Source organism: Streptomyces sp. NPDC086549 (assembly GCF_044746205.1).
Lineage (GTDB): Bacteria > Actinomycetota > Actinomycetes > Streptomycetales > Streptomycetaceae > Streptomyces.
The window spans coordinates 1-115,343 of sequence record NZ_JBIVBS010000016.1 but is presented as its reverse complement, the minus strand read 5'-3'; the positions used below and the strand labels follow the sequence as shown (position 1 = coordinate 115,343).

The window sequence follows — 115,343 nt, the reverse complement described above, 5'->3', positions numbered from 1 at the left end:
GGCACATAAAGATAAAATCTAGGGGTTTATGTAGAAAGGGCTACTGCCTCGCCGGAGTGATCGATGCCCCGCAAGCGGTCGACGGACGACGGAGACGAGCTGCTGGTCAGACTCCGGTCGCTCACCGCACAGGCGCGCGAGCGTGCGGAGCTCCAGCGCTCCCAGGTCGAGCTGGCCATCGCCCTGCAGCGCGGGATGCTGCCCCGGGATCTGCCCGAGGCCCCCCGATGCCACCTGGCCGTCCAGTACGCGCCCGCCTGTTACGGCCTGAACGTGGGCGGCGACTGGTACGACGCCTTCGCCATGCCCGACGGCCGTATCGGGCTGTCCATCGGGGACGTCCAGGGCCACAACATCGAGGCAGCCGCCTTGATGGGCCAGGTCCGGGTGGGGCTGCGTGCCCTCGCCTCCGTCACGAGCGAGCCGGGCGAGCTCCTCACCCGCACCAACGACCTGCTCCTGTCCCTCGGCAGTGACCTCTTCGCCACCTGCACCTTTGTGCGCCTCGACCCGTCCACCGGAGTGCTGGAGAGCGCACGGGCCGGCCACATACCCTTCGTCTGGGCCACGGCGGACGGAAAGTCCGGCCTGGCCGAGGACGAAGGGGGACCGCCTCTCGGTATCCAGAAGGGGATGGAATACCCGGTGACGCGGTTCCGCCTCACCACGGGCGGGGTCGTCATCCTCCTCACCGACGGTGTCGTGGAGGGGCCCTCGCTGAGCATCGACGACGGGCTCGACCATGTGGTGCGGCTGGCCGGCATCGCGGCTGTCGCGGGCCTGGGCGCGGAGTCGCTCGCCGCCGCCGTGATCAAGGGCGCCGGCCTCGTGGGACACGAGGACGACGCGGCCGTGCTGGTCGTGGGCCACGACGGGCCCGACCTCGAGCCCTAGGGTCTGTCCGGCGGATCATGCCGCAGACGCGGGGCCTGGCACGCCCATCTGCGGCGTTGTCGTCGGTTGCCGACTCCCCCACGCTCGGCTGCGCTCGCGCGGGGGGACCCCCACCGCGTCGACGCCCTCCTCCGCCTTGCAGCTGGACGCACCAGGCCCCGCTCACCTGGGTTGATGAGGCGCCGCTGCTTTCCTGCGACTTGATCCGCCGGACAGGCCCTAGGGTCTGTCCGGCGGATCAAGCCGGCGTCGCGGGGGCTGGCACGCCGGTCTGCGGCGTCGTCGTCGGTTGCCGTCTCCCCCGAGTTCTCGGCTTCGCCCGAACAGGGGGACCCCCATGACCCCGCTCAGCCGCGCCGATGAGGTGCCGTTGCCGGGAGCCGACCTGATCCGCCGGACAGGCCCCAGGGTCGGCCGCCAGGTCCCTCGCCTCGCCGTTGGCGCGGCACCGGTGTCTGATGGCTGCTGTGGCGGGTACCCCGGATCTGCGCCGAGCGGCCGTCCGCGCCCTCCAGGCGCTGGCCGTCGCCGCCTGCTACTTCGCGGCAGGGCGGCTCGGACTCCTGCGCCATCTCGCCGTCGAGGAAGCCGTGGTGAGCCCCATCTGGCCGCCCACCGGCTTCGCGGTCGCCTGTTTCCTGATCCTCGGGCCCGGCTCCTGGCCAGGCATCGCGCTCGGCGCCTTCCTCGTCACCGCGACCGTCGGCCCGCTCGGCCCCGACGCGATCGGCACCACCGCCGGCAGCACCCTCGCGCCCCTGTGCGCGTACCTCATGCTGCGCCGGGTCGGCTTCCGGACCGACCTCAGCCGCCTGCGGGACGGCCTCGCGCTCGTGTTCCTCGCAGCGCTGACCGCCATGCTGCTCAGCGCGACCGTCGGCGTCACCTCCCTCGTCCTGGTGGGCAAGCTCGCCGTGCACAGTGTCGGGTACGTCTGGCTCGCGTGGTGGGTGGGTGACGCGATGGGCGTCCTGATCGTCACCCCGATCCTGCTGATGCTGTATACGGTCCGCGGGCCTCCGGGGCTGTCGCGGTGGAAGGAGGCCCTGGCCTTGACTCTTGTCGCCGGCGGCCTCGTACCCCTTGCCACGCGCAGCAGCGTCAGCCTGCTGTTCCTCGTCTACCCGCTCCTCATCTGGGCGGCGCTGCGCTTCCGGCTCGCGGGCAGCATGCCGTGCGCCCTCCTCGCGTGCGTCCTGGCCACGGTCGCGGCGACGGACCACAACGGACCGTTCGAGCGGCTGACCCCCGTCGAGGTGATGATCAAGCTGCAGGCCTTCAACGGCTCGATGGCGCTGACCGCACTGCTGCTGTCGGCCGTGATCGCCGAGCAGCGCAACATCAGGCTGTCCGTGGAGCAGGCCTGTCAGGAACTGGCCGAGGTCCTCGAACATCTCACCGCGGGCGATGCCCCGCCCGGCCGTGCGCCGACGGACGACGACGAGGGGCGGGGCAGGAGCGGAGCGCGGTGAACGGCTCCGGCCGGCGGGCCCCCGAGTTCGCCGGGAACCCCCGTCCCGACGGACCGGCGGCGGGGGTTCCGTCCGGGCTTCGGCGCGGCCCTCACCCCGCGGGCGCGCTGATCTCCCGCTTGAGGATCTTGCCGCTGGGTCCCGTCGGCAGGGCGTCCACGAGCCAGACCGCGCGCGGATACTTGTAGGCCGCGACCCGGTCCTTGACGAACTCCCGTAGCTGCTCGGGCGTGGCCTCGGCGCCCTGGCGCAGGACCACCGCGGCCGCGACCTCCTCGCCGAGGTGCTCGTGCGGCACGCCCAGCACGGCCGCCAGCGCGACGGCCGGGTGCTCGTGCAGCACCTCCTCGATCTCACGCGGGTAGACGTTGTAGCCACCGCGGATGATCATGTCCTTCTTGCGGTCGACGATGTACAGGTAGCCGTCCTCGTCCCGCCGGGCCAGGTCGCCGCTCCGGAGCCAGCCGTCCGGGATCGCGGCCGCGGTCTCCTCGGGCAGGTTCCAGTAACCCTTCATCAGGTTGGGACCGCGCACGGCCAGTTCACCGACCTCGCCGGGGCCCACGTCCTGGCCCTTCTCGTCCAGCAGCCGGACCTCCACATCCCGGATCGGGGTGCCGACCGACCCGGGCTTGCGCGGCCGGTCGGGGTGGTTGAAGGAGACCACCGGGCTCGTCTCCGACATGCCGAAGCCCTCGAGCACCATGCAGCCGAAGCGCTTCTCGAACCCGTGCAGCACCTCCACGGGGAGCGAGGCTCCGCCGGAGACGCACATCCGCAGCGTCGACACGTCCGCCTCCGCCGGATGGTGCAGCAGCGCCGCGTACATCGTCGGCACACCCTCGAAGACCGTGGCCCGGTCGCGGGCGATGGCGTCCAGCACGGTCTGCGGGTCGAAACGCGGGATCAGGGTGAGCGAGGCCCCGCTGCGGACCGCCACGCTCATCGTGCAGATCTGGCCGAAGATGTGGAACAGCGGCAGACAGCCCACCACCACGTCCTCGGAGGTCATGCGCTGCACGTGGACGGCGTTGACCTCGGTGTTGTGCCGCAGGCTGGCGTGGGTGAGCGAGGCGCCCTTGGGGCGTCCCGTCGTGCCGGAGGTGTACAGCAGCACGGCCACGTCGTCACCGGCCGTCTCCGTCACCTCGGCCAGCGGCTCATGACCGGCCAGCAGGCCGGCGAAGGCGGAGGGCTCCACCGCGATGTGCCGCACCCCGGCGGCGGCCGCCCCCTGAGCGCCCTCGCCGGGCGCCTGGTGCCACTCGAACAGCAGGGCCGCCCCGGAGTCGTTCAGGTGGTACTCGGTCTCCCGCGTCTTCAGCAGCGGGTTCATCGGCACGACGATCGCCCCGGCGCGCAGCGCGCCGTAGTACAGCACGACGAACTCGGGGACGTTCGGCAGCATCAGGGCCACCCGGTCGCCGGGCCGCACGCCCTCGGCCCGCAGCAGTGCCGCGGCGCGGGCGCTGCGCTCGTCCAGCTCGGCATACGTGGCGACCTGCGTGCCCAGACGCAGCGCGGGACGCTCCGGCTGCCGCGCCGCCGTCTCCACCAAGAACTCCGCCAGATTGGGCATGCCCCGCCTCCACGAATGTCGCCGTCGAAATCCGCCGTTCACGTTCACGACATGGTGCTGCCGCCGACGTCGACGACCTATGGGAGGGGCGACAGCTTCCAGGTCCCCGCGTTGTTCCTGGGAACAAAAACAGGGCGTTACACTGCGTCGATGGACCTCTCGGGTGTGGCCGCGGCGATCCACGCACGGCGTTCGGAACTGGGCGAGCGGCTGGCGGCGCGCATCCGCTCGGACGTCAAGGCCTACCGCGACGAGTCGCTCATCCCCTTCGACTCACTGCGCCGTTCGTGCACGGCCAACGCCGACCTGGTGCTGAGGCACTTCCACCGCGCCGCCCCCCAGGACCCCGGCCCCGCCCGCGACACCGGCCGCATCCGCGCCGAGCACGGCATGCCGCTCGCCGACACCTTGCACGCCTACCGGATCGGCTTCGAGTTCCTGTGGTCGGAGATCCTCAAGGAGGCACGTACCCATCCGGAGGTCTCGGACGCCGAGCTGGTGGCCGGCTCCGCCGAGATCTGGTCGCTCTTCGGCCTCTACGCCGAGGCCGTGGCGGAGGCCCATCGGGAGACCTCCGCCGAACTGTCCCTGCAACGCGAGGCCCGGCGCTCCGCACTGGTGGAGGCGCTCTTCACCGGCGCCATCGCCGACCGCACCACCCTGTGGGAGGCGGCCCGTGAGCTGGGCATGCCCGAGCGGGGACCCTACGCCGTGGTCGCCGCCGAGTCCGCGGCACCCGGCACGGAACCGCTGGCCGGCATCGAGACCGCGCTGCGCCAGGCGCACCTCCCCTCCGCCTGGCGGCTGTTGCCCGACCAGCAGATCGGCCTGGTCGCCCTGACCACGCCGACGGCGGAGAACACCGGTCTGCGCATCCTGCGCCGCGCCCATGCCCGCGTGGGCATCAGCCCCGGCTTCCACTCGCTGCGCGACACCCCACAGGCCCTGCGCTTCGCCCGGCTGGCCCTGGCCAGCCTTCCCGGCACCGGTCCCGGTGTCGCGCGCTTCGACGACAACCCCTTGGCCATGCTCGTCGCGGCCGCCCCGGCGGAAGCGGCTCACCTGGTCACGGTCACCCTCAAACCCGTCCTCGATCTCCCGGCCCCGGAACGGGCCCGCCTGCTGGAGACGCTGGAGCACTGGTTCGCCGCGGCCGGCTCCGCCGGTGATGCGGCCCGCAGCCTCTTCGTGCACCCCAACACCGTCCGCTACCGGCTGCGCCGCGTCGAGGAGCTGACCGGTCGCGCCCTGTCCGACCCGCGCACGGCCGCGGACCTCGGCGCCGCACTCCTCGCGGTCCGCGGCTCGACACCCGGCGGCAGGGGGGACGACGGCTCGCCGCCACCGGGATCCACCGACTCCGCCCTCCCACCCGCGTCGCGTTGAAGGATCCCGACGCCCTCGACGGCGACGGCGAGCATGCCGCGAGCGGCGTACTCGCGTTCCCGGGCCGTGAAGGGGAATGATGAGACGTCGATCGATGGATCAACCGATGCGGAGGAACGGACCCATGCCGCACGAGCGAGCGGGCAAGCCGGCCGGTCCCGAGGACCTTGTCGACGTGGCCCGGCTGGTCACGGCGTACTACGCACTGCGCCCCGACCCGGGCGAGCCGGCGCAGCGGGTGGCGTTCGGTACCTCAGGACACCGCGGATCGTCGCTGGCGAGCGCGTTCAACGAGGACCACATCGCCGCCACCAGCCAGGCCATCTGCGAGTACCGCGACAGCCAGGGCGTCGACGGGCCCCTCTTCCTGGGAGCCGACACCCATGCGCTGTCGGAACCCGCGAAGGTCACCGCCCTGGAGGTGTTCGCCGCCAACGACGTGACCGTGCTCATCGACAGCGAGGACGGCTACACCCCCACACCGGCGGTCTCGCACGCCATCCTCACGCACAACCGGGGCCGCAGCACGGGCCTCGCGGACGGTGTCGTGGTCACCCCGTCCCACAACCCGCCCGCCGACGGCGGCTTCAAGTACAACCCGCCGAGCGGCGGCCCGGCCGCCTCCGAGGCGACCTCCTGGATCCAGGACCGGGCCAACCAGATCATCGCCGGCGGACTCAAGGACGTACGGCGGATCACGTACGCGCGCGCGCTCGCCGCACCCACGACCCAGCGGTACGACTTCCTGGGCACGTATGTCTCCGACCTGCCGAGCGTGCTGGACATCGACGCTATCCGGACGGCCGGTGTGCGGATCGGCGCCGACCCGCTGGGCGGGGCCTCCGTCGCCTACTGGGGCCGTATCGCCGAACAGCACGGGATCGACCTGACGGTGGTCAACCCGTACACCGACCCGACCTGGCGGTTCATGACGCTGGACTGGGACGGCCGGATCCGGATGGACTGCTCGTCGCCGTACGCGATGGCCGCGCTCATCGAGCAGCGCGACCGCTTCCGCATCGCCACGGGCAACGACGCCGACGCCGACCGCCACGGCATCGTCACGCCGGACGCGGGTCTCATGAACCCGAACCACTATCTCGCCGTAGCCATCTCCTACCTCTACGGCCACCGCGATCAGTGGCCCTCCGGCACGGGGATCGGCAAGACCCTGGTGTCGTCCTCCATGATCGACCGCGTCGCCGCCGACCTCCGCCGTGAACTGGTCGAAGTGCCCGTGGGATTCAAGTGGTTCGTGGACGGACTGCTCGACGGATCGCTCGGGTTCGGCGGTGAGGAGTCGGCCGGCGCGTCGTTCCTGCGGCGGGACGGCTCGGTGTGGACGACGGACAAGGACGGCATCCTCCTGGCCCTCCTCGCGTCGGAGATCACGGCCGTCACCGACCGGACGCCGTCCGAGCACTACGCCGGACTCACCGCCCGCTTCGGCGAACCCGCGTACGCGCGCGTCGACGCACCGGCCTCCCGAGAGGAGAAGGCCCTCCTCGCGAAGCTCTCCCCGGCACAGGTCACCGCGCGGACCCTGGCGGGCGAAGGGGTCACCGCCGTCCTCACCGAGGCTCCGGGCAACGGCGCCCCGATCGGCGGCATCAAGGTGACCACCGCCAACGCCTGGTTCGCGGCGCGTCCTTCGGGTACCGAGGACGTCTACAAGATCTACGCCGAGTCGTTCCTCGGGCGCGGCCATCTCGCCCAGGTGCAGGAGGAGGCCAAGGCGGTGGTCCTGGCGGCACTGGGCGGCTGACACGCGAAGACGGCGAACACCGCGGCCGACACCTCTGTCCAGATCGGACTATTGGCCGTACACTGCCAAATCACAGACATGTGGGCCATGTTGACGGGGGGAGCCATCATGTCCGGTGGTCTGTACGGTCCCAATGGTGGATTTGCCGTGCCGCCCATGCCGCCGAGTCCGCCGCCCATGCCGTCGAGTCCGCCGCCCGCGCCGCCGAACGGCCTGCGGGCGGCCGCGGTCGCCCTGCTCAACCTGAGCGGCCTCGGCCTGGGGTACGCGCTCGTGCGCCGATGGCTCCTGATGGCCGTGTGCTGGGTGGCGACGGCCGTACTGCTCTTCGTCGCCCTGCCCGCGGACGCCGACGGTGTCCCCACGCCCGCGATCGTGCTCTACGTCCTGTTCCTGGTGCTGGCAGCCGTCCACGGCGCGGTCGCCGGACTGCGCACCGGATTGACCTGGCCCGGCAGACCGCCCCTCGCGTTCCTGCTGGGAGTGCTTCTCCTCGCCGTACCGGTCGGCGGCACGGTGCTGTACGACCACGCCCGCGACGAAGCCGTCGAGCGCCAGCTCCTCGACCGCCTCGAAAAGGCCGACCAGCTGGTGGCGGAGGGCGGCCGGCGGTCGTTCGAGTCCGCGAAGTCCGACTACCGCACGGCCCTGGACGTCTACGAGGACCTCGCGACCCACCACTCCGGCTCCCGCGCGGCAGACCGTGTCACCGACAGCATGAAGTCCTACTACAGGACGGTCGGCGCCGCCTACGGTCACAAGGACTACTGCGACGCGATCGAGCCGCTGAAGTATCTGCGCACGGTGCCCCGCACCATGCCGAGGGAGGAACTCGGCGCGCTGACACGGTGGCCCGACGACCGGCTGGCCACCTCGCTGTACGAGTGCGGATCGGGCAGCCTGTCGGCCGGTGAAGCGGACTGGGTCACGAACTTCGGTGAACTGCTGAGCACTTTCCCCCGGTCCGAGCAGTCGACGAAGGTCGCGCCCGCCGTCGACTCCACGGTCGCCAGGACCGAGAAGGGCCTGCGCGGTGCCGACCCCTGCGCGGCCGTCGAGAAGTTGCGCGGCCTGAACACCCGGATAACCGACCTCTCGGGGAGCGCGGGCGACGCGGCCGACGGCCTGAAGAAGACCGCCGACCGGGCTGACCGGAGCGCCGATTCGGGGGAGTACGCCTGCGGGGTCGACCAGTACAAGGACGGCGACTTCGACGCGGCGCAGAAGACGATGGACGAGTTCGTCGCCGGCAACAAGCACGACAAGAACCGGGACCGCGCCAAGAAGATATCCATCGCCGCCGAGGTCGCCCAGACGATCCCGGCCGCCGGCAAGCGGCTGCCCACCACCGCCTCCGGCGGCAGCATCTCCGTCACGGTCAAGAACGACAGCCCCGACCCCATCACGGTCTACTACACAGGCCCGGTCACCGGCAGCTTCAAGCTCAAGGCGTGCGGCAGCTGCAAGGCCTATTCCTTCGCCAGTTCGGTGCTGATCGGATTCAAGCCCTGCAGCGACAGCGGCAAGCACTACCCGCAGCGAACGATCAGTCTGCCGACCGGTACCACGTACTTCCTGCACAAGCCGCAGGGCGACAGCACCGCGACGCCCGCCTCGGACACCGCCAAGCTCCGCTCCGGCTACATCTACACGGAATGCGCCTACACGACCCAGACCCTCGGGAGCGGTTACTGACGTCCTGACGTCCGTCAGTCGTCGAGCTGGTCCAGCGTGGCCTTCGTGTCCGCCCTCAGCCAGTCGGACACCTCGTCGAGCTGTGGCGGGTTCTTGTCCTGGTCGTACGTGGAGAGGTAGGCGCTGTAGCTCATGGTGTAGGTCATCCAGCCGTCCCGCACGGCCAGCGTGGCGTAGCGGGAGCCGGTCGCGGAGCTGCCGGAGGAGCCGCTGGTGGTGTCCTGGGTGACCAGGTAGGCCTCGTCGCCGATGTCCCGCACGGTCTCCACGTCGTAACCCGAGTGGCTCTTGCGGTAGTTCTTCCACGTGGCCGTGAACTCGGGCCCGGGGTCGGTCTTCTTGTGCAGGTCCACCTGGATGGTGAGGTACGCGTCCGCGTAGCTCGAACCGGTCTTCTTCAGACCGATGCTGCAGTAACTCTCGTCGAGGGCACCGTCCTTGAGGGAGTTGTGGCTCGGGGAGCCGTCCTCCTGCGGGTACTCGTCCTTGAAGGACGAGTAGTCGGCGTCGGAGCAGAGGTTCGACGGGGCGGTGTAGCCGCGCAGTTCCGCCGCGTCCCTGCCGCCGATCACGAAGACGCCCGCCGCCCACGCGGCCGACGCGGCCAGCGCGCCGACGACGGCCCACAGCACCGCTCGTCCGGCACCGCGACCACCACCGCCCGCCTGCGGGGCGGCCACCGGGCCGTACGGCCCCTGCGCGACGTACGGATTGCCCGGCTGGGGCCGGCCCACCAGGGTGGGCTGACCGTACAAGTTCTGCGGGCCCGGCATGGGCGGGGGCGCCGGCGGAGGGAAGCTCCCCGGAGCGCCCGGGCTCGGAGACTGCGGATCGGGGTAGGGATACGCCGTGGGCTGTGCCGGTGCCCCTGGCTGCTGCTCGGGCTGCTGCGAAGGCTCGGGTGGCGTGGACATGATGTGAAGATAGTGCAACAGTGGGCGGTCAAGTCCCTTGACGTCCAACATCGTTATGGTCTGGGGACATCTGGGCCGGTCCGATGGCAGTCGGGCCCGGACCAAGACGCATGCGCGGGGCCCCGCCCACTGAGCGGTCCCCGTCTACCATGGGTGAAGGGGCACCCTGGAGGACCGAAGCCATGCGCATCGTCGTCGCCCTCGGCGGCAACGCCCTGCTCCACCGCGGCGAACGCCCCGACGCCACCGTCCTGCAGACGAACGTCGACCGGGTCGCGACCGCTCTGGCCGCCCTCGCCCACGAACACGAACTCGTCATCACCCACGGCAACGGCCCCCAGATCGGCCTGCTCGCCGTGGAGAGCGCGGCCGACCCCGCGCTCAGCGCCCCGTACCCCCTGCACCTGCTCGGCGCCCAGACCCAGGGCCTGATCGGCTCCCTGCTGGCCTGCACGCTGCACAACGCCCTGCCCGGCCGCCGGATCGCCACTCTCGTCACCCACACCCTCGTACGGGCCGACGATCCCGCCTTCGACCGGCCCACGAAGTTCGTCGGCCGGGTCCGCTCCCGGGAGTCGGCCGTGCCCTCACCGGCCCCCGAGCGGATCGTGGAGACCGACACCATCCACGATCTGCTCGGCGGCGGTGCCCTGGTGATCTGTGCCGGCGGTGGAGGAGTCCCCGTCACCGCCGAGCGTGTCACGGGCGCGCTGTGCGGTGTCGAGGCCGTCGTCGACAAGGACCTCACCGCGGCCGTGCTCGCCGAGGACCTCAAGGCGGACTTCCTGCTCGTCCTCACCGACGTGCCGTACGTCTACGAGGGGTACGGGACACCCGGCCGACGGCCTCTCCTGGACGCGACACCCGCGGAGCTGCGCCGCCACGGCTTCTCCGACGACCGCATGGGACCCAAGGCCGAGGCGGTCGCCCGGTTCGTCGAACACACCGGGGGACTGGCCGCGATCGGAGCGCTGGACGCTGCGTACGAGATCGTCCACGGCAGGTCGGGGACGCTGGTCAGGCCCGACTGACCCGAGGGCGTGGCTTCGCCTACGACGGTACGACGGCGACCGGGCACGATCCGTCCCGTACCAGGCTCCGCACGACGTCTCCCCACTCGGCGCCCGGACGGTGTCCCACCACGACCAGTGCCGCGTCCGCCGCGTGGTGGAGCAGGGCATGGGACGGGCCGAACAGGACGACGTCCTCCAGCACCGGTACGTCCGGATACTTCGCGCGCCACGGCCGCAGGACGTCCGCCAGCAGCTGCACCTCGTGATCCTCCCAGGTGGCGCGGTCCGCCTCCGGCACTCCGAACGGCAACTCGGCCGCGCAGGAAGGCAGCGCCCAGGCGTGCACCACGTGCAGGCGCACGCCACGCAGCCGGGCGCTGTCGAAGGCGAAGCCGATCGCGGCGTCCGCGGGGTCCCGCGCGTCGACGCCGAGCGTGACCCCGCCGCCGCGGCTCGGTCGGGCGAGACCGTCCCGGACCATGACCAGCGGGCAGGTCCAGGTGCCGGCGCGCGTCGGCAGGGCCGCGCCGGGCATGCGGCCGGCGACGGCGTCCTCGGGGCTCAGGCCCGTGACGGCCATGACGGCCGTCCTGGCCCCGTTCAGGTCCGGCTGCCCGCCGTGGTCCACGCGGAGCGGCAGCCCGCGCAGCCGCGCCTCGTCCTCGGCCCAGTCGGCCGCGGCCCCGCCGCCCGCCGAGGGGGCGCCGCAGACAAGGATCGATCGTTCCATGGCCGTCCGCCTCTCGACGCGCGGGAGCGTGTCCTCCCGCGGTCCATCCTGCCGCCTGCCGCCGTGCGGGCTCAGGGGCCGGACGGCCTTGAACCGTGGGCACTTGGGGCGGCAACGCCACCGCCGGTCAGCTCGGGCCGGGCGGTGGGCCGTGGGCCTCCGGGGGCGTGAGACGGGTGGTGAACCAGTCGCGGGCCAGCCCGGCGACGACCGGCAGGGTGCCCGGCTCGGAGAAGAGGTGGCTCGCGCCGGGCACCACCGCGAGCTGGTGCTCGCAGCGCAGCCGGTCGGCGGCGAGCCGGTTGAGGCTGAGCACCTGGGTGTCGAGGCTGCCGACGATGAGCAGCGTCGGTGCCCGCACGCGGGCCAGCGAGGCAGCGGAGGCCAGGTCGGGGCGGCCCCCGCGGGAGACGACGGCCCCGATGCCGGAGTCGTCGGCGGCCGCCTCCAGCGCCGCGCCGGCGCCCGTGCTCGCGCCGAAGTACCCCACGGGCAGACCGGTCTCCCGGCGCAGCCAGACGGACGCCGCCTCCAGGCGCCGGGCCAGCAGGACGATGTCGAACACGTTCCGCCGGTCGCGTTCCTCGTCCTCGGTGAGCAGGTCGAGCAGCAGCGTGCCCAGCCCGGCCCGGTTGAGCACGGCGGCGACGTACCGGTTGCGCGGGCTGTGCCGGCCGCTGCCGCTGCCGTGCGCGAACGCCACCACGGCCCGGGGCGGCTCCGGCAGCACGAAGCGCGCGGCCAGGCCCACCGATCCGGCCGGAACCTCGACCTCCCGGTTGGGCGGGGGCGGGTCGGGAGGGCTCGGCGCGGGACGCGCGGTGCGTGCGAGCAGCGTGGCGACCTCGTCGTCGTCGGTCTGCGCGAAGTCGCGGTACCAGGCGCCGACGGAGCCGAAGTACGGCGGGGTGTGCAGACACACGACCTCGTCGGCCACCGTCCGCAGGTGCGGCAGCGTCCGCTCCGGCCCGACCGGGACGGCGAGCACGGTCCGGGCCGCGCCGCGGCCCCGGACGACCCGGCAACCGGCCACCGCGGTCGCGCCGGTGGCCAGTCCGTCGTCCACGACCACCACGGTGCGTCCGGCCAGGGGTACGGGAGCGCGGCCGGCGCGATACAGGCGTATCCGCCGCTCCAGCTCCGCCCGCTCCGACTCCTCGACGGCGTCCCGCTCGGCGGAGTCCAGCCCGGTCTCCCGGATCACGTCCTCGTTGAGCACACGGACACCCTGCTCGCCGATCGCGCCGAACCCCAGCTCCGGCTGCCACGGCACGCCCAGCTTGCGGACCACGAGCACGTCCAGCGGCGCGTCCAGCGCCCGTGCCACCTCGTACGCCACCGGGACCCCGCCCCGGGGCAGTCCGAGCACCACCGGGTCCTCGCCCCGGAGGAACTCCAGGCGGCGGGCCAGACGGCGCCCGGCGTCCGTACGGTCGTCGAATCGCATACGGCACCTCCTCACGCCCGCATCCGGCGGGAAACCCCCCTTCCATTGTCTTGAAGGCGAGCGGAACCCGTCGATTCCGGACAAGCTTGATTCAAGGGGTGAAGCGGTCGATTTCCTGGCCGTGCATCGCCCGATCGGAGAGGAGGGTGGGAGCGTCATGAAAGGCTTCGTATTCCACGGCCCGGGAGAGTCCGCCTGGGAGGACGTCCCCGACCCCGCGATCAAGGAGCCCACCGACGCGATCGTACGGGTCGGCGAGGTCACCATCTGCGGGACGGACCTGCACATCCTCAAGGGGGACCTGCCCGAGGTGCAGCCCGGCACCGTGCTGGGGCACGAGGCGGTCGGCGAGATCGTCGAGGTCGGCGGTGACGTACGGACCGTACAGCCGGGAGACCGGGTCCTGGTGTCCTGCATCAGTGCCTGCGGACGCTGCCGCTACTGCCGGGAGCGGGCGTACGGCCAGTGCCGGGGCGGCGGAGGCTGGATCCTCGGGCACCTCGTCGACGGCGCCCAGGCCGAGTACGTGCGCGTCCCCTACGCCGACCTGTCCGTCCACCCGCTGCCCGCCGCCGTGGCGAGCAGGGACGCGGTGCTGCTGGCGGACATCTTCCCCACCGCCTACGAGGTGGGGGTGCTCAACGGGTGCGTGAGCCCCGGGGACACCGTCGCCGTCGTCGGAGCCGGTCCCATCGGCCTCGCGGCGATCGCCACGGCGCGCCTGTTCGCGCCCGAGCGGATCATCGCCGTGGACCTGGCTCCGGCCAGGCTGGATGCGGCCAGGCAGTTCGGCGCTGACGCCGTGGCGGAGGTCCAGGAGGCTCCCGAGCAACTGGTCGCGGACCTCACCGACGAGCTCGGCGCGGACGTGGTCATCGAGGCGGTCGGCCTGCCGGAGAGCTTCGAGCTGTGTACGCGCATGGTGCGGCCGGGCGGGCACGTCGCCAACATCGGCGTGCACGGCGGGCCCGCGACCCTGCACCTCGAAGACCTGTGGAGCAGGAACGTGACCATCACCACCGGGCTGGTCGACACATACTCCACCCCCACCCTGCTGGGGATGGCGGCAGGCGGACGCCTGCCTACCACACAGCTGGTCACCCACACCTTCCCGCTCGACCGCATGGCCGAGGCGTACGACGTCTTCTCCCGGGCCTCCGACACCGGCGCGCTCAAGGTGGTCCTCGGCGGGGAGCAGCACGAAGTGGCCGTTCGCACGGTGGACGACGCGGCGTGACGGGACACACCCGTACCGGGTCGTTCTCCGGTCCGATGGGGACCGATGGCCCTCGTGCCCGGTTCCGGGCACGTCGACGATGGAGTCCTGCACCGCCGCTGTACCAGGCGAGAGACGGGACTGCTGATGTATCCCAACGACGGATTCCGGGAGCTGGGCCGGGAGGAGTGCCTGCGTCTGCTGGCGAAGGCGCCCGTGGGCCGGATCGTGCACACATGGCAGGCCCTGCCCGCGGTGCTTCCCGTGAATTTCTGCCTCGACGGGGACGCCGCGGTGGTGCTGTGTACGTCCGCGGCCTCGGAGCTGGTGCGGGCGATCGACGGGGCGGTGGTCGCGTTCGAGGCCGAGGAGGTCGACGCGGCGGCACGGTCCGGCTGGAGCGTGGTCGTGACCGGTCCGGCCACCGTGGTGACCGATGCCGCGGAGCACGAGCGGCTGGTGCGCGGCGGTCCGCGTTCCTGGGTCCCCGCGCCGCGGGAGGTCTTCGTTCGTATCGAGCCGGAACTGGTCACCGGCCGGGAGCTGGTCGGCGGCCGCACCCTCTACGGCGTGGACCTGGCTCGCCACGGCATGGACCTGACCACCTGAGCCACGCCGGCCGTGCGCGGACGGAGCGACACCGCGGGGGATCGGTGCCGCTCCTGTCTCCACTGTCTCGTGTGCCGGGCCCGCGCGACAGGTGCCAACCGGTCGCTTTACCGGCGCGTACACGTCCGTGCGCGCCCACCGGACGGCGCCGGACCTCCGCTGCTCGCAGCCCGACGCAAGGCGGTGAGGACCATGACACCGACCGCTCGACGAGGGACCGGCACAGCGACGGGCCGGACCTGGGAGTACGACGGCTACGAGCCCGCTGCCGAGCGCCTGCGGGAGTCGCTGTGCTCCCTGGGCAACGGTTACGTCGCCACCCGCGGAGCTCTGCCCGAATGCGTCGCGGACGACGTGCACTATCCGGGCACCTACGCGGCCGGCTGCTACAACCGGCTCACCTCGGACGTGGCGGGCCGCGCGGTCGAGAACGAGGACATGGTCAACCTCCCGAACTGGCTGCCGCTCCGCTTCCGGCCCGCCGGGCTGGACTGGCTCACGCCGGACACCACCGACGTGCTCGACCACCGGCAGGTCCTCCACCTCGACTCGGGCCTGCTGGAACGCCGGACCCGCTACGCGCTCGGCGAGGGCCGGGCACTGTGCGTGCGGCAGCAGAGGATCGTGCACATGGCCGACCCGCATCTGGCGGCCCTGCGCACCGAGTTCACGGCCGAGGGCCACACCGGCGAGCTGGACGTCGAGGCCGCGCTGGACGGCGGCGTCACCAACGCGGGGGTGGCGCGCTACCGGGATCTCGACGGCCGTCATCTGACCCATGTGCACACCGGTACCGCCGCGCCGGACACGGTGTGGCTGCGCTGCCGTACCCGCACCTCGGACATCCGTATCGGCATGGCGGCCCGCATCACCGCCGGCGCACCCCTGTCGGACCGGCACGAACCCCTGCGCGCCGTCCAGCGGCTGCGCCTGCGGCTGCCTCAGGACCGCCCCGTCACCGTCGACAAGTGCGTCGCCCTGCACACCTCGCGCGACCCCGCCATCAGCGACCCGCTGCGCGCCGCCGTCGACCGGGTGGGTGCCGCGCCCGTCTTCGACGAGCTGCTCGAAACACACCTGATCGCCTGGGACCAGCTGTGGCGGCGGGCCGAACTCGAAGTCCCCGGGGAGGCGGGCCGCGTCCTGCGCCTGCACCTCTTCCACGTGCTCCAGACCCTCTCCCCGCACACGGCCGACCTGGACGTGGGGGTCCCGGCCCGGGGGCTGAACGGCGAGGCCTACCGAGGCCACGTCTTCTGGGACGAGCTGTTCGTCCTGCCCTACCTCGACCTGCACTTCCCCGAGGTCGCCCGCGCCCTGCTCCGTTACCGCCACCGCCGTCTGGACCGGGCCTGTGCCGCGGCCCGCGCGATCGGCCGGCGGGGCGCGCTGTACCCGTGGCAGAGCGGCAGCGACGGACGCGAGGAGACCCAGGAAATGCACCTCAACCCCCGGTCGGGGCGCTGGCTGCCGGACCACACCCGGCTCCAGCGGCACGTCGGCTCGGCGGTGGCGTACAACGTCTGGCAGTACTGGGAGGCGAGCGGCGACGCGGAGTTCCTGCACACCAAGGGCGCCGAGATGCTGCTGCAGATCGCCCGCTTCTGGGCCGACTCGGCCACGTACGACGACCACCTCGGACGGCACCGCATCCGGGGCGTGGTCGGCCCCGACGAGTACCACGACGCCTACCCCGGCCGGCCGGAGCCCGGCATCGACGACAACGCGTACACCAATGTCACCGCCGCCTGGGTGCTCACCCGCGCCCTGGACGTGCTGCGGACCCTGCCCGAGCCGCGCCGACGCGAACTCGTCGAGCGCACCGGCCTCGACGGCGGTGAACTCCAACAGTGGGAGGACGTGTCCCGCACCCTCCACGTGCCCTTCCACGACGGGGTCATCAGCCAGTTCGAGGGCTACGGCGACCTCACCGAGCTCGACTGGGACGGCTACCGCGAGCGCTACGCCGACATCCGGCGCCTGGACCGGATCCTGGAGGCGGAGGGCGACACGGTCAACCGCTACCGGGCGTCCAAGCAGGCCGACGTACTGATGCTCGGCTACCTCTTCTCACCCGCCGAACTCCGCTCCCTCTTCGGCAGGTTGGGCCACCGGCTCGACGAGGAGACATGGCAGCGCACCGTCGACCACTACCTCTGCCGCACCAGCCACGGATCGACCCTCAGCGGTCTCGTCCACGGCTGGGTCCTGGCCCGAGCCCGACGGGCCGAGGCATGGGCGTTCTGCCAGGAGGCCCTGCGGAGCGACATCGCCGATGTGCAGGGCGGCACCACGGGTGAGGGCATCCACCTGGGCGCCATGGCGGGCACCCTGGACCTCGTCCAGCGCGGACTGACCGGCCTGGAGACCCGCGACGGGGCGCTGTGGCTCGATCCGGTGCCCCTGCCCGAACTGTCGTCGTACGGGTTCGCCCTCCGTTTCCAGGGCCACTGGGGCGTTCGGCTCCGGTGGGAACGCGGTCTGCTGGAGATCGCGGTGCCGTCGTCCGACCGCGCCCCGATCGACCTGCGGCTGCCGGACCGCGCGGTCCGCATGCAGCCGGGGGAGACAGGCCGGCTGCCGCTCCCGGACTGACCGCCGGGGGCCGCGGCCGGACTGCCTCCGCCGGACCCGCGAGTCTCCCCGGCCCCGGCCGGACCGAGCGGCGGGCGGGTCACGCCTCGACGGGACCTGCCAGCTGGACGATGTCGTCGGAGGCCACGTCGTGCAGCCGGATGGCGAGGTCCTCCAGAGCACGGCTCGCGGCGAGTTCGTCACCGACCTCGGGGATCGGCCGGTCGATGGGATTGCGCCGCGCCGTGCCCCTGCCGGTGACGGTCGACGTGTCGCGAGTGGTCAGTACGGCACGCGCCGACGTGTCGTCGCCCTCCTCGGTGATGTAGATCTGCACGGTCCACTGCTTCGCTTCCACCGTGATCACCTCCGTGCGCGAACCCCCCTGCCCTCACCTCCCAGGCTGCGCCCGTCCGGCGCGCCGGTCCAGAGGCGAAGGGCCCGGCCGTTCCAGCGTCAGCGCGCCGTCGTCCGCCACACCGATGGACACCCCCTCGCTGATCCGGTCCAGCGTCGTGCGCAGCCAGGCACGGTCCTCGGCCGGAGCGGCCTCCAGCCGCATCCGGCGGGCCCGCAACGGCACCATGCGCAGGCCCGTCAGGCACCCCGTGTCCGCCTCGACGGAGACCAGGAACGCGAGCCGGAGGTCGTCACGGAACGACTCGTAACCCGAGATTCCTTCGTAGTCGTCGACGAAGTCGCCGCAGCCGTGCAGGACGAGCCTCTCGCGGTACACCTCGACGGCGCGTGGATGGTGCGAGGAGTGCCCGTGGATCACGTCCACACCGCCGTCGACCAGGGCATGGGCGAAGCGGACCTGCCGGTCGGGGACGCGGTAGCCCCAGTTCGAGCCCCAGTGCACGGAGACGACCACGATGTCTCCCGGGCGCCTGACCCGGCGTACGTGCTCCACGACCCCGTCGGCCGCGGCCCGGGTGAGGGCGGGGACGAAGGCGACGCCCGACCGGTCCGGGCCCGCCGCCCAGTCGGACGGGATGCCGCTGCACGACGCGCCGAGCGCGAACACCAGCACGCGCCCGCCGCGGCCCACGGGGACCGCCACGGGAGCGCGCGCCTGCGCCACGTTCCGTCCGGCGCCCGCCGTGCGCAGTCCCGCGCCGGAGAGGACGTCCAGGGTCTCGGCCAGCCCCGTCCGCCCGAAGTCCAGCACGTGGTTGTTGGCCAGGACGCAGACATCGGGCCGGGCCACCAGCAGCGCGGGCACGTTCGCCGGGTTCATGCGGTAGTGGACCTCCTTGCCCGGAGCGAACGCGTCGCTCCGGGTGACGGACGTCTCCAGATTGACGATCCTGGCGTCCGGGGCCGCCTCCTCCAGCACCCGGAGCGCCTCGCCCCAGGGCCAGGCGGGGATGACGGGGGCGGGGACCGGGCCGTTCACGGCCTCCGCGCTGCGGACATAGCCGCGGGCGTCGCCGACGTATCCCTCCCGCAGGGCCGGATCGCCCGGGTGCGGGAGGATCTGGTCCACGCCGCGCCCGAGCATCACGTCGCCGCACAGAAACAGCGTCACGGTGCCGCCGTTCATGTCTCCACGGTAGGACGACCGTGCCTACCCTGGAGGCGTGGCCCGGTCCAACGACGAGGTCGCCGCGCTGCTCCAGGAGTACGCGGACCTGATCTCGATCACCGGAGGAGACGCGTTCAAGGCACGTGTCTACGAGAAGGCTGCCCGGGCGATCGGCGGCCACCACGCCGACGTCCGCTCCCTGGACGCCAAGGGCCTCCGGGAGATTCCCGGAGTCGGCAAGTCGATCGCCGAGAAGGTGGTCGAGTACTTCCGCACGGGCAGCGTCTCGGCCGTGGACGAGTTGCGGGCGCGCATCCCGGCCGGTGTCCGGGAGTTGACCGCCATTCCCACCCTCGGCCCGAAGAAGGCGCTGACGCTCTACGAGGAGCTGGGCGTCGCCTCGGTCGACGAACTCACCCAGGCGATCCACGCCGAGCGGCTGCGCGATCTCAAGGGCTTCGGGCCGAGAACGGAGGAGAACATCCTCCACGGCATAGAGCTGCTGCACTCGACCGGGGACCGTGTCCTGCTCGACGTCGCGATGGACCTCGCCGAGGAGATCATCGCCGCGCTGAACGGGGTGACCGGCTGCCGGCGCTGCGCGTACGCCGGTTCGCTGCGGCGCGTCCGCGAGACGATCGGCGACATCGACATCCTCGCCGCGGCCGAGGACTCGGCGCCGCTCATGCGGGCGTTCGCCGGGCTGCCGTACGTCACCGAGGTGATCGCGAGCGGCGGGACCAAGACGTCGATCCGCACCACCAAGGGCCTCGCCGTCGATCTGCGCGTCGTCCCGCCGGACTCCTGGGGCGCGGCGCTGCAGTACTTCACCGGCTCCAAGGCGCACAACATCCGGACCCGGGAACTGGCCGTGCACCAGGGGCTGAAGCTCTCCGAGTACGGGCTCTTCGACGCCGAGAGCGGCGAGAAGATCGTCTCCGAGACGGAGGAGGACGTCTACGCCCGGCTCGGCCTGCCCTGGATCCCGCCGACGCTGCGCGAGGACCGCGGCGAGATCGAGGCCGGACTGCGCGGCGAACTGCCCGACCTGGTGAGCGAGGCGGACATCCGGGGCGACCTGCACACGCACACCGACCTCACCGACGGCCTCTCCCCGCTGGAGGACATGGTCGCGGCGGCCGCCGAGCGCGGCTACACCTACTTCGCGATCACCGATCACGGCCCGAACCTGTCCATGCAGCGCATGACCGGCGAGCGGATGCTGGCGCAGCGCGAACGCGTACGCGAGCTCGACGGCACGTACGGCGCGCGGGGGCGGCGGGGCGGGATGTGGCTGCTGCACGGAGTGGAGCTGAACATCGACCCCGAGGGCGGGGTGGACTGGCCCGAGGAGTTCCTGGCCGGCTTCGATGTGTGCGTGGCCTCGGTCCACTCGCACTTCAACCAGGGACGCGAGGCGATGACCCGCCGGATCGTACGGGCCTGCGAGAATCCGTACGTCAACATCATCGGGCACCCGACCACTCGTCTCGTCGGCAAGCGGCCGGGCGTCGACGCCGACCTCGACGAGGTGTTCGCCGCCTGCGCCCGCACCGGCACCGCCCTGGAGATCAACGCCCACCCGCACCGGCTGGACCTGCGGGACGAGGACATCCTGCGAGCCAGGCGGCACGGGGTGAGGTTCGCCGTCGACAGCGACTCCCACGCCACCCTCCACCTGGCGAACATGCGCTACGGGGTGGGCACGGCGCAGCGCGGCTGGCTCACCAAGGACGACGTGATCAACACCTGGCCCCGGACGCGGCTGCGGCGCTTCCTGGGCCAGGGGCGGGCGAAGCAGCGGGCCGCGGCCTGACCCCGGTCGGGCGCGACCGGGGTCAGGAACCACGAGGCGGCATGGTCAGCCGAGGCACACCACGAGCAGGCACACCTCGGAGGGCGAGGTGGACGCGGGCGCGGGGCTCGCCTGCGAGGTGCCCGAGCCCGTGCCGCTGCCGGTCGTGGGCGTCGGCGTGGACGGCTGCTGAGCCGTCGTGCCGGTGTCGCCGGCGGTCGTTCCCCCGGCGGCCGGAGAGGTGGCTTGCGGCCGCGGAGCCGAGGTCGTCACCGGACGAGCGGCGGTGGCGGCGTGCGGACGGGTGAGCGGCGGCGCGCTCGGGGCCGGGGCGGACGCGGACTGCTGGTGCGGGACATTGGCGGCGGGCGGCTCGGCGGGGGGTGTGGTGTGCGGGGACCGGTGGGTGCCGGACGGTGTCGTCGAGGCCGTCCGGGTGTCCTCCACCGCCGGTGCCTCCGCGGCTCCCATGCCGCTGTTGTCCGGCGCCGTGGCCGCCTGTGCCCGGTCGGCGGAGTGACGGTCCAGCGAGGCGACGGTCAGGCCGCCTCCGACGATCGCGACAGCGGTGGCGACCGCGGCCCGGCGCTTGTTCTTCTTCCAGCGGGCCAGCTGGCGTCGCCGTGCGGCCCGGCCCTGCGGCGCGGGCGGCACACCCTCGACGTCGTCGGCCGGGGGCTCCTCCGTAGCGGCCCTGGCGGCCGCCGTGGCCCGGACATCGACGTCGTACCCGACGTCGGCGGCCGGCTTCTCCCACGACGGCGCGCCCGGCGCCGTAGGCCGCCCGGCGGGGCTCACGGGCACGGGAGGAGCGATGTCCGGCGCGTAGGCGCCGCATCCGGGACACACCAGGGCGCCGTTGAGATGCCGACGACACGAGGAGCAGTAGTCCATCTGCGGTCTTCCTGGGTTGGCTGCGCCGTCGGCCCGCTCGGCCGCGACCTGGATTGCGTTCGCACGTGGAAATCGTGCGGTCAGCAACGCTAGCGAGGCCCTCGAGCGACTGTGTGCAGCCTGTGTGGCACTCCTGCGCAGATGTGACCCGGGCGCGTGTGTGCCGTGTGGGGCCGGGACATCCTGTCCCGGCCCCGTCCGGTTTACGGGTAGCTGGTCAGGTTGGCCACGTTGGTCGAGGAGTTGGACGGACCTCCGGTGTTGTTGACGACGTGGGAGATGGTGCCGGTGCCGCCGAGGGAGACGGTGACCATGCTGGTGAAGCGGACGTTCGAGTTGTTCGGGGCCTCGATGGCGTGCGCGGCCGTCACGCTCGGGTTGACGTTGAAGTAGCAGTAGCTGCCGAGGCCGAAGACCTGGTGGCTGGTGACGGAGTCGGCGACCTTGTAGGCGGCGTAGCCCTGGGTGGAGCCGTTCATCCAGGCCGCCTGGTTGGGCGGGTCGTACGGCATCTCGTTCTGGTAGAAGTACGTGCGGCCGCCGTTGCCGTTCCAGATGGTCTGGTACTTCTGGAAGTGCTCCACGAACAGGCCGTACATGGTGACGTTGTCACCGTTGACGACCAGGCCGGTGTCCGCCGTGTTGCTGGTCCAGCCGACGCCGCTGCCGTGGTCGGCGCGCCAGATCCACATGTGGTCGCCGATGACGTTGTCGCTGTTGACGACGAGGCTCGTGGTCGCCTTGCCGACCCCCGCGCCGCCGATGCGGAAGTACACGTCGTGCAGGGAGGTCGGGTCGGAGGCGTGCGAGGCGGAGGAGTTGCTCGGGCCGACCTCCACCAGGGTGCTGGAGTTGGTCGTGCCGGCGTCGAAGAGCAGGCCGGCGATCTTGACGCCGTCCACGTCGGCCACCTTCATGGCGGTGATGCCGTTGTCCGGGACGAACGTGGCGAGACCCAGGCCGAGGACGACGGTGTCGGCCCGGTTCACGTTCAGCGTCTGGTCCAGGTGGTAGACGCCCGGCGTGACCAGCAGGTTCTGGCCCGCTGCCAGCGCGGAGTTGATCTGCGCGGCGGTGGCGCCCGGCTTCACGACGTAGAACTGGCTCAGCGGGAGGGAGCTGCCCGACGCTCCGTTCGCCCAGCTGGTGCCGGTCGAGTTGGAGCGCAGGGACGGCACGAACACCTGGTAGGCGCCGCTGCCGTCGACGTACAGGAACGGCTTCTCCCGGCTGACCGGGGTCTGCGCGACCGTCGTGTACGGCGGGCTGGGGAAGCTGGTGGCCGGGACGCCCTGGCTGCCGGCGAAGACCATGTTCCAGTTGGAGCCGGTCCAGCTGCCGAGCTGCGAGTTTCGGGTCAGCCACTGCTGCTGGGTGCCGGAGTTGACCTGTCCGTCGATCTTGCTGTCGGCGAGAAGGCCACCGCTGGACCAGCCGCCGTCGTCCAGTGCGAGGTTGCCGCGCAGATGCATCCGGCGGTACGCCGCCGCCTGGGAGACGGCCCAACGGTCGCTGCCGCCGGTCGGGTTGACGGACAGGTTCTCCGCACCGCGCCAGAAGTTCTGCGTCGCGTTGCCCTGGAACCAGTCGGCCTCGGCGTGCACCGCGCCGTTGACCGTCACCGCGTCCGGGGTCAGGCCGAGACCCGCGACCTGGGTGTAGAAGCCGACGTTGACGTCCGCGCTGTAGGCGCCCGGCTTGAACAGCACGGCGTAGCGCTGCGAGCCGAACTGGTTGGTCTGCTGCTGCTGGAAGATGGAGTCCAGCTTGGACTGGATGGTCGAGGACGACATCGAAGGATCGAACACCACGACGTTCGAGCCCAGGTCGGGGTTGCTCGTGGACTGCGTCACCGGAACCACCTGGAAGCGCTGGGCGGCGGTGCCGTTGCAGGCGTACTGCACGAACTGCACGCTGTCCGCGGTCGAGGCGCTGGGATCGTCCAGGCACTTGCCGCTGTTGCGGTTGACGAAGTGGTAGGCGCCGCCGCCGTCGTCCACGGGCAGCCACTGCTGGTTGGCGCCGCCGCCGTAGGACCACAGCTGGACGGGGGCGCTGTCCGCCGTGGACACGTCGGTCACGTCCATGACCTGGCTCGTGCTGTTGCCGTTGCCGATACGGACATAGCCGTCACTGGTCGCGGTGAAGCTCCACTGCTGTGCCGTGGTGCCGTTGCAGGTGTACTGCTGCACGACGGTGCCGTTGGTGGTGCCGGCCGCCTTGGCGTCCAGACACCTGCCGCTCGCGGCGTTCATGACGGTGGCGAAGCCGCTGGGCAGGGCGGCGGCCGCGGAGGTCTCGGCACGCGCGGGCGCGGCGGTGAGCAGGGACGAGGCCGCCATGGCGACCAGCGCGACGGCGGTCGATCTGCGACGGCGGGTGAGGGGAAGCACGGATTCTCCTAGCGGGTGGGGGGTCAGCCGGTGTAGGCGGCGAGGACGCGGGTGTAGTCCCAGTCGGACTGGCCGACGCCGGAGCAGCTGTCGGCGGGGCCGCCGGTGCACGGGCGGTCGCGGTTCGCGGACCAGAAAGTGAGCCGGGCCAGGTGGTGCTGCTGGGCGTAGGCCAGGATGGTCCGGAAGTCGTTCACCGTGACGGTCTCGTTCTGGTCGGTGATGCCGTTCATCGACGAGATGCCCATGTCCCGGTAGGCCTGGTCGTCGGTGTAGTGGTAGGCGTTCTTCAGCGCGTTCTTGAGGCCCTCGGCGGCCTGCGTGGTGAGGTTGCCCATGTTCTGTCCGGCGCCGCCGAAGTCGAACGGCATGATGGCCCAGGCGTCGATGGTCAGACCGGAGGAGGCGGCCCGGTTGATCAGGCTGGTGTCCGGCCCGCTCTGTCCGGTGCCGATGGTGATGTACACCTTCAGGCCGGGGTTGTTGGCCTTCACGGTCTTGAGCGCGTCCACGGTGCGCTGCTGCACCGTCGGGTTGCTGTACGCGTCGGCCTCGATGTCGATGTCGATCGCCTTGAGCCCGTAGGCGCCCACGACCTTCTGGTACGCGGCGGCGAGTTCGCCCGCGCTGGAGCAGGAGCTCTCCAGCTTGTTGCCGCTGTAGCCGCCGAAGGACGGGATGACGTCGCCGCCGTTCGCCCGCACGGTGTTGACCGTCTGCTGGTCGACGCCGCCGGTCAGCGCACGGCTGCCGTCCCACTGGGGGTTGCAGTAGCCGTTGCTGAGCACGAAGGCCAGCGTGAACCACTTCACGCCGGTGGCGTTGGTGATCGTGGTGGGGCTGGGCGGGCTGCCCCAGCCGTTGTAGAGGTACGGCGCCACGGCCATCGGCGCGGAGGGGGTGGAGCCGCCCGCGGCGGGCCCGGTCCACTTCTGGTTGGCCGCACCGGAGCAGCTCCATATCTGGGCACGGGCACCGTTGGCCGAGGAGTTGTCGGTGACGTCCAGGCACTTGTTCGCCTGCGGGTTGACGATGTCGTGCGCAGCGGTGACCGTCCACTTCTGGTTCGCGCCGCCGGAGCAGGTCCACAGCTGGGCCTTGGCGCCGTCCGCCGTCGAATTGGCGGTGATGTCCAGGCACTTGCCGAGGGCGCGGATGGTCCCGTCGGTGCCGACGGTCCACTGCTGGGCGGTGGTGCCGTTGCAGTCGTAGAGCTGGACGGCCGTGCCGTCGGCGGAGTTCGCCCCGGCGACGTCGAGGCATTTGCCCGCGAGACCGGTGATCGAGCCGGTCGCGGCCTGCGCGGGGGAGGCGGTGAGGAGGCCGGTGGAAAGGGTGAGCGTGGCTACGGCGAGAGATGCACAGACACCTGAGCGGGATAGAGGTCTGGCCATGGGGGGTGGCCTTTCGTGGGGGTGGAGGCGCCCGAGGCTGCGTTCATCCTGTGAACGCAAGGCGCGCTCGTGGGGCGGGACTGACCGGTGAACCTAAAGGTCCGGACCACTTTCGTCAAGGGATGAAGTAAGAACTGAGAGAAGGGAGTTGGCCTCGGCGTGTCGGTTAGGATCTCAAAGGCGGCGCTTCGAGGAGGGGGTCGGGAGTTGAACGGGATCGTGGCAGCGGTCAGCAGCAACGGCGAGTACTCGTTCACGAAACCGAACCGGGAGAGCATCACGTTGCTCACCGGGCTCGGCGTCGAGGGAGACGTGCATGCCGGTGTGACGGTCAAGCACCGCTCGCGCGTCGCGGCCGACCCCACGCAGCCGAACCTGCGTCAGGTCCACCTCATCCACGAGGAACTCTTCGACGAGGTCCGCGGCGCGGGCTTCCGGGTGGCACCCGGTGAGCTCGGAGAGAACATCACCACCCGCGCCATCGATCTGCTGCGGCTGCCCGTGGGTACGCTGCTGCGCATCGGAGCGGAGGCCGTGGTCGAGGTGACGGGCCTGCGCAACCCCTGTCCACAGATCGACAACTTCCGGCGGGGGCTGCTGAAACAGGTCGTCGGCCGCGACGATGCCGGCAACATCGTGCGCAAGGCCGGAGTCATGAGCATCGTGAAACGGGGCGGCGTGGTGCGCCCCGGCGACACGATCGAGGCGGAACTCCCGGCCGAGCCGCATCGGCCACTGGACCGGGTCTGAGCCATTGGCCGGGGCCCGCGCGGGGCCCCGGCCCGACGGCTACTCGGCAGGCAGCGACTCCCGCATCGCCTTCGAGGTGGCGGCCGCGTCGTAGTCCTCGGGGACCCCGGCGACCAGGACGATGTCGCCCTCGATGTGCCGCGACCGCAGGGGCGCGATCTCCTGGTACGCCGGCGAGTCCCACCAGTTCCGCGCCTCGTCGATACCGGGGAATCCGATCACCACGACGTGCCCGGGCCAGCTGCCCTCCTTCACCTCGTGCTGCGTGCCGTGCACGAGGAAGCGGCCGCCGTACGGCTCGAGGGTGGCGCCGATACGCTCCATGTACTCGGCGATCTCCGGGTGCGGGGTGGCTTCCTGAAGGTGAGCTATGGCGTAGGCGGTCATGGTGTCCTTCCGGGTCGGTCGGGCTCCGTACACCGAAGATCGTGGCATCGTGCCGCGTCCCGGTCGATTACCTGCCGCGTAGGCGACCGTGAGTGTTCGGTCAGTGGCCGGATCGGCCCGGCAGGCGGCACCGAAGGACGGTGGGCACGTGCACGCTCACCGCGGTGCCCGATGCCCCGCGCGACCGGACGGATCACTCCGAAGAGCCGGAGCCAGGATGTCACCGCACCAGGTGAGGTACGCCGTTCCCGCCTCGTGGGCGACCACCAACCCCGTGCCGCAGGCGGCGATTCCCGTGATCGCGGCGGGCAGGTGACAGCGGGCGCCCGACTCCGTGCGGGTGGCGAGATCCCAGACCGCGACGCATCGGTCCTCGCCTCCGCCGACGGCGAGCACCCGTCCATCGGGCAGCCGCGCCGTCGCCAGCGCGGTCACCCGGTGCCGCAGACCGGTCAGGTGCTCCGCCACGCCGGGGTTCTCCAGGTCCCACAGCAGGACATCACCCTCGTCTCCACCGGAGACGACCACCGGACGCCCCTCGGACCGGGCGGCGGTCAGCGCGTTGATCCGGCCCCCGGCGCGGGACAACGCGGCCACCTCGGTTCCGGTCAGCGGATCCCACAGCAGCAGGGCGCCCAAGTGGTCCCCGCTGACGGCGACACCGGGAGAACCGGGCACCTCGCCGACGGCCACGCCCAGAACCCGGCCCCGGTGTCCGGTGAATGTGACCAGGCGTCGGCCGGTCACCGACTCCCACGCCGTCGCGGTCGACTCGTCCCCGCCGGCGACCACGATCGGACGACCGTCCGCGGCGCGGCCGGTGGCGACGGCCCTGATCCGCCCGACCGGGCCGGGAAAGGTGCGCAACAGGGAGCCGTCGGTCAGGTCCCACATCCGCAGCGCACCGTTGCGCGAGCCGGCCACGGCGACCGGTCCCACGTCCGGCAACTCGTCCGTGGCCAGCGCCCGCACCAGCAGTTTGCGGCCCGCGTCCGCCAGGACGTGCAGACGCCCACCGGTCGTCAGATCCCGTACCTCGGCGCCACGGTCGCCACCCCCGCCGACGAACAGGGCGGCTCCCGCCTGCGACCGGCCGACGGCCACCGCCTGTGTCTCGTCGTCGAACACCTCGGGTGGTCCCTCCGGCCGCGCGGACGTGATGTCCCACACGACCGCCGTACCGTCGGCGCCGCCGCTCACAGCCAGGGCGCAGTCGCCGGCCCGGCCGACGTCGACACTGTGCACCCCGTCGGAGTGCGCGGCGAGCAGGTGGGTGCGTGTTCCGGAGGCGACGTCCCACACGGCGACACGTCCCTCGGTGCAGCCGGCGACGAGCCACCCGTCCCTGGGCGGCCCAGACTCGGCCGCGCCCCCGCCGCCCAGCGCCACACAGGTGATCACCCCCTGTTTCTCCCCCAGGTTGTGCACCTGCCGCCCCTCGTCGACGTCCCACACCAGGACGCGCCCGTCGCGGCCGCCGCTCGCCACCAGCCACCGCCCCCCGACGGCGGCCGCGGCCAGGCAGGTCACCTGATCCGTATGGCCCGTCAGGGTGTGCAGCCTGGCTCCGTCGAACGGGTTCCACACCACGACCCGTCCGTCGTGGCCGCCCGTGACGGCCACGGCCGTGCCGTCACGCAGCCGTGCCGTGGCCACCGCCCCGACGAAGTCCTTGTGCCGGCCGAGCCGCCGTAGCCGTTGGCCCTTCCTCAAGTCCCATACGACGGCGACGCGGTCCTCCCCGACGGCGATCCCCACCGCGGTGGTGCCGTCCGCCGGCAAGGTCGCGGCGAGGTCGTTCACCGCGGGCATCGAGCCGTTCAGGACGACCGGTCTCCCGTCCTCGCCCTCCAGGTTCCACAGGAGGACCTCCGACCGGGGTCCTACGGTCAGGGCTCTCAGGCCGTCCTGGACGGTGACCGTGGTGAGCATCCGGACCGGCCCCTTGCCACCCGTCAGCCGGCGGAGCAGGGCGCCCGTGCGCAGGTCGTGCACGAGCAGGTCGTCCTCGCCCGCGGAGACGAGGACGGGATCTCCGCCGGCCATTCGAGCCACCTCGGCCACAGTCTGCCGCCCCTGCCCCTCGGGGCCGCCGAAACGGCTCAGGGTGCTGCCGCGCAACGGATCCCACAGGCTCACGCCGCAGCGCCCGGCGGTGACGACGACAAGATCGCCCGCGCTGTGCCACTCCGCGCCCGGCGCGTGTGCGAACGCCACCCGGGTGACGGGGCCGGAACGCGGATCGAGCGTCTGCAACCGTGCCGTCGTCGCCGTCCGGCTGACGGCCCAGGCGGGCCGGGCGAGGGGCGGGGGAAGGCCGGGCGGGGCGGCGAGCGCCTCCGACAGGGCGGTGTCGCGCCATACCGTCGCGTCGAGGTCCAGCAGATCCCGTCGCGCTGCCACGCCGTGCCGCCGCGGATGGTGCGCCGTGGTCTGTCGGTAGACGGCCGCGTGCAGTCTGGCCTGCGGGGTGACCGCGCGGTGCAGATGCTGCGAGATCCGGTCGGGCACGGCGTACAGCAGATGTGAGGCGTCCTCCAACAGCGCGTCCAGGTGCTGCTGTCCGGCGTCCGCCGCGTGGTCGGCGGCGTGCCGGAGCAGGTAGGGGTCGGCCCGGGACCAGTCGGGGACGCCGTCGCGGAGCGGCACGGTCGACAACACCGCCCGCTTCACGACGGTGGCGTCCGAGCGGGCGGCCATGTGCGCGGTGAGTACCTGGTGGAAGAAGCGGTACAGCGTCGCTCCCCCGGGGCCCGGACCGGCCTGGTCATGCGCGGTCCTGAGGTAGAACCGCGCCCTCACCAGGGCCTCCTCGGTGTCGCGCAGGCGCGGCGGCAGCCGTCGCCGACCGACCTCGGGCGTGAGGGCCAGGGCCACGGCGTGCACGACATGGGCAGGCATGCCCTGCCCGGCCGCCCGGGCGACCGCCTTCAGCACCGGGCCGGTCCAGGGGCGTTCGGCCACGAGCATGCTCAGGTTCAGCCGGAACATGTTCGTGAGGCTGCACGGCAGGTTATGGATGATCTCTTCCGCCGAGGGCGCGGCGCCCGCCTCGGACAGCGCGCGCAAGTGTGTGCCGTAGAGGGCGGCGGTGAGGAAGGCGCCCTGCTCCGCGGCCCCGGACAGACGTCGCGCGATCGCCTCCGCCGTGCCCGAGGGGTATTCGGGGTCCAGCAACCGCGTCAGATAGGTGCTCAGATCCTCGGCGAGCACTGCGGGTTCCTCCGTGTCGAGGTCGAGCAGCCGGTCGGGACGACCCGCCACGGCGGCGCGCAGCTCGGGCATGCTGTCGGGCCAGAGGCCGGTGCCGAGCAGCACCCGGCACTCCGGGACCGGATCCGCGGCCGTGCCCGCGAGCGGGAGCAGCAGTTCCCGCACCAGACCGTCGGGATCGTCCGCCTCGTCCGGTGCGTCGACCACGACAGTCACCCTGCCCGCCGCGCGGAGCGCGTCGAAAAGGTCCTCCGGCGCCGCCTCCCGGACCGGCATGCGCGTCGGCCGTCCGCGCGGCCGTCCCTCCCGTCTGCCGTCGACCAGGGCCAACGCCTGCCGGTACAGGGAGTTCCGCACCTGCTGTGTCGTCAGCCGACACGCGTGCACGGCCAGCAGCGGGGCCGGTGCCGGACGGAAGTGGGGCAGGCTCAGCCGGGCCCGCAACGGGGTGAGCGCGGGATGGAGGGTGCACACGGTCGCGCCGAGCAGCGCCGACTTGCCCACCCCCGGGCTCCCGGTGACCACCAGGAGGCGCCGGCCACGGGCCGGGTCGTCGCCGAGCCACTCTTCGATGCGCCTCAGCTGGGCGCGGCGCCCGCTGAAGAGGAACACGTCCGCGTCCCGGGTACCGGCCGCCCGGGAGGCGAAGTGGAGCAGGTCGAGCCGCGGGTCCAGACTCTCGGAATAGCGCCGCAGGGCCGCGTCCGTGTCCACCCGGAACCGTTCGCGGGGATCGGCGGCGTGATGGGGATTGGGCAGGAAGGGCGCCGGCGGCTGCGCCGCCTCGTCGTGCTGGGTGCACACCACGTCCTGGTCGTCGGCGCCGCCGTGGGCCGCCTGGACCATCTCCTCGTGGATCTCCTTGGCCAGGTCGCCCACGGGGACGTGGGACAGCGTGGGGGAGACGTACAGTTCACGGCGGGCGATGCGGTCGACGACGTCGGCGGTCGCCCTGCTGAAGCGGGCTCCGTAGGTGATCTGATCGGCGGCGCAGGCGGCTATCACCCAGGCGTTGCGGCTCTTCACCCCGGCCAGGCGCTTGGCGAGCTGGGGAGTGAGCGCCGCCCCGCCGCCGCACACGTCCAGCAGGAAGAGGACGGGGCCACCGCCACCGTGCTCCACGTCCTTGAGCAACTCCTCCATGTCGACGCTGGTGCTGCGGACCCGGCCCGGCAGCGTCCTCGACTTCTTCACCGCCAGGTACAGCACCTCGTCGACCTGCTGTCCGTGACCGCTGAAGTGGACGATGAGCGGCGATTCCCCGGCCCGGGCACGGGCCGACTCCCATACGGTGCGCCAGACCTTCAGGGTCGGGTCGAGCAACGGCCCGGTGACACTGACGCCGGCCGCCTCGAGCGCGTGGGCGACGTCCCGCACGGCGCCGGCCACACTGGGCAGCGGAAGGAGCGGTGCCACCCCGGCGGCGTGTTCCTCCTCGGTGGGCAGCCGGTCGGGAAACCCTCCGGCACCCACCACCAGCGCGTGCACCGCCACGGTCGTGCACTCCCCTCGGCAGGGTACGGACGGTCCGGTCCTCGTGGTGGGTTCAGTCGGCGAGATAGGGCGCGAGCGCACTCGCCGTCAGGCCGGCCGAGAGATAGCCACCCAGGGTGTGCGGGTCCAGCAGGCCGATGTCCGTGCTGTCGTGCAGGTCGACGGGGAACGCGTCCCCCAGCCGCTCCGGCACCGCCACGAGGTCGCCGACGTCCGCGATGTTCACCCAGTGCCGCACGCCGGGAGGGCGCGCCCCGCGTCCGTCGACGGGCTCCGGGTCCAGCTTCCGCATCAGCGCGGGGAGGCCCAGCGGGGAGCCGAGGGTCAGCAACAGGTCGAGTTCGATGTCCGGATGGGCGTGCAGAGTCTCGTACGCCACCACGGACCCCAGGGAGTGCGCCACGACGACCCGGGCACCGCTGTCCCGGATCGCGTCGGCCACCGTCGCGCGGACGGCCGCGCGGCGAGCGGGGCGCGAGGTGTAGGCGTCGAGGTCCTGGATCGTGGCCACGACCAGGCGGGACAGGAGTTCCGTCAGACGCCGTCGGAAGGCGGGTGTCGCGTCGTCGGCCCGCTGGGACACGAGCCGGCTCATGGCCCACCGCAGAGGCGCGAGCAGAGCGGCCTGTGCCTCCTCGGGCAGGGCCGCGCCGGCCGCCGTCAGCCACTCCCAGGCCTGGGCCCGCTGATCCGGCGTCAGGTCTTCCAGCTTCTCGGCTCCAGCGGACTGTTTCTCCGGACGGTAGTCGTCGGCGAGTTGATGGGCGTAGTACGCCATGACGAGCGGGGGCACCGGCACATGGTGCAGCCGGGCCGCGGCCAGCCCCTTGCGCAACCGCTCGGCCGCGTCAGCCGCCTTCTGCTCCGCCGCCCGTTGCGGAGACACGCCCTCCGCCTTGTTCCAGATACCGTGCACGAGCACCACGGTTCGCATCAGCACCACCCCCATGGCCCGGCCGAAGACCCGATGCGAGGGAGACCTACCCCGCACAGGACCGGGCGCAACACGCGGCGGCGGACGGGCCCCGCGGATCGTTTCCCATGCCGGGTGCGACACGGCCCGCGCGGGCCGTACCGACGGGGACACGCGGCCGCGTGCGGTGTGTCGCGGCGGGGCGGGGCGCGGCGCCACGCCGAAACCGGCCCCTTCGCCCCGTCCGGACGGCGTGTCGTCCAGGCCTCGCCCGCCGGTCCCGCCACGGCCCCACGCCCTACGTGCCACCGCGCACCGCGCGACAACCGCGCACCGCGCGACAACCACGCGCCGAGTGCCGCGGCGGCCCGCTCACGCGGAGCCGGTCACGGCGTACTCCCGTCCGGCGTGTCGTGGCGAGGGCGGAGCGGGCGTCAGCCCCCTGTCGCGAGTGCCGGATTCCGCTCGCGCCAGCGTCGCAGATGCCTCTCGGCCTGCCGGCGCGCCTCCCGGACCGCGGAAGCGGGCAACGGCACCGCGCGCAGGTCGGCCAGGGCCTGTGCCATCGCGGCGACGAACACATGGCCGGCCGGGGTGAGTTCGCGATCGGCGGCGAGCATGACGTACGCCGTTTCCGTCGCGGCGTCCCGCCACCGGGCGCACCGCACCTGGGCCTCGTGCCGCTGCGCCGCGCCGGTGACCGAGCCGACCTCCTGGGCCCAGAATCGCGCGACCGACAGGAAGGCGTACGTGCCGTGCAACAGGCCGAGCAGGGGCCGGGGATCGTCCCGCCACGGCGCGTAGTGGACGGCCGGGGCCGCCGGGCCCGGATCGGCCAGCAGGTCCACCAGGTGCATCACCGCCGCCAGCTTGCTGTGCTGCGTCTCGTGGACCAGGGACTCGGCGAAGTCCTGCTCGGTGGCCGGGCGGGACAGCTCCACCCCGCCGAACATCTCCGCCGAACTTCCGCTGCGACGCGTCGCCACGCCCGTGACCGCCGGCGCCGGGACCAGGGTGCGCAGTACGGTGTCCAACTCCGTCGCGTAACCGGTGTGCCGCAGCCGCAGCAGTCGCAGCGCCGCCGTCGTCCCGGACCGCCAGGCGCGCAGTTCACCCGCGGACAGCCCGCGGGGCGTCGCCCCGGTCGAGGCGACCGGGTCCACGTCGTCGATCAGCACCGGGCCGCCCGGGCGGGTCGCCGCCTCCCGCAGCGGCCACCATCCGGCGCGTTCGACGCGCAGCGCCGACGCGGGCGGAATGCCGGTCCGGGTGCCCGTCACCGTCTCGACGACACCGCCCGCGGCCCTGCTGCGCAGCCGCACCTCGGCGCCGGCGCCCAGGCGCGGCACCCGGAGCGCTCCGAGCCCGGGCAGCACCACCCCGGGCCCGGACGCCGTCAGGGCCACAGAGGCCTCCACGCCGGTCGCCACGGCCGTCGCTGCCGCGACCGAGGACAGCGGCAGGTGCACGACCGGATCCGGTTCCGGCACGTCGAGCGCCTGCCAGGTCGTCACGAGCCGTGGCCCCACCGACGGATGACCGAGGACGAACCGGGTGACGTCGGGCGCCCGGCGCCAGGCGTCGGTCAGCACGCCGAACAGCCTCCCGACTCCGGCGCCGGTGCTCCCGCCGTGCTCCCGGGCCCGGTCCAGGACCGCCCTCAGCAGCACCAGTCGCCTGCTGTACTCGCTGTTCTCCAGCAGCCGGACCGCCTCCGCACCACCGCCGCCCCGGGCGAGCGCTTCCAGGAGCCGACCGCTCAGCCGGTACGAGGAAGGGAACGGCGTCATGGACACCCTTCCCGGACCCCGGCCCGCCGGCGGAGCCGCTCGGTGTCGGCCGCCACCCGCCGGTGCACGTACCTGATCAGCGCGGCGAGGTCGGGGCAGTACACGCTGGGATTGCCGAAGCCCGAGCCGTCGGCGTCGTACCGGTGCACGTACTGGCCGCCGCCGCACACCCGCAGCAGCGAGCACGCCCGGCAGAGTGCCCCGAGCCCCGAGGCACCGCTCTGCCGCGCCACCACCTCGGGGTGGCGCAGCACTTCGTCGAACGAGTCCAGCGCCACGTGCAGCCCCGTCCGGGAGGCACCGTGGTAGGCCACGCGCAGCGTGTCGTCCAGGGCCACGGATCCGTCGGTCTCCACCACGAGGTAGCGCACGGGTTCGAGGCCCAGGGTCTCCCCGCGCGCCCGTCCGCCCAGGACCAGGGCGACGAGGTCGCCCAGCACACGCACCTCGGTCTCCCGCACCGGCGCCGCGTACCAGCGGTCGAAGACCGCGGCCAGCCAGTCCGCGTAGGGGGTGTCGGACTGTCCTGGGACACGGCCGGGGGGCGGTGCCGACCAGTTGCCCAGCGGGAGCAGGAAGTCGATCTGCGGCGGCCGGTGGCGCAGCAGCTCCTCGTAGGTGGCGACGGGGTCGTTGCGCAGGTCGATGGTGCACAGCAGCCCCGCGAACAGCTTTCGGTGTCTCCCCGTCGCCAACCGGGCCACGGCCCTGGACACCCGGTCGTGGCTGCCCCGGCCGTCGGGGCGCACACGGTGCCGGTCGTGCGCGGCCCGGCCGCCGTCCAGACTCACCCCGACCCGTGCGCCCAGCTCCCCGAAGAGGTCGAGCCACGCGTCGTCCAGCCGCATGCCGTTCGTCTGCACCGTGGTGTGCACCCGGGCCCGTGGCCCCACCTCGCCGGCGATCTCGGTCACCGCCCTGCGCACCAGACGCGGCCCCGCCAGCAGGGGTTCACCGCCGTGCAGCACCACCGCCACGTGACGGAGGTCGTGCGCCCGGACGTGCTCGGCTATCCGGCGCGCCGTCCACGCGACGACCGCGGGCGACATCGTCCGGGGCTGGTCCCGCCAGCCCTGGTCCGCGGCCCGGTACATGTAGCAGTAGTCGCAGGCGAGGTCGCAGCGGCTGTGCACCTTGAGGACGAAGGTGTGGAACGGAATTGCCGCGGTCCGGTACGAGGAAAGCGCCACGGCGCTCGGTAAGGGGGCGTCTCGCGACCCCTGCGGCTCACCCGTTTCTGTGCCCATGGATCTCCCGTGTGCGAACGTATTTGCGTTCCAACGCGGACCGGGTTCCGTGCCGTGCGGGGCGCTCCACAGAGCGCCCGAAACGTCGAAGTTGCCGGTAGACTTACTGAAGTCTGTCAGTAAGCTGACGGTTTGGCAGCCGAGTTGACGGGTCAAACCACAACTGTCCGGCAGTCCTCCACTCGTGGCGGATTCTCGACTCACTCAGGATGACGGGGCTCCGTATGGATGATCAGATCGAAACGCGGGACGTGCTGGATTCTCCCTTGATTGATCTTTCTGATTTTCCCTTCGATGAAATCGAGTCACTGCCGGAATCCGCGATAGTCCACGCGTTGCATCGGGTACGGGACGAAGCGTCGCGTCCCGAAGCCTTGTTCAGCACGAATTACACGCAGAAGCCCGGCGGCGGCGACCCGCAGGACGAGTGACGCCGAGGGCGCGTTCCGCGCCGATGTCCCGGGGCCTGACAGCCGTGCATCACCGACGAACCGAAGCGGAGCCGAGATGTCTGAGGCGGACGGTCGGTCCCCCCGCCCCCGTGTGGTCGCGTTCTGTTCCACTGCGGAGGACATCGGCCAGACGACCACCCTGCTCAACACGGCCGTGCTCTTGGCCCGCTCGGGCCGACGGGTCCTCGTGCTCGACGGGCGCAGCGCGAACGTGCGCGTCCGGCACTACGTCCGCTCCGTGACCCCGGCGACGGCCCCGCTGCCCGACGAGGAGGGCGGTCCGCTGCTGGAGGAGTGGTGTCCCTCCGGCGTCAGCAGACCCATCGGCCTCGTCACGCTCAAGGGCCCCGACCCGCTGGCCGCGCTCGCCGGCCCGGGCCCGGAGCACCCGGCCTTCCGGGACTTCGACGACGTGCTGATCGACGCGCCGCTGCCCCGCACCACCGAGCAGAGTGCCCAGCTCGCCCGGCTGCCGCACCTGCTCGTGGTCTGTTTCACCGCGGGCTCGTCCTTCATCGAGGAGGCCGCGGAGCTGGCCCTGGACATCCTGCGGCACGCCGAACGCCGGGTCGACGTCATCGCTCTCGCCCTGCAGACGGACCCGGCCCACGAGGACCAGCTGCGCGTCGCGCGCGACAGGGTCCAGCAGAGCTTCGCGCGGCTCGGCCCCGGACCCGTGCGCTACCTGGAGATCCCGTACCACGCCATGTCAGCCCGAAGCACCCGCCTCGGCACGGAACTGACGGACGGCAACGGCTTCGTCGAGCGGGTCCTGCCCGCCCTGGAGCGTCTGGTCACGGCCCTGTCCCGGCCACGGCCGGCGCCGCCCGCCCACGTCACGCTCGTGCACACCGCGCGCCACGCGGTCTGGGCCGACTGGATCGAGGTCCTGCTGCGTGCCGCGGGGGTCGCCGTGGTCCGGCGCACGTACGGCGACTGGCACCCCGAACGGCCCCCCGCGGGCGACGCCCTGGTCCTCCTGCAGCCGCCTGCGACCCGCCCCGACGACCGGCCGGCGCTGCGCACCCTGTCCGACCCCGCCGTCCGGCTGGTCCTGGTCGACGACGAGGTGCCGCCCTCCGGATTCGCCCATCACCAGCAGATCGATCTGCGCCGGCACGGCGAACAGGGCGCCGTCGAGGCATTGCTGCGCGGCCTGACCCTTCCCGTGCCGCGCACGCTCCCCTTCATCGGCCGCCGCTACCCCAGCATCCCCAACCGGACCAACATCACCGCCCGCAACGTCACGTTCGTGGGCCGCGAAGTCCTCCTCGACGAGCTGCGCGAGGCCGCGGGCGCACTGGCCGACGGCGAGCGGGCCTGCCTCCTGCTGGGGGCGCCTGGCGTGGGCAAGAGCGAGACCCTGCTGGAGTACTGCCACCGCTTCGGCGGCTCGTACGACGTCGTGTGGTGGCTGCGCGGCGACTCCCCGGACAACGTCCGGGCCGGACTGGCCGCACTCGGCGACGCCCTGGGCGAACCCACGGTGCGGGACATCGGCGCACACGTCCGCGCGCTGCGGTCGAAGGCCGAGGCGACGGGCGAGCGCTGGCTGCTCGTGTGCGACGAACTCGACGCCCCGGCCGACGTGGCCGCCGTCAGCCCCCTGCTGCCCGCGCCGTCCGGTACTTGCCACATCCTGTACGCCGCCCGGGGCAGACGGAACGCCGACGCCGTCGATGCCATGGAGGTGCCCCCCTTCTCCCTCGCGGAGAGCGAGGCACTGCTCATCGCGGGCCTGCCCGGACTGAGCCCGGCCGCCGCCCGCACCGTGGCCCGGCGGGTCGGCACCCTGCCCCTCGCCCTCGGACTCGCCTGCGCCTGGATCGGCGCCGCCGCCACCCGGGCCGAGGAGGACAACCGGACCGGCGCACAAGGGCTGCGCGCCGCCGTGGACGAGTTCGTCGAGTCCTACACCGCCGACCAGCAGGACCACGGACCCGGGCCGCTGCCCGGCGTACGGATCCTGCTCGGGCTCCTGCGCGCCTCCTTGCGTCACAGCCCCGCGGCCGATGCCTGGTCCCGGGAACCGGCGGGCGTCACGGCACTGGACTGGCTGCTCGACGCCTGCGCGCTGATCTCCGCGGCCGGCGCGGACCTGCGCCTGCTGCGCTCGCGTCCGCTGCGGCTGGCGCTGACCCGCGCGATCCCGGACGGCGTTCCGGAAGGAACCCCTGTCCGCCCGGCCGACTACCTCCTCGTGGACGCCGCGCTCTGGGCCCTCGCGCAGCACGGACTGGTCGAGTTCGACTTCGCCCGGCCCGGGCAGCCCGTGCGCCAGCACCGGGTGCTGCGCGAGCTGATCGTCGCCGGGCTCGGGACGGCGCGGCCGCGGATGGAGGAACAGCTGCGCACGGCGGTCGCCGCCCATCTGCTGGCGCCAGCCGGTGGACACGGCGTCCGCGACCTGGAGGACCGCAGCCGCCGCGGCCGGCAGATCGAGGCGCTGCGGCTGTGGGAGGACCGGCGCCCCTCCGTGCAGGAGTCGCTGCTGAGCCACCTGGCCGACCTCATCGGCAGCCAGGAGGAACGCGCGCTGGACGACTGCCTGCGCCTGGTCCGGCTGGCGGGCCAGTTCTGGCCGGACAGCGAGGTTCCCGAGACCCTGCGACTGCGCGCCATGATGTCCCAGGCGCTGCGCCTGCAGGGCCGGTACACCGAGTCGGGCCGGCTCGCCCTGAACGTCCTGCGGGACTACCGGGGCAGCCTGGGCCTCACCCACCCGCGGTCCCTGCTCATGGCCGACGGGTACGCCGCCAACCTCGGCACCGCCGGCCACTTCGCGGACGCGCTCGACGAGGCGCTGCACGTGGCCCGGAACATGACCCGGCTGCTCGGCCCCCGGCACGACGGTACGGAGCAGGTGCTGCGCAACCTCGCGTGGCGCCATGCCGCGGTCGGCGACTACACCGAGGGGATGCGGCTGTTGCGCCAGGTGTACGAGCAGCGGCTCGCCATCGGCGGCGAGGACGACCCGGACGTCAGAGAACTGGTGCCCTGGCTCGCGGAGATGCACCGGCTGCTGGGCCAGGACGTCGAGTCCCACCAGCTGCTCAAGCAGGTCTGGTCGCGGCGCACCGGACAGCCGGGGACGGGCGCCGTGGCGATCACGCTGGTGGCGGAGAACGGCCTCGCGGTGAGCGAGCGCAGACTGGGCGACGCGGACCGCGCCTGGGAGCGCGACACCCGGGCCCTCGACATGGCGGTCAGCCTGCTGGGGGAGCAGCACATGATCACCCAGCGCTGCCGGTTCAGCCTGGCGATCGACCACCACCTGCTGGGCGAGCACGACCCGGCCGTGGCATACGCGCAGGACTGTCTGCGCGACCTGGAGGCCCTCTACGGCCCCGCGCATCCGTCCACCCACCTGTGCCGCATGCGGGTCGGCGTGCACCTGCGCGGGGCCGGGCGGCCGGAGCGGGCCCGTGACGTCGGCCGGGCCGCGCGCGACGGCATGGAACGGGCGCTCGGTAGCCGCCACCCCTGGACGCTGGCGGCGGCCGTCGCGCTCGCCGGGACCCTGGTGCGGCTCGGCGCCCACGACGAGGCGGCGGAGCTTGAGGAGGCGGCCCAACTCGGCTACGACCGGCTCGGCTTCGCCCGCCACCCGGCCCGGGCCGTCGCCGCCGACAACCTAGCGATGACCCGCGCCGAACAGCGCGGAGCGCTCGGCAGCGGTGAAGTGCCCCGCGTGCGCAGGGACATCGACGTGGAACTGTTCGTGTGACCGGGCCGCAGTGAGCGAATCCGCCGTCGGCCGAAAGGAGTGTGCACACAGATGAACCCGGATGCCTCCGCGGCGGTGAGCGATCCCAGGATCCTGATAGTGCCGCAGACCAGCCGGGGCTACGGCGGTCTGAGCAAGGAGTGCCGCGCCACGGCCAGGGACTGCCCGCAGATCCGGTCGATCACGCACATCGTCGACCACACGGTCACGTTCGCCGTGCAGCGCCCGGACGCGGTCCCGCTGCCCGGGGGACTGGCCTGGGAGGAGGAGGCCGACACGGAGGGCCGGCCGGGACGCGGACTCGTCCGCTGGGTGCTGCGGATCGACCACGCCATGCAGGAGCTCGACACCGGTGAACTGATGCGCACCCTCGTGGTCACCGCGGGAGGCGGAATCCAGTGTTCACGCCTGCACTCCGGCCAGTATCTGGTCGGCATCAGCGAGTCCGGCGCCGGCTGCGCCCCGATGGACGAGGCGATGAACCGGATGGTCAGCAAGATCAGACAGGAGCGCCATCTGACCGACGAGCTGCCCGGTGGCAGGCCGGGCGAGGTCATCGAGCCGTTCGTCGCGGAGAGTCCGCTGCTCATGCAGGTCCTCACCCGTGACGCGGAGGAGGAGCACCGGCTGCGGGCCATCTGGCACCGCCATCTGAATCCGACCGACCTGCACTACGCGGCCTACTACCGCAACTGGTCGCTGGTGTGCGTCGGCGACACCTTCGACCACCAGGAACTCGACGACACCTTCGGTCGCGTCACCGCCCCGGCACGGCGGGCGCGCTACCGCGACCTGGTCTGCCGGCTGCAGAACGAGCTGGACACCCTGGGCAGCATCATCGAGCCCGTGACCCGTGACCCGGTCCGGCGGCTCGTCCTCGACGTCGTCGAGGGCGCCTTCTACATGCACTGGCTGGACGGCGCCGAGGGCGAGTTCGTCGTCGGTGTCACCTTCCGGCAGCCGAAGGTGGCGGTGGCCGAACAGCGGCTGCGGAAACTCGTCAAAGAGGTGCGGGCCCCCCGCTGACGGCCGTGCGTAGGCGCCGCAGGACGTCGTCCGCGAGCTGCCCGAGCATGTCCTGCACCGGTGTGCCGGTCCGGTGCGCGGAAACCGCCGGCTCGGCCGGGCGGTCGTCGAGACGGGGCAGGGACTCCACCGAGATCTCGAAGCCGCGGCAGATGGCGAACAGTTCGGCCCGGTCCCGTCCGTCCGACCCGTCCTCCCACCAGCGGACGATCGCCTCGCGGAAGGCGTCGAGCAGCCGACGGGCCACCACGACCGCTCCCATCGTCTGGAGAGCGGAGGCGTCGACGGACACCTGACGGGGCCGCGGCGGGCGGTCGGAGCCGGTGCGGGCGACGGGAGTGAGGCTGGGGCGCGGGCCGGTGCCGTCCGTCAGCAGATGGTCCACCGCTTCGCGGGCGCGCCGAAAGGGCGCGCGGACCGGCTCCGGGAGGCGTTCTTCCGAGGCGTCCTCCGGGGAGGAGAGAGCGGGGGCCGGGGCGGGGCGGGTGAGGAGGAGCTCTATCCCGTCGACGCGTTCCAGGAGCGTCTGCTGCTGTCCCTGCAACGCGTCGAGGCGGTTGGAGACCTTGCTCAGGACCGTGTTGCGCCGCCCGGCCCGCAGCCGTTCGGCGAGGCTCCTGACGCTGGTGCGGAGCGTGTCGTCAAAGGCGGGGTCGTCGAGCACCAGGGGCACGGTGCCGATCGCCGTGGCCACCTGGGTGCGCATCTGCCGACAGGCATGGCCGTTGACCACGACGAGAAGTTCGATGCCGTCGGCGGCCCCCGCGTCGCGCGCGTGGCTGAGGAAGTTCGTGATGGCGTCGACATCGCCGGTGGTGAGGATCGAGGGCACCGGGAGCAGGGCGATCCACGTCGTGCGCGTCACCTCGATCCACATGGGTTCGCCCGACTCCCGTGGCCTGGGCAGGTTCCCCAGACCCCGCGGCGGCAGGTTGTGCCACCACTGGTCGCCGGCGAGCACCCGCTCCAACCGGTGGGCGACCTCGCCCATGGGCCGTTTCTCGTGTGTCGTACGGATCGCCCGGTGCACCGCCTCGACACCAATCTCGGGGGCACCGGCGCCGGCCGCCTGTTCCCACGTCCCCTCGCAGATCCGCAGGATCTGGCGGGGCACCCCGTCGGACAGGGTCACGATCTGCCGTACGGCGGGATCGGTGAACGGCGCGTACGGCGGGCCGGACTCGGGCTGCTCCAGACCCTGGTGGATGTACTCCGCGATCAGCTGACGCGTCGCAGGTGCTTCCCAGCTGTCCAGCCACAGCGGCAGCACCCGCTCGTGCAGGGACGCGGGCATGGCGGACCAGAGGTCGGGCCGCACGCAGAAGATCATGAGCCCGCCCTGGTTGAGATAGCGGTTGACCAGCATCTCGAAGGCGTTGAGAAACAGCGCCCGCTCCCGGTCGGGCCAGTTGGTGGTCTTGTCCACCTCGTCGAGCACGAGCGCGTACGGCCGGCCGCTCTGGCCGTAGACGAGACTGAAGACGGAGAGGGCCTCGAAGACTCCCTGGATGCCCTTGATGGACGCGATGACGCCCCGCTCCCGCAGTGCCGGGGACGCGGCCTCGCCGGACAGCCAGCGCCAGACGTCTGTCTGGTAGTCCTTGTTGGTGAGCAGGGCGAGCGCGGTGGCGAAGGCACGGTGGTCGGTGACTCCGCGCAGGTGGCTGCGCAGATGGCGGTGGATGCGCTCCTCGTCCAGGTCGAAGGCGCGGGCGACCTTCTGCGGGTCGAGCCGCCGGTCGCGCAGCCCGCGCAGAAACTCGTCCTTGGCCGCCCCGAGGCGCTGGCTGTCGTCCTCCTCCAGGATCTCTGCGGCCACGTCGGCGTAGAAGTCGGTGATGGCCTGCTCGAAGTCGGCCATCGCGTCGATGTTGTCACGGGGACTCATGAGGCGGTGCTGGAAGACGGAGTTCATGTCGACCGACGGCTGGCTGATCACCCACAGCGCGGGCGTGGGCGTGTTGCTCCTGAACTGTTCCGTGGCGCGGACGGCGAGATGGCTCTTGCCCAGCCCGAACTCGCCGACGAGGGCCAGCACCCGGCCGCGCGTCTCACGGCCGCCCGGATGGTGGAGGTAGCGGCGGACGTGTCCCATCAGGTCGTCGTGCACCCGGCCGGGAACGTTGATCGAGGGACGGGGCGACCCTGCTCCTACCTGAGTGGTGTCGTCGAACCCTTCCAGCTGGACGCTGGTGCTGCCGCGGAAGGGGTTTTCTCCCGCGCCCGGAAAGGAGTCAGGGCTCATCACGTCGGTCCTCTTCACTGTCGGGGTGCTCGCGTTCGAAATCGGCCAGGTTCGGTGGTTCCTTCAGGAAATCGTCGGGATTCGGCTTGTTCTGGTTGAACCAGAGCACCATGCGCTTCCTGCCCAGGTGGCCCTCATGCGCGTCGACCGCTTCCTCCGCCGCCCGGCGCAGACAGTCCTGCAATTTCGAGATGCTGACGAAGACCCAGGCGGCCGGTTCGTATTCGAGCAGGTCGTCCGTGATGGTGACGCGCGGGCCCGGAATATCCTCGATCTCCATCCAGTGGCGGAGGTACTTTCCCCAGTCGGCGGATTCCAGTTTGTCCGTCTTGAGGAGGGTGACGCCACGGCGTTCGCGCTCGTCGAAGATCACCTTCAGTTCGGCCTCGAGCCGGGTGTATTCGGTCTCGACGAAGAAGACCACCCCGCGGTCGGCCTTCTTGTGGCAGAAGCGGAGGAATTCCCAGGCCGACGTGTCGTTGTCCCACCTGATGTGCGGCACGATCACGGCGAGTCTGCGCCCAGTCGTGGCCAGCGCGTCCGTGAGGGCCCGCCAGGCGAGGTAGTGATCCGGGGAATCGATGTTCGGGCCGCGGGCGGCGGCGAACTCGGGGTCCTTGTTGAGCTGGTCCACGACCGTGCGGAAGATGCGCTCGGTGACCGTGTGCAGCTGGGGCGCCTCCCGGCGACCGCTGCGCGAGGACTCCAGGTCGCCGCCCTTGTTCTGGATGCCGCCGACCGGGACCACGTGGACCGTCGTGGCGGGGTCGCGACGGCACCAGGACTGCTGCTCCTCTCCGCCCTCGGGGCCGGTGGCCGCCGTGGGCTCCTGTGCCGCCTCGTCGAGCCACCCGACGAGTTCGTGGACGCACATGTGCAGCAGGCTGCTCTTGCCCGTTCCGCGCAGTCCGCTGACCACGACCAGGTGTCCCCGGCCGTCCTGGCGCGGCTTGATCGTGTGGGCCATGCGCCCGAGCTCCCTGCGGAAGGTGTGAAGGGCTGCCGGCACGTGCTCGATGTCCACCCACAGGTCCTCGTGGCCCTGGATGTACCAGGGCGCCAGCGGCTGGAACGTCGGCCAGGGGGGTGCGCCGTCTTCGGGGGGCGTTCCGAAGAGGCTGCACGTGATGAACGGCATGGTGAGTGTCCCCCCGTACGTGTGCTCCGGGCGCCTCGTCCCCTGGGGTCGCCCGGTGGTGTGCGTCATGTGTTCGATTGCGGCCGGGTGGCCGGGGCCGCGGTGGGCGGGGCGGCGCGTGATTCCACGGCGCCGCGCCGTCGTACCGGAGGAGTGCGCTCCTCGCCGACCGCGCTCGGCCCATCGGTCCCCCCCCCTTACGGCAATGACCGGCAATCACCGTGTGACAAACGTTTGCTGATGGTGTATCAGTTCCCTGTGGCGCTGTCCCGGCGCACGCTCGTGCGTGCGGTCGCGCGGCCGTCCCCTCTGTGTGATCCCCCTTCCGCGGAGTGTGCAGTCATGCCTCCGCCGGGTCGGCGGGTGCCGCCCGTCCCCGGCGCGCCGTGGTCCGGTGCGGCAGCCTCCTCGGGCGCTGCCGTGACCGCCGCGATTGCCGCGACCTGGGCGGGGGACGCGGACGATGGCGTCCGCGGGAGGTGGAGGAGGAAGACCCTCGTTCGCGGGCGCGGCAGCCACTGGCGGATCCAGCTCCAGCTCCACTCGTCGGCCCGTGCCCACTGGAACGCGTAGTGCAGGACGTTGACGGTCAGGATCGCGGGGCCGACGATCCCGACGGTGCCGGGGAACGACGGTTCGAGGGTGAGGGCCAGCAGGATTGCGGTGATGCCGTTCTGCTGCCCGAGTCCCAGGTGGGCGCGGTCGGCCCGGGACAGCCGGGGGCGTACCAGCAGCCGGCCGATGAGCAGCGTGACGAGGAACTGCGCGGCGAACGCGCTGGCGCCGAGCACCAGTCCCTGCACCATCCGGATGTGCCCGGAGGACAGGACCACCCCGAGGATGCCGGAGGCGGCGAGGAAAGCCAGGGAGACCGTCCGTTCCAGGGCCTTTCCGAAGCGCCCCAGGCGGACGAAGAGCCCGACCAGCGCCACGGAGAGGACCGTCATATGGGCCGCCGCCCCGAGTACGAGGGCGCAGACCAGCGCGAGGGCGGTCAGGTCGAGGAAGCGCGCCCCGTCCGCCTGCCGGGCCGGTTCCGTCTCCCCGGCCTGTGCCGCCGGGTGCTCCCGGCGCTGCCACCACCGGACGATCAGCCGCCAGAGCAGCCGTACGGCGTAGGCCAGCGCGATGTTGAGGAGCAGACCGGTGAACACCCGGGCCGTGTCGGACGCCACCGAGCCGCCGCCGTGCGCCGAGCCGTCCAGGCGCATGGCGAGGGCGGAGAAGTACACGGTGAGCAGGACGGTCATGGGGTCGTCGAACGACGCCCAGATCGAGAGGATGGCCTTGGCCCGGGCCGAGACCCGCTTGTTGCCCTGCGTCGCGGCGACCGAGAGCGGGTCGATCTGTGCGACGGCCATGCCCAGGACGAGGTAGGCGGGTTGGTGGAACGCGAGGATCATGACACCCGCGATGAGTGTCGCCTTGAGGAGGACACCGACGGTGACGGCGACCAGGACGGCCTTGAACGAGCGGCGCGCCTCGCCCAGGTCGATGTCATGCGTGCTGCCGTACAGGCCGACGGCCAGGAGCAGGCCCGCGGTGTAGTCGTACCCGGGGGTGCCCGAGATGTCCCCGGGATGGGTGAGGAGCCCGATGCCGGCCCCCACCGCCACGGCGGCGCACGCCGCCAGGACGATGCCCGGTGGGCCGGCCCGGTCTCTGCCCCGTAACGCAATCAGCCCCAATGGCTCCGCTCCGTCCGTCCTTGTCGCGGGTTCGGCCGCGCGGTGAGGGGCGGAGAACCGGGCGGTCCGGCGCCGTGGTAACGCGAGTTGCCCATCATGACGTATGTGGAGGCCGGGTCTATGGCATACGTGGAGACCGGGCCTGTCGCAGAGGTAGGATCACACAAAATCTTGCTCCCCCCGTTGTTGCCCCGTAGGTGTTGCCCGGCAAGACAAGGCACACCAAATCAGCGTATCGAGATACGTGCCGGTCGGGCAGGGGATAGGTGGACATCTTGTCGCCCATATGGATCACCGAGCCCAGGGGCGCCGTGGCGGCTCGCACAATACGCGGTCGGGGGATATCACGTGTTTGACATTGCGGAACGTGTTCGGAATCCGACGAGCCCTTCACTCGAATGGGGTATCAAAGCAAAAGATGTTCCAAGTACCCGGAAATCGAGGTGTCCGATTCCGGGCGGGCGCTCCCGTCGCGGCTCCCCGTCCGGTGTCGCGGGGTGCATCCCGATCCTTGACCGCCGCTCGGTGCTCCAGGATGCTGTGTTGCGACACGTGAGATGTGTGCCGTAATGAGCAACGTCTCGACTCGTACCAGCCGAGGAGTGGCCATGACCCACCAGGTTCGTGCCGTTGTCGCGCGGAGCAAGGGCGCCCCTGTCAGCCTGGAGACGATCGTCGTGCCCGACCCCGGTCCCGGCGAGGCGCTGGTCAAGGTCGAGGCCTGCGGCGTCTGCCACACGGATCTGCACTACCGCGAGGGCGGCATCAACGACGACTTCCCCTTCCTGCTGGGGCACGAGGCGGCCGGTGTGGTGGAGTCCGTGGGCGAAGGGGTCACGGAGGTGGCGCCCGGGGACTTCGTGATCCTCAACTGGCGTGCCGTGTGCGGCCAGTGCAGGGCCTGTCTGCGCGGCAGGCCGTGGTACTGCTTCAACACGCACAACGCGAAGCAGAAGATGACCCTGACCGACGGCACCGAGCTCTCGCCCGCCCTGGGCATCGGCGCCTTCGCCGAGAAGACGCTGGTGGCGGCAGGGCAGTGCACCAAGGTCGACCGGGCGGCGTCCGCTGCCGCCGCCGGGCTGCTGGGGTGCGGGGTGATGGCGGGCATCGGAGCCGCGATCAACACCGGCAACGTGGGACGCGGTGACAGCGTGGCCGTCATCGGGTGCGGAGGCGTCGGGGGCGCGGCCATCGCCAGTTCGCGGCTCGCCGGGGCGGCCAGGATCATCGCGGTCGACATCGACGACCGCAAGCTGGAAACCGCCAGGAGGCTGGGCGCGACCCACACGGTCAACTCCAAGCAGACCGATCCGGTCGAGGCGGTCCGGGAACTGACCGGTGGCTTCGGGGCGGACGTGGTGATCGAGGCGGTGGGGCGGCCGGAGACGTACCGGCAGGCCTTCTACGCCCGCGATCTGGCCGGCACGGTCGTGCTGGTCGGCGTGCCCACCCCGGAGATGAAGCTGGAACTGCCCCTGCTGGACGTCTTCGGCCGGGGCGGGTCGCTGAAGTCGTCCTGGTACGGCGACTGCCTGCCCTCCCGTGACTTCCCGATGCTCATCGACCTCCATCTGCAGGGCCGTCTCGACCTCGACGCGTTCGTGACGGAGACCATCGCCCTGGACGAGGTCGAGAAGGCCTTCGAGCGCATGCACCACGGTGACGTCCTGCGCTCGGTGGTGGTCTTCTGATGGCCGGTGCGCGCATCGAACGCCTGGTCACCTCCGGGCAGTTCACGCTCGACGGCGGCACCTGGGACGTGGACAACAACGTGTGGATCGTGGGCGACGACAGCGAGGCGGTCGTCATCGACGCCGCCCATGACGCCGACGCCATCGTCCAGGCCCTCGGCGGACGCGCCCTGCGCGCGATCCTGTGCACCCACGCCCACAACGACCACATCGACGCCGCCCCCGATCTGGCCGCCCGCACCGGCGCCCCGATCCTGCTGCACGCCGACGATCTGCCGCTGTGGAAGCAGACCCACCCCGACCGGGCGCCGGACGGCGAACTGACCGACGGGCAGACCGTCACGGTCGCGGGGACCCCGCTGACCGTGCTGCACACCCCGGGTCACGCCCCCGGGGCCGTCTGTCTGTACGCGCCGGACCTCACCGCGCTCTTCAGCGGCGACACGCTCTTCGCGGGCGGTCCCGGGGCGACGGGAAGGTCGTACAGCGACTTCCCCACCATCGTCGAATCGATCGGGGAACGTCTCCTCACGCTGCCGCACGACACCGTCGTGCACACGGGTCACGGGGAGACGACCACCGTCGGTGCCGAGGCGCCGCACCTCCAGGAGTGGATCGACCGAGGCTTCTGACCGTCCGCGACGGCCCCGCCCCGCTGACGGCGCCCTGTGCGCCGCGGTCGGCGGCGAGGCCGTCGCCGCACCTGTGCGGCGCCCGTTCTCCCTGCTCAACCGCGTTGTCCGGGACGCTCCGACGCGCCCGGAGAACCGCCGTCGCAGCCGCTTCGAACCAGCCCTTGGACGCCTTGACAACGGTTCGGGACGGCCCGCAGACTGGCGTTGCGCTAATCGCAATCCGTTTCGCTATACGCACCGAGGTGTCATGATGATTCCCGCGTGCCGTCTCGCGGATCTGCCGCGAGGCGAGGCCCACCGGCTCGACATCGACCCGCCGGTCTCGGTGTTCCACACCGATGACGGCGAGCTCTTCGCCATCGACGACACCTGCACCCACCAGGACGCCTCGCTCGCCGACGGCTGGCTGGAGGGCTGCGAGGTGGAATGCCCGCTGCACGCCTCCAAGTTCGACCTGAGGACCGGTGCCGTCGACGCCCCGCCGGCCAAACTCCCGGTCCGCACGCACGAGGTCGTCGTCGAGGACGACATGATCTACGTGCGGGTGTCCACGGACGCTCCCAACCTGCCGCCCTGTGTCGCGTCCCGCCTGGCCGGAGGTCCCGCGTGAGGACCGTGGCCGTGGTGGGCGCCTCGCTGGCCGGTCTGTCGGCCGCGCGCTCGCTGCGGAAACGGGGGTACGACGGTCGGCTGGTCGTCATCGGCGACGAGCCGCACCGCCCCTACGACAGGCCCCCGCTGTCCAAGGAGTTCCTGTCCGGTGCCATCGGCGAAGCGGATCTGGCACTGGAGCGGGACGACGAGGACCTGGCGGCGGAGTGGGTGCTCGGCAACCGCGCCACCGGGCTCGACCGCACCGAGCGGGCGATCCGGCTCGCCGACGGCCGGGAGATCCGGGCCGACGGCGTGGTCGTCGCGACGGGCGCCGCGGCGCGCACGCTGCCCGGAACCGACGGCCTGGCCGGCGTGCACGTGCTGCGCACCCTGGACGACGCCCGTGCCCTGCGGGACGAACTGGCCCGCGGCGGGCGGCTGGTGGTGATCGGCGGCGGATTCATCGGCGCCGAGGTCGCCTCCACCGCGTACGCCCTCGGACTCGATGTCACGGTCGTCGAGGCGGCGCCGACACCCCTGGCGGGGCCGCTCGGCGAGACCATGGGCGGCATCGTCTCCGCCCTCCACGCCGACCACGGCGTACGGCTCCGGTGCGGTGTCGGGGTGAAGGGGCTGAGCGGGGAGAGCCGCGTCGACGCCGTGCTGCTCGAGGACGGCCGCAGCGTTCCCGCCGACACGGTCGTCGTCGGGGTGGGGGCGCGCCCCTGCGTCGAGTGGCTGGAGGGGTCCGGCCTCGCACTCGACAACGGCGTGCAGTGCGGCGCCGACGGCCGCACCGGCCTGGCCGGCGTGGTCGCCGTCGGGGACTGCGCCAACTGGTACGACCCGCACACCGGTACGCACCGGCGCGTGGAGCACTGGACCGGCGCGCTGGAACGCCCCGATGCCGCCATTGCCGCCCTGCTCTCCCACGGCGCGACGGAACCGGGCGCGCCCCGGCCGCCGTACTTCTGGTCCGACCAGTACGGCGTGAAGATCCAGTTCGTCGGCCATGCCGCCGGTGCCGACAGCGTGACGGTCGAGGAGGGCTCCACCGGCGACCGCAGCTTCCTGGCCGTCTACCGGCGCGCCGGCCGACCGGTCGCCGTACTCGGGATGAACCAGCCCCGGCTGTTCACCCGCTGGCGCAAGCAGCTGAGCGCCGCCGCGCCCTGACAAGTGCAACGCCCCATGCCCGACGCCGTCCGAAGTCGCTCTTCCCGGCGGGTGAAAGACCGATCCACGACGTTTCCCGAGGAGTGCAGCGTGACCTCGACAAACCTGCCGGACAGCCTGATCGCCACCCTCCCCGGCTCCGCCTACACGGATCCGGGCATCTTCGCCCAGGAGCAGGAGCGCATCTTCGAGACGATGTGGTTCTGCGTCGCTCGCGCCTCCGACCTGCCGAAGCCCGGCGCCTTCCGCACCGTCGACGTGGGCCGCGAGAGCATCCTCGTCACCCGTGCGCGTGATAACGCCGTCCGTGCGTACTTCAATGTATGCCGGCACCGGGGAGCCAAGCTCTGCACGGAGGAGACCGGCGAGGTCAAGCGCGCCTTCCAGTGCCCGTACCACGCCTGGACGTACGACCTCGACGGCCGGCTCGTCGCGGCGCCCAACCTCACCAAGATGCCCGACGTCGGCCGTACCGAGTACGGCCTGGTGGGCGTGGCCGCCCGCGAATGGCTCGGCTATGTCTGGGTCTGCCTGGCGGAGGACCCGCCCTCCTTCGAGGAGGACGTCATCGGCGAGGTGATCACCCGCCTCGGCGACGTGGAGTCGATCGAGCACTACGGCATCGACGACCTCGCGGTCGGCAAGCGGATCGTCTACGACGTCAGGGCGAACTGGAAGCTCATCGTCGAGAACTTCATGGAGTGCTACCACTGCGCCACGATCCACCCCGAACTGACCGAGGTGCTCCCCGAGTTCGCCGACGGCTACGCCGCCCAGTACTACGTGGGCCATGGCGCCGAGTTCGGCGAGGAGGTCCAGGGGTTCACCGTCGACGGCTCCCAGGGCCTCGACCGCATCCCCGGGGTGTCCGAGGACCAGGACCGCCGCTACTACGCGATCACCATCAAGCCGCAGGTCTTCATCAACCTCGTGCCCGACCACGTGATCTTCCACCGTATGTACCCGGTGGCCGCCGACCGCACGATCGTCGAGTGCGACTGGCTCTACCTGCCCGGTGTGGTGGAGAGCGGCAAGGACGTCAGCCGGTCCGTGGAACTCTTCGACCGGGTCAACCGTCAGGACTTCGAGGCCTGCGAACGCACCCAGCCCGGCATGAGCTCACGGCTGTACGCCAAGGGCGGTGTTCTCGTGCCCAGCGAGCACCACATCGGCGCCTTCCACGGCTGGGTGCACGAGCGCCTCGGTACCCGGCAGCCGGAGTGACCCGGGCCGTATGCCCGGGGCCCGCGCTCCGGAGCGCCCGGCGTCCGGAGCACACGCGGGCTGCTCAGCCGAGGTAGCCCATCCGGTGACTGATCTCCTCGGCGCCGTTGACCAGCACCGGAGCGAGCTCGTGCATGCGCTCCTCGGTGAACCGGTACGAGGGCCCGGAAGCGCTGATCGCCGCGATCACCTCGCCGTCCCGGTCGCGGACCGGCGCGGCCATGGCGTGCAGACCGATCTCCAGCTCCTCCAGCGTCCAGGCGTAGCCCCGCTCCCGGGCCTCGGCGAGGTTCTTCTCCAGCTTCGCCTTGGCCGTCAGGGTGTGGGGGGTCACCTTCTTCAGGCCGGACTCCGACAGCAGCGCGGCACGCTCCTTGGCCGGGAGGTGGGCGAGCAGGATCTTGCCGCTCGACGTGGCGTGCAGCGGGGTGAGCTCCCCGACCCAGTTGTGCGCGGCGACGGCGGCCGGGCCGCGCACCTGGTAGAGGTTGATCGCGTAGTGCTCCTGCATGACGGCGATGTTGACCGTCTCGCCGATCTCCTCGGCCAGGCGCTCGCAGACCGGGCGGCCCTGCTGCGTGATGTCGAGGCGTCCCGTGACGGCGCCCGCCAGGCGTACGATGCCGAAGCCGAGCCGGTACTTGCCCCGCTCGCCCGCCTGCTCCACCAGACCGCGCGCCTCCAGGGCGCCGAGCAGCCGGAACGCGGTGGACTTGTGAACATCGATCTCGGCGGCCACCTCGCTCACACCCGCCTCGCCGCGCTGGGCCAGGATCTCCAGGACGCTGATGGCCCGGTCGACGGACTGGACGCCGCCGGCCGGGGAACCGTTTGTTTCGGTATCCGGACTGAAGTTGCTCATAGCGAAACTATACGCGCAGTAAACAACGCACTTGCAAGTAACCGGGACGAAATGAAGGCCTTGCAAGTTGCGCGGTTCGCAACCTGGTGCGTATAGCGATACCCGTATTAGCATGCCTCGCGTATCGACGGCGCGAGCGAGCGAGACGAGGCACCATGGCTCCCCTGCACTACGACTTCGTCATCGTCGGCGGTGGATCAGCCGGCAGCGCACTGGCCAACCGGCTCTCGGCCGACCCGGCGAACCGGGTGCTGGTACTGGAGGCGGGGCGGTCCGACTACCCCTGGGACGTGTTCATCCACATGCCCGCGGCGCTGACCTACCCCATCGGCAGCCGCTTCTACGACTGGAAGTACGAGTCCGAGCCCGAACCCCACATGGGCGGCCGGCGCATCTACCACGCCCGCGGCAAGGTGCTGGGCGGCTCCAGCAGCATCAACGGCATGATCTTCCAGCGCGGCAACCCCATGGACTACGAGCGCTGGGCCGCCGACCCCGGCATGGACACCTGGGACTACGCGCACTGCCTGCCGTACTTCCGGCGCATGGAGAACTGTCTCGCGGCCGACCCGGACGACGAGTTCCGCGGCCATGACGGCCCCCTCGTCCTGGAGCGCGGCCCCGCCACCAACCCGCTCTTCGGTGCCTTCCTCAAGGCCACCGAGGAGGCGGGCTACGCGCCCACGGACGACGTCAACGGCTATCGGCAGGAAGGTTTTGCGAAGTTCGACCGGAATGTCCATCGCGGACGGCGTCTCTCGGCCTCCAAGGCGTACCTCAAGCCGGTCCGGAAGCGGCCCAACCTCACCGTCAGGACCCGCGCCTTCGTCAACCGGGTCCTCTTCGAGGGCAAGCGTGCCGTCGGTGTCGAGTACCAGCACGGACGCGGTGCGCCGCGGCAGGTCCGGGCCGGTGAGGTCATCCTGTGCGGTGGCGCGATCAACTCCCCGCAACTGCTCCAGCTCTCCGGCGTCGGCAACGCCGCCGAGCTGTCCGCCCTCGGCATCGACGTCGTCCATGACCTGCCGGGCGTCGGCGAGAACATGCAGGACCACCTGGAGGTGTACGTCCAGTACGCCTGCAGGCAGCCCGTCTCCATGCAGCCGTACATGGCGAAGTGGCGCGCCCCCTTCATCGGGCTCCAGTGGCTGTTCCGGAAGGGCCCCGCGGCCACCAATCACTTCGAGGCCGGCGGCTTCGCCCGCAGCAACGAGGACGTGGACTACCCCAACCTGATGTTCCACTTCCTGCCGGTCGCGGTCCGCTACGACGGCTCCTCGCCGTCCGGCGGACACGGCTATCAGGTGCACATCGGGCCCATGTACTCCGACGCCATCGGCTCCGTGAAGATCAAGAGCAAGGACCCGCGCGAGCACCCGGCGCTGCGCTTCAACTACCTCTCCACCGAGCAGGACCGCCGGGAGTGGGTCGAGGCGATCCGCGTGGCCCGCCGGATCCTCGGCCGGCCCGCGCTCGCCCCGTACAACGACGGCGAGATCTCGCCCGGACCCTCCGTCGAGACGGACGAGGAGATCCTCGCCTGGGTCGCCAAGGAGGGCGAGACCGCCCTGCACCCCTCGTGCACCTGCAAGATGGGCACCGACGAGATGTCCGTCGTCGACCCGCTGACCATGCGGGTGCACGGCCTGGAGGGGCTACGGGTCGTCGACGCCTCGGTCATGCCCTACGTCACCAACGGCAACATCTACGCGCCCGTGATGATGGTCGCGGAGAAGGCGGCCGACCTGATCCTCGGCAACGAGCCGCTCGCTCCCTCCGAAGCCGCGTACTACCGTCACCGCGACGCCCAGAAGCAGGCCGGGTAGGCCCTGGGCGCCGGGGCCCTGCGGGCGCCGCTCGGCCGCGTCCGCCAACTCGGCGAGCTGGGCAGACCCTCGTGGGGCGGCCGCGAGCGCGATCCGGTCTGATCGGCCGGGCATGCCGCTCGGTCGAGGCCAGAGGCGTCAGCCGGGGCCGGAGACATCGGCTGGGGCCGGAGGCGAGGACCGCCGAACCCAGCCCGTATACACGGCGTCGTACGAGAGCGGGGCCGGAATCCCATGATTCCGGCCCCGCGCCCGCGCGCGTACGTCTGCTGGCAGGGCTTCGCGCCCAGGGCGCCGGTGCGGCAGTGGAAGGGCAGGTCGTTCAGACGGTGGCCGAACCGGTAACGCAGATGTTCCAGGCCGGTGTCCGGATCGGACACGTCGAAGTGGACCCTCATGACTCACGGCCGGATTGCGATCCAGTGGGCATGCACAGGGCTCCATCGGTGCGCAATATGCAACTTGGTGAGCGATGCGCAACATGTTTCAGCCGAGGACTGTCGGCGGTCCAGACAGGGACGTTCGGCCCTTGTGAAAACGACGGGACCCCTTGACGTATCCCGGTGCGTCGGCCAGGGTTCCCTCACAAGCAATTCGATGCACGATGCGCAACGAATTTAGGTCGAAGGGCTCCGCGCGTGGCAGACCTGTATGTGGACGGAGAATGGCGCGAAGCGGTGGCCGGAGGTCACCGGGAGATCCGCTGCCCGGCGGACGGCACCGTGGTGGCGACGGTGTCCGAGGGGACCCGCGCCGACACCGAGGCCGCGATCGCCGCGGCCCGCCGGGCCTTCGACGCCGGCCCCTGGCCGCACACCCCCGAGCGTGAGCGCGGCGCGCTGCTGTTGCGCACCGCCGGCATCATCGAGCGCGACGCCAAGGAGTTCGCCCGCGCCGAGTCGCTCGACACCGGCAAGCGCCTGGTGGAGAGCGAGTACGACATCGCCGATGTCGTCTCCTGCTTCCGCTACTACGGCGGCATCGCCGGCACCAGCGCCGGCCGGGTGGTCGACACCGGCCGTGACGACGCCCTCAGCCGGGTCACCTACGAGCCCGTCGGCGTCTGCGCACTGATCACCCCGTGGAACTACCCGCTGCTGCAGGCCTCTTGGAAGGTCGCCCCCGCCCTCCTCGCGGGCAACACGGTCGTGCTCAAGCCCAGTGAGCTGACGCCTTCCACCTCGATCCTGCTGATGCGGGCCCTGCACGAGGCCGGACTCCCGGCCGGCGCCGCCAATCTGGTGCTGGGCGCCGGAGCGGAGGCCGGTGCGCCGTTGTCCGAGCACCCGGCCGTGGACATGGTGTCGTTCACCGGAGGCCTGCAGACCGGACGGCACATCATGGCCACCGCCGCCGCGACGGTGAAGAAGGTCGCGCTGGAACTCGGCGGCAAGAACCCGAACGTCGTCTTCGCCGACGCGGACTTCGAGACCGCCGTGGACTTCGCGCTCACCGCCGTCTTCCTGCACTCCGGGCAGGTCTGCTCGGCCGGCGCCCGGCTGATCGTCGAGGACTCCCTGCACGACGCCTTCGTCGACGAACTCGTCCGCCGCGCCCGGCTCATCCGCCTCGGCGGGCCCTTCGACCCCGAGGCCGAGACGGGTGCGCTGATCTCCGCGCAGCACCGGGAGAAGGTCGAGGCGTACGTCGCCACGGGCCTCGCCGAGGGCGCCGTAGTGCGCTGCGGCGGCGAGCGGCCCGACGACCCCGCGCTGGCGAACGGCTTCTACTACCCGCCCACCGTCCTCGACGAGTGCCGGCAGGACATGCGCGTGGTGCACGAGGAGTCCTTCGGTCCCGTGCTCACCGTCGAGCGGTTCAGTGACGAGGACGACGCCGTCCGTATCGCCAACGACACGGAGTACGGACTCGCCGGGGCCGTGTGGACGCAGGACGCGGGCAAGGCCCAGCGGGTCGCGCGCCGCCTGCGCCACGGCACGGTGTGGATCAACGACTACCACCCCTACGTGCCGCAGGCGGAATGGGGTGGGTTCGGGCACTCGGGCGTGGGCCGGGAACTGGGACCGACCGGTCTGGACGAGTACCGAGAGCCCAAGCACGTCTGGCAGAACATCCAACCCCGGCCGCAGCACTGGTTCCGCGGCTGAACGCCGAAAAGAGGTCGATCGTGACCCCAGCACAGACCGAGGTGTCGCAGCGGCGCGACACGTCCCAGGAACCCCAGGACCGCACCCCGGTCATCTCCGTGCGCCGGCTGTGGAAGGTGTTCGGGCCGAAGGCCGACCAGGTCCCGGACTCCGAGGAGTTGTGCGGCCTCACCCGCCGCGAGCTCATGGACCGCACCGGATGCACCGCCGCCGTGCGCGACGTGAACTTCGAGGTGTCGCCCGGTGAGGTCTTCGTCGTCATGGGCCTGTCCGGCTCCGGCAAGTCCACCCTGGTGCGATGTCTCACCCGGCTGATCGAACCCACCGCGGGCGAGATCGTCTTCGAGGGCGAGGACATCCGGGGCGCCGACCCCAGGCGGCTGCGCGAACTGCGGCGCAACAAGTTCTCCATGGTCTTCCAGCACTTCGGTCTGCTGCCCCACCGCAGGGTCGTCGACAACGTGGCCTTCGGCCTGGAGATCCGCGGCATGAGCAAGGCGGAGCGCACCAAGCGGGCCATGGAGGTCGTCGAACTGGTCGGCCTGGCCGGATACGAGAACTCCTATCCCGACCAGCTCTCCGGCGGTATGCAGCAGCGCGTCGGCCTCGCCCGCGCCCTCGCCGGCGACCCGGACGTGCTCTTCTTCGACGAGCCGTTCTCCGCGCTCGACCCGCTGATCCGCCGCGACATGCAGAACGAGGTCATCCGGCTGCACCACGAGGTCGGCAAGACCATGGTGTTCATCACCCACGACCTCTCCGAGGCCCTCAAGCTCGGCGACCGCATCCTCATCATGCGCGACGGCAAGATGGTGCAGTGCGGCACCGGCGACGAACTCGTCGGGGCCCCCGCCGACGACTATGTACGGGACTTCGTCCAGGACGTGCCGCGTGGCGACGTACTGACCCTGCGCTGGATCATGCGCCCCGTCGAGCCCGACGACGCCCTCGACGGCCCCGAGCTGGGACCGGACGTCGTGGTGCGCGAGGCCACCCGCGTGGTGCTGGCCGCCGAGAAGCCGGTCAAGGTCGTCGAGAACGGCAAACTGCTCGGCATCGTCGGTGACGAGGAGATCCTCTCCGTCGTCGCCGGACAGCAGGGCGGTGCGTGATGGCCGTCGCCGCCGACGCGACCGCGCCGGTCGCGCCCCTGCGCGAGAAGGTCAGCCGCCCCATGGTGCTGGCGGCGATCCTGATCGTCTGGCTGGTGCTCTTCGCCGCGCTGCGCGGCAGGCAGACGCTGACCCTCGCCGCCGCCGACCTCACGGGTCTGCACCGCTGGCTCAACGACGTCAACGACACGATCGGCGCCGACCGCAACTCCAACCCGCTCTTCCTCTACTTCTTCAACGAGATCCGCCTGGTCATCGACAACCTGGTGACCTTCATCCAGTCGCTGATCTCCCAGCCCACCGACGGCCGTCCGGTCCCCCAGATCGGCTGGCTCGGCGTGGTCGGACTCACCGGCTACGTCTCCTGGGCCGTGGGCAACTGGCGGGTCGCCCTGCTGGCCGTGGCCGGCTTCACCTTCCTCGGGCTGCAGGGCCTGTGGCAGGAGAGCCTGGACACGCTGGCGCTGACCCTGTCGGCGGTCTTCGTGGCGCTGCTCATCGGTATCCCGCTCGGCGTGTGGGCAGGCCTCTCCGACCGGTTCAACCGGATCATGACGCCCTTCCTGGACTTCATGCAGACGATGCCGACCTTCGTCTACCTCGCCCCGCTGACCCTGTTCTTCCTCATCGGCGGCGCCTCCGCCACGATCACCACGGTCATCTACGCGGCACCGCCCGCCATCCGCATCACCGCGCACGCCATCCGCTCCGTACCGCGGACCACCGCGGAGGCGGCCGACTCGCTGGGCACCACGCGAACGCAGCAACTGCTCAAGGTCCTGCTGCCGTTGTCCAAGCGCACCGTGGTCATGGGTATCAACCAGACCATCATGGCCGCCCTGGCCATGGTGACCATCGCCGCCCTGATCGACGCTCCCGGACTCGGTAAGACCGTCGTCCAGGCGCTGCAGTCGCTCGACGTCGGCACGGCCTTCAACGCCGGTCTCGCCATCGTCGTCATGGCCATCGTGCTCGACCGGGTCACCACGGCGGCGGCCGCACGCGACGAGGCGGCCCGGCGCTCGGGCGACCGGTTCCTGAAGTGGCGCCGGCCGCTGCTGGGGGCGGGCGGAGTCGCTGCGGCCGTCCTGGTCTATCTCTCGCACACCTACGTCTGGGCGGCCGAGTTCCCCGGCGGGGGCAGCACCGGAAGCCACATCGCGAGCGCGGCCGACACGGCCACCACCTGGATGCAGGACCATCTGTCGGGCCTCACCAACGCCTTCCGGGACGCCATCACCAACGGTCTGCTGAACCCGTTCCAGACCCTGCTCACCGACTCCCCGTGGTGGCTGGTCGCGGCGGTCCTGGTCGGCCTCGGCGTGGTGCTCGGCGGCTGGCGCGCCGGGGTGACCGCGGCCGTGTGCGTGGGCCTGCTGGTCGGCACCGGTCTGTGGTCGGACAGCATGACGACGCTGGCATCGACCGTCGTGGCGACCGTGCTGGTCATGGTGCTCGGCGTCGCCTTCGGCGTGTGGATGGGCCGCAGCGCGCTGGTCGACCGGGTCGTCCGGCCCACCCTGGACGCGGCGCAGGTCATGCCGCCGTTCGTCTATCTCGTGCCGTTCCTCGCGCTCTTCGGCGCCACCAGGTTCACCGCCATCGTCGCGGCCGTCGTCTATGCCGCGCCCGTCGCGATCAAGATCATCGCCGACGGCGTGCGGAACGTGCCGGCGACCACCGTGGAGGCGGCCTCCTCCGCCGGGTGCAACACCTGGCAGATCATCACCAAGGTTCAACTGCCGATGGCACGCAGCGCCCTGACTCTCGCGACCAACCAGGGTCTGATCTACGTGCTGTCGATGGTTGTTGTGGGCGGCCTGGTAGGGGCCGGCGCCCTCGGCTACGACGTCGTGGCCGGATTCTCGCAGGGAGAGCTGTACGGGAAGGGACTGGCGGCGGGACTCGCCATCGTACTGCTCGGAGTCATGTTCGACCGGATCACTCAGGCTGCGGCGCGACGCACCAGGGCATAAGGAGCAGGACACCATGGCAAGACACTGGCGAGCCGGCGCGGCCGGCCTGGCCGTCCTCGGTCTCACCCTCACAGCCTGCGGAGGGGCGAAGGTCGGCGACAGCTCGTCCGCGGGCGGCTCGAAGAGCTCGGGCGGCAAGTGCGGCACGTTCAACCTCGCCGTCAACCCGTGGGTGGGCTATGAGGCGGACGCGGCGGTCGTCGCGTACGTCGCGGAGCACGACCTCGGCTGTACGGTCAACAAGAAGGACCTGAAGGAGGAGATCGCCTGGCAGGGCTTCGGGACCGGCGAGGTCGACGCCGTCCTGGAGAACTGGGGCCACGACGATCTGAAGAAGAAGTACATCACCCAGCAGAAGACCGCCGTCGAGGCCGGGCAGACCGGCAACAAGGGCATCATCGGCTGGTACGTGCCGCCGTGGCTGGCCAAGGCCCACCCGGACATCACCGACTACAAGAACCTCAACAAGTACGCGTCCAAGTTCAAGACGTCCGAGTCGGGCGGCAAGGGCCAGTTGCTCGACGGCGACCCGTCGTACGTCACCAACGACGCGGCGCTGGTGAAGAACCTGAAGCTGGACTACAAGGTGGTGTACGCGGGCAGCGAGACCGCGCTCATCCAGGCCTTCCGGACGGCCGAGAAGAACAAGCAGTGGGTGATCGGCTACTTCTACGAGCCGCAGTGGTTCCTGTCCGAGGTACCGCTGGTCAAGGTGAACCTGCCCGCGTACAAGACGGGCTGTGACGCCGATGCGGCCAAGGTCGCCTGCGACTATCCCGTCTACAACCTGGACAAGATCGTCAGCGCGAAGTTCGGCAAGTCCGGCAGCCCGGCGTACGACCTGGTGAAGAAGTTCAACTGGACGAACGACGACCAGAACACCGTGGCCAAGTACATCGCGGTAGACAAGCTGTCCGACGAAGCAGCGGCGAAGAAGTGGGTCGAGGCGAACCGCGACAAGGTCGACGCCTGGCTGAAGTAGCGTCTGGGTGTCTTCGCCCCCTCCGCACCGAACCCCCGCTCCTCAAACGCCGGAGGGGCTCAATCTTTCAGCCTGTCCGGCGTTTGAGGACGAGGCCGTTCAGGCCGAAGCGGGGGTCTGGGGGCGGCAGCCCCCAGGGACGGGACGGGTAGGGGCGGCGGGGGCGAGAACCGCTCGAGCAGAGCGACCCCGAACGCCCCGACGAGGCCCGGCAGGCTGCCAGTGCAGCCTGCCGGGCCTCGCCGCGTCCGGCGTCGCTTCCGGGCTGTTCACCGACGTCCTGCGCCCCCTTGACACCCCTCCCCGGGGACAGGCACATTGAGTTGCGCAACCTGAATCGCGTTGCGCAGACAGCAACTGGACTGGTTTCAAGTTCGGAGGTTGGGCGATGGCGGGACCCCGAGTGGTCATCATCGGAGCGGGCGTAGTGGGAGCGGCCCTCGCCGACGAGATCTCCGCGCGAGGCTGGACCGAAGTGACCGTGGTCGACCAGGGCCCCCTCCCGGCCACGGGAGGATCCACCTCGCACGCGCCGGGCCTGGTCTTCCAGACGAACCCTTCCAAGACCATGACGGAACTGGCCCGCTACACCGTCGAGAAGTTCTGCTCCCTCGACGTCGACGGCAAGCCCTGCTTCCTGCAGGTCGGCGGACTCGAAGTGGCCACCACCCCCGAGCGCCTCACCGAACTCCACCGCCGCCACGGCTGGATCACCGCCTGGGGCATCGAGGCCCGCCTGCTCACCCCCGAGGAGTGCGTGGAGCGGCACCCGCTCGTCAACCGTGAAAAGGTCCTCGGCGGCCTCCTGGTCCCCACCGACGGCCTCGCCAAGGCCGTCCTCGCCGTCGAGGCACAGATCCGCCGCGCCACCGAGAGGGGTGTGCGCTTCCTCGCCCGCCACGAAGTCCTCGACGTTCGGCAGAGCGAGGGCCGCGTCACCGGCGTTCTGACCGACCAGGGCGAGATCCCCGCCGACATCGTCGTGTGCTGTGCCGGCATCTGGGGCCCGAAGATCGCCCGTATGGTCGGGATGAACCTCCCGCTCACCCCGCTCGCCCACCAACTCGCCTGGACCGGCCCGGTTCCGGCCCTCGCCGGCCAGACCGAGGAGGCGGTACGCCCGATCCTGCGTCACCAGGACGCGGACCTCTACTACCGCGACCGCTTCGACGGCATCGGCATCGGCTACTACGGCCACCGCCCGATGCCGGTCTCCGCGGACGACATCCTCTCCGTGGACGAGGCCGACCAGATGCCCTCGGTCCTGAAGTTCACCGAGGAGGACTTCGAGGACGCCTGGACCGAGACCCGGTCGCTGCTGCCGGCGACCAGGGAGGCGAAGATCGAGGAAGGCATCAACGGCCTGTTCTCCTTCACCACGGACGGCTACCCGCTCCTCGGCGAGTCACCGGACGTCAAGGGCTTCTGGGTCGCGGAGGCCGTCTGGGTCACCCACTCCGCGGGCGTCGGCCGGGCCGTCGCGGAATGGCTGGTCGACGGCTATTGCTCCTCCTTCGACCTGCACGAGTGCGACGTCAACCGCTTCGAGCCGCACCAGCTCTCCCCGGAGTACGTGCTGGCCCGGGACTGCCAGAACTTCGTCGAGGTCTACGACATCCTGCATCCGCTCCAGCCGTCCGGAAAGCCACGCCCCATCCGCACCAGCCCCTTCCACGCCCGCCAGCAGGAACACGGGGCGTTCTTCCTGGAGGCGAACGGCTGGGAGCGCCCGCAGTGGTACGAGGCGAACGCGGGGCTGGTCGAAGGCCGTTCCATCCCTACTCCCGACGACTGGGCCGCGCGGTACTGGTCGCCCATCGTCGGCGCCGAGGCCCAGGCCACCCGTGAGACGGTCGCGATGTACGACATGACCGCCCTCAAGCGCCTGGAGGTGACCGGCCCAGGCTCCGCCGGCTTCCTGGAGCGACTGTGCACCGGCAAGGTCGCCAAGTCCGTCGGCTCCGTGACGTACACGCTGCTGCTGGACCACGACGGAGGTATCCGCAGCGACATCACCGTCGCCCGCCTGGCCCGTGACCGCTTCCAGGTCGGCGCGAACGGCAACCTCGACCTCGACTGGTTCACCCGCCACCTGCCCGCCGACGGCACGGTCCAGGTACGCGACATCACCCCCGGCACCTGCTGCATCGGCCTGTGGGGCCCGCTCGCCCGCCAGGTCCTGCAGCCTCTCGCGGACGCCGACTTCTCCGACGACGGCCTCAAGTACTTCCGGTCCAAGCAGGCCCACATCGGCAGCGTTCCCGTCACCGCGATGCGCCTGTCGTACGTCGGTGAACTCGGCTGGGAGCTGTACACCACCGCCGACCTGGGCCAGAAGCTGTGGGACACCCTCTGGGCCGCGGCCGAGCCGCTCGGTGGCGTCATCGCGGGCCGTGGCGCCTTCAACAGCCTCCGCCTGGAGAAGGGTTACCGCTCCTTCGGCACCGACATGACCTACGAGCACGACCCCTACGAGGCCGGCCTCGGATTCGCCGTCAAGCTCGACAAGGACGACTTCATCGGCAAGGCCGCGCTCGAACGCCGCAAGGCCGACCTCCGCCGCAGGCTGACCTGCCTCACGATCGACGACCCCCGGTCCGTCGTCATGGGCAAGGAGCCGGTGTACGACGGTGACCGCGCCGTGGGCCATGTCACCAGCGCCGCCTACGGCTACACCATCGGCAAGGGCATCGCCTACGCCTGGCTCCCGGCCGAGCTCGCCACCCCCGGCACCACCGTGCACATCGGCTACTTCGACCGGCGCATCGAGGCGGTCGTCGCCGAAGAGCCACTGTTCGACCCGACCATGTCCCGCCTGCGTGGCTAGCACAGCGCGAGAGGGGTTTCCGGCAACAGTCAGTCGATATGTCCCTGCATAACGTGAAAAAATCTGCCTGACCTGGGGCATCAGACTTGGATTGCTCGTTTTCTTGAACTGATCGTGTTTATGCGGGTAGGTTGGCCGCCATGACCGCATCCCAGACTCCGACCACCGCCGAGGAGCTGCGCGGTGTCGGCCTGCGGGTGACGGCCGCCCGCGTCGCGCTGCTCGAGACCGTCCGGGGCGGTGATCACCTCGGCGTCGAGGCGATCGCCTCCGGGGTACGTGATCGTGTTGGCCATATATCCCTTCAAGCCGTGTATGAAGCCCTCCACGCGCTCACTGCCGCGGGGCTCATACGGCGCATCGAACCGGCCGGGAGTGCGGCCCGGTTCGAGGGACGAGTCGGGGACAACCACCACCACGTCGTATGCCGGTCCTGCGGTGTCGTCGCGGACGTCGACTGCGCGGTCGGCGAAGCCCCGTGCCTGACCGCGTCCGACGACCACGGCTTCTCGGTCGTCGAGGCCGAGGTCATCTACTGGGGCCTGTGCCCCGCTTGTTCCACCGCCGTCAGTTCCTGAGCACTGTGATCCGCCCAGTCCGGAAGGATTCCCATGTCTGAGAACCATGATGCAATCGTCGCTGATGCAAAGTCCGAGGGTGCGGGCGGCTGCCCGGTCGCGCACGGGCGCGCCGCGCACCCGACCCAGGGCGGCGGCAACCGCCAGTGGTGGCCGGAGCGGCTGAATCTGAAGATCCTTGCCAAGAACCCCGCCGTGGCCAACCCGCTCGGCGAGGAGTTCGACTACGCCGAGGCGTTCGGGAGCCTCGACCTCCCGGCCGTGAAACGCGACATCGCCGAGGTGCTGACGGATTCCAAGGACTGGTGGCCGGCCGACTTCGGCAACTATGGCCCGTTCATGATCCGCATGGCCTGGCACAGCGCGGGCACCTACCGCATCAGCGACGGCCGCGGCGGCGCCGGTGCAGGTCAGCAGCGCTTCGCCCCGCTCAACAGCTGGCCGGACAACGGCAACCTCGACAAGGCCCGCCGTCTGCTGTGGCCGGTCAAGAAGAAGTACGGCAAGAGCCTGTCGTGGGCCGACCTCATGATCCTCGCCGGCAACGTCGCCCTGGAGTCGATGGGCTTCGACACCTTCGGCTTCGGCGGTGGCCGGGAGGACGTCTGGGAGTCGGAGGAGGACGTCTACTGGGGTCCCGAGACCACCTGGCTCGACGACCGGCGCTACACCGGCGACCGCGAGCTGGAGAACCCCCTCGGCGCGGTGCAGATGGGCCTCATCTACGTCAATCCGGAGGGCCCGAACGGCAACCCGGACCCGATCGCCGCGGCCCGCGACATCCGCGAGACCTTCCGCCGCATGGCGATGAACGACGAGGAGACGGTCGCCCTGATCGCGGGCGGTCACACCTTCGGCAAGACCCACGGCGCGGGCCCGGCGGACCACGTCGGCGCCGACCCCGAGGCCGCTCCGATCGAGGCGCAGGGCCTCGGCTGGAAGAGCACCTACGGCACCGGCAAGGGCGGCGACGCGATCACCAGTGGCCTGGAGGTCACCTGGACCAGCACGCCGACCCAGTGGAGCAACGGCTTCTTCAAGAACCTGTTCGAGTACGAGTACGAGCTGGAGCAGAGCCCGGCCGGCGCCAACCAGTGGGTGGCCAAGGACGGGGCCGGCGCGGGCACCGTCCCGGACGCCCACGACCCGTCGAAGAGCCAGGCTCCGCGGATGCTGACGACGGACCTCTCGCTCCGGTTCGACCCGGTCTACGAGCCGATCTCGCGTCGTTTCTACGAGAACCCGGACCAGTTCGCGGACGCCTTCGCCCGCGCCTGGTACAAGCTGACCCACCGCGACATGGGCCCGAAGTCGCTGTACCTCGGTTCGGAGGTCCCGGAGGAGACCCTGCTGTGGCAGGACCCGCTGCCGCAGGCCGAGGGCGAGGTCATCGACGCCGCTGACATCGCGGCCCTCAAGGCCAAGCTCCTCGACTCGGGGCTCACCGTCTCGCAGCTGGTGTCCACGGCGTGGGCGTCGGCCTCGACGTTCCGCACCAGCGACAAGCGCGGCGGCGCCAACGGCGCTCGCATCCGCCTGCAGCCGCAAGCCGGCTGGGAGGTCAACGAGCCCGACGAGCTGGCGCAGGTGCTGCGTGTCCTCGAGGGCATCCAGTCGGAGTTCAACTCCGGCGCCAAGAAGGTCTCCCTGGCCGACCTGATCGTGCTTGGCGGCGCCGCCGGCGTGGAGAAGGCCGCCAAGGACGCCGGTCACGACGTCGAGGTGCCCTTCGCGCCGGGCCGCGTGGACGCCACGGAGGAGCACACCGACGCGGAGTCCTTCGCCGCGCTGGAGCCCACCGCCGACGGCTTCCGCAACTACCTCGGCAAGGGCAACCGTCTGCCGGCCGAGTACCTGCTGCTCGACAGGGCGAACCTGCTGGGCCTCAGCGCCCCCGAGCTGACCGTCCTCGTCGGCGGCCTGCGCGTCCTGGGCGCCAACTACCAGCAGACCTCGTACGGCGTCCTGACCGAGACCCCGGGCAAGCTGACGAACGACTTCTTCGTCAACCTGCTCGACCTGGGCACGACGTGGTCGGCGACCTCGGAGGACCAGAACACCTTCGAGGGCCGCGACGACGCCACCGGCGAGGTCAAGTGGACCGGCACCCGTGCCGACCTCGTCTTCGGCTCGAACTCCGAGCTGCGGGCCGTCGCGGAGGTCTACGCGAGCGACGACGCGAAGGCGAAGTTCGTGAACGACTTCGTCGCGGCGTGGGTCAAGGTCTCGAACCTCGACCGGTTCGACCTCGTCTGACCGTGACGTCCGGGTCGGCCCGCACGGGCCGACCCGGACGTCACCGGCGCGACGGCCGCTAATTCCCCCGTCGCGTTCCGTCCTCGGCGGCTCCTGGGACGCGGTTGCTCCCGGGCGTACGCCGGGGAAGCCGACGCGGCGGGGCGGCGTCGTCCGTCGCCGGCCGGCGGCCGCGTCCCTTCGTCCGCGGCTCGCGCCCGTCGCCCTCGTGGGCGACCCGGGTACCCGTGGGCTCGTCGGTCCACGCCTCGTGCTCGCCGAAGCGGTCCTCGGCAGCGGCTCCCGCCAAGGCGGACATGGCGGCCTCCAGCCGCTGTTCGTGAGTCACGCCGACCGCGGCCAGGGCCAGGGTGTCGACATCGGGTTCGGACCCGGCGGCCCGGAACGTGATGGTGCTGGGCAGCATGACGAGCGAGGTCGTACCCGACTGTGCACCGGACGGGCGCAGCTGCACATGGATGCCGTGCCGGTCGGCCAGCCTGCCGACCACGAACAGCCCCATGTGCTGGTACACGTCGGTGTCCGCGGTCGGCGGGTTGGCCAGCTTGTGGTTGATCACCGCGAAGTCCTCGGGCATCAGCCCGATGCCCTCGTCGTGGATCTCGATCATGACCCGGGTGTCGGGCAGCCGCGCCGCCGTCACGCGGACCCTCGAGTGCGGAGAGGAGAACGCGGTGGCGTTCTCCAGGAGTTCGGCGAGCAGGTGCACGAGGTCGGTCACGGCTCGGCCGTCGATCTCGGCCTCCGGGATGCCGGAGAACTCGATGCGCTCGTACTGCTCCACCTCGGAGGAGGCCGCACGGATGACATCGACCAGGGGCAGTGACCGGTCCCACTGCTGGGCGGGCCTCTCGCCGCCGAGCACGAGGAGGTTCTCTCCGTTGCGGCGCACCCGCGTGGCCAGATGGTCCAGCCTGAACAGGTTCTCCAGCTGGTCCGGATCGGTCTCGTGGTCCTCCAGGTCGGTGATCATGGCCAGTTGACGCTCGACCAGTGACTGGTTGCGGCGCGAGAGGTTGGTGAAGATCGTGTTGATGTTGCCCCGCAGCGAGGCCTGCTCGGCGGCGAGCCGGACGGCCTCGCGGTGGACGTGGTCGAAGGCGCGGGCGACCTCGCCGATCTCGTCCGTGGTGGTGATCGGGATGGGGGCCACCTGGGTGTCCACCTGGCCGGGAACGGCCTGGGACAGCTGAGTGATCGCCGCAGGCAGACGCTCCTCGGCGATCTCGATGGCGGAGGCGCTCAGCCGACGCATGCCACGGCTCATCGAGCGGGCCACCCAGGCGGCGAGGAGGAAGGCCGTGAGCACGGCGACGAGCACGAGCACGGCATTGGTGACGGCGTCCCGGCGTGCGCTGTCGGCGATGCTGCGGGCGCTCGCCAGCGCGCTGTCGGTGAGGTGGATCTCGATGCCGCGGTAGGCGTCGAAGCCGAGCGTGGACGCGGCGGAGAACGACTCCGGTGTGATGCCTTCCGCGGTGAGTTCCGCGGTCGTCTTCCCCGCGGCGATCTCGTTGATCATTTTGGTGGTGGAGGGCGGAGTGACGAAAGTCCGACCCGCCGCCTTGGCCTGTCGGGCAGCCTCGGCGGTCTGCTGCTGCCCCTTCTGCCCGGCGGCTGCCAGCGCTTTCCGCAGCCGTGCCATGTCCCCGGCGGTGCCGGCGCCCGCGTACTCCTGGAGCGCCACCTGTTCGAGGTAGGCGTACGAGCGGAACGAGGCCAACTGGGTCTCCAGTTCGCCCGGGGCGAGGGTGTCGCGGTTCTCCACCAGAAGATGCGTGCCGATGGACCGGATCAGCGACTCGGCGGCCTGGGTCAGGGATATGGCGTAGAGCGTCCGCCCGAAGCTGGCCTGGTTGCTGCTGCCGAAGCCGAGTTCGTTCGAGAGCTCCATCAGCGGGTGCTGGACGGCGTGGTAGCTCTCCTCCGTCTGCACGCCCGACACCTTCGAGGTGAACGCGGCGGCCCGCACCGTGGCGAGCTGCTTCTCGCCGGTGCGCACGAGCTCGATCCGCCTGAGGAGGCCGGCGGTGTCCGGTACGCGGCTCACCGCCGCGTCGAACGCCTTCGCGTCCTCGTCGGTGATCTTGCGAGCCTGTACGACCGCGGTGGCGTTCCGCTTGCCCTCCAGGAGCGGGATGACCGACACGTCGCGCTCGTTGATGGCGTCGCTCGCGTACTTGTTCGCCGCCTGGACCAGCTCGGCCACCCGTACCGCGTCGTCGGCGGCCTGCAGGGTGTCCATGGAATGTTTGACCCGCACACCCCCCAGGGCGAGGGCGACCAGGACCGGGATCAGCAGGACGGCCCGTAGCTTCCTGCCCACCCGCCAGTTGCGAGTCAGGGATCTTCGTCGTCCGTCCGCCGGCGTGCCGGAGGCAGGGCGTTCCGCGTCCGCTCGACGAATCGTGGGGGGTGAGGTGTTCGGCAAGATCGTCCCATCGTTTCCGGACCGCCTCGCGTGCGACGCTCGCCGGGCACTCTCTCAACGGGGGCGGTCTACAGGGTGGTTCAAGTGGTCCACGGTGTGAGCCCGTGTAAGCCCTTTCTAGCACCGCACGATCGACTACGACATCATTTCGCCAGAGTGGTACAAGGTTCATCCAAATCGGCCAAGGCGTCGACGCCGAAGTCGTCCCGGACCGACGGACTTTGCGGCTTTCGGCCCCCGGGTCTCATCCCTTGGTCGCGGCGCCGTAGACCGTCGACGGACAGCGGGACGGACGCCCGCTCGGCACAGTGACCGCATGAAGAACACCAAGGGGATCAGCCGGGCACGATTCCTGGCCGGGACGGCATCCGCCGGGCTCGCGGCGGCGCTGCTGCCCGCGGGGACGGCACAGGCGACGCAGCGGCGGCACGGCCTGCGCCACCGGGGCGTCGTCTACACCGTGGGCGAGGGCGAGACGCCGGGTACGGCCTTCAGCACCGCCCGGATGCGCGAGGACGTCCGCGTGATCCGCGACGAGCTGCACGCCGATACCGTCGACGTCACCGGCGACGGCGTGGAACGTCTCACGGCCACCGCCGCCGAGGCCGCGGAACGCGGCCTGCACATCTGGCTCCAGCCGACCCTCGGCGACGTCCCGGAACGGGACATCCTCGAACACCTGGCGGAGACCGGCCGGTTCGCCGAGCGGCTGCGCCGGCAGGGCGCGAGCGTCGACTTCAGCGTGGGCTGCGAGTTCTGGCTGTTCGTGCCGGGGATCGTGCCGGGGGAGACGGTCCTGGAACGCGTACAGCACCTGCTGGACGGCAACGTCGACCTCGACAGGATGCAGCGCCTCCTGGACCGCTTCACGGCGAAGGCGGCGGCCGTCGGCCGGTCCGTCTTCCGGGGCCGCCTGAGCTACGCCGCCGCCGAGGACGACCAGGTCGACTGGCGCCTCTTCGACATCGTGGGCATCGACTACTACGCGTACCACCGACACCGTGCCGACCATGTACGGGAGTTGCGCCGCCACCTGCGTCCCGGAAAGCCCCTGGCGATCACCGAGTTCGGCACCTGCGCGTACGTCGGCGCCCCCGAGACGGACGGTATGGGCTGGAACGTCGTCGACCACGACAAGGACCCCGAGGAGATCAAGGGCCACCTCGTCCGCAGCGAACATGCACAGGCCGCCTACCTGGCGGACCTCGTGGACGTCTTCTCCGCGATGAACCTGTACGCGGCGATGGCCTTCGAGTTCGTCACCCCGGACGCCCCGCACCGCCCCGACGACCCACTCCACGACCTCGACATCGCAAGCTACGCCATCACCAAGACCATCATGGACTGCCCGGACGACCCCCACTCCGGCTGGCACTGGGAACCCAAGAAGGCGTTCCACGCCCTGGCCGGACGCTACGCCGCCGGGGAGAGCCGAGGGACGCTGCCCACCGGCCGCGCCACCGGGACCTGACCCCGGGACCTGCCCCCGGGAATCGCCGGGGCGCCGGGGGTGAGGCCGGGGTCGCCGTCGCCCGGCGCCCTTCGCCCCGGCCCCGGGAAGGCACGGGACGGCCGCCCCCCCCGCGACCCCGCCCTGTCCGGGATCCCTGATGAGCCGGTCCGCCGGTCCGCCGGCGCGTACCGGCACTCGCCGGTCCGGGCGGGTCTCCGAAGGTGCGGGCGCACTCCGGCAGGGGCGACGGCCTGCCGCGGATCGCCGTCGGCGCCCCGCGGCGCCGGAGCGGCGGGGGATGACCCTCGGTGCAACAATGGCCTGGTGGGGGCCCGGCCCCGGAATGGGACGTACGGTATGGGCGTCAGCGGCGCGCTCGGCAGTGCAGATCCGGCCGATCCGTTCGACATCGGATCCGCGGCCGTGGCGGTCACTGATGCCAAGATGCTGGTCGTCTACTGGAGCCCCGGAGCCGAGCGGCTGCTCGGCCACCCGGCCGGCGACGCGGTGGGGCACCCGGTCGAATCCTTCCTGGCGGGCACCGGCCCGGCCGCCGCCGTGCCACGGCTGCGTCGGGTCGGCCGTGGCTGGAACGGCGTGCTCGCCGCCCGCCACCGGGCCGGGCACACCGTCGATGTCGCGGTTCGGGCATGTCCCCTCGTCGCCGCCGGCGGACACCGCGGCTGGCTGGTCGTGGCGTGCGACGCCAGGGAACAGGACGAGTGCGAGTTCCACGAGCAGATCGCGCGAGGTCTGCTGGAGCGATCGCCCATGGGAATCGCCGTACTGGACACCGACCTGAGCTGGAAATGGGCGAACCGGGCACTGGCCGACATGGAGGGGTACGGGTCCGCCGAGGACATCGTGAGCGGAACGGTCACGGACGCCGGTGAGTCCTCGCCCCTGGTGAGCCGGTATGCCAAGCGGGCGCTCATGACCGGGCAGCCGCAGGTGACCCTGGAGTCCTCGCCGGCGCAGCACGACATGACACGCCGGCGGAGCAAGAGGCGCGTCAAACTGCGCTCTTTCTTTCCCGTGCGGAACCGCGTGGGCGACACGCTGGGTGTCTGTCTCGTCGCCCTCCAGGCCACCGGACAGGATTCGGCGCGTGACCGGCTCACCCTGCTGAACGAGGCCAGCGAACGCATCGGCACGACGCTGGATCTCGACCGGACCGTGCGGGAACTGGCGGAAGTCGTGGTGCCGCGGGTCGCCGACTTCGTGGCGATCGACCTCCTGGACGCCGTTCGGGCGGAAGCGGACCCGGCCGTGGACGTGCCGCCCGGCGAGGAGACGCTGCGCCGGGCGGCTCACCTGTCGATCCAGGAGGACCACCCCGAAGTGGTCGTCGAGCTCGGCACCGCCACCGACTATCCGCCCCGGTCCCCTCAGGAACGCTGCCTGGCCACGGGACAGCCCATCAACGAAGTCGTCAGCCCCTCGACATCCTGGCTCGCCGATGACTCCGTGCGCTGGACGAGGCTCATCCGGCTGGGCGTGCACACACACCTGGTCGTGCCGCTCCGGGCACGCGGCATCACCATGGGCGTGGTGACCCTGCTGCGCTGGAAGAACCCCGATCCGTTCGACGAGGACGACCTGCTTCTCGTCGAGGAACTGGTGGCGCGGGCCGCCGTGTGCGTCGACAACGCCAGGCGTTTCGCCAGAGAGCGTCAGGCGGCGCTCACCCTGCAGACCAGCCTCCTGCCGCCCGACCTGCCCGAGCTCAACGCGGTCGAGGTCGCCTACCGCTATCTGCCGGCCGACCTCGAGTCCGGGGTGGGCGGTGACTGGTTCGACGTCATCCCGCTCTCGGGCGCCAGGGTCGCCCTCGTGGTGGGCGACGTGGTGGGCCACGGGCTGCACGCCGCGGCGAGCATGGGGCGTCTGCGGGCCTGCGTCCAGACACTGGCCGACCTTGACCTTCCCCCGGACGAGCTGCTGACCCACGTCGACGACCTGGTCGTACGCCTGTCGGACGAGGCCGAGGCTGCCGCACAGGGGCCCGCGGTCATCGGGGCGACCTGCGTGTACGCCGTCTACGACCCGGTCGCCCGCACGATCGTCGTGTCCCGCGCCGGGCACCCCAGCCCCGCGATCGCCCACCTGACCGAGCCGGTCGAGTTCCCCGACATCCCCGCGGGCCCGCCCCTGGGCCTGGGTGGCCTGCCGTTCGAGTCGGCCGAGATCGTGGTGGAGGAGGGGAGCATCATCGCGCTCTACACCGACGGGCTGATCGAGGCGTCGGACCGGGACGTGGACGTCGGAATGGAGCGGCTGTGCTTCACCCTCGCCCACCCCGACCGGCCGCTGGAGGAGATCTGCGACATCATGGTCCGCACTCTGCTGCCGGACCGGCCGCGCGACGACGTCGCCTTCCTGATCGCGCGAACACACGCTCTCAGCCCCGATCGCGTCGCCAGCTGGGAGATCCCCGCGGACCCTTCGGCAGTGGCCGTGGTGCGGAACGACGTGGCCCGGCAACTGGCCGTGTGGGGTCTCGAAGAAGTCGCCTTCACGACGGAGCTCATAGCCAGCGAGCTGGTCACCAACGCCATCAGGCACGCGTACGGCCCGATCAGCCTGCGTCTCATCCACGAGCGGGCGCTGATCTGCGAGGTCTCCGACGCCAGCAACACCGCTCCGCACCTGAGACGAGCCCTCAGCACGGACGAGGGAGGGCGGGGCCTCTTCCTGGTCGCACAGCTCGCCCAGCGCTGGGGTACCCGCCACACGGCCGACGGCAAGACCATCTGGACGGAGCAACAGCTGCCGGACGGCGCGTGACGCCGGGCGCGATCCGCACGCTCCCTTGCACACATGTGCCCTGACGACTGACACACAGGTGCCGCAGGCCGTGGCGGATCGAACGCCCGCGGGGCTTTTGGCGTCAGGGGAGAAAGGACTCGCGAAAGGCCCACCCATGACGGTCGTACATGTCACTCCCCGGTCCCTGTTGCCGCGCACAGCCCTGATCGGAGGCCTGCTGTGGGCGACCGCCGCGTGCGGAGGACTTCCCGCGTCCGGCAAGGCGGCTGCGAACTCGGCCGAGGAGAGCAGTACCGCCTGGAAGGAACCGGCCACGTACACGTACACCCTCAGCTCGACGGAGGGGGAGCGGGCTTTGATCGGTACGTTCCGGGTGACCGTGCGCGGCGGGAAGGTGGCCGAGGCGGTGGGACTCGACGAGGAAAGCCGGGCTGTGGTCCACCGGTCGTCCGGCATCGTCCCCACCATCGGTGACCTGCTGAAGGAGCTTGGGCAGGCGCGGCGCGAGGGCGCGGACACGGCGGAGGCGGAGTACGCGACCGACGGACATCCGCTGCGCGTCACACTCGACTGGGACAAGAACGCCGTGGACGACGAGGCCCGGTACGTGATCAGCGCGTACGAGCCCGGCACGCCGTAGGCGGTCGGCGCAGCCGGCTTTGAGCCGCCGCCGGACAGGCCCTAGGTCGGTGCCGTTCGCAGCGCGCGCAGCACCGACCAGGCGACCGAGATCAACGGGACGGCCACGATGGCGCCGATCACGCCCGCGACGATGGTGCCCGCGATGACGGACACGGCGACGACGAGCGGGTGGAGGCTGACCGCCCAGCTCATCACCAGGGGGTGCAGCACATGTCCTTCGAGCTGGCCGATGACGACGATGAGTACCAGTACGGCAGCGGCCGTGAGCGGGCCGCGCCCGGCGAGGGCGACCACCGTGGCCACGCCGAGCGCGACCGGTGAGCCCACCAGCGGCACGAACGCGGCGAAGAACTCCAGCAGCGTCAGCGGCAGCGCGAGCGGCACCCGCAGCACGAGCAGGGCGACACCCACGAGCACGGCGTTGGTGGCGGCCACGATGATGATGCCGCGCGTGTACCCGGCGAACGTCCGCCAGGCCGCACGCCCCATCCGGTCCCACTCCAGGCGGGCCTCGTCGGGCAGCAACTGGTCGCGCGCCCAGCCCCACAGGCGCTCGCCGGAGTGGATGAAGAAGACGGAGGCGAAGAGTGCCAGCGCGGCCCCGGTGATCAGTTCGACGAGCCTGCCCAGACCGCTGATGGCGCTGCTGAGCAGATTCGCCCGGTGGGTTTCGAGGTAGTTCGTCACCTGGCCCTGCAGATCCGCGAGTTTGCCGGGGCTCAGCCGGAACGGCGGTCGCTGGAGCCACAGTTCGATCCGGTGGATGCCGCCCCGGAACTCGCCCGCCAGCTTCGCCGACTCGCCCGCCACGGCGTTGCCCACGAGAGCCAGCAGGGTGAAGAAGACCAGCAGGCTGCCGACGAGTGCGACGGCGACGCTCAGGGATCTGGGAAACACACTGTTCAGCAGGTCGGCGAGGGGGCGCAGCACCGACGTGACGACGAGCGCGAGGAACAGGGCCACGGCGATGAGCTGGAAACGGCCGAGGACGGTGAAGATGCCGTAGACGACGACGGAGACGAGGAGCAGGCGCCAGGCGTAGGCCGCGGCGACGCGCAGCCACGGCACGGTCCGCTCGGCGACCGAGCCGGCCGAGGCCGTGGCGGCTTCCGGGCCGGAGCGCGTGCGCGGCGGGAGCCGCACGGAGTGTGCCGGCCGACTGCCCAGTACCGCGCCACCCGGCCCGCGCCCTCGGCCCCGCCCGGCCGTCCGACCGCCCGTCCCGGCCACCACGTCCCACACCACCCCGCCGTCTCTGACTGCCGGTCATGCTGAGAGCAAGGTACGGGCAGCCGCCCGGGGGACGGGGTGCAACGCGCCCGGCGGGGTCCGTCACCGAGTCGAAAGGGTGCTCGTCCGGGTCGGATGTCCGGTCGGCCCGGCCGGAAAGTGCTGCCCGAAGGGTTGAACTGCGGCAGGCAACCTCCAATTTGAGCCGTTGCCTTGGTGTAGTCATGACAATTTCGCCCGCTGGGTGTCACTCTGCTGTGCACGCATTCACTGGAGGTTCACAGCTCCCTCACATAACCCACTTCTCCGGGCATTGCCGAGCGGACGCGTCTCGTGCCGTGCCCTTCCCGCCCGCGCGCCGCCGGAGGGCCGTACCCGGCCCGACCCGCTCTCCCGGACCCATCGGGTCCGACCACCCCACAGAAGGAGAACGCTTTGTTCCGGCAGGACCGTCATCCACACCGACCCGGATTCACAGGGGCCCTGGTGCTCACCGCCGTCAGCGCACTGCTCGCGGCCGGAGTCCAGGCCGGTACCGCCGCGGCCGCCACCGACGGTCGCGGTCACGCGAAGATCCTGGCAACGCCTCGGGCCGGCGCGGCCCCCGCCCGGCTCTCTCGGGCGAAGCACGCCGCGCTCGTCAGGAGCGCCGCCGCGGCCGCCGCGAGCACGGCGAAGAGCCTCGGCCTCGGCGCCAAGGAGAAACTCGTCGTCAAGGACGTCGCGCAGGACGCCGACGGCACCACCCACACGCGCTACGAACGGACCTACGCCGGCCTGCCGGTCCTCGGCGGCGACCTGGTCGTCCACGCCAGGAGCGGCCGCCTCACCACGTCGAAGGCCACGAAGGCCGCCATCGCCCCGCCGACCACCACCCCGAAGGTCTCCTCGGCCGCGGCGAAGGCCAAGGCGCTCGCGACCGCCGTCAAGGCCGGTGCCGAGCACGCGAAACCGAACGGCACCCCGCGCCTCGTCGTCTGGGCCGCCGGCGCAGAGCCCGTGCTGGCCTGGGAGTCGGTGGTCGGAGGCTTCCAGGACGACGGAACACCCAGCGAGCTCCATGTCATCACCGACGCCGCCTCGGGCAAACCCGTGTTCCGGTTCCAAGGTGTCCATACGGGGAGCGGCACAGGACAGTTCAGCGGCACGGTGCCGCTCGGCACCACGCTCTCCGGCTCGACGTACCAGCTCATCGACGGCGACCGCGCCGGACACGCCACCTACGACCTGAACCAGGGCACCTCCGGCACGGGCACCCTCTTCACCGACGACAACGATGTCTGGGGCGACGGCACGCCGAGCAACCGTCAGACCGCGGGCGTGGACGTCGCCTTCGGTGCCGCGGCGACCTGGGACTACTACAAGGACGTCTTCGGCCGCAACGGCATACGCAACGACGGAGCGGCCGCCTACAGCCGGGCCCACTACGGCAACAACTACGTCAACGCCTTCTGGTCCGACACGTGCTTCTGCATGACCTACGGCGACGGCTCGGGCAACACGCACCCGCTGACCGCGCTCGATGTCGCGGCGCACGAGATGAGCCACGGTGTCACCAGCGCGACCGCCGGCCTCAACTACTCGGGTGAGTCGGGCGGTCTGAACGAGGCGACCTCCGACATCTTCGCCGCCGCGGTGGAGTTCCACGCCAACCTGCCCGCCGACGTCCCCGACTACCTGGTCGGCGAGAAGATAGACATCAACGGCAACGGCACGCCGCTGCGCTACATGGACAAGCCCTCGAAGGACGGTGCGTCCCGCGACTACTGGAGCTCGTCACTGGGCGGCCTCGACGTCCACTACTCCTCGGGCCCGGCGAACCACTTCTTCTACCTGCTGTCCGAGGGCAGCGGGGCGAAGACCGTCAACGGGGTCGCGTACGACAGCCCCACCTACGACGGTCAGGCGGTGACCGGCGTCGGCATCGACAACGCCCAGCGCATCTGGTACCGGGCCCTCACCACCTACATGACCTCGACCACGAACTACGCGGGCGCCCGGACCGCGACGCTCCAGGCCGCGGCCGACCTCTTCGGCGCCTACAGCCCGACCTACCTGGCCGTGGCCGACGCCTGGGCCGCGATCAACGTCGGGAACCGGATCGCGCTGGGCGTCAACGTGGCCCCGATCGGGGACCAGACCAGCGGGGTGGGGCAGTCGGTGTCCCTCCAGACGGACGCGTACACCACCAACTCCGGCGCGGGCCTGACCTATGCGGCCACCGGCCTGCCGGACGGGCTGACGATCAGCTCCACGGGCCTGATCTCCGGCGTCCCGACCACGCTGGGGACCAGCGACGTCACCCTGACGGTCACCGATGACACCGGCGCGGCGGCCACCGTGCGCTTCAACTGGCGGGTGGCCGACATCTACGCCAACACCACCCGCGTCGACATCCCCGACGCCGGCGCCGCGGTGGAGTCCCCGATCACGGTCACCGGCCGGCCCGGCAACGCCTCGGCCACCACTGAGGTCTACGTCAAGATCGTCCACACCTACCGGGGTGACCTGACCGTCGATCTCGTCGGCCCGGACGGAACCGTCTACTCGCTGCTGAACCGCAGCGGCGGCTCCGCCGACAACGTGGACCAGACCTTCACCGTCGACGCCTCCGCCCAGCCCGTCTCCGGGACCTGGATCCTGCGGGTCCAGGACCATGACCGGATCGACGTCGGCTACATCGACCAGTGGCGGCTCACCCCCTGAGCCGTCCGCCCCACGGAGTCGGTCGCCCCGGGTCGCTTTCCGTGACCCGGGGCGTCAACTGTGTGCCGTCAGCCCAGGAGCCGGCGCTTCTGGGCCTCGAACTCCTCTTCCGTGAGGACGCCCTGTGCCTTCAGCTCACTCAGCTGCTTGAGCTGTTCGATCTTGCGGGTCATGTCGTCGGAAGTGGACGGCGGCGCCGCGGGAGGCGTCGGGGGAGGCGGTGCGGGCGCCTGCTGAACCGCTTGTTGCTGCTGCGCTTCGTAGTCCTGCTGCGCCCAGCGTCCTGCCTGCCGCCGAGACACCCGGTTGGACACCGCGGTGGCGGTTCCGGCGACGACTGCGGTGCGCGCGACACCCCGAAGGAGTCCGGGCATGTTCTCTCATCTCCCTCGCTGGACGGCTCAGGCGGCTGCGGATCCACCGGGCGGTGTCGAGCCCTCCACCGCGTCCAGCGAGGCCAGCAGGGCCTGGATGGGGATACGGCCGCCGGCGACGACCTGGGCCCCGCCGCGCCTGAGCGCGCGTGCCATGGGCGCGGCCCACAGGTTCTCGTACACCAGGACCGCGGCGGAGTTGCCGGGCTCCAGCGCGTTGCCGGCCTCGTCGATGTCGCCCTGGTCCAGCAACCCGGCGGAGGCACCGGTGAAGACGGACACGTCGACCTCGTCACCGAGATCCTGAAGCTCCAGCGCGATGACCGTTCCGTCGCTGTCCTTGCGGACGAAGGCCAGGTCGATGATCCGGATGATGCCCCTGTCGGTGAGATCGACCAGCAAGGGGAACGCCTCACCCGTCATCCGATGGCCGGGAAACTCGATGACCAGGTAGTCGACGGGGCCCATTTCTTCGACATCGTTCATGGCCACTCCTTGGGAGCGGAACGGGAGTCGGGGCAGGTCCCTGACCGCCGGTGCTCGTCAGCCCCCATGCGTCATTCCACCACGCGGCGAAAGGCCCCGCACGTCCACTTCCGCGGGACCGGCACCGGCACGTGGGTGCGTCAACTGGTGAGCTGGTAGATGCTCCTTCCCACGAGCCAGAAGCCGAGTACCAGGCAGCCGAGCACGATGGCCCGCTGCTGGTGCCTCTCCATCCATGACCGCAGCCTCAGCAGGCGAGCCTTCGCCGCCGTCGGGGCGAAGACCACGTACAGCTCGGTGGCCACCAGGCTTGCGGTGGCCAGCAGACAGAAGAAGGACAACGCGAGCCAGGACGAGGTGTGCGAGAGGTCCGCCTCCACCACAGTCGTCGCGGCGGCCGCGACCAGGCCCCAGGGTTGCAGGAACACGGCGAGTCCGGCCGCCGCCCAGGCGCTGCTGCGGTCCATCTGGGACGTCAGCTGCGGGCCCGGCGCAGCGGCCGGCCGCTGGTCGGGCTTTTGATCCGGCTCCTGATCCGGCTCCTGATCCGGCTCTGTCATGGTCCCGTCGATCCCGGTCCGGGCGGCCACGAGACGTCGCCGCCGGCGTTCGCCGTAGAACACGAGCGACACCCCGATGGCCAGCTTGGCCGCGAGGGCCGCCGTCGAGGGCGGGGACCTGGGGGGTGGGGGCTGCCCGCCGGTCAGTATCAGGACGATCCCGATCACCGTGACCAGACACGCCAGCCAGGCCAGGATGAAGACCAGCCCTTTCCAGACCCCCCGCGCCGATGCCACCACCAGGACGAAAGCCATGATGGGCAGAGGGTTGAGCGTGATGGCCAGGGCGATGAGAAGCAGATCGAGGACCATGGCGACCCCACCGTGTCAGGACATCACGAGAAGAGTAGGCAGGGGTCGCCGAAACCACATCTCGTGATCCCGGCGAGGTCGGCAGGCCGTACGGCAGGGGCGGCAGTCCACTGTGGCGCCCCTCACAGCCGAATCTGTGACCCTCCACACAATCCCGCAGGAAAAGGTCTCCAACGTGGCGGCGGTCACGTCGCGATACGGGCGTTTTGTTTAGGTTCGCAGTTCTGTGTTCCTCCCACATGAACTGCCGAGGCCCTTCACGATGCAGCACCGACCGTCCCCCCTGTCGCATCCGCGGAGCACGGCCGGGCGTCGCCCCCGGGGCAGGCGCACCGCGGTCTGTGCGGGCGTTCTCATGGCCTCGGTCGCGACGCTCGTCTCGGCCGGCACCCTCCAGTCGACATCCGCGGCCGCGGCCACGGGGTCGACGCGGCCCGACAGCGCCACGGCCGACTTTCTCGCACGGGTGAAACCCGAGGGGAAGTCCCGGGTGACGGCCGCGGTGCTCGACCTGGACGGCACCGGCCGGGTCCCCACCGTGTACGGCGACGACACCCCCTACGACACCGCGAGCATCATCAAGGTCGACATCCTCGCCACGGCGCTGCTCCAGGCGCAGGACGCCGGACACGGGCTCACCGAACAGCAGCGCACCGAGGCCGAGGTGATGATCAAGCGCAGCGACAACGACGCGGCGAGCGCCCTGTGGCGGGACATCGGCCTGGCGCCGGGCCTGGAGGCGGCGAACAAGCGGTTCGGGCTGACCTCGACGAAGGGCGGCGCCGGTACCGAGTGGGGGCTCACCCAGACGACGGCGAGCGACCAGATACGGCTGCTGCGCAACGTGTTCGACACCGGTACGGCCTCGCACAAGGGCTCCAAGGTGCTGGACGAGACCTCCCGTACGTACATCCGCACGCTGATGAGCCAGGTCATCGGCGAGCAGTCATGGGGTGTCTCGGCGGCCGGCGACTCCGGATGGGCGCTGAAGAACGGCTGGCTGCAGCGCAGTAAGACCAAGCTGTGGGACGTCAACAGCGTCGGACGGATCACGGTGGGCAAGCACCACTACCTCGTCTCCGTCCTCTCCAACGGCAGTGCGTCGATGAAGGACGGTGTCTCGCTCGTGGAGCGCGCGGCCCGGACGGCCGTCTCCTCGGCGACCGCCCACTGACCGGACCGGGCGGCGGCCCACGGCGGTGGGCCGCCGCCCGGGACGTCGCCCGCGGCGCGGATTACGGTGCTCGGGTCAGCGCAGGGCGCTCCGGGCCCTCCACTGGTCCCAGCCGAGGTTCCAGTCGCCGAATCCGTTGTTCAGGGCCACCCGGCCCTTGGTCTCCGCGCCCCCGACCTCGAACGGGTCGCCGACCTGGGCGTGCTCGTAGAGCCATGCGGCGTTCGCGTCGCTCATGCCGATGCAGCCGTGGCTCCTGTTGGCCCTGCCGAAGTAGGCGGCGTTCCAGGGCGCGGCGTGCGCGTACGTGCCGGACCAGGTCAGGCGCATCGCGTAGTCGACCTTCTGGTCGTAGGCGTCGCCCAGGCCCACGGTCTCCGAGTTCATCCGGATGGTGCCCTCCTTCGCCATCACCACCTCCGTGCCGCGCCAGGAGCCCGTGTCGCGGCCGGGTGTGCCGCCGGAGACCGGGAAGGTCTTCACCGTCCTGCCGTCGCGCTCCATGGTGAGCCGCTTGGCGTCGAGGTCGACCTTGACCACCTGCCGCGCGCCGATGGTGAAGTCGAGCTTGTAGTCGCGTACGAACCAGCCGCCGCCCGTGCCCGAGTCGGTGCCGTTCAGCCGGGCGTCCAGGGACACTTCGGTGCCCGGCCGCCAGTACTGCTTGGGCCGCCAGTCCACCCGGTCCCGGCCCGACCAGTCCTTCATCCAGCCCCATGAGCCCTCGGTGCCGTTGGAGGTGGTGACCTTGAGTTGCCTCTCCACCGCGGCCTTGTTCCGTACCGGGTGGTCGAAGACGAGGGAGACCGGCTGGGCCACGCCGACCGTGGTGCCGTCGCCCGGCCGCCAGTCCACCTTGTTGACCTTGTCGGCGGGAGCGGTGGAGAACGAGGCGTGCGCGTTCCCCGCCGTGCCGCCCTTCGTGCGGGTCGCCGCCTCGACCGTGTAGGCGGTGCCCGGCACGGCGTTGCGGTCCGAGGTCCAGGTCCGGCCGTCGTGCGACAACCTGCCGGTGAGCCCGGAGCCCCGGGCGTCGGTGACGGTGACCGAAGTGAGGGTGCCGTCCTTCGCGGCGACCACGACCGGCTCGCCGACCCTCGCCCGCGGGCCGTGGGGCGTCACGGTGACCGTCGCCGCCCGGTCCTTCCCCTGCCCGCCGCCGGCTTTCGCGTCCGCCTTCGCGGCTGTCGTTCCGCCGGCGGAGCAGGCACAGAGCGCGGCGGTCAGCAGGAAGGCGGTCGCCGTGGCGGTGGCGGTGGTGCGTGTCCGCACCGGGCCCACGCGTATCGGTCCGGGACGTGGCTGGCTCAACGGAACCTCCGTGGAAGTCGGGAAGACGCCGGGACGCAGGGGACTCTAGGCCGCGGAAAGCGCAGGACATCGGCGTGTCGGCTGTGTGACAGCGGCTGGTGGGGAACGGTCGTCGTCCGGTCACGCGTGCCGCGCGGGACGGTCATGGACGGCTGTGAATCTGCCGCGTGTCGTGACCGTTCCGAGGAAGGGATGTCCCTTGTCCGACACCACAACGTCCGACGCCACAACCAGCGGCGTCCGGCGTCGCCGCCTCGCCGTGGCCCTGGTCGCCGGCGTGGTCGCGCTGACGATCGGCGCGGCCCCGGCGTCCGCCCGCACCGCCTCATGGCGTTCCGTCTCACCGACGGGGCTGGGCGATGCCGTCCTCAACGACGTCTCCAGTGAGAAGGGGGCGACGTGGACGGCCGGGATCGACGTGACCGACTGGTCGCCGCTCGCCCTGCGCCGGAACGGCACGGGCTGGACCAGGACACCGCAGCCCGTGGCGCACGGCCGCCTGGACGACATCGTCGCGGCCACCGGCGGGGAGGCCTGGGCGGTCGGCTCCCGGGGCGGCGGAGACGACCGGGATGTGCCGACCGTCGAGCGCTGGGACGGCACCTCATGGAAACTGGAGGACCTGCCCCTGCCCGAGGACGGGCACGGAATCCTCCACGCGGTCGCCGTGTCACCCGGTGGCACGGTCTGGGCCGGGGGCGGCCTCTTCGGCGACGACCCGGACGGCTACCAGAGCCCGTTGCTGATGACTCGCAGCCCGCGGGGGGAGTGGCGGAACGTGGAGGTCCCGGCCGCCGCGTCCGTCGGCTCCACGATCTCGATCCTCCCCCTGACCGAGGACGACGTGTGGCTGGTCGGCGCCAAGGGGGTCGCGCACTTCGACGGCAGTGCCTGGACCCGCCAGCGGCTCCCCGCACAGCTCGACGGCCAGACCTTCTACCTCGACGGCATCGCGCGACGGAAACCGGGCGAGATATGGGTCGTTGGCCTCGTCGAGGACGACCGGCTGTGGCGGCGGCCGCTCGTGCTGCGGTTGCACCACGGCCGCTGGGCGGAGGTTCCCACGCCGAAGGAGACAGCCCAGCTGCACGGCATCTCCTTCGACGACCACAACCGGCCGCTGATCGTCGGCGAGACCCGTGATCCCGCGGTGGACCCGGGCTTCAGTTACGTCCTGACCATGGACCGGCGCGGTCACCTCGTGCGGGGGAAGCAGCCGCCCGGCGCCGGGCGCCTCTACGGGACGGACGTCGACGAGCAGGGCCGGATCTGGACGGCGGGGGTGATCGACGACTCCTCCGGCGTTTATGTGCCCTATGTGGCCGTCCGGGGCTGACGGACCCTTCCGAGGTCCGCTGAGGCCAGGTCAGACAACTGTCTGGCCTGGCCTTTTGCCATGGACAGGGTCCTGGAGCCGACCCGGTTGACCGACCAGGACACCCATGTGCGGCTGTGTGACGGCGGTTGCAGGGGAACGGTCATGGTCCGGTCACATACGCCGCTCGGCACGGTCACAGACACCTGTGAATCTTCCTCGCGTTCCGGGCTTCGGCGCTCGGCACACCCGACACCGACGGCACCCGAGGAGGCCCCGTGTCAGTGCTGCTCGCTACGGCAGGCTGTGGTCAGCAGGAGGCGTGGCTGGGGCCCGTCTCCGCCGAGACGTACCGCGCCTTTCTCTCGTCGCGCACCGGCTCCACCCTGGCTCCCGGCTTTCTGCAGTGCCCGTCGTGGGCCGCGGTGAAGGACGGCTGGCAGGCACAGTTGCTGGGCTGGGGACCGCGGACCGGCCTCGCCACGGGGGAGTTGAGCGGAGTGGCGCTGGTGCTGCTGCGCCAGTTCCCGGGCACCCGGAAGTACTTCGCCTACCTGCCCGAGGGCCCCGTCGCCGACTGGGCCGACCCGGACCTCGACAGCTGGCTCGCCCCACTGCTGCGCCATCTGCGGACCGTGGGCGCGTTCGCCGTCCGTATCGGACCGGCTCCCGACTACCGCCGTTGGGACGCCCCCGGACTCAAGGCGGCGACCGGTCCCGGGCGGCGTCTGTCCGACGTGCTCACCTGCCAGGTCGATCCCCTGGGCGCCGCCGTGGCCGAGCGGCTGCGGGCCCGCGGCTGGCGGCGCTGCGGCGACGACGGCGACGACGGGGACGCGCAGCCCCGCCACGTCTTCCGGGTGCCGCTGGCCGGGCGCACCCGCGACGACCTGTGGTCCGGGCTGAACCAGGAGTGGCGGCGCAACATACGCCGGGCACACAAGTCGGGCGTGCGGGTCTCGGTGGGCGGGGCCGCCGAACTCCCCGAGTTCTACCGGCTCCTGCGTATCACCGAGGAACGGGACGGCTTCCGCCTCGGCCGTTCCCTCGCGTACTACCAGCGTCAGTACGCGGCCCTCAACGCCGAGGAGCCGGGCCGGATGAAGCTCTATGTCGCCCACCACGAGGGCGAGATCCTGGCCGCCCACACCATGATCACGGTCGGGCGGCGGGTCTGGTACCAGACGGGAGCCTCCGCCGACCACCGGCGCGAGGTCCGCCCCTCCAACGCCCTGCAGTGGCAGATGATGCTCGACGCCCACACGCGCGGCGCGGAGGTCTACGACATGCGCGGAGTGCCCTCCACACTCGATCCGGAAGACCGCTCGTTCGGACTGCTGCGCTGGAAGCTCGGCACCGGCGGCCAGGTCGTCGAGACACTGGGGGAGTGGGAGACACCCCTGGGTGGAAGGGCCAACCACGCGCTCCACCGTGCCTTCCAGATGTACCTGGCCCGCCGATGAGCGCCGCCACTCCCACGAGAGAGCGACCGGCCCACCGGCGGTCCGCCTCGGTGCTGCGCAGCGGTGCGGTCATGGCCGCCGGATCGCTCGTCTCGCGCGCCACGGGATTCGTACGCTCGGCCGTGGTCGCCGCCGCCCTGGGCGTGGGACTGGCCGCCGACGGCTACGCGGTCGGCAACACCGTCCCCACGATCGTCTACACGCTGCTTCTGGGCGGGGCCCTCAACGCCGTCTTCGTGCCCGAACTGGTCAAGTCGGCGAAAGAGCACGAGGACGGCGGGGCCGCGTACACCGACCGGCTGCTCACCGTCTGCGCGACGGCCCTGCTGCTCATCACGGCCGGCGCGGTGCTCGCCGCGCCCGCCGTCGTCGCGGCCTACACCGACTACACCGGGGCGCAGGCCGCGACCACGGTCGCCTTCGCGCGCTCCTGCCTGCCGCAGATCCTCTTCCTCGGTCTGTTCACACTGCTCGGCCAAGTGCTCAACGCCCGGGGCCGGTTCGGCGCCATGATGTGGACCCCGGTCCTCAACAACGTCGTCGTCATCGCCGTCTTCGGCCTGTATCTGGCGACGGCGACCACCGGGCGCACGCTCACCCCGGGCGAGACCGCACTGCTCGGCTGGGGCACCACGGCCGGAGTCGTCACCCAGGCGCTCGCCCTGCTGCCGTCCCTGCGCGCGGCGCGCTTCCGCTTCCGGCCCAGGTTCGACTGGCGGGGCAGCGGGCTGTCCCGGCCGCTGCGCTCGGCCGGCTGGCTGGTACTGCTCGTGCTGACCAACCAGTTCGCGTACTGGGTGGTGACCTCGCTGGCGACCGCGGCGGGACAGCGAGCGGCCGCCGAAGGGATCGACGGCGGCGCCGGGTTCAGCGCATATGGCAACGCGTACCTGTTGTGGGCCGTACCCCATGGGATCGTGACCGTCTCGCTGGTGACCGCGCTGATGCCGCGGATGAGCCGGGCGGCGGCCGACGGGGACAGGGCGGCTGTGCGCCGTGACGTCGCGTACGCCCTGCGCAGCAGCTCCGCCGCCGTCGTGCCCGCGGCCTGCGCGCTCCTCGCGCTCGCCGAGCCGGTCATGGCCGTCGCCTTCCAGTACGGCAGGACGGGTGCCGACGACATCGCCGTCATGGCGGGGGTGCTGGCGGCCTTCGCGCCGGGGCTGATCGCGTTCTCCGGGCAGTACGTCCTCTCGCGCGCCTTCTACGCGCTCGCCGACACCCGTACGCCGTTTCTGCTGAACCTCGTGATCGCCGGACTCAACGCGGGCCTGTCGGTGGCGGCCTATCGGCTGCTGCCCGCACGCTGGGCGGTCGCCGGCATGGCCGGGGCGTACTCGGTGGCGCTCTTCATGGGCTGGGCGGTCACCGCGTACGTGCTGGACCGCAGGCTCCCCGTGACCACGGCTCCCAGGCGTCCGCCGTGGCGCTCCCCGACCGCGGGCGCACTGGCCCGGCTGCTGCTGGCCGCGCTCCCGGCCGCCCCGCTCGGCCGCCTCGCGGCCTGGTGCACGGCTCCGCTCGGCCCGCTCGCGGCGCTCACGGCGGGCTCGGCGGCGATCGTGGCGACGTTCGCGCTGCTGGCCCGTCCGCTGCGCATGACCGAGCTGACGGCCGCCCTGGGCGCCCTGCCCCGCACACTCCGCCGCCGGGCGTGACGGAGCCGCCCGGCAGGCACCCCAGTCCCAACTATCCCCTTGATCAACATACTTGCAGGGAGGAATACTCCGCGCATGCCACGTGTCCTGCTCATCGAAGACGACCCTTCCGTACGTGAAGGGATCGAGCTCGGTCTGCGCCGCCGCGGGCACGTGGTCCGCACCGCGCACACCGGGGAAGCCGGGCTGGCCGCCATCGGTGAGTTCCGCCCCGACCTTCTGCTCCTCGACCTCATGCTGCCCGGCATGAACGGGGTCCAGGTCTGCCGCCGGGTACGCGAGGCCGGGCAGCTCCCCATCATCATGCTCACCGCCCGCGGCGACGACTTCGACGTCGTGGTCGGGCTGGAGGCGGGAGCCGACGACTACATCGTCAAACCCGCCCGCACAGAGGTGATCGAGGCCCGCATCCGGGCTGTACTGCGCCGCATCGAGGAGCCCGGCGGACGCTCGCCCGTGGAGTTCCACGGTGATCTCGCCGTCGACCGGGCCGGCCTCAGCGTCGCCAAGGCAGGCGAACGCGTGCTGCTCGCCCCCTCCGAACTCAAGCTGCTGCTCTATCTGACCGCCGCACCCGAGCAGGTCTTCAGCCGGCAGCAACTGCTCGAACAGGTCTGGGAACACAGCTACCACGGTGACGCCCGCCTGGTCGACGCCTGCGTACGGCGGCTGCGCAACAAGATCGAGGACGCGCCGGGCAGCCCCCGCTACATCCAGACCATGCGGGGCTTCGGCTACCGCTTCGGACCGCTGTGAGCCCCAGGTGAGCCGCTTCAAGGCCCGCATCGGGCTGCGCACCCGACTGGTGCTCGCGTTCATGCTGGTCGCCGCCGTCGGCTCCGGCACCACCGCGGTCCTCGTCTACCGCGAGGCGCGCAACGCGATCCTGGAACAGGCCCAGGACACGGCCGTCTCCTCCTTCCGCGAGCAGGTGCGGAACATGGGCACACCGCTGCCCGTCAGACGCGAGTTCCTCCAGGAGCGGCTGCGCGATCTCGCCCGGCTGGGCAAGCCGCACCCATGGGTGGTGTTCGCCGAGTACGGAACCGTCCGGGTCTCGTCCGGCACCAGGCCCGAGTCGACCGTGATCACCCCGGAACTGCGCCGCGCCGCGCTTGCCAACGCCCGCGGCGGCTTCCAACGGGTCGTCAAGGGGTCCGAGCCGTATCTGACCATCGCCGTTCCCACCGTCTTCCGGGCCGGGAAGACCGTACGCCCCACCGGGCTGGTCCTGTACGCCGTGGTGCCGCTGACCGACGAGGAGGCCAACGTCCGGGCCATGCTCACCGCGGCCCGCGACGGGGCCCTCCCCGGACTCGCGGTGGCACTCGTGCCCGCGCTGCTGTCGGCGCGCAGCGTCCTGCGCCCGGTCCGCGACCTGCGGAGGGCGGCGCGGAACATGGGCAGCGGCCGCCTCGACACCCGCATCCAGGTCAAGGGCACCGACGAACTCGCCGACCTGGCACGGACCTTCAACGAGTCCGCCGTCGAACTGGAGCGGACCGTCGGCGAACTCCGGGAGGCCGAGGTACGGGCCCGCCGCTTCGCCTCCGACGTCTCCCACGAACTGCGCACTCCGCTCGCCGGGATGCTGGCGGTCACCGAGGTCCTGGACGAGGACGCGGCCCGGCTCGCTCCCGACACCGCGGCCGCCGTCCGGCTGATCAGCGCGGAGACGGGCAAACTCGCCGTGCTCGTCGAGGACTTGATGGAAATATCGCGCTTCGACGCCCGGGCCGCCGAGCTGCACACCGACGAGGTCGACGTCGCCCACACCATCCGCAGGACCCTGACGAGCCGTCACTGGCACGACCCCGTACTGGTCGACACCGACCTGCCCGAAGGCATCCGGGCCCGTGTCGACCCCCGGCGCTTCGACATCGTCGTCGCCAACCTGGTGGGCAACGCGCTGCGCCACGGAAACGCGCCCGTCCTGGTCCGGCTGCGCGCCCGGGCGGACGGCGACGGCGAGCCGGGCGCGCCCCGGGCGAAGACGGCGACCGATACGAACGACGCCGCCCGGCTCGTCGTCGAGGTCGCGGACAGCGGTCCCGGCATTCCCGTGGACGCACTGCCGCATGTCTTCGAGCGGTTCTACAAGGCGGACGCGGCCCGCAGCCGTTCGGCGGGCAGCGGTCTCGGCCTCGCCATCACCCTGGAGAACGTGCGGCTGCACGGAGGCACGGTCCGGGCCGCGAACGGCCCGCAGGGCGGCGCGGTCTTCACCGTGGAGATCCCCCTGACGGGCAAGGAGACGACGGCGTGACACGAGCCCGCTCCACCGCGGTCCGCGCCCTCGCGGCCTGCGCCACGACGGCTGCTCTGCTGACCGGCTGCGGAGTGCGGGAAACCGGCGTCGTCGAGGCCGGCGGCCCCGCCACCATCGAGGTGTACCCCAATCAGCAGCAGCGACTGCTGCTCTTCTTCCTCACCTCGTCGGGCCACCTGACACCGGTGACCCGGGAGGCCCCGAGGAACGATCAGTCCCGGCCGGACGCCGGTACGGTGGACGGCCGGAAGCTGCTCTCCATGCTGTTCGCCGGACCGATCGACACCGAGACCGCGGCCGGACTCCACACGGAACTGCCCCGGCTGAGCGGGCACGTGGAGAGGAAGTCGGACCGCGACGGCGTCACGATCGTCCTGCCGCTCGCGGTGCGGTCGCTCAAGGCGAGCGCGGTGCGTCAGATCGTGTGTACGACCGCGTACGCGGAGAACGGCGACGGTCGCGCGGAAGTGACCCTCGGCGGAACCGACGGCACACTCCCGCCGACCCGCTGCTGAGGTGTGTGCGAGAGGAACTTCCCTTCATGGGCGCCACGCATCCGCCGCAGGGAGCGGGACACAAGTGACGCCCATGAAGCTCTAGTCGGCCGGCTTGACCGGCTTGACCGGCATGACCGGCTCCGTCGTCTCGACCGGGACGGCGAGCTCGTGCGGCGCGGCCGTGCCCGCCCGTGGTGCCTGTCGTACGGCGCGGTTGGCCGTGGTGAGGATTGCCAGGGCGGCCAGCCACGCTCCGCAGAGCCAGACCAGAGGCCTGGCGCCCAGCGTGGTGATCAGCGCGCCGCCCGCGAGCGCGCCGACCGACAGGGCACCCGTGGTGAGCGTCGAGACCGCGCTCGTCGCCCGGCCCCGCAACTCATCAGGAGTGATGGCCAGTTGGTGAGTGGTCATGGCCACCGCGTACACCGGAGCGACCAGGGACTCGGCGGCCGCGACCGCCGCCAGTGTCAGCGGGTCGGGAGCAAGCGCGTACAACGGGAACATCAGCGCCTCCAGCCACAGCATCACCACGGCGATCAGCCCGAGCGGGAACCGCCGAGTGGCCCTGTCCGAGACCAGCGCCCCCGCCATCGCGCCGACCGCCGCGCCGCTGAACACGACGCCGATCCACACCGGTGAGGCGCCGAGTTGCCGGGCGAGAGTGATGATCAGCAGATATCCGGCGCCGTAACGCATCTTGTCGGCGGCCGAAACCAGGGTGAGGAAGCGGATGACGGGCCGGCGCCAGAGCCAGCCGAGCCCCTCACGGATCTCTGTGGTGACCCGGGCTTTCGTCCGTGTTGCCTGCCGGTCCAGCTGGAAGCGTGCGCGCATCAGGCGCAATGATGCCGCGGACACGGCGAAGGAGACCGCGTTGACGGCGAAGGGCACCGTCCGCCCGAGGGCGTAGAGCGCACCGGCGAGAGGAGCCCCGAAGATGCCCACCGCACTGGCTGCGGACTGCGAGCAGCCGAGCGCGGCGGACAGGTGCCGCGGGCCGACGACGTTGGGCAGTGCAGCCGTGTTCGCCACCTGGAAGAGCGTGGTCAGGATTCCGGACAGCACGGCCGTCGCGCAGAGTTGGGGCATCGTGAGGCTGTCGAACCACAGCGCGACGGCGACACCGGCGGCGAGCACGGTCCGGCCCGACTCGCACCAGATCATGGTGGCCTTACGGTCCCACCGGTCGACGAGGGCGCCGGCGATCAGCCCGAACGCCAGGAAGGAAAGGGTGCCGAGGCCGAGGACGATCCCGGCCTGGCCGGCCGACCCGGTGAGGGCCAGCACGGTCAGCGGCAGGGCCATCGACTGGGCCTGGTCACCGATGGCGGAGATCAGCTGGCCGCTCAGCAGCAGCGAGAAGTCCCGGTTCCGGAACAGGCCGGAACCGCGCAGGGTATTCATGAGAGTTACGCTCCGTAACAGCTCTAGGACACAAGGGTGGCGTCGAAGCTGGTGTCCGAGCTAAGAGACACGGGGCGTGGAAGACATGCGGGGACCGTACTCGGGGCACGGCCCGGACCGCAATCGGTTTTGCCGGGACGGCTCAGCGGACCGGGAAGCCGAAGGAGTAACCCTGCTGCTTCAGCCACGGCAGGACTTCGCGCAGCGCGGCAACGGTCTGCGAGCGGTCACCGCCCGCGTCGTGGAAGAGGACGGTCGGGCCGTTGGAAATCTCGCTCTTGACGGTGGTGATGACGGCGTTCGTGCCGGGACGCTCGAAGTCCTTGGAGTCCACGTTCCAGCCCAGGGGCCGCATTCCCCGGGAAGCCGCGAGTTTGCGGCTGTACGGGGTGAAGGCGCCGCCCGGTGCACGGTAGTAGAGCGGCCGGACACCCCCGGACGCCTTGGTGATCATGCTTTCGGCGCCGAGGATCTCCTGGGACTGATAGGCCTCGGACTTCTTGTCCATGGTGGTGTCGTGGGACACCGTGTGGTCGCACAGCCGGTGCCCCGCGGCCACCACGGCCTTGACCAGGTCGGGGTGGGCCTGGGCCTGCGTGCCCACCATGCAGAACGTGGCCTTCACGCCGTTGTCCTTCAGCACCTGCAGCACCTGCGGCGTCCAGGTCGGGTCCGGCCCGTCGTCGATGGTGATGTTGACGCCCCGGGCGCCGCGGTCCGAGGCATGGACTATCTCCACGGACACGGGCTTCGACTTGCGGCCCTGCGAGTGGTTCGCCGAGCCGTTCGCTCCCGCATGAGGCCCGCCGACGGGACCGGCCTGCGCCGTCCAGACCGAGGTCGCGGCCGCCAGCGCCGTCACCCCGAGCGCCGCCGCGGCGACCCGGCCGTACCATCCCCGCCCGCCATGCCGTGCCATGTACGCCTCGTTCCTTGCCGTGTTGATGGGATCCCGTACATCTGTCAGGACGGAAGAAGTGGACCATGGGATCCGTCTGTTACGGATCACGGACAATTCCGCGGGAGTTCTGCGACAGACTCGGGAACTCGGCGTACGGGAACCTGCCTCAGGAGGCGGGGAAAGGGAGGTCGTCCGTGTAGCCGTTGACCGGCCGGGTGATCTTCTTGACGGTACGGGCGTCGAGTGCGACCTGAGCGGATCTCGTGCCAAGTGTCCCGCCCCGGTGCCAGGTTCCGGTCACGCTCACCCAGGTGTTGGCGGACAGGGTGGGGTCGCCGTAGATCCGCACCTTGATGGACTGGGCGTCCGCCGCGCAGCAGTTGAGGATGATCCGGGTCAGGTACCAGCTGCCGGACCGCTTGTCGGGCGTGACGAATCCGGTCATCTGGATGGTGCGTCCCTTGATGGCCTGCTTCCGGTCCTGCTGCACGCGGCTGGTGAAGTCCGTGAGGGTCATCGGGACGGGCGAGGCCGTGGGCAGCGGATCGAAGCCTGACTGCTCCGGGACGGCCTTGGGGGGCTGGCGGGAGGCCGTGTAGGCGCCGAGGGCCGGTGGAGCGTAGAAGAGCAGGCTCAGCGCGGGCAGGAGCAGCAGCCAGGCCACGCGGGGCACGGCGGAGTGGTCGTGACCGTGACCGTCGTCGTGGGCTGCGTCCACGTGGGTCGTGTGCTCGCCGCCCCGGCCTGGTCCGTACTGCGACCACGCCTCGGCGACTCCCAGTACGAGCAGCACCGCGCCCGACGCGATCAGCATCGGCCGCATGCCTTCCTTGACGTACCTGAGGCACAGGTCGGTGAAGAGCGATATGTGCAGCAGACCGAGGCCGCTGAGCAGGAGCAGGATCGCCTGGATGGGCCGTCTCACAGCAGGATGCCCCCGATCAGCGCGCTGCACAGGATGGCGACGGCCGTCGTCGCGGCGGAGAAACGGACCGCGAAGGCCCGGCCGAAGGTCCCGGCCTGAAGGGCGATCAGTTTCAGGTCGACCATCGGTCCGACCACCATGAACGTCAGCCGTGCGAGCGGTGAGAAGCCGGTGAGCGAGGACGCGACGAACGCGTCGGCCTCGGAGCACACCGCGAGCAGGATGGCGAGCGCGGCCAGGAACAGCACCGACAGCCAGGGCGAAGCGGAGAACGTGTCGAGTACGGAGGGCGGGACGGCCACGTTGAAGGTGGCCGCCGCCATGGCTCCGATGACGAGGAAGCCGCCCGCGTGCAGGAAGTCGTGCTGGAATCCCCGCCGGAACTCCGCCCAGCGACTGTGCCCGGGGTGATGGCCGGTGTGCCGTACGGCGGGCCTGAGCCACTCGGCACGGCCGAGCCAGAGCCACAGCCAGCCCATCACGGTGGCCGTGGCGAGCGAGGCGAGCAGCCGGGCCAGCACCATGGCCGGACGACCGGGGAAGGCGATGGCCGTGGCGGTCAGCACGACGGGGTTGATGGCGGGCGCCGACAACAGGAACGCGAAGGCGGCGGCCGGGGTGACGCCCCGGCCGATCAGGCTGTTGGCGACCGGCACCGATGCGCACTCGCACCCGGGCAGGACGACCCCGGCGACCCCGGCGACGGGGACGGCGAATACGGGCCGCTTGGGCAGTATGCGGTGGAACACCCGCGCCGGGACGAAGGCGTTGATGGCTCCGGACAGGGCCGTCCCCAGGAGCAGGAAGGGCAATGCCTGCACCGTGACCGACAGGCAGACCGTCTCCCATGCCTGCAGGGCCGGCTTGCTGATCGACTGACCGACGACGACGAGCGCTGTGCCGGGAAGGACAGCCGCTCCCACCAACAACAGCGGCCAGAATCCGGGCAGATCACTCGCTGGGTCGCCGTCGGCTTCGGCGCGGCTCGCGATGGCCGCCTCCGAAGTCTCCTCGGTCGGTCGGTCGGTCTTCTGCACGCCAGCTCCGTATGTCCGGTGATCGGACCGAACATACTGGACGCCGGATGCCCCACACCCCACCACCCCGGGAGCGGGCTGCTCCCGGCCCGCCGAACTACGGCGACGGCGGGCGGTACCCGCTCGTCAGGCGGTTCCGAAGTCCTGGGTCCAGTAGCTGTTGGGCTGTGCCAGACCGACGCCGATCTCCTTGAACGCGCAGTTCAGGATGTTGGCCTTGTGGCCGGGGCTGGCCATCCAGCCGGCCATGACCTGCTCGGGGGAGGCATAGCCGTAGGCGACGTTCTCGCCGTAGGCGCTCCAGCTGTACCCGGCGCTGGTGATCCGGTCTCCGGGGGAGGAGCCGTCGGACCCGGTGTGCGACATGTTCTGGTGAAGCGCCATGTCCTCACTGTGTGCCTGTGCGGCCTTGGTCAGGGTCGTGTTCAGGGTCAGGGCCGAACAGCCGACCTTGCTGCGCTCGGCATTGACGAGTTGCAGGACGCGGGCGACGGCTCCGGACGCCGTGGCGGTGGCCTTCGGGGCGCTCGGCGCGGTGGGGGCCGCGGAAGCGGCGGTGGTGGTGGTGTTCCGGGTGCCGGGCGATGCGGTGGTGCTCGGCTGGGGAGCCGTGGTCCGCGCGGTGTGCCGAGGTGCGGTGGCCTTCGGCCTCGGAGCGGCGGTCTTCCTGGCGCTCGCGGAGACGCGAGGCTTCTTCGCGGCGCTCGCGGCGGCGCTCGGAGTCTTCGTGGTGCTCGGCGCCGTCGATGCGGACCACGAGGGCTTGCCGGCCTGGTTGTGGTTCCAGGGGCGACCCCAGTTCGCGTCGCTCCACCAGCCCTTCACGGGGCTGTTCTCGGCGCGGTAGGACCGGTGTCCGCCGCCGTCGGGCCAGTCGGTGCAGGCCATGGCGGCGGACGGTATGCCCACGGCGCCCACGGCGACGGTAGCGATGACTATTCGCCGGTAATGCGTGTTCTTACGATGCTTACCCATGCGTAACCCGCTCCTGAACTGCGGCGACGTCCTGTGGGTCGTCATTCTTAGGACGCCTTCACGCGCAGCGCAAAGGGCCTCGGTACTACCTCGCCTCGTAGGCCCGGGCGGCCCTTGTCAGGGGAGTGGGGTGTGCTGGTCGGGTTTCCGGGGACCGTGCGGAATTCTGTCGCCCCGTCAGAACCCCTTCGTGTCCGCAGAACGGATGAAGGTGGCGCGCGGGCGGAAAGCCGGGAATCCCGGCGCGAACATGCGCACACCAAGCCGGACAAATCCCATATGTCGCCAGAGCGGCATCTACTATCCGGGACGCCTAGTTCCCGGACAGGCTGTGACAGATGTCACGGAACCATGGATTCCGGTTCTGGTCCGACCTGGACGCCGCCGGTCAGAGTGCGGCGTGCGCGAAGCTCGTCAGGTAAGCCCCGTACAGCAGGGACACGGCGGCCAGGAAACCGCTCACCAGCAGGGCCTGGGCGGCCCTCGCGCGCCAGGCCCGTACGAGCGCGCGGGCCCAGGGGATGAGCAGGGGGAAGGCCGGGACCAGGAAGCGTGGCTTGGACGAGAACGGGCCCGAGGCACCCAGTACGAGCAGGACGAGGGCGCCCGCGAAGACCAGCAGCGGCAGCGGCGGACGCTCCAGGCACAGCAGACAGAACAGCAGGAGGCCGACCGCGATGATCGCCAGGGCCGTCGGGTAGACGACGCGGCCGCCGTGCAGGAACAGGGCCTTGAGGAAGAGCAGGGATCCGGCCCCGAAGTCGAAGCGCGAGTTCCAGGCGTCCTGCACATGGAAGTAGCCCCGCCACGGATCACCCGTCCGCTGTCCCACCCACCACACGTATCCGATCCAGCCCAGCGGACCCACGGCGGCGCCCACCCACACGCCGGGACCGACGCGGCCGCGTCGCCTGATCGCCTCCTGCGCGCACGCGGCGGCCACGGCCAGGGCGACCACGAAGCCACTGGGGCGGGACAGGCCCGCGAGGACGGCGAGCGCACCGGCCCACAGCCATCGGCCGTTCAGCACGCAGTACAGCGACCAGGCGGCGAGGGCGGAGAAGACCGACTCGGTGTACGCGATCCCCAGGACCACCGAGTGCGGCAGTGCGGCCCAGAGGCAGACGAGCGCGGTGGCGACCCCGCGTCCGTAGAACTGGTGGCCGATCGCGTAGATGCCCCACGCGGCCACCACCGCGGCGGCCCAGGAGACCAGCAGTCCGGCCGCGCCCGGCGTGAGCGGCAGGACCGTGATCAAGCCCCGGATGAGTCCGGGGTACAGCGGAAAGAACGCCCAGTCGGTCTGTACCGCACCCGACGAGGTGACCTGGACGAGGCTCCCGTAGCCGTGCACGGCGATGTGCAGGTACCACTTCGAGTCCCAGGAATGAGCCAGGCTCTGCACCAGAGGGCGATGCGTCAGCTGGTTCGTCACGACCATCGCCGCGACCCCGCAGAGGCGGACGGCGGCGAACAGCATGAGGGCTCTCAGCAGGCCCTGCGGTGCCTCGTTCCACAGGCGCCGGGTCGCGGGGCGGCGGTCGGACCCGTCCTGGGCTGCGGGACCGGACCGGGGGACGGAAGAGGTGATCACCCTCCGACCTTGGGCATGTGTCGGCAAGGGCGCAATCGAGAAACGCGCTTCTTGCACTACTCATACCGGAACGCAGGGTTATGCCGGAACCTGGTCCGTGGGAGCTGGGGGAGGCGAGCGTACAACCGTACGTCGACCTCCCCGGCAACCTCAGTGGTCGGCGCTCTCCGAGGATGTCTCCGGCTCGGGAGCCGGAGTCCGGTCCGACGCGTCGACCGCGGTGTAGTAGACCGACGTGCCCTGCTTGGTGCGCTGGGCGTGGTTCTTGGCCACGAGTCCCTCCAGCGTGGTGCGCACGACGGTGGTCTTGATGCTCCGATCGGGGTGCGACTCACCCAGTGCGGTGGTGACTTCCGCGGCGGAGCGGGGTTCGCTCTGCCCCGAGAGGTGGCGGCGGACGAGTTCGACCAGGGTGGGCTGGGTGGACTTCGTGGCCTCGGGCTTGTCGGCGGGCTTCTTGGCCTCGGCCTTGTCGGCCGGCTTCTTGGCCGCCGGCTTCCGGGTTGACGTCCGGGCGGTTGCGGCGGAGGACTTCCGCGTCCGCTTCGGCTTGCTCGGAGCGGATTCGGCACTGGTCTTCTGCCGGGGTGAAGGCACGACGGCACTGTCCGGCAGCGCCTCGGTCTCGGCCGGTGCGGTCGGTGCGGTCGGTGCGGTCGGTGCGGCCTGTGCAGCCGGTGCGTCCGGTGCGGCCGGGACGCCGAGCGCCTCCTGCATGTTCGCCAGCACGGTGTGGTCGTTCCGCAGAACGGCCAACTGCTCCTGGAGCGCGGTGATGTCCGCGGCGATGCGTTCCTGCTCCTTGACGTTGCGCTCGAGGTCACCGGTGACCTGAGCGATGTACTGCGACGCCAACTCGGTGACGGGGATCGTACTCTCGGACATGTTGTTCACCCTTCCTGGGTTCCCGGCCGTGGACCAGGACCTGCCGTGGCGGCTGATGGACTTGAAGCCACTGCCTCGTCCGGTGCTGTGCCGGGTGCCGAGCCGCTTCTGTGACCAGACACCATGCCTTGAGAGACAGTGCGGAGCAAGTTGTTGCTTCCGTGATCCTTCCCGAATCAACCCGTGGCACAGCGTGGCAGGTCTTGTTGCCGCATGCGTTGCCTCTGCGACCGGCTCAAGTCCGAAGTGATGTGCGAAGGGTGGGCCGGATCGCCGGCGCACTACCAGGATGCGGTGAATCGCTGGGAGCGGGCAGGTGCGACTTCGGTCCCGGCCGGTCCTCGTGCGAGTGCCTGTCCGCCCTACGGGACCACACCTGCGGCACGGTCATCAGCCGCCCCGTAGGCGTCAAGTCACGTGCAGATCCTGCGTGTTGGGACGCGGTGCCGGACGGTGGCGGGCGGCTGGACCTTCGGCGAAGGCGCGCAGCAGGTTCTCCGTCGTGCGGGTGACGAAGGCCCGGGTACGGGCGTCCATGCCGTGGTCGCGGCCGAGTTCGCCGGTGCCGGCCAGCAGGGCTTCCACCCAGCGCATGGTGCCGGACGCGAACACGCCCGCGCCGCTGGGGACGGTGTAGTACGCCGAGTCGCTGTGGCTGGGGCGGCCCGCGCAGACGAGCGGCGAGTGCGCGGTGATCTCCAGGACCGGCGGAGTGCCGGGGGAGGACGTGACGCGGTCGTACTCGACGCCCACCAGGTGCGCGAAAGCGTCACCGGCACGTACCCCGGTGCCCTCGTGGAGCCAGTGGCCGGCCGAGTGGACGACATAGGGCGCGTCCACCGGGTAGCCCTCGTAGAGCACTCCGGTGAGGGACGATTCGGGATCCGGGGCCGGTCCGGCACGGAAGTCCGTGGTGACCAGCGCAGGCTGCGAGGGGTAGTACGGGTCGGCGCGGTAGGCCGACTTGTAGCACACCACCGTGCGGTCGTCCGCGCCCGCACCGGACTGCAGGCGGATCCGCCGGAAACATGTGTTGGCCCCGAGAAAGGCGACGTTGGTGCCTGCGTCACGAGCCCGTGTGACATGTGTGCGCTGCTCGGGGGTCCAGTACTCGTCGTGTCCGAGACATACGACGGCGGCGGCACCGTCCAGCACCGCGGGGTCGGTATGCACGTCGAGGCCGGTGCTGTAGGCGAGCGGTATGCCCAGTCGCTCCGCCAGCACCACCGCGGCCCACTCGTACACCCTGAACTTCTCGGCACCGTCCAGGTCGTAGGGGCGGTCGAAGCTCACCGCCAGGGACCGGGTCTCGTACGCCCCCGTCGGACCGGCGTAGAGGCTCGCGCCGCCCCATCGGTTGTACGCCTGCCAGGTGGCCGGCGCGTGCAGCAGCACCGTGCGCCCGTTTCCCCGCACCGAGCGCACGATCAGCGGCACGTAGCGCTGGTGGCCGGTGGCCGCGTCCAGCCGGAGAAGGTAGGCGCCCTCCGGCCAGGTCGCGGTGTCCAGGGTGAGGGTGCGTCGCCAGTCCGCGTACACCGTGCGGGTCTCCGGTGCGAGCCGTGGGGCCTGCTGGGCACGGCCGCGTACGGGGGACGAGGTCCACACCCGCCGGGCCAGAGCACCGCCGTACCAGCCCACGCGGAACGCCGACACCCGGAACGAGGCCGCCGTCGTCGACACGAACAGTCCGAACTCCTGCCCCGGCGTCACGCTCACCCGGTCGGCGTAACCCGCGATCGCGTCCGGCGGGCCCACCGAGGTGATCCGCCAGTCGGTGGTTCCCGGGGCGTCGTGTTCCACCTCCGGCCGGTGACTGCCGTCGCCGGTCCCGGGCGGACGGCCGGTGGGCGCATGGTCGCATGCGGCCGCGCCGAGACCCGCGCCCGCACACAGGCAGAGGAACCGTCGTCGTGAGACACCCGGCTCAGTGTCATGTGCCGGGTTCCGTGGTGGGGCCACACTGCCTCCTCACCCTCCTCGGGCCGCCGCTGCAAGCCTCACGACACCTTCGTACCCTCGCAACTTCTCCGTGACGCGGTCACGCGCTTGACGCCGAGCAGGACCTGGTAGCGCTGCCGTGCGGCGAACTCCGCCTGCTCCCAGACCGCCGGGCGTCCTGCCTCCGCGCACAGGTGCAGCACGCGCCCCTCGTTCACCCAGAGCCCGACGTGGGCGCCGTACGCGTCGTCGGTGGAGTTGAACAACAGCAGGTCGAGTGGCTGCGCGGCAGACACATGAACCGTGGCCGACGTGTCGGCCCACAGCTCGCTCGAACGCAGAGCCGGTGGGGCGAAGCCGAAGTGCCGAAGTACCTCGTAGGCGAACAGCTGACAGTTCGCGCCGAGTGACAGCCCAGGACGACGTGTCACGGCGGGCGAGCCCGGAAAGCGGGAGCCGACGTAGGGCACGGTCCAGAAGACTGCCGGTAGTTGATCGAGCACCTGATCCACGAACCCATCATGCAGGGACCGGAGTCAGGTGCGACGGACGCTAGGGCCTGTCCGGCGGATCATGCCGCAGACGCGGGGTCTGGCACGCCCATCTGCCGCGTTGTCGTCACTCGCCGACGCTCCGCGTCGACTCCCTCCTCCGCCTTGCAGCTGGACGCACCAGACCCCGCTCACCTGGGTTCATGAGGCGCCGTTGCTTTCCTGCGACCTGATCCGCCGGACAGGCCCTAGTCTGTGGCGATGCTGATCTACCTCCTGACACACATCGGCCACCAGAACGAAGCCGGTGACGGCGGAGCAACCCTGCACAGCGAGGGACAGGACGTGTACATCGACGAGCAGGACGGCGATGACGTCAAGCTGCTCGGCGTCTACTCCTCCCTGGCGAAGGCGGAGGAGCGGAGGAAACGCGCGCGGCTCCTGCCGGGCTTCGCCGACGAGCCGGAGTGCTTCGCCATCGACGAGTACACCCTGGACGCGGACGAGTGGACCGAGGGCTTCGTGCGTGTACGCCCCGCGAGCCAGGACCGAGGGCCGCTCACCGGGGGTCCTGATTCAGCCGTCCGGGCCGGACAATAGCCGGGCAATGGCAGCAAGCACCATCGATTGACCGCGATGCTCACACGGCGGCACGCTCGCTCTCCGGCTCCTCGGCCGGGGCCGCCACGGGCGTGAGGCGTCGGCCGTGGGCGGAGGCGAGCGCGCCGAGCACCGCCATGCCGAGGCAGGCAAGCAGGACGACGGCGGACGGCGCCTTCAGCATCGCCAGGCCGGAGCCGGTCAGCAGCACCACAAGTGCCCAGCGCACCGCGGAACCGGTGACCCGGCTCGACACCAGGGCGCCCAGGACGACACCGGGAATCGCACCGATCAGGAGGGTCGCCGCGAGCCCCAGATCGGCGTCCCCGACGAGCAGATGGCCCAGCGCCGCCGCGGCCACCATCGGGATGGCCTGCACCAGGTCCGTGCCCACGAGATGGCCGGCCTTGAGACGGGGGTGGGCCAGCATCAGCATCACGATGATCAGAGAGCCCGAGCCGACCGAGGTCATCCCCACCACGACGCCGCCCGCCAGGCCGATCAGCAGGGTTGCCACAGGCCGGACGGCGACGTGGGCGTCCTCGACGTCCGTGGCGGCGCGGCGGCGGTCGAGCCAGATGCGCATGAGCATGCCGGCGACGGCGAGCATGAGCGCGGCACCGACGACGTACTTGACGCGCTGCTGGAGCATGTCCCCGTCGCCGAGCGCCCGCAGCAGGAAGACGCCGCCGAACGCGGCAGGTACGGCGCTCGGCAGCAGCCATCGCACGATGTCCCAGCGGACTGTTCCGGCGCGCTGGTGCACCAGCGCGCCGAACGGCTTCATGAACACGGAAGCCGCCAGGTCGCTGCCGATGGCCGCGGTGGGGTTCACCCCGAACACCATGACCATGATCGGCGTCATCAGGGCCCCGCCGCCCATGCCGGTGAGCCCTACGGCGAAGCCCACCAGGGCTCCCGCGACGATGATCGGGCCGGAGAAATCCATGCCATGAACCATATGCAGTATCCCTATGGGAAATATATGAAACGGCATCCGGAAGGGGCAGGGCGAGGTGCGACCGCGCGGGCCGCGTGCTGAAATGGCCGGGGAGCCTTGGGCGGACCGGCCGGATCCGACTGCGAGGAGTGCGTCATGCTTCCCTCCGAGGCCTCCGGCGCCCCAGCCGCACCGCGCATGAGCGAGACGGCGTTCCGGGCGCTGCACGAGCGGCTCGGTGCCGACACAAGGCACGCCGGCGGCCCGCCGCGCGGGTCCCTGCGTCACCTGACGCCCGAGCGTGTGATGTCCGCCGTGGCCGAGGTCCGTTCCGGGCACACGGTGTCACTCGCCGCCCCCATCGAGACGCGCCCGGGACCGGACAGCCCCGAGCCCGCCCGCCACCGCCTCACCGGGCCGGCCCCCGCCGACCTGGACGCACCCGGCCTGCACTTCGCTCGCGACCGGCTGGCGATGGACATCCACGGTGACGTGGACAGCCATCTGGACGCGCTGTGCCACGTGATCGTCGACGGTGCGCTCTACGACGGCGTCTCGGCGCACAGCCTGACTCCGGACGGAGCCGGAGCGTTGTCCGTGGACCTCGTCCACAACGGCATCGTCGGCCGCGGTGTGCTCCTGGACGTGCCCCGACTGCGCGCGGTCCCCTGGCTGGAACCCGGCGACCACGTGACCCTGGAGGACCTGACCGCCGCCGAGGAGGCCCAGGGCGTCCGGGTCGGCCCGGGGGACCTGCTGTTCGTCCGGGTCGGTCACCGGCTCAGACGTCGGGAGCTGGGGGCATGGGACGTCTCCGCGGCGCGCGCCGGTCTCCACCCGACGGCCATGAGCTTCCTGGCCGAGCGGAAGGTCGCGGTGCTGGGCGGGGACGGCAACAACGACACCGCCCCCAGCGCGGTGGACGGCATCGATTTCCCCGTACACATGCTCGCCATCCACGCCATGGGGACGTACCTGATGGACTGGCTCCAGTTCGAGGAACTGGCACCGGCCTGCGAGGACGCGGGACGCTGGTCCTTCCTCTGTGTGATCGCCCCGCTGCGCCTGCCCCGGGCCACGGGATCCCCGGTGAATCCGATCGCCGTCCTCTGACCGGCCGCGCGTCCGCCGCTTCCCCGGGTGCCGATCACCCCGACGGCGGATACGTTCGAAGAGACGGACCGGCTGCTGCGTTCCCGCAGCGCGCACCGACAGGTGTCCCTGGGACAAGCGGGGCCGCGAGCGCAAGGATGGTGGTCCTCTTGGGCGCGTCCACCCACTACGACGTCATCGTCATCGGTACCGGAGCCGGCGGCGGCACGCTCGCCCACCGGCTCGCTCCCTCCGGCAAGCGGGTGCTCCTCCTCGAACGCGGCGGCTTCCTGCCGCGCGAACGTGACAACTGGGACTCCACGGCCGTCTTCGTCAAGGGCAAGTACCGGGCGCCGGAGTTCTGGCTCGACGCACACGGCCGCGAATTCCCGCCGGAGGTCAACTACTACGTGGGCGGCAACACCAAGTTCTACGGCGCGGCGCTCTTCCGGCTGCGCCCCGAGGACTTCGGCGAACTGCGCCACCACGACGGCGTCTCTCCCGCCTGGCCGATCCGCTACGAGGACCTGGAGCCGTACTACACCCAGGCGGAGCACCTCTACCTGGTGCACGGACGGCACGGCGAGGACCCCTGGGAAGGCCCGGTCAGCGGGCAGTACGCCTACCCTCCGGTCGAACACGAGCCGCGTATCCAGCAGTTGAGCGACGACCTGGAGAAGCAGGGCCTGCACCCCTTCCATCTGCCGATCGGCGTCAACCTGAGCCAGGACGACAGCGGCCGGGCGACCCGGTCGAGCGTCTGCATCCGCTGCGACCGGGTGGACGGCTTCCCCTGTCTGGTCCGCGGCAAGTCCGACGCGCAGGTGATCTGCGTGGAGCCGGCCCTGCGGTACCCCGAGGTCGAACTGGTCACCGACGCACACGTGGTCCGGCTGGAGACCGGCCCGGACGGGCGCAGCGTCAGCACGGTCGTCGCCCGGCTGGCGGAGGACGAGGAGGTCCGCTACTCCGCGGACATCGTCGTCGTCGCGTGCGGGGCGGTGAACTCGGCGGTCCTGCTGCTCGCTTCGGCCAACGACCAGCACCCCCGGGGTCTGGCCAACAGCTCCGACGTCGTCGGCCGGTACTACATGCGCCACAACAACCTCGCCCTGATGGCCGTGTCCAAGGAGCCCAACGACACCCTGTTCCAGAAGACCCTCGCCCTGCACGACTGGTACCTGGGTGCGGACGACTGGGAGTACCCGTTGGGCGGGATCCAGATGCTGGGCAAGTCGGACGCCGAGCAGATCCACGGTGAGGCGCCGCGCTGGGCGGGCGCGGTGACACCCGACATGCCCTTCGAGGTGATGGCCCATCACGCCGTCGACTTCTGGCTGTGCGGAGAGGACCTGCCGCAGCCCGACAACCGGATCACCCTGGACGGTGACGGCCGCATCCACCTCGCCCTCGACGAGTCCAACAACATCGCCGGTCTCACCCAACTGCGGCACAAACTCCAGCACATGCTCGGCCATCTGGGCATGCACGAGCACCATCTGCTCTCCCGCAGCATCTACCTGCACAAGGGCATGCCGATCGGTGCCACCGCACACCAGGCCGGCACCGTACGGTTCGGCGACGACCCGGCCACGTCGGCCCTGGACGTCAACTGCAAGGCTCACGACCTGGACAACCTGTACGTGGTCGACACCAGCTTCTTCCCGAGCATCGGCGCGGTGAACCCCTCCCTGACGGCCATCGCCAACGCCCTGCGGGTGGGCGACCACATTCTGGAGCGCCTCGGCTGACCGCCGTCGGGCAGCGGCCTCCGGCCGGGCGAAGATGATCAGCCAGGCGGCCCAAGGCCAACACGTCCCGCTCGCCGCTTCCCCTCCGCGGTGATTCTGTGGCGTACGACCTGCCCGGACAGCGGTCCGGGCGGACCGGAGTCACGCAGCGGAGGAGGCTGTCGATCGTGGGTGCCACCGAGAGTGCGTCGCAGGGCGTGATTCCCGCTCACCTGCTCAAGGGACAGAAAGCGCTGGTCACCGGCGCCAACTCGGGCATCGGCAAGGCGACGGCCATCGGACTGGGCCGGGCCGGGGCCGACGTCGTGGTCAACTACGTGGCCGGCCGTGACGAAGCGGAGAAGGTGGTCGACGAGATCAAGGCGTTCGGGGTGCGTGCGGCGGCCTACGAGGCGGACGTGTCCCAGGAAGACCAGGTCGTCGCCATGATGGACCGGATGATCACCGAGTTCGGGACCATCGACATCCTCGTCGCCAACGCCGGACTGCAACGCGACGCCCCGATCACGGACATGACGCTGGCCCAGTGGCAGAAGGTGCTGGACGTCAACCTCACGGGGCAGTTCCTGTGCGCCCGTGAGGCGACCAAGGAGTTCCTGCGCCGCGGGGTCGTCCCCGAGGTGTCGCGCGCCGCAGGCAAGATCATCTGCATGAGTTCGGTCCACCAGATCATCCCTTGGGCCGGGCACGTCAACTACGCAAGCTCCAAGGGCGGCGTGCTGCTGATGATGCAGACTCTGGCCCAGGAACTCGCGCCGATGAAGATCCGGGTGAACGCGGTGGCCCCCGGGGCCATCCGGACGCCGATCAACCGCGCCGCCTGGGAGACGCCGGACGCCGAACGCGACCTCCTTCGGCTCATCCCGTACGACCGTGTCGGCGACCCCGAGGACATCGCCAACGCGGTCGTCGCCATCGCCTCCGACCTCATGGACTACGTCGTGGGAGCCACCCTCTACGTGGACGGCGGCATGACGCTCTTCCCGGGCTTCGCCACCGGCGGCTGACCGCCCTCGCACCGGCTCCCGGGGAGACACGCATGCACACGATGCTCACCTGGCTGGCGGACGCGCCGCCGCAGACGCTCCCGGCCAGATCGATGATGGCCTTCACCCTCGTCACGCACATCATCCTGGTGCCGCTGGGCGTGGCGCTGCCGCTGATCACGCTGATCATGCACGGCTACGGTCTGCGCCGCGGCGACGCGACCGCCCTGCTGCTGGCCCGGCGCTGGTCGGCGGTCATGGCGGTCCAGTTCGCGATCGGGGTCGTCACGGGCACCGTGCTGTCGTTCGAGTTCGGGCTGCTGTGGCCGGGCATGATGGGCCGGTGGGGCGATGTCTTCGGCCTCGGTTTCGGGGTCGAGGGGTGGGGCTTCTTCCTGGAGGCGGTCCTCATCGCCATCTATCTCTACGGCTGGCGGAGACTTCCCTCCCGTACCCACTTCCTGCTCGCGCTGCCGCTGCCCTTCACAGCCCTGCTGGGCGCCTTCGGGATCCTGGCCGCCAACTCGTGGATGAACACGCCCCGGGGCTTCAGCCTCGACTCCGCGGGCAACCCCGTGGACGTGAACGTCCGGAAGGCGATCTTCACGCCCATCTTCGGCCCGGAGTACTGGCACTTCGTCGTGGCGATGTTCGTCACGGCGGGCTACGTCACGGCGGGCGTCTACGCCGTGGGCTGGCTGCGCGGCCGCCGCGACCGGTACCACCGGCTCGGTTTCACGGTCCCGTTCACGCTCGCCGCGGTGTTCACGCCGATCCAGTTCATGCTGGGCGACTCCATCGCCCGGCAGGTGTTCCACAAACAGCCGGTGAAGTTCGCCGCGATGGAGATCGTCTGGAAGACCGACACTCATGTGCCGGAGTACCTCTTCGGCCGGCTGCACCCCGACGGCACGATCTCCGGTGGCATCAAGGTCCCGCAGCTCGACTCCATCCTCGCCGGCTTCCGCCCGGACACCCAGGTCACCGGCCTGACGTCGGTGGCGGCGGACGACCGGCCGACGGCCACCCAGGCCACGATCGCCCACTTCGCGTTCGACACCATGGTCGGCATCGGCTCCCTGCTGCTCCTGCTCGCCCTCTGGTACGGCGTCATGTGGCTGTGGCGCCGCCGGCTGCCGGCCTCCCCATGGTTCTTCCGCGGCGCGGCGTGCGCGGGCGTGGCTTCCGTCGTGGCCGTCGAATGCGGCTGGATCACCACCGAGGTGGGCCGCCAGCCATGGATCGTCTACCAGTACATGCGGGTCGCCGAGGCGGTCACCCCGACCAGGGCCCCCGCTCTGTGGACCATGTTCGGCCTGGTCGTGGCCGTCTACGTGTTCGTCTTCGGGTCCTTCCTCGTCATCCTGCTGAAGATGCGCACCCAGTGGCGGCTCGCCGACGAGGCGGGGAGTGCGGAAAGGACGGCGGCGGCGCCGGAGACGGAAACCCCCTACGGGCCGCGTTCCACCCTGGGGGCAGGCAGCGCCCCCGGGCCGTCCGACTCCGGGGAGGACCGACCGTGACCGTCGCCGGCCTCGTCGCCCTCGTACTGCTGCTCGTCATCGCCGCCTACGCCTGCGCCGGCGGCACGGACTACGGAGCGGGCTTCTGGGACCTGACCGCGGGCGGAGCCGAACGCGGCGAACGCCCCAGATGGCTCATCGACCACGCCATGGCCCCCGTGTGGGAGGTCAACAACGTGTGGCTGATCTTCGTCCTCGTCATCACGTGGACCGGGTTCCCCGTGTTCTTCCAGACCGTGTTCGCCGCGATGTGGCTGCCCCTGGCCCTCGCGGCCGTCGGCATCGTGCTGCGCGGCGCCGGTTTCGCCCTGCGCAAGCCCGCCCGCAGGCTGGCCGGACGGCGCCTGTACGGGGCGGTGTTCGCCATCGCCTCGCTCCTCACCCCGTTCTTCCTGGGCGCCGCCGTGGGTGGTATCGCCTCCGGCCGTGTCGCCCCGGGCACGGCGGCATCGCCGGACAACTGGGCCAACCCCACCTCCCTCCTCTTCGGGCTGCTCGCCATCGGCATGACGGCGTTCCTCGGGGCCGTGTTCCTGGCCGGTGACGCCCGCCGCTTCACCGCCCCCGACCTCGACGGCTACTTCCGGCGGCGGGCGCTCGCGGCCCTCGCCGTGGTCGCCGTGCTGACGGTGGTCATGCTCTTCGTCACGCACGACGACGCACCCCATGTGTGGCACGGCCTCACGCGCGGCGTCGGGCTCGTCCTCGTCGTCCTGGCCGCCGTCGCCGCGCTCGCCACGGGCTGGCTGCTGCTGCGCACGGCCGACGCACGGTGGTCCCGCGTCACGGCCGTCGTCGCGGTGGCCTCGGGGATCTTCGCCTGGGGCATGGCGCAGCGGCCGTATCTGGTCCCGGTCTCGCTGACCGTGTCCGAGGGCGCGGGCGCCCCGACCACAATGCGCTGGCTGATGCTGGTCACGCTCGTGGCCGTGGTGCTCGTCTTCCCCGCCGTCGCGTACCTGTACTGGCTGGACACGCATGGCGAACTCGACTCCCTCACCGACGCCGACCTGCGGCGCGGCGGTGCGGGTGACGAGGCCTGACCTTCGGGGGCCCGTGCGGCAAGGGAGCCGTCCGGGGGTGGGGAGACGGTGACCGAGGACCGGATCCTGCTGGGCCTCGGGCTGACCGTCGTGCTCGCGGTGGGCTCCCAGATCCTGGCGAGCCGGCTGCGGATCCCCGCGATCATCGTGCTCCTGCTGGTCGGATTCGCGGCGGGAGCACTGACGGACATCATCGACCCCGACAAGCTGGTGCCCGACTTCTCCGCGCTGGTGTCGCTGTCGGTGGCGGTGATCCTCTACGACTCCGGCCTCGCACTCGACCTGCGCCACCTCAGGGGTGCGACCAGGCGCACCGTCGTCCGGCTGATCCTGCTGGGCGTGCTCCTCACCTGGGGAACGCTCATTGCCCTGGGCCCCGCCCTGTTCGGCGTGCCTCTCGCCGTGGCCTCCATGATCGGCGTGATCATCGTCGTGTCCGGGCCGACGGTCGTGGAGCCGCTGCTCGACCACGTCCGGCCCGCCGACAGGGTGCGACGGGTCCTGGTCTGGGAAGGAGCCCTGATCGATCCGATCGGCGGCATCCTCGGCGTGGTCGTCTTCCACTCCGTCGTCTCCGGCGGATTCCGGACCGGGCACGGCTTCCGGTTCGCCGACTTCCTGGGCGGCATCGCCTTGGGGCTCGCCGGGGGCGCCGTCGGAAGCGTCCTGCTGTGGTTCACCCTCCGTGTGCTGCGGCTCGGCGAGACGCTGGGCACGCTCGCTCAGCTGGCCACGGTGATCGCGGTGGCCGCGGCGTGCGACATGGTGTACGACGACACCGGGCTGATCGCCGCGATCGTCGCCGGTATGACCGTGGCCAACCTGCCGGGGTTCGACATGCCGGCGCGTCGGCCGTTCTTCGAAACGCTCGTCCAGCTCGTCATCGGGCTGCTGTTCGTCTCCATCTCGGCCTCGGTGTCCCCGAAGGCCGTCGTCCCCGTTCTGCTCCCCACCCTCGCGATCGTGGCCGTGCTGGTCCTGCTGCTGAGGCCCCTGGTGGCCGTTCTCTCCACCGCCGGCACCGACCTGGGCGCGGGGGAACGCGCGTTCGTCGGCTGGATGGCGCCCCGCGGCATCATCGCCGCCTCCACGGCCGCCACGTTCTCGGCCGCCCTCGTCGACAAGGGACTGGAAGGCGCCGACAAGATCCTGCCGGTCACCTTCCTGGTGGTCGTCGGTACCGTGCTGGTCTACGCACTCACGGCGAGAGCGGTGGCCGCGCACCTGGGCGTCGTACGGTCCGCGCGCGCCCGGCCCCTCCTGGTGGGCGGTGCCCCCTGGGTGATCGACCTCGCCCGTGCGCTGCGGGCGGCCGGACTCGACGTCCTCATGTGGGCCGGGTCCGCCGAGGAACAGGAGCGCATCAGGGACGCCGGCATCGAGCTGGCCGGGGGAGAGCTGCTGGCCACCGCGACCGATCCGGACGCCCCGCTGGAGGGCGTCACAGCGGTGTTCCTCCTCACGGACGACGACGACTTCAACGTCCTCGCCTCGGTCGTCGTACGCGACGGTGTCGACGGGCCGGTCCTCCGCATCGGTCCGCCACCCGACAGCCGTGCCCTGGTCGCGCCCTACGCCGAGGGCGACGTCCTCTTCGGCCGCCACCTGGTCCGGCACACCCTGACCCAGCGCCTCGCCCAGGGCGCCCGCTTCGTGGTCCAGCCGGCATCCGGCGCACGTCCGCCGGGTCACGACACGCTGTTCGTGGTACGGCCCGACGGCCGACTGGAGCCGGCCACGGAGACGCGGCCGGTCACGCCGACGGAGGGCGACACCCTGATCCTCCTCGGCCCCGCGCCGCCTAACGGCGGGCGTTGAGCGCGCTGTCGAGCGTGATGGCGGCGTCGATGAGAGCCAGGTGCGTGAAGGCCTGCGGGAAGTTGCCGAGCTGACGCCCGGTCGGATCGATCTCCTCCGAATACAGGCCCAGGTGGTTGGCGTACCCCAGCATCTTCTCCAGCACCAGCCGGGCCCGGTCGGTGCGCCCCGCGCGCGCCAGCGCGTCGACGTACATGAACGTGCACAGCGAGAAGGTGCCCTCGGAGCCACGAAGCCCGTCGGGCGAGGCCTCCGGGTTGTACCGGTAGACCAGGCTGTCGCTGACCAGTTCCTGCTCCATCGCGTCCAGTGTCGAGGCCCACAACGGGTCTTCGGGCGAGAGGAAGCCGACGGTCGGCATGCGTAGCAGCGACGAGTCGAGCACGTCGCTGCCGTAGTGCTGGACGAAGGCCGCCCGCCCCTCGTTCCAGCCCCGCGCCCAGACCTGCTCGTAGATCTCGTCCCGCGCCGCCTTCCAGCGTCCCATCGCGCTCGGCCGGCCGTTGTCCGCGGCGAGCCGCATCGCGCGGTCGAACGCGACCCAGGACATCACCCGTCCGTACGTGAAGTTCTGGCGGCCGCCGCGCGTCTCCCACAACCCCTCTTCCGCCCGGTCCCAGTGGTCGGCGAGCCAGTCGAGGATCGTCAGCAGGGATTTCCAGCCGCGGTGCCCCATGGGCATGCCGTGCCGGTGTGCGAAGGAGACGCTGTCCAGCGCCTCCCCGTAGATGTCCAGCTGCAGTTGCGTCGCGGCGCCGTTGCCGATGCGCACCGGGGCGGACCCTTCATAGCCCTCCCAGTGCTCCAGGATCTCCTCGTCGAGGTCGGAGGAGCCGTCGACCCGGTACATGATGTTCAGCGGCCCGGTGTCCCCCTCACAGCCGGCCTTTTCCTCGGCCCGGTCGCCCAGCCAGGCGATGAACGACTTGGCCTCCTCGGTGAAACCCATGCCCAGCAGGGCGTACACGGAGAAGGCGGCGTCGCGGACCCATGTGAACCGGTAGTCCCAGTTGCGCTCGCCGCCCAGTTGTTCCGGCAGCGCCGCCGTCGGCGCCGCGACCAGGCCGCCGCTCGGCGCGTAGGTCATGAGTTTCAGCGTCACGGCCGACCGTTCCAGCATCTCCCGCCAGCGCCCGGTGTACGTCGACTGGCCGAGCCACGACCGCCAGAACCGGATCGTGTCCTCGAAGAGCTCCAGGTACTCCGCCGGCCGTATCTCCCGGGGCGGCCCGTCGGCGGACGACTCCAGGACGAACCCGCGTTCCTGACCCGCCTGCAGAGTCAGTGACAGATGCAGGTCGCCCTCGTCCGTCTGCGCCTGCAGCAGCCGCTCGTCGTCCGGTTCACGGACCGGGTGCACCGTCAGCTCCAGCCCGTCGGACGCGAAGACCGCGCCACGCTCGGTGATGTACAGCTTGTGGGGCTTGCGGCCGTAGTCGAAACGCGGCGCGATGTCGACCTCGAAGGTCATGCTGCCGCGCACGCACCGCACCATGCGGACCAGGCGGTGGCGCGGCGTCGCCGTCGTTCCGGTCACCGGCATGAAGTCGAGGACCTCGCCGGCGCCGGCCTCGGTCATGAACCGGGTCACCAGGACGGCGGTGTCGGGCAGGTACAGCTGTTTGGTCGCGTAGGTGGTGCGGGTCGGCCGGACCGTGCAGTGCCCGCCCTTGTTCTTGTCCAGCAACGCGCCGAAGACGCTGGGTGAGTCGATGCGTGGGCAGCAGAACCAGTCGACGGTTCCGTCGGTGGTGACGAGCGCCGCGGTCTGCAGATCCCCGATCAGTCCGTGGTTCTCGATCATCGGGTAGTCATCCATTGCGGCGCCCCTTTCGGCATGCGCTGGTGCCCGGACGGTCTGCCCCGCCCGTTCAGGCTAAGCCGGGCGGGCGTGTCCGGCCCGTCGGGCACTACCGTGAGCTGGAGGCCTCACCCGACTGCATCCCGGAGGCTGCCCGTGCTTTCCTGGGCTTCCAGGTTCCGGCTGCGGCAATACGTCGGAGCCAGTCTGTGGATCGTCCCGCTGCTCGGCCTCGTCCTCGGGGTGGTGCTGGCGCAGTGCGCGTTCGCCGCGCAGTCGGCGTCGTGGGTTCCCACCGTCTGGCAGTACTCGGCCACCACCGCGAGCGGCGTACTGGCCGCCATCGTGGGCGCCATGGTCGGCCTGCTCGGATTCGTCGTCACGATCGGCGTCCTCGTGGTCCAGCAGGCCACCGGCACCCTGTCCCCGCGCTACATGCGCCTGTGGTACCGGGACCGTCTGCAGAAGGCAACGCTGGCCACCTTCACCGGCACCTTCGCGTTCGCCTTCTCCCTGCTGCGCAAGATCGAGCCGGACTCCGTCCCCGACCTCGGGGTCACGCTGGCCGGCCTGGCGGTCGCGGTGAGCCTGGTGCTGCTCCTCGTCTACCTCAACCGGTTCACGCACAACCTCCGGCCGGTGGCCATCGCCGACCTGGTCCGTCGTATGGGACAGGACGTACTGGGCCGCCGCGTGACCGTGGTGGGCGCCTCCACGCCCCGCGACGGCGAGGCCCTCCCGCACGACGCCCCGGTCATGGTGCTCCGGTCCGAGCAGGGCGGGGCGATCCAGGCCTTCGACGTCCAGGGGCTGCGCGCGGCGGCTCTGCGCCACGACTGCGTCCTCGTGGTCACCCACCGGGTCGGGGACTTCGTACCGCCGGGCGCCGTCCTCATCGAGGTGTACGGCGGTACGTCGGCCCCCGGCCCGCGGCGGCTGCTCGGCCTGGTCGCGACGGGGGCCGAACGGACCATCGACCAGGACCCCGCCTTCGCTCTCCGCATCCTCGTCGACATCGCCATCCGCGCGCTCTCCCCGGCGGTGAACGACCCCACGACGGCCGTGCAGGTCCTCGACCACATCGAGGCGTTCCTGTACACGGTCGCGGGCACCGAACTGCGCAGGTGCCATGTGCTGGCCGACGACCGGGGCAGGCCGCGGCTGGCCGTGCCGGGGCGGAGCTGGGAGGACTACCTCCAGCTCGCCGTCACCGAGATCCGCGAGTACGGCGGGGGCTCACTGCAGATCTGCCGACGTCTGCGCGCCCTGCTGGAGGGCCTGCACGGCACCGTGACTCCCGACCGCCTCCCCGCGGTCCGCGGGGAACTGGCTCTCCTCGACGCCTGCGTGGACCGCGAGTTCCGCGACCCCGTCCGCCGCGCCCTGGCACGCACCGGTGACCGGCAGGGCATCGGCGGCGGTCAGCGGCCGGAGGCGGCCCCGCCCGAATGAGAAGGCGTCGGTTCACACCCGGTGGTCGGCCGTGGGCGGATTCACCGGTCGTCCGAGCCGTTCTCGTCACGGAGTCGCCGCCAGAGCTTGGTGCGGTGCAACACGTAGAGGGCGATGAAGACGACCACGATCTGCAACCCGACGGCCAGCAGCCAGAACACGACTCTGCTTTCCAACTCGTCCGTCATGTAGGTGAAGTTCATGCCGAAGAATCCGGTCAGGAACGACAGCGGCAGGAAGATCACCGACACGATGGCCAGTCGGTTGATCACGCCGTTCTGCTCGCCGGAGACGAGGGAGGAGTAGCTGGTGAAGGCGCGCCGGGTGGCGTCCTGGAGGGACTCGATGTCCGTGAGCACCAGCCTGCCCGCGTGCTGGAACTGACGGGCGAGACGTTGGCGCTCCTCGGGGAATTCGCGGCTCATCATCCGCCGGGTGAAGATCTCGTCCGTCACCTGGAGGTAGGGCAGCAGCGCGTGATGAAGAAGGGCGGAGCGTCGGCGTAGTTGTGTGAGGCGGTAGACCTGGTCAGGACGTCGTTGCTCGAACATCTCGTCCTCCAGCTCCTCCACCAGCAACAGGTCCGACACCGCGGCCCGTCGGAAGGTCCCCAGGGCCTCCTCCAGCAGCAGAAACAGCGCGGCCACGACATCCGAGGGCCTCTCGAACCCCAGCCGCGGCGTGAGACTGTCCAGCACTCCGATCGCCCCCCGGTGAACCGTGATCAGATGGTGCTCGGTCGCCAGGGCGTGGAAATGCGAGACCCGTATGCCCTCGACAACGGGTACGACGAAGCCTGCCCTGTCCCCGAGAAAGTCCGCCCCGGTGGGTTCGCCGGCCCTGCCGAACCAGAGAAGATGCTCGGCCTCCAGACCGAGCTGACGGGCCAGCGGCTTTCGTGCGGCACGTCCTCGTCGGGCAGTTCGATGTCGACGATCAGGAACTCGGACACGGCGAGACGCTCACGTGCGCCCGACATGTCAGTGCGAGTGACGACCCCATCCGGCATCGAAATCACCGATACGATCATCGCCCCTCACCGTTGTCACACGACCCGTCGCTCTCACCCTGCGCACGCTCGGGCGTCCGCGCATGCGGATGCGCGCAGACGCCCTCTCGGGTGCCCTGATCGAGTGAGCGGGGACGACCGCCTCGGTCGATCAGCTCAGTCGACCGGCCACGTGTGGGCCGGAGCGTTGAGGTGCATGTAGTCCATGTAGAGCCGCGTCATCCGCCGCAGGGCCTCATGGCGGCCGTACTCGGTGGTGTCGTCGATGTGGTGGAACATCTCCTTCTGCCACACCGCTCCGTTGCGGGCGGTGACGCACCGCTGCTCGATGATGCCGAGCAGCGGCTCCCGCCAGGCCGCGTCCATGCCGGAGTGCTCCAGCCCCCGGTGCGCCAGCGGCAGCAGACGTCGAAGGACGAGTTCGGACGCCGGAACCTCACCCATTCCGGGCCAGTACAGCAGCGCCTCGATTCCGTGCCGTGCCGCCATGTGCAGGTTGTCCTCGGCTGCGGAGAAGGACATCCGCGACCACACCGGGCGGTCCTCCTCCACCAAGGCGCGGGTGAGCCCGTAGTACAGGGCGCCGTTGGCGAGGGTGTCGGCGACGGTCGGGCCGGCGGGCAGTACCCGGTTCTCGATCCTGACGTGCGGTTTGTCATGGGCGACGGCGTAGACCGGGCGGTTCCAGCGGTAGATGGTGCCGTTGTGCAGGGTGAGCTCGGGCAGTTCGGGTATGTCGCCGCGGTCCAGCGTCAGCGAGGGGTCCTGCTCGTCGCACAGGGGCAGCAGCGCCGGGAAGTAGCGCAGGTTCTCCTCGAAGAGGTCGAAGACGCTGTTGATCCACCGCTCTCCGAACCACACCCGGGGCCGTACCCCCTGCACCTTGATCTCCTCCGGGCGGGTGTCAGTGGCCTGCTCGAACAGCGGGACACGGGTCTCGTGCCACAGCTCCCGGCCGAACAGGAACGGCGCATTGGCCGCGAGCGCGACCTGGACCCCCGCGATCGCCTGTGCCGCGTTCCAGTAGTCCGCGAACTCCTCCGGGGACACCTGGAGGTGGAACTGGGTGCTGGTGCACGCGGCCTCCGGAGTGATCGTGTCCGCGTAGGTACGCAGCCGGTCGACGCCGTCCACCTCGATGCGCAGGTCTTCGCCCCGAGCCGCGAAGATCTGGTCGTTGAGCAGCCGGTAGCGCGGGTTCTCCGACAGCGCCGCCTCGCCGACGTCCTCCTGCCGCAGCGTGGGAAGGATGCCGATCATGACCAGATGCGCGCCGACCGACTCGGCGCGCTCGTCCGCGTGATTCAGCGCGGTGCGGATATCGGTCTCCCAGGCGTCGGGGCCGCCCGCTGTCAGACGGCGGGGCGGAACGTTGATCTCGAGATTGAACCGGCCCAGCTCCGTGGACCAGGCGGGGTCGGCGATCGCCTCGAGCACATCGATGTTGCGCATCGCCGGCTCCGCCTCGTCGTCGACCAGGTTCAGCTCGATCTCCAGCCCCACCTGGGGCCGCTCGGACTCGAACCGTGAGTCACGCAGCATCTGCGCGAACGCGTCGAGACACTCCTGCATCTTGCTCCGGTACCGGCGGCGGTCCTCGCGGGTGAAGACCAGCGCCGGGACGTCCCGTCCCATCGGCCCTCCCGGGTTCCCCTCCTCGGACACCTCTCATCCCAGCGTCGCACCACCGGGCGACCCTGACCATGCGGAACGGGGAACACCGTGCCGGCCGCGCCGGTCCGACCCCACGGATTTGCCTTCGAGTGGGCTCCAGCCACCACACTGATCGCGACGAGATCCGTGCCGAGCACAGAATGGCGAGAGCAGATGGCGACGACAAGCCGGGCGGGGCACCCTCTCCCGTACGACACCTACCGACAGGCGATCGAGCGAGAGACACTGCGTTTCGCCGAGGTGGTGAAGGGCGCCGACCCCGAGACCGCCGTGCCCTCCTGCCCCGACTGGACGCTGGCCGAGCTCGCCCGGCATGTGGGGGCGCTGCAGCGCTGGTTCGGCACGTTGCTGACCCGGCTGGTGCAGGAGCCGCCACGCAGCCGAGACCTGGAGCTGGGGCTGCCGGAACGTGCGCAGGAGTATGCCGACTGGGTGGCGGCGGGTGTACCCGGTGTGGCGGCGGTGCTGCGGGACACGGACCCTCTGGCGGCGATGTGGGCCTGGGGCGAGGACCAGCATGCGCGGTTCTGGGCCCGGCGGATGCTGTTCGAAACGCTGGTGCACCGGGTGGACGCGGAGCGTGCCGTGGGCCGGGAGTCGGACATCGATCCGGCACTGGCGGCGGACGGGGTGGACGAGTTCCTCGTCAATCTGCGCTATGCGGGTCTCTTCGCCCCGGGCGTGACGAAGCTGCACGGCAGCGGTGAGACCATCGCCTTCCGGACCACGGACCTGTCCGGTGGAACCGGTGACGAGTGGCGGATACGGCTGGAACCGGACGGTTTCCGCCTGCTGCCGCGGGCAGAAGCCGACGCCGTGGCGGCCGAGCCGCAGGCGGCGGTGCGGGGGAGCGCGGGGGATCTCCTGCTGCTTCTCTACGGGCGGCGGCCGTACCAGGAGGGCGCCTTCGAGGTGTCCGGAGATGTCACGGTGCTCGACCGTTGGTTCGCGCACACGGCGTTCTGATCCCCGACCGCGGACCGTGCGCCGGGCACGGCGGGTTGAGCGCTGCCATGGCTCAGGCCTCGGCGGGAGTCCGTCGGCGGCGCGGCCGTCCCCGGTAGCGCCGACGGCGGGTACGCATCCGGCTGACTCGCAGCCGGGCCGCGCTTTCCGGGTCCAGTGCGGCCAGTCCGGCGAGCGTCGGGTGGAGTTCCGTCCGGGACTGCCATTCGGTGAGCGGGTCAGGTCAGGTCGGGTCGGGTCCGGCGGCGGCCTGGGCGTCGTCCTCGGGTCACCAACGGTGGGCGGCGGCGTGGCAGGGGTTGTCCGGGAGCGCGGCACAGCGTTCGGCAGCTCTCCCGTACCACCGCCGTTCCCGCCGTCGCCGCAGGCCGTGCTGCCCGTCACAGTACGGCTGTGACGGGCAGCACGGCACTGGCGAGCGTGACGGCATCCACGCGTCGAGAGCAGGACGCGGGGCATGCCGGGGCACGACTGTCATCGCGCGGGCACAGCCGTTATCGAATGACGGGGGACTGGGCGACTCCGCGGGACAAGTCGCTGCCGACGTAGGCCGCGAGGTGTTCGCCGGTGAGGGTGGAGCGGGTGGTGACGAGGTCGGCGGGTGTGCCTTCGAAGACGATGCGGCCGCCGTCGTGGCCGGCGCCGGGGCCGAGGTCGATGATCCAGT

84 protein-coding genes are annotated in these 115,343 nt (G+C 71.0%); 47 read left to right on the top strand and 37 right to left on the bottom strand.

Annotated elements, in window-relative coordinates; translation table 11 throughout:
- Window positions 1-63: 63 nt before the first annotated feature.
- Together ACIPSA_RS38415 and ACIPSA_RS38410 are read left to right on the top strand one after the other, a co-directional pair.
- The gene (locus ACIPSA_RS38415; protein ID WP_402643486.1) at window positions 64-894 is read left to right on the top strand and encodes a PP2C family protein-serine/threonine phosphatase; all 831 of its coding nucleotides are present in this window, start codon (window positions 64-66) and stop codon (window positions 892-894) included.
- Between the two features lie 458 nt (window positions 895-1,352).
- Window positions 1,353-2,366 (top strand): MASE1 domain-containing protein, encoded by a 1,014-nt coding sequence (locus ACIPSA_RS38410; protein ID WP_402643483.1) that lies wholly within the window; start codon window positions 1,353-1,355, stop codon window positions 2,364-2,366.
- 91 nt (window positions 2,367-2,457) lie between these two features.
- On the opposite strand, the gene ACIPSA_RS38405 is transcribed toward ACIPSA_RS38410, so the two are convergent.
- Window positions 2,458-3,945 (bottom strand): long-chain fatty acid--CoA ligase, encoded by a 1,488-nt coding sequence (locus ACIPSA_RS38405; protein ID WP_402643480.1) that lies wholly within the window; start codon window positions 3,943-3,945, stop codon window positions 2,458-2,460.
- A 150-nt stretch (window positions 3,946-4,095) separates the two neighbouring features.
- Here ACIPSA_RS38405 and ACIPSA_RS38400 point away from each other — a divergent pair, with 150 nt between their 5' ends.
- The 3 genes from ACIPSA_RS38400 to ACIPSA_RS38390 all read left to right on the top strand — a co-directional run bounded on the left by ACIPSA_RS38400 (window position 4,096) and on the right by ACIPSA_RS38390 (window position 8,791).
- Entirely contained in the window at window positions 4,096-5,331 is a 1,236-nt protein-coding gene (locus ACIPSA_RS38400) for a PucR family transcriptional regulator (protein ID WP_402643478.1), read from the top strand.
- A 124-nt stretch (window positions 5,332-5,455) separates the two neighbouring features.
- Window positions 5,456-7,096, top strand: coding sequence for a phosphoglucomutase (alpha-D-glucose-1,6-bisphosphate-dependent) (pgm, locus tag ACIPSA_RS38395; protein ID WP_402643475.1), 1,641 nt, complete (start codon window positions 5,456-5,458; stop codon window positions 7,094-7,096).
- 156 nt (window positions 7,097-7,252) lie between these two features.
- Window positions 7,253-8,791: a hypothetical protein gene (locus ACIPSA_RS38390; RefSeq protein WP_402643472.1), complete on the top strand. Its 1,539-nt coding sequence runs from the start codon at window positions 7,253-7,255 to the stop codon at window positions 8,789-8,791.
- Between the two features lie 14 nt (window positions 8,792-8,805).
- Here ACIPSA_RS38390 and ACIPSA_RS38385 read toward each other — a convergent pair whose 3' ends face one another.
- Window positions 8,806-9,705 carry a hypothetical protein gene (locus ACIPSA_RS38385; RefSeq protein WP_402643469.1) on the bottom strand — a complete coding sequence of 300 codons (900 nt, stop codon included), beginning with the start codon at window positions 9,703-9,705 and terminating at the stop codon, window positions 8,806-8,808.
- 182 nt (window positions 9,706-9,887) lie between these two features.
- Between ACIPSA_RS38385 and ACIPSA_RS38380 the strand changes: the two genes are divergently transcribed.
- Window positions 9,888-10,736: a carbamate kinase gene (locus tag ACIPSA_RS38380; RefSeq protein WP_402643467.1), complete on the top strand. Its 849-nt coding sequence runs from the start codon at window positions 9,888-9,890 to the stop codon at window positions 10,734-10,736.
- 19 nt (window positions 10,737-10,755) lie between these two features.
- On the opposite strand, the gene ACIPSA_RS38375 is transcribed toward ACIPSA_RS38380, so the two are convergent.
- Both ACIPSA_RS38375 and ACIPSA_RS38370 read right to left on the bottom strand, forming a co-directional pair.
- Window positions 10,756-11,448: a universal stress protein gene (locus ACIPSA_RS38375; RefSeq protein WP_402643465.1), complete on the bottom strand. Its 693-nt coding sequence runs from the start codon at window positions 11,446-11,448 to the stop codon at window positions 10,756-10,758.
- A 127-nt stretch (window positions 11,449-11,575) separates the two neighbouring features.
- Complete coding sequence (locus tag ACIPSA_RS38370; RefSeq protein ID WP_402643462.1) at window positions 11,576-12,895, bottom strand: phosphoribosyltransferase family protein; 1,320 nt, start codon at window positions 12,893-12,895, stop codon at window positions 11,576-11,578.
- Window positions 12,896-13,052: 157 nt separating this feature from the next.
- Between ACIPSA_RS38370 and ACIPSA_RS38365 the strand changes: the two genes are divergently transcribed.
- The 3 genes from ACIPSA_RS38365 (at window position 13,053) to ACIPSA_RS38355 (ending at window position 17,315) form a co-directional block, all read left to right on the top strand.
- A complete protein-coding gene (locus tag ACIPSA_RS38365) occupies window positions 13,053-14,132 on the top strand; it encodes a zinc-dependent alcohol dehydrogenase family protein (RefSeq protein WP_402643460.1) in 1,080 nt (359 codons plus the stop codon).
- Window positions 14,133-14,258: 126 nt separating this feature from the next.
- The gene (locus tag ACIPSA_RS38360; RefSeq protein WP_402643457.1) at window positions 14,259-14,720 is read left to right on the top strand and encodes a pyridoxamine 5'-phosphate oxidase family protein; all 462 of its coding nucleotides are present in this window, start codon (window positions 14,259-14,261) and stop codon (window positions 14,718-14,720) included.
- 192 nt (window positions 14,721-14,912) lie between these two features.
- The gene (locus tag ACIPSA_RS38355; protein WP_402643455.1) at window positions 14,913-17,315 is read left to right on the top strand and encodes a glycoside hydrolase family 65 protein; all 2,403 of its coding nucleotides are present in this window, start codon (window positions 14,913-14,915) and stop codon (window positions 17,313-17,315) included.
- Between the two features lie 79 nt (window positions 17,316-17,394).
- Here ACIPSA_RS38355 and ACIPSA_RS38350 read toward each other — a convergent pair whose 3' ends face one another.
- Both ACIPSA_RS38350 and ACIPSA_RS38345 read right to left on the bottom strand, forming a co-directional pair.
- Window positions 17,395-17,661, bottom strand: a complete 267-nt coding sequence (locus ACIPSA_RS38350; protein WP_402643452.1) for a DUF1876 domain-containing protein — start codon at window positions 17,659-17,661, stop codon at window positions 17,395-17,397.
- A gap of 24 nt (window positions 17,662-17,685) precedes the next feature.
- Window positions 17,686-18,840 carry a CapA family protein gene (locus ACIPSA_RS38345; protein ID WP_402643449.1) on the bottom strand — a complete coding sequence of 385 codons (1,155 nt, stop codon included), beginning with the start codon at window positions 18,838-18,840 and terminating at the stop codon, window positions 17,686-17,688.
- Between the two features lie 37 nt (window positions 18,841-18,877).
- On the opposite strand from ACIPSA_RS38345, the gene polX reads away from it, so the two are divergent.
- A complete protein-coding gene (gene polX / locus ACIPSA_RS38340) occupies window positions 18,878-20,638 on the top strand; it encodes a DNA polymerase/3'-5' exonuclease PolX (protein WP_402643447.1) in 1,761 nt (586 codons plus the stop codon).
- Between the two features lie 45 nt (window positions 20,639-20,683).
- Here the strand turns inward: polX and ACIPSA_RS38335 are convergent, their stop codons facing one another.
- The 3 genes from ACIPSA_RS38335 to ACIPSA_RS38325 all read right to left on the bottom strand — a co-directional run bounded on the left by ACIPSA_RS38335 (window position 20,684) and on the right by ACIPSA_RS38325 (window position 25,298).
- Window positions 20,684-21,511, bottom strand: coding sequence for a hypothetical protein (locus tag ACIPSA_RS38335; RefSeq protein ID WP_402643444.1), 828 nt, complete (start codon window positions 21,509-21,511; stop codon window positions 20,684-20,686).
- A 203-nt stretch (window positions 21,512-21,714) separates the two neighbouring features.
- A complete protein-coding gene (locus tag ACIPSA_RS38330; RefSeq protein ID WP_402643833.1) occupies window positions 21,715-23,853 on the bottom strand; it encodes an RICIN domain-containing protein in 2,139 nt (712 codons plus the stop codon).
- Window positions 23,854-23,927: 74 nt separating this feature from the next.
- Entirely contained in the window at window positions 23,928-25,298 is a 1,371-nt protein-coding gene (locus ACIPSA_RS38325; protein ID WP_402643441.1) for a lectin, read from the bottom strand.
- 219 nt (window positions 25,299-25,517) lie between these two features.
- Here ACIPSA_RS38325 and ACIPSA_RS38320 point away from each other — a divergent pair, with 219 nt between their 5' ends.
- Complete coding sequence (locus ACIPSA_RS38320; protein ID WP_402643830.1) at window positions 25,518-26,048, top strand: MOSC domain-containing protein; 531 nt, start codon at window positions 25,518-25,520, stop codon at window positions 26,046-26,048.
- 39 nt (window positions 26,049-26,087) lie between these two features.
- Here ACIPSA_RS38320 and ACIPSA_RS38315 read toward each other — a convergent pair whose 3' ends face one another.
- The 5 genes from ACIPSA_RS38315 to ACIPSA_RS38295 form a co-directional block, all read right to left on the bottom strand.
- Window positions 26,088-26,435, bottom strand: a complete 348-nt coding sequence (locus tag ACIPSA_RS38315; protein WP_402643438.1) for a DUF1330 domain-containing protein — start codon at window positions 26,433-26,435, stop codon at window positions 26,088-26,090.
- A 156-nt stretch (window positions 26,436-26,591) separates the two neighbouring features.
- Window positions 26,592-31,142: a hypothetical protein gene (locus ACIPSA_RS38310; RefSeq protein ID WP_402643437.1), complete on the bottom strand. Its 4,551-nt coding sequence runs from the start codon at window positions 31,140-31,142 to the stop codon at window positions 26,592-26,594.
- Window positions 31,143-31,194: 52 nt separating this feature from the next.
- Window positions 31,195-32,076: a hypothetical protein gene (locus tag ACIPSA_RS38305; RefSeq protein ID WP_402643434.1), complete on the bottom strand. Its 882-nt coding sequence runs from the start codon at window positions 32,074-32,076 to the stop codon at window positions 31,195-31,197.
- 413 nt (window positions 32,077-32,489) lie between these two features.
- Window positions 32,490-33,845 (bottom strand): HEXXH motif domain-containing protein, encoded by a 1,356-nt coding sequence (locus tag ACIPSA_RS38300; RefSeq protein WP_402643432.1) that lies wholly within the window; start codon window positions 33,843-33,845, stop codon window positions 32,490-32,492.
- Window positions 33,842-35,035 (bottom strand): FxsB family cyclophane-forming radical SAM/SPASM peptide maturase, encoded by a 1,194-nt coding sequence (locus ACIPSA_RS38295; RefSeq protein ID WP_402643430.1) that lies wholly within the window; start codon window positions 35,033-35,035, stop codon window positions 33,842-33,844. The genes ACIPSA_RS38300 and ACIPSA_RS38295 overlap by 4 nt, the downstream gene beginning before the upstream one ends.
- Window positions 35,036-35,316: 281 nt before the next feature.
- Between ACIPSA_RS38295 and ACIPSA_RS38290 the strand changes: the two genes are divergently transcribed.
- The 3 genes from ACIPSA_RS38290 (at window position 35,317) to ACIPSA_RS38280 (ending at window position 40,297) form a co-directional block, all read left to right on the top strand.
- Window positions 35,317-35,523 (top strand): hypothetical protein, encoded by a 207-nt coding sequence (locus ACIPSA_RS38290; RefSeq protein WP_402643427.1) that lies wholly within the window; start codon window positions 35,317-35,319, stop codon window positions 35,521-35,523.
- 76 nt (window positions 35,524-35,599) lie between these two features.
- Window positions 35,600-39,271: an FxSxx-COOH system tetratricopeptide repeat protein gene (gene fxsT / locus ACIPSA_RS38285; protein ID WP_402643424.1), complete on the top strand. Its 3,672-nt coding sequence runs from the start codon at window positions 35,600-35,602 to the stop codon at window positions 39,269-39,271.
- Window positions 39,272-39,322: 51 nt separating this feature from the next.
- Complete coding sequence (locus ACIPSA_RS38280) at window positions 39,323-40,297, top strand: hypothetical protein (protein ID WP_402643421.1); 975 nt, start codon at window positions 39,323-39,325, stop codon at window positions 40,295-40,297.
- Here ACIPSA_RS38280 and ACIPSA_RS38275 read toward each other — a convergent pair.
- From ACIPSA_RS38275 to ACIPSA_RS38265, 3 genes are all read right to left on the bottom strand, one after another.
- Window positions 40,272-42,542, bottom strand: a complete 2,271-nt coding sequence (locus ACIPSA_RS38275; protein ID WP_402643419.1) for a hypothetical protein — start codon at window positions 42,540-42,542, stop codon at window positions 40,272-40,274. The two genes, ACIPSA_RS38280 and ACIPSA_RS38275, sit on opposite strands and share 26 nt — an antisense overlap.
- A complete protein-coding gene (locus ACIPSA_RS38270; protein WP_402643416.1) occupies window positions 42,532-43,680 on the bottom strand; it encodes an ATP-binding protein in 1,149 nt (382 codons plus the stop codon). The genes ACIPSA_RS38275 and ACIPSA_RS38270 overlap by 11 nt, the downstream gene beginning before the upstream one ends.
- Before the next feature lie 248 nt (window positions 43,681-43,928).
- A complete protein-coding gene (locus ACIPSA_RS38265) occupies window positions 43,929-45,368 on the bottom strand; it encodes a hypothetical protein (protein WP_402643413.1) in 1,440 nt (479 codons plus the stop codon).
- A 608-nt stretch (window positions 45,369-45,976) separates the two neighbouring features.
- Here ACIPSA_RS38265 and ACIPSA_RS38260 point away from each other — a divergent pair.
- From ACIPSA_RS38260 to ACIPSA_RS38240, 5 genes are all read left to right on the top strand, one after another.
- Window positions 45,977-47,062 (top strand): S-(hydroxymethyl)mycothiol dehydrogenase, encoded by a 1,086-nt coding sequence (locus ACIPSA_RS38260; protein ID WP_402643410.1) that lies wholly within the window; start codon window positions 45,977-45,979, stop codon window positions 47,060-47,062.
- A complete protein-coding gene (locus tag ACIPSA_RS38255) occupies window positions 47,062-47,694 on the top strand; it encodes an MBL fold metallo-hydrolase (RefSeq protein WP_402643408.1) in 633 nt (210 codons plus the stop codon). Before ACIPSA_RS38260 ends, ACIPSA_RS38255 begins: the two co-directional genes overlap by 1 nt.
- 250 nt (window positions 47,695-47,944) lie before the next feature.
- Entirely contained in the window at window positions 47,945-48,307 is a 363-nt protein-coding gene (locus tag ACIPSA_RS38250) for a bifunctional 3-phenylpropionate/cinnamic acid dioxygenase ferredoxin subunit (RefSeq protein WP_402643406.1), read from the top strand.
- The gene (locus ACIPSA_RS38245) at window positions 48,304-49,467 is read left to right on the top strand and encodes an NAD(P)/FAD-dependent oxidoreductase (protein ID WP_402643404.1); all 1,164 of its coding nucleotides are present in this window, start codon (window positions 48,304-48,306) and stop codon (window positions 49,465-49,467) included. Before ACIPSA_RS38250 ends, ACIPSA_RS38245 begins: the two co-directional genes overlap by 4 nt.
- A gap of 90 nt (window positions 49,468-49,557) precedes the next feature.
- Window positions 49,558-50,691 (top strand): aromatic ring-hydroxylating dioxygenase subunit alpha, encoded by a 1,134-nt coding sequence (locus ACIPSA_RS38240; protein ID WP_402643401.1) that lies wholly within the window; start codon window positions 49,558-49,560, stop codon window positions 50,689-50,691.
- Between the two features lie 64 nt (window positions 50,692-50,755).
- Here ACIPSA_RS38240 and ACIPSA_RS38235 read toward each other — a convergent pair whose 3' ends face one another.
- Window positions 50,756-51,553 (bottom strand): IclR family transcriptional regulator, encoded by a 798-nt coding sequence (locus tag ACIPSA_RS38235; protein ID WP_402643398.1) that lies wholly within the window; start codon window positions 51,551-51,553, stop codon window positions 50,756-50,758.
- A 155-nt stretch (window positions 51,554-51,708) separates the two neighbouring features.
- Here ACIPSA_RS38235 and betA point away from each other — a divergent pair, with 155 nt between their 5' ends.
- From betA to katG, 8 genes are all read left to right on the top strand, one after another.
- Window positions 51,709-53,379, top strand: coding sequence for a choline dehydrogenase (betA, locus tag ACIPSA_RS38230; RefSeq protein WP_402643396.1), 1,671 nt, complete (start codon window positions 51,709-51,711; stop codon window positions 53,377-53,379).
- 638 nt (window positions 53,380-54,017) lie between these two features.
- A complete protein-coding gene (locus ACIPSA_RS38225; RefSeq protein WP_402643393.1) occupies window positions 54,018-55,487 on the top strand; it encodes an aldehyde dehydrogenase family protein in 1,470 nt (489 codons plus the stop codon).
- A 20-nt stretch (window positions 55,488-55,507) separates the two neighbouring features.
- Window positions 55,508-56,599, top strand: a complete 1,092-nt coding sequence (locus ACIPSA_RS38220) for a glycine betaine/L-proline ABC transporter ATP-binding protein (RefSeq protein ID WP_402643390.1) — start codon at window positions 55,508-55,510, stop codon at window positions 56,597-56,599.
- Entirely contained in the window at window positions 56,599-58,575 is a 1,977-nt protein-coding gene (locus ACIPSA_RS38215) for an ABC transporter permease (protein WP_402643388.1), read from the top strand. Before ACIPSA_RS38220 ends, ACIPSA_RS38215 begins: the two co-directional genes overlap by 1 nt.
- A gap of 13 nt (window positions 58,576-58,588) precedes the next feature.
- Window positions 58,589-59,557 (top strand): ABC transporter substrate-binding protein, encoded by a 969-nt coding sequence (locus ACIPSA_RS38210; RefSeq protein ID WP_402643386.1) that lies wholly within the window; start codon window positions 58,589-58,591, stop codon window positions 59,555-59,557.
- A 388-nt stretch (window positions 59,558-59,945) separates the two neighbouring features.
- A complete protein-coding gene (locus ACIPSA_RS38205) occupies window positions 59,946-62,384 on the top strand; it encodes an FAD-dependent oxidoreductase (protein WP_402643384.1) in 2,439 nt (812 codons plus the stop codon).
- Window positions 62,385-62,524: 140 nt separating this feature from the next.
- Window positions 62,525-62,962, top strand: a complete 438-nt coding sequence (locus ACIPSA_RS38200; RefSeq protein WP_402643382.1) for a Fur family transcriptional regulator — start codon at window positions 62,525-62,527, stop codon at window positions 62,960-62,962.
- A gap of 33 nt (window positions 62,963-62,995) precedes the next feature.
- Window positions 62,996-65,218, top strand: coding sequence for a catalase/peroxidase HPI (katG, locus tag ACIPSA_RS38195; RefSeq protein WP_402643380.1), 2,223 nt, complete (start codon window positions 62,996-62,998; stop codon window positions 65,216-65,218).
- A 58-nt stretch (window positions 65,219-65,276) separates the two neighbouring features.
- On the opposite strand, the gene ACIPSA_RS38190 is transcribed toward katG, so the two are convergent.
- The gene (locus tag ACIPSA_RS38190) at window positions 65,277-67,544 is read right to left on the bottom strand and encodes a nitrate- and nitrite sensing domain-containing protein (RefSeq protein ID WP_402643378.1); all 2,268 of its coding nucleotides are present in this window, start codon (window positions 67,542-67,544) and stop codon (window positions 65,277-65,279) included.
- A gap of 421 nt (window positions 67,545-67,965) precedes the next feature.
- On the opposite strand from ACIPSA_RS38190, the gene ACIPSA_RS38185 reads away from it, so the two are divergent.
- The 3 genes from ACIPSA_RS38185 to ACIPSA_RS38175 all read left to right on the top strand — a co-directional run bounded on the left by ACIPSA_RS38185 (window position 67,966) and on the right by ACIPSA_RS38175 (window position 72,511).
- Window positions 67,966-69,120, top strand: a complete 1,155-nt coding sequence (locus ACIPSA_RS38185; protein ID WP_402643377.1) for an abortive phage infection protein — start codon at window positions 67,966-67,968, stop codon at window positions 69,118-69,120.
- Window positions 69,121-69,459: 339 nt separating this feature from the next.
- Window positions 69,460-71,889, top strand: coding sequence for a SpoIIE family protein phosphatase (locus ACIPSA_RS38180; RefSeq protein ID WP_402643374.1), 2,430 nt, complete (start codon window positions 69,460-69,462; stop codon window positions 71,887-71,889).
- A 136-nt stretch (window positions 71,890-72,025) separates the two neighbouring features.
- On the top strand, window positions 72,026-72,511 hold the full coding sequence (locus ACIPSA_RS38175) for a DUF6174 domain-containing protein (protein ID WP_402643372.1): 486 nt from the start codon (window positions 72,026-72,028) through the stop codon (window positions 72,509-72,511).
- A gap of 41 nt (window positions 72,512-72,552) precedes the next feature.
- Here ACIPSA_RS38175 and ACIPSA_RS38170 read toward each other — a convergent pair whose 3' ends face one another.
- On the bottom strand, window positions 72,553-73,743 hold the full coding sequence (locus ACIPSA_RS38170) for an AI-2E family transporter (RefSeq protein ID WP_402643827.1): 1,191 nt from the start codon (window positions 73,741-73,743) through the stop codon (window positions 72,553-72,555).
- A gap of 435 nt (window positions 73,744-74,178) precedes the next feature.
- Between ACIPSA_RS38170 and ACIPSA_RS38165 the strand changes: the two genes are divergently transcribed.
- Window positions 74,179-76,449, top strand: coding sequence for a M4 family metallopeptidase (locus ACIPSA_RS38165; RefSeq protein ID WP_402643370.1), 2,271 nt, complete (start codon window positions 74,179-74,181; stop codon window positions 76,447-76,449).
- A gap of 68 nt (window positions 76,450-76,517) precedes the next feature.
- Here the strand turns inward: ACIPSA_RS38165 and ACIPSA_RS38160 are convergent, their stop codons facing one another.
- The 3 genes from ACIPSA_RS38160 to ACIPSA_RS38150 form a co-directional block, all read right to left on the bottom strand.
- Window positions 76,518-76,823 carry an SHOCT domain-containing protein gene (locus ACIPSA_RS38160; RefSeq protein WP_402643368.1) on the bottom strand — a complete coding sequence of 102 codons (306 nt, stop codon included), beginning with the start codon at window positions 76,821-76,823 and terminating at the stop codon, window positions 76,518-76,520.
- Between the two features lie 27 nt (window positions 76,824-76,850).
- Window positions 76,851-77,309, bottom strand: coding sequence for a DUF6325 family protein (locus ACIPSA_RS38155; RefSeq protein WP_402643365.1), 459 nt, complete (start codon window positions 77,307-77,309; stop codon window positions 76,851-76,853).
- A 140-nt stretch (window positions 77,310-77,449) separates the two neighbouring features.
- Complete coding sequence (locus ACIPSA_RS38150; RefSeq protein ID WP_402643362.1) at window positions 77,450-78,181, bottom strand: GAP family protein; 732 nt, start codon at window positions 78,179-78,181, stop codon at window positions 77,450-77,452.
- Window positions 78,182-78,536: 355 nt separating this feature from the next.
- Here ACIPSA_RS38150 and ACIPSA_RS38145 point away from each other — a divergent pair, with 355 nt between their 5' ends.
- Complete coding sequence (locus ACIPSA_RS38145; protein WP_402643360.1) at window positions 78,537-79,355, top strand: serine hydrolase; 819 nt, start codon at window positions 78,537-78,539, stop codon at window positions 79,353-79,355.
- Between the two features lie 75 nt (window positions 79,356-79,430).
- On the opposite strand, the gene ACIPSA_RS38140 is transcribed toward ACIPSA_RS38145, so the two are convergent.
- On the bottom strand, window positions 79,431-80,666 hold the full coding sequence (locus ACIPSA_RS38140; protein ID WP_402643357.1) for an Ig-like domain-containing protein: 1,236 nt from the start codon (window positions 80,664-80,666) through the stop codon (window positions 79,431-79,433).
- 199 nt (window positions 80,667-80,865) lie between these two features.
- Between ACIPSA_RS38140 and ACIPSA_RS38135 the strand changes: the two genes are divergently transcribed.
- The 6 genes from ACIPSA_RS38135 (at window position 80,866) to ACIPSA_RS38110 (ending at window position 87,886) form a co-directional block, all read left to right on the top strand.
- Entirely contained in the window at window positions 80,866-82,002 is a 1,137-nt protein-coding gene (locus ACIPSA_RS38135) for a hypothetical protein (RefSeq protein WP_402643354.1), read from the top strand.
- A 257-nt stretch (window positions 82,003-82,259) separates the two neighbouring features.
- Window positions 82,260-83,444, top strand: a complete 1,185-nt coding sequence (locus tag ACIPSA_RS38130) for a lipid II:glycine glycyltransferase FemX (RefSeq protein WP_402643352.1) — start codon at window positions 82,260-82,262, stop codon at window positions 83,442-83,444.
- Window positions 83,441-85,102 carry a murein biosynthesis integral membrane protein MurJ gene (gene murJ, locus ACIPSA_RS38125; RefSeq protein WP_402643349.1) on the top strand — a complete coding sequence of 554 codons (1,662 nt, stop codon included), beginning with the start codon at window positions 83,441-83,443 and terminating at the stop codon, window positions 85,100-85,102. The genes ACIPSA_RS38130 and murJ overlap by 4 nt, the downstream gene beginning before the upstream one ends.
- 75 nt (window positions 85,103-85,177) lie before the next feature.
- Window positions 85,178-85,858 (top strand): response regulator, encoded by a 681-nt coding sequence (locus tag ACIPSA_RS38120; protein ID WP_402643347.1) that lies wholly within the window; start codon window positions 85,178-85,180, stop codon window positions 85,856-85,858.
- Between the two features lie 7 nt (window positions 85,859-85,865).
- A complete protein-coding gene (locus ACIPSA_RS38115; RefSeq protein WP_402643344.1) occupies window positions 85,866-87,368 on the top strand; it encodes a sensor histidine kinase in 1,503 nt (500 codons plus the stop codon).
- On the top strand, window positions 87,365-87,886 hold the full coding sequence (locus tag ACIPSA_RS38110; RefSeq protein ID WP_402643341.1) for a hypothetical protein: 522 nt from the start codon (window positions 87,365-87,367) through the stop codon (window positions 87,884-87,886). The genes ACIPSA_RS38115 and ACIPSA_RS38110 overlap by 4 nt, the downstream gene beginning before the upstream one ends.
- 81 nt (window positions 87,887-87,967) lie before the next feature.
- On the opposite strand, the gene ACIPSA_RS38105 is transcribed toward ACIPSA_RS38110, so the two are convergent.
- The 9 genes from ACIPSA_RS38105 to ACIPSA_RS38065 form a co-directional block, all read right to left on the bottom strand.
- The gene (locus ACIPSA_RS38105) at window positions 87,968-89,272 is read right to left on the bottom strand and encodes an MFS transporter (RefSeq protein ID WP_402643339.1); all 1,305 of its coding nucleotides are present in this window, start codon (window positions 89,270-89,272) and stop codon (window positions 87,968-87,970) included.
- Between the two features lie 142 nt (window positions 89,273-89,414).
- A complete protein-coding gene (locus ACIPSA_RS38100; protein WP_402643338.1) occupies window positions 89,415-90,191 on the bottom strand; it encodes a polysaccharide deacetylase family protein in 777 nt (258 codons plus the stop codon).
- Between the two features lie 148 nt (window positions 90,192-90,339).
- Window positions 90,340-91,098, bottom strand: coding sequence for a TIGR03943 family putative permease subunit (locus ACIPSA_RS38095; RefSeq protein ID WP_402643336.1), 759 nt, complete (start codon window positions 91,096-91,098; stop codon window positions 90,340-90,342).
- Entirely contained in the window at window positions 91,095-92,135 is a 1,041-nt protein-coding gene (locus ACIPSA_RS38090) for a permease (RefSeq protein ID WP_402643334.1), read from the bottom strand. The genes ACIPSA_RS38095 and ACIPSA_RS38090 overlap by 4 nt, the downstream gene beginning before the upstream one ends.
- A gap of 126 nt (window positions 92,136-92,261) precedes the next feature.
- Window positions 92,262-93,110 carry a CAP domain-containing protein gene (locus ACIPSA_RS38085; RefSeq protein ID WP_402643332.1) on the bottom strand — a complete coding sequence of 283 codons (849 nt, stop codon included), beginning with the start codon at window positions 93,108-93,110 and terminating at the stop codon, window positions 92,262-92,264.
- 388 nt (window positions 93,111-93,498) lie between these two features.
- The gene (locus ACIPSA_RS38080) at window positions 93,499-94,704 is read right to left on the bottom strand and encodes a hypothetical protein (RefSeq protein WP_402643330.1); all 1,206 of its coding nucleotides are present in this window, start codon (window positions 94,702-94,704) and stop codon (window positions 93,499-93,501) included.
- 150 nt (window positions 94,705-94,854) lie between these two features.
- Window positions 94,855-95,589 (bottom strand): hypothetical protein, encoded by a 735-nt coding sequence (locus ACIPSA_RS38075; RefSeq protein WP_402643329.1) that lies wholly within the window; start codon window positions 95,587-95,589, stop codon window positions 94,855-94,857.
- 408 nt (window positions 95,590-95,997) lie between these two features.
- Window positions 95,998-97,551 (bottom strand): N,N-dimethylformamidase beta subunit family domain-containing protein, encoded by a 1,554-nt coding sequence (locus ACIPSA_RS38070; RefSeq protein WP_402643326.1) that lies wholly within the window; start codon window positions 97,549-97,551, stop codon window positions 95,998-96,000.
- Window positions 97,552-97,589: 38 nt separating this feature from the next.
- On the bottom strand, window positions 97,590-98,042 hold the full coding sequence (locus ACIPSA_RS38065; RefSeq protein ID WP_402643323.1) for a hydrolase: 453 nt from the start codon (window positions 98,040-98,042) through the stop codon (window positions 97,590-97,592).
- 240 nt (window positions 98,043-98,282) lie between these two features.
- On the opposite strand from ACIPSA_RS38065, the gene ACIPSA_RS38060 reads away from it, so the two are divergent.
- Complete coding sequence (locus ACIPSA_RS38060; RefSeq protein WP_402643321.1) at window positions 98,283-98,621, top strand: hypothetical protein; 339 nt, start codon at window positions 98,283-98,285, stop codon at window positions 98,619-98,621.
- A 40-nt stretch (window positions 98,622-98,661) separates the two neighbouring features.
- Here the strand turns inward: ACIPSA_RS38060 and ACIPSA_RS38055 are convergent, their stop codons facing one another.
- Complete coding sequence (locus tag ACIPSA_RS38055; RefSeq protein WP_402643318.1) at window positions 98,662-99,570, bottom strand: sulfite exporter TauE/SafE family protein; 909 nt, start codon at window positions 99,568-99,570, stop codon at window positions 98,662-98,664.
- Window positions 99,571-99,759: 189 nt separating this feature from the next.
- Between ACIPSA_RS38055 and ACIPSA_RS38050 the strand changes: the two genes are divergently transcribed.
- The 6 genes from ACIPSA_RS38050 (at window position 99,760) to ACIPSA_RS38025 (ending at window position 107,774) form a co-directional block, all read left to right on the top strand.
- Window positions 99,760-100,674: a cyclase family protein gene (locus ACIPSA_RS38050; protein ID WP_402643824.1), complete on the top strand. Its 915-nt coding sequence runs from the start codon at window positions 99,760-99,762 to the stop codon at window positions 100,672-100,674.
- 149 nt (window positions 100,675-100,823) lie between these two features.
- On the top strand, window positions 100,824-102,404 hold the full coding sequence (locus ACIPSA_RS38045; protein WP_402643315.1) for a GMC oxidoreductase: 1,581 nt from the start codon (window positions 100,824-100,826) through the stop codon (window positions 102,402-102,404).
- A 212-nt stretch (window positions 102,405-102,616) separates the two neighbouring features.
- On the top strand, window positions 102,617-103,411 hold the full coding sequence (locus tag ACIPSA_RS38040; protein ID WP_402643821.1) for an SDR family oxidoreductase: 795 nt from the start codon (window positions 102,617-102,619) through the stop codon (window positions 103,409-103,411).
- 32 nt (window positions 103,412-103,443) lie between these two features.
- The gene (locus ACIPSA_RS38035) at window positions 103,444-104,913 is read left to right on the top strand and encodes a cytochrome ubiquinol oxidase subunit I (protein ID WP_402643312.1); all 1,470 of its coding nucleotides are present in this window, start codon (window positions 103,444-103,446) and stop codon (window positions 104,911-104,913) included.
- A complete protein-coding gene (locus ACIPSA_RS38030; protein WP_402643310.1) occupies window positions 104,910-105,956 on the top strand; it encodes a cytochrome d ubiquinol oxidase subunit II in 1,047 nt (348 codons plus the stop codon). The genes ACIPSA_RS38035 and ACIPSA_RS38030 overlap by 4 nt, the downstream gene beginning before the upstream one ends.
- 48 nt (window positions 105,957-106,004) lie before the next feature.
- Window positions 106,005-107,774 (top strand): cation:proton antiporter, encoded by a 1,770-nt coding sequence (locus ACIPSA_RS38025; protein ID WP_402643307.1) that lies wholly within the window; start codon window positions 106,005-106,007, stop codon window positions 107,772-107,774.
- Here the strand turns inward: ACIPSA_RS38025 and ACIPSA_RS38020 are convergent.
- Window positions 107,758-109,593: a glycoside hydrolase family 15 protein gene (locus ACIPSA_RS38020; protein ID WP_402643305.1), complete on the bottom strand. Its 1,836-nt coding sequence runs from the start codon at window positions 109,591-109,593 to the stop codon at window positions 107,758-107,760. The genes ACIPSA_RS38025 and ACIPSA_RS38020 overlap by 17 nt on opposite strands.
- Before the next feature lie 138 nt (window positions 109,594-109,731).
- Between ACIPSA_RS38020 and ACIPSA_RS38015 the strand changes: the two genes are divergently transcribed.
- Entirely contained in the window at window positions 109,732-111,027 is a 1,296-nt protein-coding gene (locus ACIPSA_RS38015; RefSeq protein ID WP_402643302.1) for a DUF2254 domain-containing protein, read from the top strand.
- A 41-nt stretch (window positions 111,028-111,068) separates the two neighbouring features.
- Here ACIPSA_RS38015 and ACIPSA_RS38010 read toward each other — a convergent pair whose 3' ends face one another.
- Window positions 111,069-111,899, bottom strand: a complete 831-nt coding sequence (locus ACIPSA_RS38010; RefSeq protein WP_402643818.1) for a CorA family divalent cation transporter — start codon at window positions 111,897-111,899, stop codon at window positions 111,069-111,071.
- A gap of 293 nt (window positions 111,900-112,192) precedes the next feature.
- A complete protein-coding gene (locus ACIPSA_RS38005; RefSeq protein ID WP_402643300.1) occupies window positions 112,193-113,671 on the bottom strand; it encodes a glutamate--cysteine ligase in 1,479 nt (492 codons plus the stop codon).
- Between the two features lie 192 nt (window positions 113,672-113,863).
- Here ACIPSA_RS38005 and ACIPSA_RS38000 point away from each other — a divergent pair, with 192 nt between their 5' ends.
- The gene (locus ACIPSA_RS38000; protein WP_402643298.1) at window positions 113,864-114,676 is read left to right on the top strand and encodes a maleylpyruvate isomerase family mycothiol-dependent enzyme; all 813 of its coding nucleotides are present in this window, start codon (window positions 113,864-113,866) and stop codon (window positions 114,674-114,676) included.
- Window positions 114,677-115,343: the final 667 nt, after the last annotated feature.

Bases quoted from the DNA above. Each gene is read 5' to 3' on its own strand.
- ACIPSA_RS38330 (WP_402643833.1), bottom strand. From the start codon at position 23,853: ATGGCGGCCTCGTCCCTGCTCACCGCCGCGCCCGCGCGTGCCGAGACC.
- ACIPSA_RS38060 (WP_402643321.1), top strand. From the start codon at position 98,283: ATGCTGATCTACCTCCTGACACACATCGGCCACCAGAACGAAGCCGGT.
- ACIPSA_RS38405 (WP_402643480.1), bottom strand. From the start codon at position 3,945: ATGCCCAATCTGGCGGAGTTCTTGGTGGAGACGGCGGCGCGGCAGCCG.
- ACIPSA_RS38200 (WP_402643382.1), top strand. From the start codon at position 62,525: ATGACCGCATCCCAGACTCCGACCACCGCCGAGGAGCTGCGCGGTGTC.
- ACIPSA_RS38120 (WP_402643347.1), top strand. From the start codon at position 85,178: ATGCCACGTGTCCTGCTCATCGAAGACGACCCTTCCGTACGTGAAGGG.
- ACIPSA_RS38410 (WP_402643483.1), top strand. From the start codon at position 1,353: ATGGCTGCTGTGGCGGGTACCCCGGATCTGCGCCGAGCGGCCGTCCGC.
- ACIPSA_RS38055 (WP_402643318.1), bottom strand. From the start codon at position 99,570: ATGGATTTCTCCGGCCCGATCATCGTCGCGGGAGCCCTGGTGGGCTTC.
- ACIPSA_RS38370 (WP_402643462.1), bottom strand. From the start codon at position 12,895: ATGCGATTCGACGACCGTACGGACGCCGGGCGCCGTCTGGCCCGCCGC.
- ACIPSA_RS38355 (WP_402643455.1), top strand. From the start codon at position 14,913: ATGACACCGACCGCTCGACGAGGGACCGGCACAGCGACGGGCCGGACC.
- ACIPSA_RS38360 (WP_402643457.1), top strand. From the start codon at position 14,259: ATGTATCCCAACGACGGATTCCGGGAGCTGGGCCGGGAGGAGTGCCTG.
- ACIPSA_RS38375 (WP_402643465.1), bottom strand. From the start codon at position 11,448: ATGGAACGATCGATCCTTGTCTGCGGCGCCCCCTCGGCGGGCGGCGGG.
- ACIPSA_RS38145 (WP_402643360.1), top strand. From the start codon at position 78,537: ATGGCCTCGGTCGCGACGCTCGTCTCGGCCGGCACCCTCCAGTCGACA.
- ACIPSA_RS38275 (WP_402643419.1), bottom strand. From the start codon at position 42,542: ATGAGCCCTGACTCCTTTCCGGGCGCGGGAGAAAACCCCTTCCGCGGC.
- ACIPSA_RS38075 (WP_402643329.1), bottom strand. From the start codon at position 95,589: ATGTCCGAGAGTACGATCCCCGTCACCGAGTTGGCGTCGCAGTACATC.
- ACIPSA_RS38005 (WP_402643300.1), bottom strand. From the start codon at position 113,671: ATGGGACGGGACGTCCCGGCGCTGGTCTTCACCCGCGAGGACCGCCGC.
- ACIPSA_RS38210 (WP_402643386.1), top strand. From the start codon at position 58,589: ATGGCAAGACACTGGCGAGCCGGCGCGGCCGGCCTGGCCGTCCTCGGT.
- ACIPSA_RS38315 (WP_402643438.1), bottom strand. From the start codon at position 26,435: ATGACCGCCTACGCCATAGCTCACCTTCAGGAAGCCACCCCGCACCCG.
- ACIPSA_RS38400 (WP_402643478.1), top strand. From the start codon at position 4,096: ATGGACCTCTCGGGTGTGGCCGCGGCGATCCACGCACGGCGTTCGGAA.
- ACIPSA_RS38105 (WP_402643339.1), bottom strand. From the start codon at position 89,272: ATGAATACCCTGCGCGGTTCCGGCCTGTTCCGGAACCGGGACTTCTCG.
- ACIPSA_RS38290 (WP_402643427.1), top strand. From the start codon at position 35,317: ATGGATGATCAGATCGAAACGCGGGACGTGCTGGATTCTCCCTTGATT.
- ACIPSA_RS38085 (WP_402643332.1), bottom strand. From the start codon at position 93,110: ATGGGTAAGCATCGTAAGAACACGCATTACCGGCGAATAGTCATCGCT.
- betA (WP_402643396.1), top strand. From the start codon at position 51,709: ATGGCTCCCCTGCACTACGACTTCGTCATCGTCGGCGGTGGATCAGCC.
- ACIPSA_RS38035 (WP_402643312.1), top strand. From the start codon at position 103,444: ATGCACACGATGCTCACCTGGCTGGCGGACGCGCCGCCGCAGACGCTC.
- ACIPSA_RS38215 (WP_402643388.1), top strand. From the start codon at position 56,599: ATGGCCGTCGCCGCCGACGCGACCGCGCCGGTCGCGCCCCTGCGCGAG.
- ACIPSA_RS38335 (WP_402643444.1), bottom strand. From the start codon at position 21,511: ATGGACTACTGCTCCTCGTGTCGTCGGCATCTCAACGGCGCCCTGGTG.
- ACIPSA_RS38155 (WP_402643365.1), bottom strand. From the start codon at position 77,309: ATGAACGATGTCGAAGAAATGGGCCCCGTCGACTACCTGGTCATCGAG.
- fxsT (WP_402643424.1), top strand. From the start codon at position 35,600: ATGTCTGAGGCGGACGGTCGGTCCCCCCGCCCCCGTGTGGTCGCGTTC.
- ACIPSA_RS38250 (WP_402643406.1), top strand. From the start codon at position 47,945: ATGATGATTCCCGCGTGCCGTCTCGCGGATCTGCCGCGAGGCGAGGCC.
- ACIPSA_RS38365 (WP_402643460.1), top strand. From the start codon at position 13,053: ATGAAAGGCTTCGTATTCCACGGCCCGGGAGAGTCCGCCTGGGAGGAC.
- ACIPSA_RS38175 (WP_402643372.1), top strand. From the start codon at position 72,026: ATGACGGTCGTACATGTCACTCCCCGGTCCCTGTTGCCGCGCACAGCC.
- ACIPSA_RS38020 (WP_402643305.1), bottom strand. From the start codon at position 109,593: ATGGATGACTACCCGATGATCGAGAACCACGGACTGATCGGGGATCTG.
- pgm (WP_402643475.1), top strand. From the start codon at position 5,456: ATGCCGCACGAGCGAGCGGGCAAGCCGGCCGGTCCCGAGGACCTTGTC.
- ACIPSA_RS38205 (WP_402643384.1), top strand. From the start codon at position 59,946: ATGGCGGGACCCCGAGTGGTCATCATCGGAGCGGGCGTAGTGGGAGCG.
- ACIPSA_RS38000 (WP_402643298.1), top strand. From the start codon at position 113,864: ATGGCGACGACAAGCCGGGCGGGGCACCCTCTCCCGTACGACACCTAC.
- ACIPSA_RS38345 (WP_402643449.1), bottom strand. From the start codon at position 18,840: ATGAACGGCGGCACCGTGACGCTGTTTCTGTGCGGCGACGTGATGCTC.
- ACIPSA_RS38385 (WP_402643469.1), bottom strand. From the start codon at position 9,705: ATGTCCACGCCACCCGAGCCTTCGCAGCAGCCCGAGCAGCAGCCAGGG.
- ACIPSA_RS38380 (WP_402643467.1), top strand. From the start codon at position 9,888: ATGCGCATCGTCGTCGCCCTCGGCGGCAACGCCCTGCTCCACCGCGGC.
- ACIPSA_RS38305 (WP_402643434.1), bottom strand. From the start codon at position 32,076: ATGCGAACCGTGGTGCTCGTGCACGGTATCTGGAACAAGGCGGAGGGC.
- ACIPSA_RS38280 (WP_402643421.1), top strand. From the start codon at position 39,323: ATGAACCCGGATGCCTCCGCGGCGGTGAGCGATCCCAGGATCCTGATA.
- ACIPSA_RS38260 (WP_402643410.1), top strand. From the start codon at position 45,977: ATGACCCACCAGGTTCGTGCCGTTGTCGCGCGGAGCAAGGGCGCCCCT.
- ACIPSA_RS38050 (WP_402643824.1), top strand. From the start codon at position 99,760: ATGAGCGAGACGGCGTTCCGGGCGCTGCACGAGCGGCTCGGTGCCGAC.
- ACIPSA_RS38180 (WP_402643374.1), top strand. From the start codon at position 69,460: ATGGGCGTCAGCGGCGCGCTCGGCAGTGCAGATCCGGCCGATCCGTTC.
- ACIPSA_RS38325 (WP_402643441.1), bottom strand. From the start codon at position 25,298: ATGGCCAGACCTCTATCCCGCTCAGGTGTCTGTGCATCTCTCGCCGTA.
- ACIPSA_RS38150 (WP_402643362.1), bottom strand. From the start codon at position 78,181: ATGGTCCTCGATCTGCTTCTCATCGCCCTGGCCATCACGCTCAACCCT.
- katG (WP_402643380.1), top strand. From the start codon at position 62,996: ATGTCTGAGAACCATGATGCAATCGTCGCTGATGCAAAGTCCGAGGGT.
- ACIPSA_RS38185 (WP_402643377.1), top strand. From the start codon at position 67,966: ATGAAGAACACCAAGGGGATCAGCCGGGCACGATTCCTGGCCGGGACG.
- ACIPSA_RS38270 (WP_402643416.1), bottom strand. From the start codon at position 43,680: ATGCCGTTCATCACGTGCAGCCTCTTCGGAACGCCCCCCGAAGACGGC.
- murJ (WP_402643349.1), top strand. From the start codon at position 83,441: ATGAGCGCCGCCACTCCCACGAGAGAGCGACCGGCCCACCGGCGGTCC.
- ACIPSA_RS38390 (WP_402643472.1), top strand. From the start codon at position 7,253: ATGCCGCCGAGTCCGCCGCCCATGCCGTCGAGTCCGCCGCCCGCGCCG.
- ACIPSA_RS38415 (WP_402643486.1), top strand. From the start codon at position 64: ATGCCCCGCAAGCGGTCGACGGACGACGGAGACGAGCTGCTGGTCAGA.
- ACIPSA_RS38100 (WP_402643338.1), bottom strand. From the start codon at position 90,191: ATGGCACGGCATGGCGGGCGGGGATGGTACGGCCGGGTCGCCGCGGCG.
- ACIPSA_RS38255 (WP_402643408.1), top strand. From the start codon at position 47,062: ATGGCCGGTGCGCGCATCGAACGCCTGGTCACCTCCGGGCAGTTCACG.
- ACIPSA_RS38235 (WP_402643398.1), bottom strand. From the start codon at position 51,553: ATGAGCAACTTCAGTCCGGATACCGAAACAAACGGTTCCCCGGCCGGC.
- ACIPSA_RS38160 (WP_402643368.1), bottom strand. From the start codon at position 76,823: ATGCCCGGACTCCTTCGGGGTGTCGCGCGCACCGCAGTCGTCGCCGGA.
- ACIPSA_RS38300 (WP_402643432.1), bottom strand. From the start codon at position 33,845: ATGACGCCGTTCCCTTCCTCGTACCGGCTGAGCGGTCGGCTCCTGGAA.